The 82,833-nt window shown below is 68.8% G+C and carries 55 protein-coding genes (1 of these 55 running past the window's edge); 30 read left to right on the top strand and 25 right to left on the bottom strand.

All coding sequences use genetic code 11. The features are described from left to right. The first annotated feature begins 265 nt into the window (after nt 1–265). Entirely contained in the window at nt 266–1,465 is a 1,200-nt protein-coding gene (locus tag AB0M24_RS05925; RefSeq protein ID WP_363761514.1) for a DUF222 domain-containing protein, read from the top strand. Nucleotides 1,466–2,459: 994 nt separating this feature from the next. Further along, on the top strand, nt 2,460–3,317 hold the full coding sequence (locus tag AB0M24_RS05920) for a hypothetical protein (RefSeq protein WP_363761512.1): 858 nt from the start codon (nt 2,460–2,462) through the stop codon (nt 3,315–3,317). Nucleotides 3,318–3,383: 66 nt separating this feature from the next. Here AB0M24_RS05920 and AB0M24_RS05915 read toward each other — a convergent pair whose 3' ends face one another. The 10 genes from AB0M24_RS05915 to AB0M24_RS05870 all read right to left on the bottom strand — a co-directional run bounded on the left by AB0M24_RS05915 (nt 3,384) and on the right by AB0M24_RS05870 (nt 35,185). Next, entirely contained in the window at nt 3,384–5,108 is a 1,725-nt protein-coding gene (locus AB0M24_RS05915) for a proprotein convertase P-domain-containing protein (protein ID WP_363761510.1), read from the bottom strand. A 61-nt stretch (nt 5,109–5,169) separates the two neighbouring features. Then, a complete protein-coding gene (locus AB0M24_RS05910) occupies nt 5,170–6,051 on the bottom strand; it encodes an XRE family transcriptional regulator (RefSeq protein WP_363761508.1) in 882 nt (293 codons plus the stop codon). A 10-nt stretch (nt 6,052–6,061) separates the two neighbouring features. Then, the gene (locus AB0M24_RS05905; RefSeq protein WP_363761506.1) at nt 6,062–26,905 is read right to left on the bottom strand and encodes a glycosyltransferase; all 20,844 of its coding nucleotides are present in this window, start codon (nt 26,903–26,905) and stop codon (nt 6,062–6,064) included. A 203-nt stretch (nt 26,906–27,108) separates the two neighbouring features. Next, nucleotides 27,109–28,872 carry a hypothetical protein gene (locus tag AB0M24_RS05900; protein WP_363761504.1) on the bottom strand — a complete coding sequence of 588 codons (1,764 nt, stop codon included), beginning with the start codon at nt 28,870–28,872 and terminating at the stop codon, nt 27,109–27,111. A gap of 9 nt (nt 28,873–28,881) precedes the next feature. After that, nucleotides 28,882–29,388 carry a YbaB/EbfC family nucleoid-associated protein gene (locus AB0M24_RS05895; protein ID WP_363761502.1) on the bottom strand — a complete coding sequence of 169 codons (507 nt, stop codon included), beginning with the start codon at nt 29,386–29,388 and terminating at the stop codon, nt 28,882–28,884. 43 nt (nt 29,389–29,431) lie between these two features. Beyond that, nucleotides 29,432–30,187 (bottom strand): ESX secretion-associated protein EspG, encoded by a 756-nt coding sequence (locus AB0M24_RS05890; RefSeq protein WP_363761500.1) that lies wholly within the window; start codon nt 30,185–30,187, stop codon nt 29,432–29,434. Further along, complete coding sequence (locus tag AB0M24_RS05885) at nt 30,184–31,737, bottom strand: PPE domain-containing protein (protein WP_363761498.1); 1,554 nt, start codon at nt 31,735–31,737, stop codon at nt 30,184–30,186. Before AB0M24_RS05885 ends, AB0M24_RS05890 begins: the two co-directional genes overlap by 4 nt. Before the next feature lie 49 nt (nt 31,738–31,786). Beyond that, nucleotides 31,787–32,164, bottom strand: coding sequence for a hypothetical protein (locus tag AB0M24_RS05880; RefSeq protein ID WP_363761496.1), 378 nt, complete (start codon nt 32,162–32,164; stop codon nt 31,787–31,789). A 386-nt stretch (nt 32,165–32,550) separates the two neighbouring features. Beyond that, nucleotides 32,551–33,312: an ESX secretion-associated protein EspG gene (locus AB0M24_RS05875; protein WP_363761494.1), complete on the bottom strand. Its 762-nt coding sequence runs from the start codon at nt 33,310–33,312 to the stop codon at nt 32,551–32,553. A 40-nt stretch (nt 33,313–33,352) separates the two neighbouring features. Continuing rightward, nucleotides 33,353–35,185: a hypothetical protein gene (locus tag AB0M24_RS05870; protein ID WP_363761492.1), complete on the bottom strand. Its 1,833-nt coding sequence runs from the start codon at nt 35,183–35,185 to the stop codon at nt 33,353–33,355. A 122-nt stretch (nt 35,186–35,307) separates the two neighbouring features. Here AB0M24_RS05870 and AB0M24_RS05865 point away from each other — a divergent pair, with 122 nt between their 5' ends. After that, complete coding sequence (locus AB0M24_RS05865) at nt 35,308–36,522, top strand: VCBS repeat-containing protein (protein ID WP_363761490.1); 1,215 nt, start codon at nt 35,308–35,310, stop codon at nt 36,520–36,522. Between the two features lie 172 nt (nt 36,523–36,694). Beyond that, nucleotides 36,695–37,813, top strand: a complete 1,119-nt coding sequence (locus tag AB0M24_RS05860; RefSeq protein ID WP_363761488.1) for a sulfite oxidase — start codon at nt 36,695–36,697, stop codon at nt 37,811–37,813. Between the two features lie 4 nt (nt 37,814–37,817). Here the strand turns inward: AB0M24_RS05860 and AB0M24_RS05855 are convergent, their stop codons facing one another. After that, on the bottom strand, nt 37,818–38,801 hold the full coding sequence (locus AB0M24_RS05855; RefSeq protein WP_363761486.1) for a LacI family DNA-binding transcriptional regulator: 984 nt from the start codon (nt 38,799–38,801) through the stop codon (nt 37,818–37,820). Between the two features lie 73 nt (nt 38,802–38,874). On the opposite strand from AB0M24_RS05855, the gene AB0M24_RS05850 reads away from it, so the two are divergent. The 3 genes from AB0M24_RS05850 to AB0M24_RS05840 are packed head-to-tail and all read left to right on the top strand — an operon-like array spanning nt 38,875 to nt 42,556. Then, the gene (locus AB0M24_RS05850) at nt 38,875–40,038 is read left to right on the top strand and encodes an MFS transporter (RefSeq protein ID WP_363761484.1); all 1,164 of its coding nucleotides are present in this window, start codon (nt 38,875–38,877) and stop codon (nt 40,036–40,038) included. Beyond that, complete coding sequence (locus AB0M24_RS05845) at nt 40,035–41,612, top strand: MFS transporter (RefSeq protein WP_363761482.1); 1,578 nt, start codon at nt 40,035–40,037, stop codon at nt 41,610–41,612. Before AB0M24_RS05850 ends, AB0M24_RS05845 begins: the two co-directional genes overlap by 4 nt. 23 nt (nt 41,613–41,635) lie before the next feature. Then, entirely contained in the window at nt 41,636–42,556 is a 921-nt protein-coding gene (locus AB0M24_RS05840) for a hypothetical protein (protein WP_363761480.1), read from the top strand. Between the two features lie 3 nt (nt 42,557–42,559). On the opposite strand, the gene AB0M24_RS05835 is transcribed toward AB0M24_RS05840, so the two are convergent. Next, nucleotides 42,560–46,087 (bottom strand): discoidin domain-containing protein, encoded by a 3,528-nt coding sequence (locus AB0M24_RS05835; protein ID WP_363761478.1) that lies wholly within the window; start codon nt 46,085–46,087, stop codon nt 42,560–42,562. A gap of 196 nt (nt 46,088–46,283) precedes the next feature. Here AB0M24_RS05835 and AB0M24_RS05830 point away from each other — a divergent pair, with 196 nt between their 5' ends. Then, nucleotides 46,284–47,621, top strand: coding sequence for a collagenase (locus tag AB0M24_RS05830; RefSeq protein WP_363761476.1), 1,338 nt, complete (start codon nt 46,284–46,286; stop codon nt 47,619–47,621). Between the two features lie 13 nt (nt 47,622–47,634). Here AB0M24_RS05830 and AB0M24_RS05825 read toward each other — a convergent pair whose 3' ends face one another. Then, on the bottom strand, nt 47,635–48,579 hold the full coding sequence (locus AB0M24_RS05825) for a LysR family transcriptional regulator (protein ID WP_363761474.1): 945 nt from the start codon (nt 48,577–48,579) through the stop codon (nt 47,635–47,637). Between the two features lie 109 nt (nt 48,580–48,688). Here AB0M24_RS05825 and AB0M24_RS05820 point away from each other — a divergent pair, with 109 nt between their 5' ends. Then, nucleotides 48,689–50,065, top strand: a complete 1,377-nt coding sequence (locus AB0M24_RS05820; RefSeq protein ID WP_363761472.1) for an aminopeptidase P family protein — start codon at nt 48,689–48,691, stop codon at nt 50,063–50,065. Here AB0M24_RS05820 and glpK (AB0M24_RS05815) read toward each other — a convergent pair. Beyond that, entirely contained in the window at nt 50,062–51,555 is a 1,494-nt protein-coding gene (glpK, locus tag AB0M24_RS05815) for a glycerol kinase GlpK (RefSeq protein ID WP_363761593.1), read from the bottom strand. The two genes, AB0M24_RS05820 and glpK (AB0M24_RS05815), sit on opposite strands and share 4 nt — an antisense overlap. 26 nt (nt 51,556–51,581) lie before the next feature. Beyond that, the gene (locus AB0M24_RS05810; RefSeq protein WP_363761470.1) at nt 51,582–52,346 is read right to left on the bottom strand and encodes an IclR family transcriptional regulator; all 765 of its coding nucleotides are present in this window, start codon (nt 52,344–52,346) and stop codon (nt 51,582–51,584) included. Between the two features lie 256 nt (nt 52,347–52,602). Between AB0M24_RS05810 and AB0M24_RS05805 the strand changes: the two genes are divergently transcribed. From AB0M24_RS05805 to AB0M24_RS05790, 4 genes are all read left to right on the top strand, one after another. Continuing rightward, the gene (locus AB0M24_RS05805) at nt 52,603–53,373 is read left to right on the top strand and encodes an MIP/aquaporin family protein (RefSeq protein WP_363761468.1); all 771 of its coding nucleotides are present in this window, start codon (nt 52,603–52,605) and stop codon (nt 53,371–53,373) included. A gap of 23 nt (nt 53,374–53,396) precedes the next feature. After that, nucleotides 53,397–54,914, top strand: a complete 1,518-nt coding sequence (gene glpK / locus AB0M24_RS05800) for a glycerol kinase GlpK (RefSeq protein ID WP_363761466.1) — start codon at nt 53,397–53,399, stop codon at nt 54,912–54,914. 64 nt (nt 54,915–54,978) lie between these two features. Next, nucleotides 54,979–56,544 (top strand): glycerol-3-phosphate dehydrogenase/oxidase, encoded by a 1,566-nt coding sequence (locus AB0M24_RS05795; RefSeq protein ID WP_363761464.1) that lies wholly within the window; start codon nt 54,979–54,981, stop codon nt 56,542–56,544. A gap of 1 nt (nt 56,545) precedes the next feature. Further along, complete coding sequence (locus tag AB0M24_RS05790) at nt 56,546–56,839, top strand: hypothetical protein (protein ID WP_363761462.1); 294 nt, start codon at nt 56,546–56,548, stop codon at nt 56,837–56,839. A gap of 4 nt (nt 56,840–56,843) precedes the next feature. On the opposite strand, the gene AB0M24_RS05785 is transcribed toward AB0M24_RS05790, so the two are convergent. Further along, nucleotides 56,844–57,428 carry a hypothetical protein gene (locus AB0M24_RS05785; RefSeq protein WP_363761460.1) on the bottom strand — a complete coding sequence of 195 codons (585 nt, stop codon included), beginning with the start codon at nt 57,426–57,428 and terminating at the stop codon, nt 56,844–56,846. Nucleotides 57,429–57,550: 122 nt separating this feature from the next. Here AB0M24_RS05785 and AB0M24_RS05780 point away from each other — a divergent pair, with 122 nt between their 5' ends. Genes AB0M24_RS05780 through AB0M24_RS05770 form a run of 3 tightly spaced genes read left to right on the top strand, consistent with a single transcriptional unit; the run spans nt 57,551 to nt 61,363 of the window. Next, nucleotides 57,551–59,446 carry a BTAD domain-containing putative transcriptional regulator gene (locus tag AB0M24_RS05780; RefSeq protein ID WP_363761458.1) on the top strand — a complete coding sequence of 632 codons (1,896 nt, stop codon included), beginning with the start codon at nt 57,551–57,553 and terminating at the stop codon, nt 59,444–59,446. 35 nt (nt 59,447–59,481) lie between these two features. Then, nucleotides 59,482–60,414: a glycoside hydrolase family 6 protein gene (locus AB0M24_RS05775; protein ID WP_363761456.1), complete on the top strand. Its 933-nt coding sequence runs from the start codon at nt 59,482–59,484 to the stop codon at nt 60,412–60,414. Nucleotides 60,415–60,466: 52 nt separating this feature from the next. Further along, nucleotides 60,467–61,363, top strand: a complete 897-nt coding sequence (locus AB0M24_RS05770; RefSeq protein ID WP_363761454.1) for a lysyl endopeptidase — start codon at nt 60,467–60,469, stop codon at nt 61,361–61,363. Between the two features lie 3 nt (nt 61,364–61,366). Here AB0M24_RS05770 and AB0M24_RS05765 read toward each other — a convergent pair whose 3' ends face one another. Together AB0M24_RS05765 and AB0M24_RS05760 are read right to left on the bottom strand one after the other, a co-directional pair. Continuing rightward, entirely contained in the window at nt 61,367–61,768 is a 402-nt protein-coding gene (locus AB0M24_RS05765) for an SsgA family sporulation/cell division regulator (protein WP_363761452.1), read from the bottom strand. 306 nt (nt 61,769–62,074) lie between these two features. Continuing rightward, nucleotides 62,075–63,016 carry a pirin family protein gene (locus AB0M24_RS05760; protein ID WP_363761450.1) on the bottom strand — a complete coding sequence of 314 codons (942 nt, stop codon included), beginning with the start codon at nt 63,014–63,016 and terminating at the stop codon, nt 62,075–62,077. 81 nt (nt 63,017–63,097) lie between these two features. Here AB0M24_RS05760 and AB0M24_RS05755 point away from each other — a divergent pair, with 81 nt between their 5' ends. From AB0M24_RS05755 to AB0M24_RS05740, 4 genes are all read left to right on the top strand, one after another. Next, nucleotides 63,098–64,456, top strand: a complete 1,359-nt coding sequence (locus tag AB0M24_RS05755) for a ferredoxin reductase family protein (protein WP_363761449.1) — start codon at nt 63,098–63,100, stop codon at nt 64,454–64,456. Continuing rightward, complete coding sequence (locus tag AB0M24_RS05750) at nt 64,453–64,845, top strand: FMN-binding protein (RefSeq protein WP_363761447.1); 393 nt, start codon at nt 64,453–64,455, stop codon at nt 64,843–64,845. Before AB0M24_RS05755 ends, AB0M24_RS05750 begins: the two co-directional genes overlap by 4 nt. Nucleotides 64,846–64,873: 28 nt before the next feature. Continuing rightward, nucleotides 64,874–65,761, top strand: a complete 888-nt coding sequence (gene zapE / locus AB0M24_RS05745; protein WP_363761446.1) for a cell division protein ZapE — start codon at nt 64,874–64,876, stop codon at nt 65,759–65,761. 63 nt (nt 65,762–65,824) lie between these two features. Next, nucleotides 65,825–66,598, top strand: coding sequence for an ion transporter (locus AB0M24_RS05740; protein ID WP_363761591.1), 774 nt, complete (start codon nt 65,825–65,827; stop codon nt 66,596–66,598). Between the two features lie 63 nt (nt 66,599–66,661). Here AB0M24_RS05740 and AB0M24_RS05735 read toward each other — a convergent pair whose 3' ends face one another. Further along, complete coding sequence (locus tag AB0M24_RS05735) at nt 66,662–69,394, bottom strand: right-handed parallel beta-helix repeat-containing protein (RefSeq protein WP_363761444.1); 2,733 nt, start codon at nt 69,392–69,394, stop codon at nt 66,662–66,664. Between the two features lie 645 nt (nt 69,395–70,039). On the opposite strand from AB0M24_RS05735, the gene AB0M24_RS05730 reads away from it, so the two are divergent. The 4 genes from AB0M24_RS05730 to AB0M24_RS05715 all read left to right on the top strand — a co-directional run bounded on the left by AB0M24_RS05730 (nt 70,040) and on the right by AB0M24_RS05715 (nt 73,319). Further along, nucleotides 70,040–70,882 carry a geranyl diphosphate 2-C-methyltransferase gene (locus tag AB0M24_RS05730; RefSeq protein ID WP_363761442.1) on the top strand — a complete coding sequence of 281 codons (843 nt, stop codon included), beginning with the start codon at nt 70,040–70,042 and terminating at the stop codon, nt 70,880–70,882. Beyond that, nucleotides 70,882–71,946 carry a family 2 encapsulin nanocompartment cargo protein terpene cyclase gene (locus AB0M24_RS05725; protein WP_363761440.1) on the top strand — a complete coding sequence of 355 codons (1,065 nt, stop codon included), beginning with the start codon at nt 70,882–70,884 and terminating at the stop codon, nt 71,944–71,946. Before AB0M24_RS05730 ends, AB0M24_RS05725 begins: the two co-directional genes overlap by 1 nt. After that, nucleotides 71,943–72,179, top strand: a complete 237-nt coding sequence (locus AB0M24_RS05720; protein WP_363761438.1) for a hypothetical protein — start codon at nt 71,943–71,945, stop codon at nt 72,177–72,179. The genes AB0M24_RS05725 and AB0M24_RS05720 overlap by 4 nt, the downstream gene beginning before the upstream one ends. A gap of 375 nt (nt 72,180–72,554) precedes the next feature. After that, nucleotides 72,555–73,319, top strand: a complete 765-nt coding sequence (locus tag AB0M24_RS05715) for a hypothetical protein (RefSeq protein ID WP_363761437.1) — start codon at nt 72,555–72,557, stop codon at nt 73,317–73,319. A 3-nt stretch (nt 73,320–73,322) separates the two neighbouring features. Here AB0M24_RS05715 and AB0M24_RS05710 read toward each other — a convergent pair whose 3' ends face one another. Beyond that, nucleotides 73,323–73,646 (bottom strand): DUF6401 family natural product biosynthesis protein, encoded by a 324-nt coding sequence (locus AB0M24_RS05710; RefSeq protein WP_363761435.1) that lies wholly within the window; start codon nt 73,644–73,646, stop codon nt 73,323–73,325. Nucleotides 73,647–73,749: 103 nt separating this feature from the next. On the opposite strand from AB0M24_RS05710, the gene AB0M24_RS05705 reads away from it, so the two are divergent. Genes AB0M24_RS05705 through AB0M24_RS05695 form a run of 3 tightly spaced genes read left to right on the top strand, consistent with a single transcriptional unit; the run spans nt 73,750 to nt 74,897 of the window. Continuing rightward, nucleotides 73,750–74,016, top strand: coding sequence for a hypothetical protein (locus AB0M24_RS05705; RefSeq protein ID WP_363761433.1), 267 nt, complete (start codon nt 73,750–73,752; stop codon nt 74,014–74,016). Nucleotides 74,017–74,025: 9 nt separating this feature from the next. Then, a complete protein-coding gene (locus AB0M24_RS05700; protein ID WP_363761431.1) occupies nt 74,026–74,397 on the top strand; it encodes a general stress protein in 372 nt (123 codons plus the stop codon). Further along, nucleotides 74,397–74,897 (top strand): MSMEG_6728 family protein, encoded by a 501-nt coding sequence (locus AB0M24_RS05695; protein ID WP_363761429.1) that lies wholly within the window; start codon nt 74,397–74,399, stop codon nt 74,895–74,897. Before AB0M24_RS05700 ends, AB0M24_RS05695 begins: the two co-directional genes overlap by 1 nt. Here AB0M24_RS05695 and AB0M24_RS05690 read toward each other — a convergent pair. Both AB0M24_RS05690 and AB0M24_RS05685 read right to left on the bottom strand, forming a co-directional pair. Further along, the gene (locus AB0M24_RS05690; RefSeq protein WP_363761427.1) at nt 74,831–75,751 is read right to left on the bottom strand and encodes a sensor histidine kinase; all 921 of its coding nucleotides are present in this window, start codon (nt 75,749–75,751) and stop codon (nt 74,831–74,833) included. The genes AB0M24_RS05695 and AB0M24_RS05690 overlap by 67 nt on opposite strands. Beyond that, on the bottom strand, nt 75,748–76,569 hold the full coding sequence (locus tag AB0M24_RS05685) for an MEDS domain-containing protein (RefSeq protein ID WP_363761425.1): 822 nt from the start codon (nt 76,567–76,569) through the stop codon (nt 75,748–75,750). The genes AB0M24_RS05690 and AB0M24_RS05685 overlap by 4 nt, the downstream gene beginning before the upstream one ends. 147 nt (nt 76,570–76,716) lie before the next feature. Between AB0M24_RS05685 and AB0M24_RS05680 the strand changes: the two genes are divergently transcribed. Both AB0M24_RS05680 and AB0M24_RS05675 read left to right on the top strand, forming a co-directional pair. Then, nucleotides 76,717–77,085, top strand: a complete 369-nt coding sequence (locus AB0M24_RS05680; RefSeq protein WP_363761423.1) for an STAS domain-containing protein — start codon at nt 76,717–76,719, stop codon at nt 77,083–77,085. A gap of 34 nt (nt 77,086–77,119) precedes the next feature. Beyond that, nucleotides 77,120–78,319, top strand: a complete 1,200-nt coding sequence (locus AB0M24_RS05675; protein WP_363761421.1) for a PP2C family protein-serine/threonine phosphatase — start codon at nt 77,120–77,122, stop codon at nt 78,317–78,319. Here AB0M24_RS05675 and AB0M24_RS05670 read toward each other — a convergent pair. The 3 genes from AB0M24_RS05670 to AB0M24_RS05660 are packed head-to-tail and all read right to left on the bottom strand — an operon-like array spanning nt 78,316 to nt 80,139. After that, nucleotides 78,316–78,720 (bottom strand): PRC-barrel domain containing protein, encoded by a 405-nt coding sequence (locus AB0M24_RS05670; protein WP_363761419.1) that lies wholly within the window; start codon nt 78,718–78,720, stop codon nt 78,316–78,318. The genes AB0M24_RS05675 and AB0M24_RS05670 overlap by 4 nt on opposite strands. A 37-nt stretch (nt 78,721–78,757) precedes the next feature. After that, the gene (locus tag AB0M24_RS05665) at nt 78,758–79,291 is read right to left on the bottom strand and encodes a DUF305 domain-containing protein (RefSeq protein ID WP_363761417.1); all 534 of its coding nucleotides are present in this window, start codon (nt 79,289–79,291) and stop codon (nt 78,758–78,760) included. Continuing rightward, the gene (locus AB0M24_RS05660) at nt 79,291–80,139 is read right to left on the bottom strand and encodes a lytic polysaccharide monooxygenase (protein ID WP_363761415.1); all 849 of its coding nucleotides are present in this window, start codon (nt 80,137–80,139) and stop codon (nt 79,291–79,293) included. Before AB0M24_RS05660 ends, AB0M24_RS05665 begins: the two co-directional genes overlap by 1 nt. Nucleotides 80,140–80,310: 171 nt before the next feature. Between AB0M24_RS05660 and AB0M24_RS05655 the strand changes: the two genes are divergently transcribed. After that, nucleotides 80,311–82,833 carry the 5' portion of a tetratricopeptide repeat protein gene (locus tag AB0M24_RS05655; protein WP_363761413.1) on the top strand. The gene runs 27 nt beyond the window's last position, so the window shows 2,523 of its 2,550 coding nt (coding positions 1–2,523); the start codon lies at nt 80,311–80,313; the stop codon falls past the right edge of the window.

Raw genomic sequence — 82,833 nt, 5'->3', positions numbered from 1 at the left:
GTCGGATGCTCCGCACCCGCCCGATCCGAAAAGGGTAGCACCTCGCACCCAAAGTCAAGCCCCAATCGCTTCGCGTGCGTGGTTGCGTTTGTGCTGTCGGGTTCCGTCATTACCGGTGTTTCGCGTTGTTGTGCTCTCGTTCGGCTCGGCTTCGTCATCGCCGCTTGCCTTCGGCTTCGCGGGGGTGTGTTTGTTTGGGCGGTTCACACGATGGTGTTTTATTTTTCGCGTTATCTGGTCGTGATCTTGCGGTAGGATCGAACATGTGAGCGATCCCCGGCTTCTTTCCTCCGACGAGCTCTTGCAGAGCATCGCCGATGATGTGAGGGAAATGCGGGTGCGCGAGAACTCGGCGATGCGGAAGATCGCTGAGTTGGAGCGGCGTGGGGCTGCGGCCGAGTTCGGATACAAGGATTTGCCGCAGGTGTTGCGGCATGTGGTTCGTTGGGACATTCACGTCGCCAGGCAGTGGGTGGCGAACGCCGGGTTGTTGAGTGGCGAGATCACTCCGACCGGCAGTGAGCTGGCCCCGGAGCTTCCGTTGACCGCCGAGGCCGCGGCCGAGGGTGCCTTGTCCGTCGCACATGTCGCGGTGGTCGCCGAGGTGATGAAGAAGCTGCCTGCTGAGCGTGAGGCCGAAGTGGTGGGTTATGCCCGGCAGTTCGATCCCGCCGCGGTGCGCAAGCTGGGCGCACGGATCGCCTACACGCTGCACCAGGACGACCCGGAGCCCTCTGACCCGAAGCTGGAGAGGCTGGTCAACCAGCACTTCAGCCGCTGGCGCAAGGACGGCTACTTCGAGGTCAAGATGCTGCTGGACAAGGTAACTGGCACGACCTATGAAGCCGTCCTGAACCCGCTGGCCAAGCCCCGCCCGGACAATGGCGAAGGCCCGGACCGGCGCGACCGCTCGGAACGCGAGGGCGAGGCCTTCGCGGAGCTGGTCGACCTGATGGTGCGCGCCGACCAGCTCCCCGAGCACGGCGGCGAACCGGTCACCCTCACGCTGACGATGAGCTACGACGACCTGGCCAACCAGACCGGCCAGGCCCTGCTGGACAACGGTGAGCGGATCCCGGCCGCCCAGGTCCGCCAGCTTGCCTGCAACGCCGGAGTGATCCCGCTGGTCCTGGGCGGCCACTCCCAGCCGATGGACATCGGCCGCAAAACCCGCACCTTCCCAGCGGGAATCCGCCGAATCCTGGTCGCGAGGGACCGAGGCTGTGCCTTCCCGGGCTGTTCGAGACCGCCACGGCATTGCGATGCCCACCACATCCACTACTGGGCCAACGGTGGCGACACCTCTGTCGACAACGCCGTCCTGCTCTGCCGCCACCACCACACGCTGATCCACCAAAGCGAGTGGGAAGTGAAGCTCGTCCACGGCATACCGACGTTCTATCCGCCGCCATGGCTGGACCCAGAACGAAAACCCAGACGCAACCAGCTCCACACCGCCGCCTGAACCGCCAGGCGAGCGGCCATGCGAGTCGGGCTATTGCGAGCTTGGTCATTGGGGGCCGGGCTATTGGGAGCCGGGTGATTGAGAGTCGGTGGATTGAGGGTCGGGTGATTGGGGTCGGGCCGTTGCGGGGCGGGTCGTGGGGGCGGGCTATTGAGAGTCGGGCCATTGCGAGCCGGGTCATTGGGAGGGCGTTGCGAGGCGGGCCATTGGGAGCCTGGCGATTGTCGGCTGCCTCGTAGTGCGCCGAGTGGTTGTGCGCCGAGCCGGGAGCCAGCCACGAGCGGACAACGTCCCGCGCGGCACGCGCGGCCATCCCGCAAAGCCGAAGGCAAGCGGCGATGGCGAAGCCGAGCCGAACGAGAGCACAACAACGCGAAACACCGGTAATAACCGCCACCCAACCACAAAACGCAACCACGCACGCAAAGCGATTGGGGCTTGACTTTGGGTGCGAGGTGCTACCCTTTTCGGATCGGGCGGGTGCGGAGCATCCGACCTTTTCCGCCCGAACAAGCGCCTCGCAAGGGACCCGAAGTCAAGCCCCAATCGCAATCGTCGCGAAGCGGCGATGACGCAACCAAAGCTCGTCAGGTCTTTTGACCCACGCGCCCACCAACGCAAGGTGACAGAGCGCCCGGCACGGGACCGCCCCGCTGGAACCGCAGCCTCACGGCACACGTAACCACCGGCGTGAACCCGCGAGCCGAGTCGAACAGACCGGCCATCGCGCATCGAATCCGTGTCGAACAACCGGCCCCTTGACAAGCCGCGACCGGACCACCGCGCCCACCGGTATCACCGCCTTGGTCCATTCGCGAGACCACGAACCAAACCGCGCCGACCGAGCCGAAAACCCACTCTGACCAGCAAGATCACCAGCCGGGCAAAACCTTAAACGCATTTAAAAACAAGCTGGTCCAGACCGGTTTGAACCCCGTCCGTGACCTCCCCGTAGTCACCGGTACAACACCGATACACCCCCGAGGAGAATCGAATGGGCGCTCGACACCGCAAGCCCGCCATGATCGGCGCGGGCGCCATGCTCGCGGTCGCTGCTGTCGCCGGTGGCATCTTCGCCTTCAGCGGCACCGACTCGAACGCGGCTGAGGACTGCGGCGGACTGGACACCGCCCTGCAGAACAACCTGAACTTCATCGCCGGGCAGCAGGCGAACCCCGATGCTCAGTCGGAGGCTCGGATTGCCAACCGGCAGGCGGTTGTCAACCTCATCAACCAGCGGCGCAAGGCGGCCGGCTGTGGCAACAACGTCCAGGCGCAGGCACCTGCCAAGGGTGAGGCCGCGACGTCCGGTGAGGACTGCGGCGGGCTCGACAAGGCGTTGCAGAACAACCTGAACTTCATCGCGGGGCAGAAGGCCAGCCCGGACTCGCAGTCCGAGGCCCGCATCGCGAACCGGCAGGCCGTGGTCGACCTCATCCAGCAGCGGCGCAAGGCGGCGGGCTGCAAGGGTGACGGCGGCGCCGGCAACGCCAACCAGGGCAACGCGAACCAAGGCAACAACGCTGGCAACCAGGGCCAGAACACGGCCCAGCCCGCCCCGAAGCCCGATGCGAACCAGGGCAACAACAACGGCGGCGCGTCCGGTCAGCAGGTCTGCAACGGTTCCACCGTCACGCTTTCCGGTGAGGGAGGCGCTCCGGCCGCGTCCAGCGGCACGTTCCCGATCGGCACCACGCTGAAGGTCACCAACCTGGACAACAACAAGTCCACCACCGTCAAGGTGGCGTCGGTGTCCGGCAGCTGCGCACTGCTCAACAACGCGGCCTTCGAACAGGTTCGCGAGCCCGGCAAGTTCCTGATCCGCCGGGCGCTGATCGAGAAGATCGGCTGACCGTAGCGGTCCACAGTGGACGGGTGGTCGCCTGCACGAGGGATGAGCACCCGTCCACAGCCGTGCCTAGACCGTCACGGACCAGCCGGACAGCAGACCCACGTCAGAAGGTCCGTTGTCACCGATCCGCAACGTCCACGTACCAGCCGCGCGTTCCGACACCCGAGCAGTGAACGCCTTGGGCTGGAAGGCAGTGCACGGATACCCGCCGTACCGCTGCAACGGGTACGACCGCCCGCTCGGACCGACCAGTGTGATGTTCAGGTCCTGCGAACACGTGTGAGTCGCATCCACCTGCACGGTCACCGAAGCGGCAGCAGCACCGGACGCGGTCGACACAACTCGGCTGACGGCAACCTGGAAGTCCCTGATCGGGTAGTCCTCGCCATTGCTGAACGTCCGCTCACCACCAGAACCAGGTTGAGTGCGAACGGAAACAGCATCCGACTGCTTCGACACGTTCCCGGCAGCATCCCGAGCAACGACCGTGAACGAGTACGAAGTGTCCGGCGTCAACCCGCTGACCGAAGCCGAAGTCCCAGCAACGGAAGCAACCACCGTGGACCCGGACAGAACGTCATACCCGGTAACGCCGACGTTGTCCGAAGCCGCGGTCCACTCCAAGGAAACGCCCGTGGAAGTGGCACCGACCGAGCGCAGACCGGTAGGTGCGGTAGGCGGTTCCACGTCACCGGATCCCGACCCGACCACGAGAGTGAGGTTCCACTTCGTCAGAGCTTCGTTGACAGGCTGGAAGATGGAGTTGTCCCCTGTGGACCCAGGAGAACACGAGGACTGCCCACCGGAATGCAGCCCGACGGCTGACGACCCGGCCAGCCAAGCCCCACCGGAGTCACCACCCTGCGAACACGCCGTGGTCAACGTCAACCCGTCGATCACCACGCTCCCGTAGTCGACGGTCTGGTTCACCGAGTTCACCACACCACATTCGAACTGCGGCGCGGTGTTCCCGCTGTGGCACACCGCTTCCCCGACCAGCGCGTCCTTGCTGCCGGTCACGGTCACCGCGGGCGAACCCCAGGTGTTGACCACGGGCGAGACGGTCCAGCCGGACTCGGTCACCGCGACCACACCCATGTCGCCTTCGCGGGCGTTCACCGAACGGCCACCGCCGGCGTTGGACGTCCCGATCCGGTTCCGCTGCCCGCTCTCGCCGTAGGCAGCCTGCGAGACGTCGTTCGTGCAGTGGCCGGCGGTCACGAAGTGCTTGCCACCGCTGGAATCCACAGCGGGGAACCCGACCGAGCAGTTCGACTCCGACCCCGGCCACCACGGATCGCCGGGGTTCACCTCCCCGGACTGCTGCACGAACGGCTGGGACACCTGGACGACCCGAACCCCGTCCAGGGCAGGGAAAGACCCAACCACGGAAACCACGACATCATTGCGCCGGACATCCACACCAACACTCCGGAACGAGTGCCCGAGAGCCTTCACGCGCGAGACGAGCGCGGAAAGCTGAGCCGCGGACCGGGACACCAGCACCGCCTCCGCACCGGCAGCGCGCACGACCGAAGCATCCTCGGCACGGGTGACCGCCACCGTCAACCGGCCCGAAGTGGCGTCGAACCACCGGCCCGCGTCGGAAACACGCAGACCGTCGGAAACAACATGCGCACGATCTTGCTGAACGAGCCGAGCACGAGCGTCAACGGCGCTGATCCCGAGATCACGAGCCACCGCGTCGGCGACAGGATCGGCGGAAGCAAGCGCGGGCACCACCGGCAACACCAGCAGAGCGCCGCAGAAAACGGCAAGAACCTTCCTCATGGCGAAAGGGCCTCCTTGTTTCGCAGGGTGGCCCGAATCTAAAACGCCGACAACAACCGCGTTAATGAGTAACTTTTAAGTCCTGTTCCACTTTCAAGTCCCAATCCCACCGAAATCCGCGCACACCGGGCTGCACGTCCAGAGCCACGTCGAGCAAAGTCGAGCCCGGATCCACCGCGGCCCCGTCCGCGAGTTGCACGACCGAAGCGGGCGGCGCGCCCTCGAAGGTCACCTCGAGCACGTACTCCCGCGTGGGCAACCGGAACTTGCGCTCGTAGTTCGTCGCAAGTGGACACGGTGAGGCGTTCACCAGCTCGTGCTCGATCACGATGCTCTCGCCCTTGCGCAGCACCTTGTCGAACAACAGCTCCGCGGCCAGGAACCCCTGCGCCTCGTCCTGCACGAGCCGCCCGATCTCGCAGTTCCGCAACGCCCGCAGCTCCGGCAACGGCCGGTCGTGCTCGTCGACGTGCATGATCACGACCCACCGGTCGGGCCCGTTCATCGACGCCGACAGCACCTGCCGGGACCGGAACGACCGCTCGGTGCGGTCGGCTCCGATCGTCACGAAGTCCTGCTGGCTGACCCGGATCAGCTGGTCGTCCCAGCGCGTCTCCATGTCGTCGATCGCGTGCTCGACCTGCGACGGCTCCGGCCAGAACGCCGACATCGGCGCGGGAGCCTTGCGCAGCCAACGGCCACGTGGCCGCGGCGGTCCCAGCAGCTCCGAGAGGTGCCCGGGAGGCACCTGCAGGATGTGTTCCAAGTGGACGACGGCCTGCAGCGACTTCTTGCGCTCAGGCCTGCTGCGACCGGTCTGCCAGTAGCTCAGCGTCGCCAGGGACACGGACACACCGTGCTGGGAGAGGTGCTCACGGAGTCGCTCCAGACCGAGACCACGGTTGGTGATCGCCGTCCGGAGCGCCTCCGCGAACTCGTCCACGGGCGCCACGCTAAAGCATCGGTTCGTCCTGGTGTAGCCCCTGTGGTCCCTGGTGTGGCCGATAGGTCACCTGCCGGCCGTCCATCACCATGTCGATGTCGACGACGTCCTCGTACGGCGGCCCGATCGGCCGGATCAGGACCGGGTTCTGCCCGCCCTGGTGGATCCGCACGTTGGCCCTCAACTGCGTCCCGATGAGGTGCGCCACCAGGTCACGGGCGTTGCCGGCGCCGGCGTTCTCCATGGCGTTCGGCTGCATGTTCCAGTTGGCGTGCTCGGCCAGCGCCCCGCCCAGGTGGTTCTGGTGCATGGGCCTGTTCACGGTCCAGTCGGCGACGGCCCTGCTCACCGCCTGGTGCGTCGCGGCCAGCTGAGCGACCTGCCCGCGCAGCGCCGCCGGGTCGATGCCCCGTGCGTGCGCGATGGCGGCGTACAGGCCGTTGGGCGTCGACGGCCGCTGGCCGACCACGTTCTGCTCAAGGTGCTGCAGCTGCTGACGGATGGCGTTGAGGTGCTCGGGCGAGGCAGTCCCCGGTGCCGTGGGCGGCGTGGGGGCGGGGACGTTCGATCCCGGAGGATTCGCCGGGTCGTGCTTGGTGTACCTGGGCTTGCCGTCGTCGCTGGAGTGCCGGTCGACGTGCAGCGGCCCACCGCTGAGCGGGGTCTCCTTCCACTTCGCCGCTGCGGCCTTGTCCTTCTCCGTGGAGTTCTCCAGGACCTGCGGCTGCACGTCGTGCAACGGCATGACCGTCATCTCGGCCCCACCAGGACCGTGGACGGTGATCGGCCGGTTGAGCTGGGTCGCGAGCAGCTGGACCCCGAGCAGCTCGGCCCGCTCCGCCTTGGCCTTCTCCTCCGCCCTCTCCTCGGCGTCGATGAAGTCCTGCTCGGCGCGCTGACCCTCGGTCAGCTCGGCACCCGGCGTGCCGGTGTTGTCCACCGGGTGACCCGAGTCCGGCCTGGCCGTCGGGCCGGGATCGATGATCGCGTTGACCAGGTGGCCGTTCTTCAGGTCGTGTTTCTGGCGGTAGTCCGCGATCTGCGTGATGACGCTCTCGGACGCCATGGAGCTCTTCTTGAGCGTGTTCGCGCGGAGCTCCGCGGCTGTGGGGACGTTCGTGCCACCCGACTCCTGGACCAGCGCGGCGTGCACCGCGCTGTACATGCCGTCCGGCCGCGGCTGACCCACGTGCGGCAGGACGGACTGGAAGTGGTCGAACGTGCGGATGACGTCGCTGTTGTTGTCCGACAGCGCGGTGTTCGCCACCGTGGCCATCTTCTGCTGCTTGGCCGACGGGTCGATGTGGGTGAGTTCGTGTTCCTCGCGCGGCTTGAGCTTGCCCTTCGCCGGCTTCGGGCGTTCCGGCGGGTAGACGGTCGAGGTGTCGATCTGCGGATCGACGCCCATGTGCCCGTGGCCGGGAACCTCCTCCGAGATGGCCTTGTTGAGGGTGTTCTTATCCTCCCAGCCCATCTTCAGCGCGTCCACCTTCGACGGCGTCCAGCCGCCCTTCGGGTTGTCGCTGATGGCCTTGCCGGTCTCCGGGTCGTAGGTGTAGTCGTGCTGGATCAGCTGCTGCGGCTCGCGCGCGTCGTGGGGCTTGTTCGGGTTCTTCTTGGTGGGCCTCGCGATGTCCTGGAACTGGTTGCGGATGTCCGCGGGCGAGGTCTCGAACTTGGCCTTCTTCGACGCCTGTCCGGGGTCGCCGCCGAACGTCCTGCCCGCGACCGTCGTCAGCTCGACGTGCGACTGCGGCCACGACTTGCCGTCGTTCTTCGCGAAGTCGAACGCCAGGCGGGACAGGTCGGTGCCCACCGCGCCCTCGGCGAAGTCGGTGGAGAACGAGACGCCGCGCACCGGGTTGCTGTTGGTCTGCAGGTCGACCGCGATGGCCGAGTCGACCGCGTCGGAGTCGGAGTTCACCGGCGCCAGCTGCGTGTGGATCTCGACGATCTCGTCGCCCGCGAACCGGTTCATCGACTGGCCGAGACCGTTGAACTCGCCCAGACCCTCGCTGAACTTCACCTCTGGGTCGACGAGAGGAACGTTCGCGTCGATGAACAGGTTGGGCTCCGGCCAGTACGGCGTCAGCGGTGCCGAGTTCACCTGGCGGACCCGTGCGTTCATGTCGTTGGTCATCGCCTGCTCGAACTTGGCGATGAACGCGGCTTTGTTGTCGTCGTTGATGTGTTCCGCGGCCAGGTCCAGCTCGCGCTGCTTCTCGGTGCGGTCGTCCTCGTCCAGCTCCGTGTCGGCGTCGAGGTCCTCCTGCGCCTTGGTGATCTTGGCCTGGACGTCGTTGATCAACGTGGCGTGGTCGCCGACGCGGTAGCCGCCGCCGTGCATCAACGGGCGGATCGTGCCGATCTCAGGCGAGTTCAGCGTGTCGTTGAAGTGGGTGAAGACGTCCTTGCCCGACGGCACCTGGCGCGAGCCGGTGTCGAAGTCCTGGATCGAGATGTACGGATGCGTGCCCTGGGCGTTCAGCGCGCCCACGGCGAACCTCGTCGCGGTGCTCTGCATCGTCTGGTTGCGCATCTTGCCGTACGGGAAGTCCTTCTCCTTGAACTCCATCGGCACCAGCGCGATCGGCTCGCGGCGGTTGGCGACCACGACGTTCGCGTCGTCGATGTGGGTGTCCATGCCGTCGTTGTCGCCCTTGCGGCCGTTCACGCCGACCACGAACACCATGTTGTCGGCCAACGGCCCGGCGTCCGCGGTGATGGCGTTGACGACCTGCTCGAGCTGGCCCAGGTTCTCGTGGCTCACGATCATGTTGACCACGAACGAAGGCGGCCTGTCCTCGTTGACGCTCTTCTGCACGTTCTGGAGGTAGGTCTCCCTGGTGGGCAGGTCGAGCTTGCCCGCCGTCAGCGACCGGAACGCGCCGTTGATCCGGACGTTGTCGGTGCTCAGAGCGTTGAGCCTGGCCGTCAGCTCGTTGATGTCCGAGTCGGGCTCGCTCCGCGCGTCCATGTCGACGTCGCCGTCGGACTGGTCGGCCCACGTGTCCGCCGCGGGCTTGCGCTTCGACTGCGGCTCGGTGCTCGGGCCGGCCTCGTTGTCGGAGTCCGGTTCGGGCTCGTTGCGCTTCTGCGGCATCGGGCGCGTGTCGGCGGTCGGGATGGTTGGCCCGGTCCAGGCCGGCCCCGCCGTGTTCGCCCTGCCCGCTGGGTCGATCGTGGTGTCCGGCACCATCACCTGGCTGTTCGCCGTGCGTTCGATCATCCACAGGTGGCGTGGCCGGATGCCGGGGTCGTTCAGGTGGACGTCGTTGCCCATCAGACTGCCGTCGTCCTTGTGCACGCCCGAACTCGTGGCGTGCTGCTGGAAGACGCGGCCGGAGTCCTTGTACTCGTCCGCGATGCCCAGGTAGTGCAGGGTTTCGTGGGCGAGACCCTCGGGACTGGTGGCCGGGTTCCAGTTCGTCTGGTCGACCTTCGCGTTGTCCGGGTCGACCTTGACGATCGTGTGCGCGTCCGCCGGGTTGTCGGTGAACTCCAGGTTGAGGTGGAACTGGTCACCGCTCGGCAGCCGGAAACCCTGGTTCAGCAACGAGTTCACGCCGTTGGTGGCGTTGTCCTTGACCTGCTGCACCACCTCGGGGCCGACGTTCTCCGCCGGGTCGACGTGCACCTTGACCGTGTACTCCTGCACGAAGTTGCCAGGGGTGGTCTCGATGCGGCGCAGGTCGTAGCTGATCACGCCCTCGAACGACCTGACGTCGCCCGGGGTGCTGTCCGTGCGGACGTCGTGCACGATCTGGCTGACGCTGCGGACGTTCGTGTCGTCCCGGCGGTCCGCCCACGTGCTGCGGTCGGCCGGGTTGTTCGGCTGCGACCACTCGGCGGTCTTGGCCGGGTCGTGCCGCCACGACTCGTCGGTGCGGACGTCCTTGCCCGCGTGCGATTCCGGGGTGATGGCGGGCATGGCAGGCGGTGCGCCACCGCTGCGCACCGTGGGCGCGTTGGTGTCCGGCAGCGGCGGGGCAGGCGGAGCGGGCGGGGGAGCCTGGCGGTTGTACGTGTCGATCTCGTGGTCCACCTTGGCCTTGGCGTCCCACCAGTCCTTCTGCTTGGCGTCCGCCGCACGCCGGGCGTCGTCGAGCTTGACCTCCGCGTCCTTGATCGCCTGCTGCGCCGCGGCCTGCTCGGCCGTGAGCTTCTTGCGGGTCTCCTCAGCGGCGACTCGGTCGGCGTCGGCCTGGGCGACCTCCTGCTGCTTCGCCTCGAGCTCGGCCTTGGCCTCGGCGGCTACCTGGCGCTGGGTGTCGAGTTCCGTGTTGGCGTCGGTGAGTCGTTGCCGGGCGTCGGTCAACGCGTCCTGAGCGGTGCTCGCGTTCTGCGCGAGCTGGTCCAGCTCTGCCTGCGGGACACCACCGGCGATGTGGGCGACGTCGAGCTCGTCCTTCGCGACCAGCGCGTCGTGGTTCAGCGACTCGACCTCCGAGGTCAAGTCGTCGATCCTCGCCTGCGTCCGGTCCACGTCGGCCTGCGTCGTGCCCGCCTTGGTCTCCAGGTCCGGGAGCTCGGCGCGAGCGTCGATGCCGGTCTGGGTAGCGGTGTTCTGGTTGTTCGTCGCGGTGTTCAGCGGCTGGTCGGTCCTGGCCAGGACGGCGGCGGCCTCGTTGATCTTGTCCTGGGCGTCGTGGCGGGCCTTCTCGACGTCCTTCTCCGCGGTCCGCCAGTCGTCGGCCGCCTTCTTGACCTCGGTCTGGGCGTCCTTCAGCTCGTCGCCGAACTTGTGGTCCAGCACCTTCTCGACCGCGCTGTCCGGCATGCGCACGCCGGCCGAACCGGGCACGGTCAGATCGACCACGCCGGTCTTGCCGCCGATCGTCGCCACCACGCGGTACTCGACGTCGAACTGCACGAGCCCGGTGCGCGGCGCGTCCTTGGGCTTGATGTTGCCGCCCTCGGCCTGCGACGGGCCACCGGACACCGCGGCGGAGTCCTCTCCCGCGTGCCGCAGCTCGACACCACCGGTGCCGAAGTTGACCGTGTCCTTGGGAGCACCCTGCTTGACCGCGGCGCTGCCCTGCGCGAGCCCGACCGAGACGTCGGCCGTGTCGGACTTCTTGGCCTCGCTGGAGGTGTCCACGGTCTTCGTGGTCAGCGGGGTCTCGATCTTGACGCTGTCGCTCAGCGATCCCAGCTGCGGGTTGACGAGCTTCGCGTAGACCTTGACGTCGGCGTCCTGCCCGAACGTCAGAGCGGCTTCCTTGAGGCCCGGCACGTCCAACGGCCCGGACAGCATCGACGGCAGGTGCGGCTGCAGGTTCTCCGGGCTCAGCGTCGACAGCAGGCTGTTCAGCGACCCCGTGCCCTTGCCGGTCAGGCCCTTGCCCGCACCGGCCTCGGTCATCGCCTTCAGCGCCGCGTCCCGCAGGTCCTGGGCGCCGCGCAGGTTCTCCACCGAGGCGGTGGGAGGCAGCTGCGTGGCACGGGAGTCCTGCTGGAACTCGGACGTCGCCGCGGGCGTGCCGAACTCGCTGCCGCGCCTGCTGGCGGCCGACATGTACGGCTGCGGCGTGCCGTGGCCGGTGGCCGGTTGGGAGACCTTCTGGTTGTCCGCGTGCGTGCGGATCACCATCTCCTGCTTGCCGCTCGGCGCCCAGGCGACCTCCTTGGTGCCCTTCTCGACGACGAGCTCGAACTCGATCGGCACGGTGTAGCGCGCCGCCGGACCGCTCGCCGTGCGGCTGTTGCTGAACGCATCGTTGGTCGACGTGGTGACCGAACTGCTCTTGCTGGCACCGATGTTCGCGCCGACCGCGCCGCCCGCGGTGCCGGAGACGTTCGGGTTCGCGCTGCCAGGAGCGGCCAGACCCGGCGCCCGCACACCGACACCCCAGCCGGAGCCGCGGCCCTGGCCCTCGGACTCCTTGCGGGAGCCGCCGTTGTTGTGGGTCATGTCGATGCCGTCGTTGACGACCTGGTCGAACTGCGGCTCGCCCGCCTTGGCGCGCAAGGTGACCTGGTAGGAGTCCTTGCCGAACGTGCCGGGCTGGTGCACCAGCAGCGGCACACCGCCGTCCAGCGCGCTGTCGATCATCGCCTTGACGCTGGTCGGCGAGTTGAGGTCGACGATGCGCTGCAGGTTGCTCATGGAGTCCTTCAGCACCGAGTCCGGGATCAGCGAGTCGCTGCCGAACTTCTTGGTGTTGTTGGAGAGCTGGTGCGTGAGGTCGTTGACGACAGCGGACAGGTCCGGCACCGACTCCACGTTGGACAGACCGAGCGCACCCGGCTCACCGGCCGCCACCGTCGACGGCGGCGCCATCTTCGGGAAGTCCGGCTTGGGCACGTTCGGGCTCACCGTGGGCAGCGCGCCGAGCTCACGCGCGACGTCCTCGGACACCCGCACGAACACCGACTTCGGCATGTTCACCGTGACGCCCTCGGCGTTCGGCGTGCCACCGTGGATGAAGTTCCCGGCGCGGCTCTCGCCGACGATCGTGAACTCGGCGTCGATCTGGACCAGGACGGTCCGCGCCTCACCGGGCGTGGTCCTGCCGCGGTCGACCTTGCCGCCGATCTCGCTCGACTCGGTCTTGCTGTCCGACCACGGCGTGACCTTGCCGGTCACCGCGGCGCCACCGGACCCGCTCGGCTGCGACGGCGTACCCGCGGGCGGCGGGGTCACGTTGGGGCGCACCGGGATGTTGATGCCGCCGGTGACGTCGACCGACTTGCTGATCGTCGTCGACGCGCCGGCCTTGTAGCCACCGCTCACCGAGTTGTCCGCGCCGGTGGTGTCCGAAATGGACACCACGCTCGCCTTGCCCAGCTTGACGGACATGCCGATCGCGCCGGAACGGTCGGTGACGCGGCGGTCGTACTTGAGACCCTGCTCCTGCACGCCGGTCTCGACCAGCTTCTGCAGGTTCGCCTTGATGTTCTCCGGAGCGAACATCTTGTCGATCTGCGCCCGCGACGCGGTGCCCGGCACGGTCAGCGCCGAGTCGCCGTTCGCGGCCCGGTTCAGCGCGTCGATCGCCTGGTCCCGCAGCTCCGTCGTGTTCGCGACGGCCTCCACGTGCAGGAACTCCGGCGACTTCGGCCGTGCCTCCTTGGGGTTCAGCAGATCCTTGACGGTGGGGGAGTTCTCGATCTGCGTCGACTGCGGGTCACCGGGCTTGAAACCGTCGCCAGGGTCGTTCTTGAGCGTCGAACCCTCCGACACCCACAGGTTGACCTTGCCGTCGATCTTGTCGAGCCCGTCGCCGGTCTTGGCCACGGTCTGCGGTTGCGGCGACTGGGTTCCGGGCGCACCCGGAACGACGTTGCGCACCCACGTCCGCGGCCGCGTGAACGAGGTGATCTCGACCTCGAACTCGACGTCCTGCTGGAACACCTCGGCGTCCGCGCTGCCGGGGTTGGACGACGTGCTGCTGACCGACGGGCCCGCCGACGTCTTGTCCGCCTTGGACTGGGTGTAGGACACGCCGAGCTGGGGCATCGGGGTGAGCGAGGCGACGCCGGTCTTCACCGGGATGTTGACCCTGCCCTGGACACCGCCGGTCCAGCCCTTGGTCGTGGTGGTGTTGGCGTCGAGCTTCGGGCCGGTCGTCGTCGAGTCGCTGACCGCGTGCTTGTCGGCCTGGCCGAGGTGCTTCGGGTTGGTCAGCTTGGCCTTGACCGTGACGTTGACGTAGGTGTTCGTGGTCGCGCCGGTGTTCTTCAGCTGCACCTGGACACCCGGACCGAGCAGGCTGTCCATGTTCGCCTTCAACGCGGCGGGGGACAGGTTCGCGGTCAGCTTGCGCTGGTTCGCGAGCTGCTCGGCCACGTCGGCGAAGCCCTGGCCCTTGCTGCTGCGCGGGTTCGCGTCCGGGTTGTTCCACTTCGGCAGGAACTTCTCGAGACCGGGCTGCTCGCGCAGCTTCGACTCGACCTGGGCCTGCACCTTGGTGGCCGGCGTGAACTCGCCGACCTTGGCGTTGCCCGCGGCGAGCGTGTCCGCGAGGTACGGCGGCAGGAACTTGGTGTCCTTCGTCGCCGGGTCGGTGATCGTGTTCCTGGTGCCGTCCGGGGTGGGCAGACCCACGGCACCGGCCTCGTTGAGGCCCATGCGCATGTGGGTCTTGACCTCCATCGTGACGCTGTCGCCGGACGGCGTGCGCACCTCGACCTCGGTGGTGACCTCGTACAGGCCGGTCTCGGACTTCACGCCGATGCCGGTCTTGTGGTCGACGCTCGACCCCGCGCTCACGCCCTCGGCGGTGCGCGCGGAGTAGGTGAGGGTGCCGCCGACCGTGCCGGTGACAGTGCCGGGGACGCCGATGTTGCCGCCGAAGCCGCCCGTGACGTCGAACCCGGTCTTGGTTGACGCGGACACACTGCTGCCCCAGGCGGAGGTGTCCTTCAGGTCCAGCGCCGCGCTGTCGTGCGTGCCGATGAGCTTCGCGTCCTTCAGCGTCGCGGACATCTGCACCGCGCCGCCCTTGCTCGCGTGCGGGCTGACCAGGTCCGGGGACGTGACGAAGCCGCCGAGCATCGCGGGCAGGTTGTTGCGGATGGACGTGGGGCTCAGGAAGTTCTGCAGCACCTCGCGTCCGGGCGAGCCGACCTTGGTGATCGACGGGTGCAGCTTCGCCGCGACGTCGGAGAACGCCTTGCCGGAGTCCTTGACCACCACGGCTTCCGGCACCGCGTTCTCGAGCTTGGTGCCCCAGGCGGTGTCCGCCGGCGCGACCTTGCCGGACGTCTTGCCGGAGTCGACGATCGTGCTGAGGTCCGTCGGGACCTGCAGGGTGACGTCGGTGCCGGTGGTCACCGCCGCGAACTGAGTGGGCACACCGGCCGCGTTGTTGACCACGATCGAGTACGTGACGGGAAGCTTGACTTCCTTCGAGCCCTCGCCGGACTTGATCGCGCGCTGCTCGGTGACCGTGTTCGTGGTCGCCTGCGACACCGCGGGCGTCGCGAGCGCCGCCTTGCCGCCCAGCGAGCCGTACGGGCCCATCGCGACACCGGCCGTGGCCGAGCCGCCGACGTCGTTGGACGTGGCGATGGTGTTGGTCGTGGTGGAGGCCGCGGCGGCCTGGTAGTTCTTGTCCACCTTGGTGTCGGCCATGTCCTTCGCGGCCGTGTTCGTCTCGGTGTGCATCTCGGCGCGGACGTTCGCCTCGAACCAGGAGTTGCCGATCTTCACCTGGAAGTTGCGGCCGGTGCCGAGGAACGTCTCGAAGTCGTTCTCCAGCGCGCTCTTGATGCGCGCAGCGTCGTCCGGCTTGATGCCCTCGATCTTGCCCACGACCGCGTCGGCGCCGTGCACGTCCTTCGGCACGATCGAGCCGAGAGCCTTGTTCTCCTGGAAGAAGCTCGGCAGGTTCGTGTCCGGCACCTGACCCACGGGCTGCGGGTTCATGGTGGCCATCGGGATGGGCGGGTTCGGCGTCGGGCGGCGCCACGGTGCCGGACGCGTCTGCGCCTCGGGCTCGGGCGGTGCCGAGCGCGTCTGGACGTCCGAGTCGGCCCTGGCGTTCTGGACCTCGTGGGTGAAGTCCAGCAGGTTCGTCAGGTGGCCGGTCGGGTGCCCGCCCGCCTGCGCGTCCTGGATCTGCTGCTCGACATGTGTTTGCACGGCCGCGATGTCGGCGTCGCTGAACTGACGCCAGCCGTACGAGGTCGGGTTGTTGTTCTGCTGCAACGCGTACGACGTGAGTGCCGCGTCGCGGTTGTTCGTGAGCTGGTCGACCCGGTTCTGGGCGCGCTGGACCTCGCGGTCGGCGATCTCCCGGCGGGCGGCCTGATCGTCGAGCATGTCCTGGGTCTTGAGCGCGTCCGGCATCAGGTCCGCGGCGTTCCACCGGTTCCTGGCGGCCTCGGCCTTGGCGAGGTTCGCCTGGGCGGACTGCGTCGCGCGGTCGTAGAGCTGAGGACCGGCGGCGGCGTTGCGGTTGGTGTCGATGGCGTTCTGGATCGCGGCGGCCCGGTCCGGGTTGTTGCTGTACGCCGGGTTCTGCTGCATCTCGCGCAGAGCTGTGTTGTCCAGGCCGTAGAGCGAGGCCTCGAACGAACGTTGCGGCGTGCCCTCGTGGATCGGGTCGAAGCCGCCGGGGATGACCACGTCCACGTCCGGCACCGTCGGCCGGGCAGACGGGTCCTGCATGAACGGCCCGCGTTCGGGACGACGGGGCTCCGGCGCCGGAGCGTTCTCGTTCTGCTGCGGGGTTTCGACTGCCGCGTCGGTGTCCGAGTGGACCGATGCCGAGTCGTCCACCTGGACCGCCGGCGCGGCGTTCTCGTTCAGGCCGAACGCGGTGTCGATGTCGATCCGCATGCCCGACAGTTGGTCGCGCAGGTGGTCCAGCTGCGGGTTCGGCTGGCCGGCCGCGTTGGCGTCGTTGGTCAGCTTCGTGACGTGGGCCTCCAGGTCCACGATGTCCTTGGGCGACAACGACTGCCAGCCGGGTGCGTTCAGGTCCGCCGGCAGGTTCAGCGCGTACGCCGTGAGCGCGTCGTTGCGGTCGTACTTCAGGTTCAGCAGCTCGTTGTTGAGGTCCATCTCGTGCAGCAGGAGCTTGTTCTGCTCCGACTGGCGGTGGGCCTGGTCGGTGCGCATCAGCTCGGTCTTGAACGCGTCCGGCAGCGCGTCGGAGATGTGCTTCAGGTCGTTGATCTTGGTCTGGGTGTCCTTGACCTGGCCTTCGAGGTCCCGCACGTGCTGCTCGAGGCCGCCGGGGTTCTGCGCGGCCTGCTGGTTGCGGGACATCTGGTCGATCTCGTACGAGCGGGTCTGGTGGTCGCGGTACTCGGTCGCCAGCGCGTCGAGCTCGGCGGGCGTCTTGCCGAACAGCGAGGCCTTGAACGCGGCCTCCTCCCGCCGTGCCTGCGCCTCACGGGCCGCCTGGGCCGCCGCGGCCTCCTGCGCGCGGGCCTGCTCCGCCGCCTCGCGCTCGGCGGTCCTGGCCTTGGCCGCGTCGTTCCTCGCCTGGATCCCGTCCAGCAACTGCTGCGCCCTCTGCACGCGCAGCGCCTTGTCGACGCGGTTGCTGTAGGCGGGGTCGTTCGCGATCTCCAGATGGAGCTCGGACTGCTTGACGAGCGCCTCGGCTTCGACGATCTTCGCGTCGACCTCGGCCGCGCTGAAGTTCCTGCCATCGCCGAACCAGCTGTTCATGAAGCCGTTGAAACCGGTGAAGTCTTCCTTGGTTTCGCGGAACTCCTGCAACAACCCGTTGGCCGTCTCGACCTGGGCGGTCAGGCCGTCCACACCGTGCAGGCTGATCTGGGCCATCGCGATCTTCGCGTCGGCCTCGTTCTGCACCCGCTGCTGCAACGCCTTCAGGTCGGTCGCGTCGTACCCGGCGCGCTCCGCGGCGGCGATCTCCTGGGTCAGATGGGTGTCGAGCTGCGCGAGGGCGTTCGGACCGAGCTTCGCGAGCCCGTCCGCCTTCGGGCCCGCGACGTGGGTGTCGACGGCGTGGACCAGGCTCGGCCTCGTGCCCGCGTCCTTCAGGGCGTCGATCTGGCTGTTGGCGCTGTCGCGGAGATCGGTGAGCGTCGCGACCTGCTCCTTGATCGCGGCCTCGTTCGCACGATCCTGCTTGGTCTGCAGCGCTTCCGGCTTCCAGGTGCCCTTGGACTTCGCTTCGTCGATCCGGCTCTGGAGGTCCGCCGACCGTTGCGCCAGGTCGTTCACGAATCCCTGGGGACCGCCCGGATGCCCGGCCGCACGCTTGATCAGCGCCGCCTTCTGCGCCGCGTCGTACAGGCCGCCATCGTTCTGGCGGTTGTCGTACAGCTGGCTGACGGTCTGGTTGATCTCCGCGGCGGACTTGGCGCTGAGCGAGGCCTCCAGACCGGCGCGCACCTCCTGGGGCGTCGGAGGTCCGGCCGTAGCGGTGTTGGTGTCGACGTCGGCGGGGAAGCTGCCGGGGAGGTTCGGGGTGTCCGTCTGCACCGGCCGCGTCTGCACGTCGGGGCCCAGGTCGACGTTGCTGCTGACGTTGCCGTTGGTGCCGGTGTTGGTGTCCGTGGTGGGGGCGGGCGGCGTCCAGCCCGCGGGCGGCGGCACGGTGGCCGGGCCCGCCGGGTTGATCGTGGTGTCCGGGACCATGACCTGGCTGTTGGCCGTGCGCTCGATCAGCCAGAGGTGGCGCGGCCGAATACCGGGGTCGTCCAGATGAACGTCGTCGCCCATCAGGCCGCCGTCGTTCTCGTGGACGCCCGAGTTCGTGTCGTGCTGCTGGAAGACCCTGCTCGAGTCCTGGTACTCGTCCGGGATGCCCAGGTAGTGCAGGGTTTCGTGGGCGAGGACCTCGGGACTGGTGTCCCCGTTCCAGTGGGTCTGGTCGACGTTGGGGTTGTTCGGGTCGACCTTGACGCTCGTGTGGGCGTCGGCCTTGTTGTCGGTGAACTCCAGGTTGAGGTGGAACTGGTCACCGCTCGGCAGCCGGAAACCCTGGTTCAGCAACGAGTTCACGCCGTTGGAGGCGTTCTGCTTGACCTGCTCGATCACCTTCGGGTCGGTGTTCGCGGCAGGGTCGATGTGCACCTTGACGGTGTACTCCTGGACGAAGTTGCCGGGAGTGGTCTCGATGCGGCGCAGGTCGTAGTTGATGAGTCCCTGGTAGGACTTGATGTTGGTCGGCGTGCTGTCGGTGCGGACGTCGTGGACGACCTGGTCGACGGTGCGGACGTTCTTGTTGTCGCGGCGGTCGGCCCAGGTGCTGCGGTCGGCCGGGTTGTTCGGCTGCGACCAGTCGGCGGTCTTGGCCGGGTCGTGCCGCCACGACTCGTCGGAGCGAACGTCCTTGCCCGCGTGGGACTCCGGGGTCGGCGGGGTCATGGCGGGCGGTGCGCCGCCACCGCGGACCTGCGTCGGCGCGTCCGGCGGTGCGGGGCGCGTCTGAACATCCGGGTCGCGCGGTGCCGGGCGGGTCGAGGAACCCTCACCGGGGTCGTTGTGCACGGTGTAGCTGGTCTTGCCGTTCGCGTTCGGGCGCGCGTCGAGCTCCAGCGGCGGCGGGAACGTCGGCGGCCTCCAGTTCTGCGCCTTCTTGATGTCCGCCGGCTTGGACTTCGAGTTGGTCTCCGGCCTGGGCTCGAAGAACGGGTCGATCGTCTTGACGCTGCCGTCCGGGCTGTGGATCGTCAGCGGCCGGCCGATGTCCGTCGCGAGCAGCTTCGCGGCCAGCTCCTCGGCCTTGGCGGCCTTGGCGTTGTCGGCCTGCTTGTCGGGCGTGACGTCCGCGGGGTCGATGGGGTTGGCGCTGGTGTTCGGCTCGACGAGCGCGTTGACCAGGTGGCCGTTCTCGAGGCCGTGCTCCTGGCGGAAGTTCGCGATCTGCTTGGTGATCGCGGGGGACGCGGTCGATCCCTTTTGGACAGCACCGGTGCGCAGGTCCGTCGCCGGCTTGGGTGCCGACGGGGTCGGAACCGCTTTGCCCTTGCCCTTCTTGGAACCGGACGGGGCGGGGTTGGCCGCCGCGTCCTTCACCATGGCGTCCTCGACGGCCTTGAAGATGCCGTCCGGGCGCGGGTCTCCTGCGATGGGCAGCACGCCGTGCTCCAGCGTGCCGAACGTGCGAATGGTGTTGGCCGGGTTCGACGACAACGCGAGGTTGAGCATCGCGGCCATCTTCTCGTTCTTGGCCGTCGGGTCGATGCCGATCGTGCCGTGCCCCTGGACCGGAGCGGACACCGCCTGGTTGAGGGTGTTCTTGTCCTCGGCGCCGAGCTTCGTCGAGTCGTGCTTCTTCGGGTCCGGGTTGAGATCCGGGTTCCAGCCACCCTGCGAACCGGTGTGCGTGTGCTTGCCGGTGCTCTCGTCGTAGCTGTACTGGTGAGTCGTGACCTGCTGGGACTCGCGCTGCTCGTGGGGCTTGTTGTTCGGGTTCGGCGCGCCGTCCTTGCCCGGCTTCTTGTCCTGGAACTCGTCGCGGATCTTCGCGCCGGACACGCCGCCCTTGGCCGCCCTGTCGGCCTTGTTGTCCACCTTGCCGGTCACCGGGTCCGGCGGCGCGCCGTACATGCGGTTCGTCACCGAGGTGAGAGCGACGTGCGACTGCGGCCACGACTTGCCCTCGCTCTTGGCGAAACCGAGCGCGAGACGGGACAGGTCGGTGCCGACGGCGCCGTCGGAGAAGTCGCTCGTGAAGTTCTCACCGCGGTAGGGGTTGCGGTTGTTCTTCAGGTCGACGTCGATGCCGGAGTCGATGGTGTCCTTGTTGATCGCGGCGTCGGTGAGTGCGTCGATCGCCGCCTGGGGCGCGTTGGGGTTGATGTCCTTGACCGCGGCCTCGATCTCGGCCCTGACCCGCGCGGTGTCCTCGTTCGCCTTGGCGATGCTGTTGTCGAGCGACTCCAGGGTCTTCGCCTGGGAGGGGCTCGGCGTACCGCCCTGCTTCGCGATGTCGGCTTCGAGCTGTGCCTTGGCGTCGGCGAAGGAGTCCTGCGGCTTCGGCGGCGGGGGCAGCTGGTTCTCGTGGATCTCGACGACCTCGTTGCCCGCGAACTTGTTGATCGACTGGCTGAGACCGGCGAACTCGTTGCCGTCCTTGCTGAACTTCACGTCGGTGTCGACGACCACGACGTTGGCGTCCATGAAGAGGTTGGGCTCCGGCGAGTACGGCAGCAGCGGCGCCGAGTCCTTCTGGCGGCTGCGCGCGTCCATGTCGTCGCTCATCGCCTGCTGGAACCTGTCGGCGAAGTCGGGCTGGTTGATCTGCTGTTCCGCGACCCGCAGCTCTTCCAGCGCCGCGTCCTTGTCCGCGGGCTTCATCTTGGCGTCGCCGTTGATCTTGGCGCGTTCCTTGTCGATCCGCGTCTGCGTGTCGGTGACCAGCGCGGCGGGGTCGCCGACGCGGTAGCCGCCGGAGTAGAGCAGCGGACGGATCGGGCCGACGTCCGGCGGGTTCAGCGAGTCCTTGACGTGGTTGAAGATGTCCTTCGTGTCACCGGTGACCTTGCGCGAGCCGGTGTCGAAGTCCTGGAACGAGATGTACGGGTGCGTGCCCTTGCCGTTCATCGCGCCGATGGCGAACGTGTTGGCAGAGCTGTGCATCGTCTCGTTGCGCATCTGGCCGTAGGGGAAGCCCTTGGCCGGGTCGAACGTCTGCGGCACGAGCGCGATCGGTTCCGGCCTGCCCGCGATGTCGGTGTTCGCGTTGGCGATGCTGGTGTTGATGTCGGCGTCCGACCCGATGGGGCCGTTCACGCCGATCACGAACACCATGTCGTTGGCGAGAGGCCCGGCGTCCGCGGTGATGGAGTTGATGACGTCGTTGATCTGGCCCAGCTGACCGTGGCTGACGATCATGTTGACCACGAAGGACGGCGGCTTGTTCGCCTCGACGCTCTCCTTGAGCTTGGCGAGGTAGTTGTCCTTGGTGGGCAGGTCGAAGCCGTCTTTCCCGAGGTTCTGGAACGCCGGGTTGTAGGTGATGTTGTCCAGGTTGAGGTCGTTGAGCGCGTTGGTGAGCTCCTCGACCTGGCTGTCGTTCTCCACCTCGTTCTGGACGTCGGTGTCCATGTTGTCGTCGACCTGGGTGTCGACGTCCATGTCCACGTCAGTGTCCACAGTGGACGGACCAGCGTTGCTCGGGCCCGCTCCCGGGTCGTACGGGGTCGGGTCGAACGGCGCGCCGTGGTGCTTCGGCTTCTTGTGCTGTTCCGCGTCCGACTCGACGTCGCTGTCGCTGTCCCAGCCTGCCTTGTGCTTCTCGGCCGGCATGGGGCGCGTCTGGACTTCGGGCTCGGGCTTCGTGTCGGACTTGGTGTCCGGCTTGGTGTCAGGGGCGGGTGCGGTGTTCGTGCCGGTGTTGGTGTCGACGGTGGTGTCGGCGTTCGTGTCCGGTGCCGGCTTCGGGGTCCAGCCCGGAGGCGGTGGCACCGTGGCCGGGCCCGCCGGGTTGATCGTGGTGTCCGGGACCATGACCTGGCTGTTGGCGGTGCGCTCGATCAGCCACAGGTGGCGCGGCCGGATGCCGGGGTCCGTCTTCGGGTTGTTGAGATCGGCGCCCATCATGCCGCCGTCGCCCTGGTGCACGCCGGAGTTGCGGTCGTGCTCCTGGAAGACCCTGCTGGAGTCCTTGTACTCGTCCGGAATTCCCAGGTAGTGCAGGGTTTCGTGGGCGAGGACCTCGGGACTCGTGTTGGGGTTCCAATGGGTCTGGTCGACGTTCTTGTTCTCAGGGTCGACCTTGACGGTGGTGTGCGCGTCCGCCGGGTTGTTCGTGAACTCGAGGTTGAGGTGGAACTGGTCACCGCTCGGGAGCCGGAAACCCTGGTTCAGCATGGAGTTCACGCCGTTGGAGGCGTTGTCCTTGACCTGCTGCACGACGTTCGGGTCGACGTTCGCGGCGGGGTCGACGTACACCTTGACGGTGTACTCCTGCACGAAGTTGCCGGGCGTCGTCTCGATGCGGCGCAGGTCGTAGTTGATGAGTCCCTGGTAGGACTTGGGGGTGCTCGGCGTGCTGTCCGTGCGGAGGTCGTGGACGACCGTGTCGACGGTGCGGACGTTCTGGTTGTCCCTGCGGTCGGCCCACGTGCTGCGGTCGGCGGGGTTGTTCGGCTGCGACCAGTCCGAGGTCTTCGAGGTGTCGTGCCGCCACGACTCGTCGCCGAGGACGTCCTTGCCCCGCGGGGACTCCTGGTTCGGGGTGTTGGCGTCGCTGTTCGGGGTGTTGTTGTCGTCCGGCGCGGGACGGGTGGGGTCGGCGTCGAGCTGGGACTCGCTCTCCGGCGTGATCCACTCGAGCCCCGACCACTTGTTCTTGAGGTCCGGGTCGAACAGCGAGCTGAAGTCGCCCTTCTCGACCAGCGGCACCTCCTTCGGCAGGTACGAGACGCCGGGCTCCGCCTTGAGACCGTGGTGGTCCATCGTGAACTGGCCGACGAGACCGGTCTTCGGCTTCATGTTGGGGTCGACGCTCTCGACGAGAACGTTCGGCCCGGAGATGTCCGGAGCCTGTGCCTTCAACTGCGCGTTGAACTCCGCCGGCGGCAGGTTGTAGCTCTGCAGGCTCTCGAACTTCTGCGGGATGATGTCCGCGAACTTGTTGATGAAGGCGTTGTCCGCCGGCGCGACGATGAAGTTGTTGTTCAGCTCGCCCTTGCCGTACTGGATGTCCTCGGCGGTCTTCAACTCCGTGCCGGGCGCGGGATTCTGCCCCTTGAGCGTGTCGTTGAGGCTCTTCTGGTCCCTGATGCGCGGCGCGAACACGGGCACGTCCGTCGGCTGCATCTTCATGTCGCCGATGCTCTGCAGATCAACAGCGCCCGGCCGGATGTCGACGTCGAGGTACACGCCGCCGTTCTTGGCCAGCACGGCATAGCGCGAGATGTCCGCCGCCAGGTTGTAGGCCTTGGCGTCGGGGTGCTGCGCGGCCGCGTACACGTCGTTGATCGTCGTCCGGGTGTCCGTGCGCCCTTGGACGTCGTTGGACAGGTCGTTGACGAGACTCGGCGTGTCGGTCCGGATGTCGATGCCGGCGTTGTTGAGGTCCTGGATGACCTGCGGATCCCAGCCGTTCGCCGAGCTGTCCGTCCAGAGCGTGGCCTTCCACTGCTGGTCCGGGTTGGCGTTGTTGTTCTCCTGGACCTTGGCGCCCCACTCCTTCATGCCCTGCACGGCGCCGGCGCTGGGAGTGTTGCCGAACCAGGCGAAGTGCAGCTCCTTCGGCACCTCGACCTTGCCGGCGTCGCCCTTGTTCTGGACGGCCTGGTCGTACTGCTGCTGCAGCTCGGCCTTGGTGTCCGGGTTCTGGATGCGGTTGATGAGAACCCGCGCCTTGCCCGGCGTGCCGTCGTTGACGGCGGTGTCCACATGGGCCTTGAGGGTGTCGATGTCGACCGAGTCGGGGGTGGCGCCCTTGCCCACCAGGCCGACCCAGGGGTCCTGCGGGGTGGTGTTCTGGTTCGTGTTCTGGTTTGGCGCGGGTGCCGGGGCTGGGGTGGTGACCGCCGGGGGCTTGTTGAACAGCCCCTTGATGAAGTCGATCCCGAGCCACTTCTTGATGAAGGCCCGCTTCTTGCCCTTGCCGCCGTCCGGACGTGGCTGCGCCTGGTAGTTCTGCGCGGCCGGGTTCGACCGCGGCAGCACGCCGGGAGGTGCCGGTCGGGTGTTGACGTTCGTGTTCGCGTCGACGTTCGGGGCGGGCGAGACGATCGGCGGGGCGACGACGAGGTCGGGTGCGGCGTTGGGGTTCGTGTTGCTGTTCGGGGCCGGGTTCGGGGTCGGGCTGGGGGTGGGGGCGGGCCGGGTTTGCACGGCGGGGTCGCCGGGCTTGGGGCCGTTGGTGCCGTGGACGTCGGCGCCGGGCACGTTGGCCGGCGGAACGTTCGTGGGCGGCACGTTCGCGGGTGGAACGTTGGCTGGCGGCACGTTGGCCGGTGGGACGTTCGTGGGTGGGACGTTGGCCGGCGGAGCGTTGGTCGGGGGAACGTTCGCGGGCGGGACGTTGGCCGGCGGGACGTTCGTCGGCGGGACGTTCGCGGGTGGTGCGTTGACCGCCGGGGCAGGGGACGGTTTCGGCTGCGCGGCCGGCGGAACGTTCGTGTCGGGCTTGGGGGAGCTGACCGGCGGCGTGTTGACGTTCGGGTTCGGCGACGGCGTGTTGGCCGGTGGCACGTTGGTCGCCGGGTTCGGCGAGGGCGTGTTGACCGGTGGCGTGTTGACGTTGGGATTGGGCGACGGCGAGCTGACCGGTGGCACGTTGGTCGCCGGGTTCGGCGTGGGCGTGTTGACCGGTGGGACGTTGGTCGCCGGGTTGGGCGAGGGCGTGTTGGCCGGCGGCACGTTGGTCGCCGGGTTGGGCGAGGGCGCGTTGACGTTCGGCGCGGGCGACGGCGCGTTGACCGGGGGCGCGGCGGGTGCTGGGCGCGACTGCACGGGCGGTGCGGTATTCGGAGCCGGTGTGGTGGTGCTCGGGGTGTTGACCGGCGGCGGACCTGCTGCTGGGCGGGTCTGCGCGGGTGGCGGCGTGTTGGTGTTCGGGGCGTTGGTGCCGGGCGTGTTCGTGCCTGGTGCGTTGGCGCCAGGCGTGTTCGTGCCAGGCGTGTTCGTGCCAGGCGAGTTCGTGCCGGGTGCGTTGGTGCCGGGCGTGTTGGTGCTCGGCGCATTCGGGCTTGGCGTGTTCGGGCTCGGGCTGTTGGTGCTTGGCGCCGGGGTCAGCGGGGTTGGCTTCGGGGCCGGTGGAGGCGTCGACGGCGAGGTGCCTGGCGCCCTCGTGATGGTGTTGTCCGGGGTGGGCGGCTTGGGCGCGTCGAACACGCCCTTGTTCACGTTGGGGCCCTGGCCGAACTTGTTGCCGCCGCGTTCGCCGCCGGTCGCGCCTGGGGTGGCGCCGGGGGCCATGGGCGGGGCTGCTGCTCCTGGGGCGGCGGAGACGGGTGGCGTGACGCCGGGTGACGTGGCGGGGCGGGGGCCGCCGGTCGACGGAGACGTCACCGCGCTCTGCGAACCCGGCGTCGTCGGCGACTGCGTGCCGGGGGTGCTGGCGGGGGCTGGGCCCATGCTGGGGGTGAAGGGGGCCGGGGTCTTGCCGGACGAGCCGCCCGCAGGAGGCGGGGTCGCGCCCGCAGAACCGGTCGGCTTCGGGGCTGGTGGGGGTGTGGAGGGGGAGGTGCCGGGTGCCTTCGAGATGGTGCTGTCGGGCGTGGGGGGCTTGGGCGCGTCGAACACGCCCTTGCCGCCGCCGGTGCCGAACTTGCTGCCGCCGCGCTCGCCGCCGGACTGGCTGCCGGGGGTGCCGCCCATCGGCGGTGCCATGCCCGGCGTCGCGCCGGGCGTGCCGGGGACACCGGGAGTGCCAGGGCGCGGGCCGCCGCTCGTCGACGGTGACGTCACGGCGTTCTGCGGGCCGGGTGAGGTCACACCGGGCTTGGGACCTGAGGAGCCGGGAGCGTTGCCCAGGCTCGGAGTGAAGGGCGCGGGCGTCTTGCCACCGGACGAACCCGGCGTCGCACCACCCTTGCCGCCACCACCAGGAGAGGCGGGAGAACCAGGCTTCGTGCCACCGGGAGGCGGCGCGAGGCTGGGCGTGAACGGCGCGGGACCCTTGCCGCCGGGACCGGCACCCTTCGGCGTCGCACCACCGGGAGGCGGAGCCAGGCTCGGCGTGAACGAGGCAGGCCCGCCCTTGACGTTGGGAGTGGCACCGACGGACGGACCGCCGGGACCCCCCTTGCCACCACCGGCCGGGTTGACCCCGCCGCCCTTGACGTTCGGCGCGGAACCGACAGGCGTGCCACCGGGAGGCGGCGCCAGGCTGGGCGTGAAACCGGCACCACCCTTGACGTTCGGAGTGGCACCGACGGACGGACCGCCAGGACCCCCCTTGCCACCACCGGCGGTGTTGACGCCGCCACCCTTGATGGCGTCCGGCCCGGTCACCTTCGGTCCACCTTGGACGTTGCCGCCCGACGTGTTGACCCCGCCGCCCTTGATCGAGCCGGGTCCCTGAACTTGAGGGCCGCCCTGGACGTTGTTGCCCGCGGTGTTGACGCCACCGCCCTTGATCGAACCGGGTCCCTGAACCTGAGGGCCGCCGGGCGTGTTGTTGCCCAGGGTGGTGTTCGAGGCGCCGGGTGGTGGCTTGGCGTTCGTGGAGGTGTCGAACGAGTTGAAGCTCTTCTGCTGGCCTTGGTCCGTGTTGGTGAACGTCTGGTGCGTGGCCTTCAGGTTCGACTGGACGTCGGTGAACGCCTTGGCGCCCTTGTCCGCCTGCGAGACGGCGTTGTCGTTGGACGCGTTGAGCGCCGGCACCGCGAACAGGCCGATCGGGCCCAGCGCGTTGCCGGAGAAGTTCAGGCCGCGCAGGCCGCTCGAGATGCTCGACAGCCGGGACCCCAGGTCACCCGCCTTGTTCTGCAACCCCTGCATCGAGGAGTCGCTCATGGAGAAGCCGCTGTTGCCGGTGGGAACGTTGCCCCCGCCCGTCCCCGTCGAGGGAGCTGGTGACGGTGGGTTGGGCGCCGGCGCCGGGTTCGGGTTCGAAGACGGCGGCGGTGTGGGATTGACGTTCCCCTTGGCCATGAGCGGCTTTCTCCAAGTACTGCGTCAGAACAAGCAGGGTTGGCGGGATCCCGGCTGGGATGGAGCTACTGGTCCGACTGCCTGGTGGGGCGCTCGGCAGCGTTCGGTCGCACCGGGGCGCCACCGGACTGCGCGGTCGTGTCCCAGGCGGTCGCGGACTGCATCGGCTCGGCGGCTTCGAAGCCCGAGTACGCCGTGCGGGCCTGCAGCGGGTTGTAGCTCTCCCGCGTCGGCTCCAGCGCCTCGAACGTCTGCGACATCTGCGTCCTCGCCAGCGGCTCGTAACCGAGAGCGGACTGCACCGGCTCGGCCGGGGTGGCCTCGACGCTGCTGTGAATCTCCCGCGCCTGCATCGGCTGGATCGCCTCGTGCACCGGGGTTCCGGCCGTCATCGAGACGCCCGACGCCATCGTCGAGTCCGACGCCACGTTGAAGTGGGTCGGAGCCATCGGCGCCTCCACCCGGTGCATCGGCTGCAACGGCTCGACGCGGTCGAACGAGCGCAGCTGGGCGGGCTCGGCCTGGACGGCGTCCATCCGCTGCAAAGGCTGCATCGGCTCAACGCGGTCGAACGAGCGCAACTGGGCAGGCTCGGCTTGGACGGCGTCCATCCGGTGCAAGGGCTGCATCGGCTCGACCTGCGTCATGTGCGTCGGCCGCAGCGCCTGCATCGGCTCGGCGGCGTCCACGCGCCTCAACGCCTGCATGGGCTCGGCCGCGTCCATGTGCGTGGGCCGCAACGCGTGCATCGGCTGGGCCGCGTCCATCTGCGTGCGCGCGACGGGGTGTGCGAGCGAGTCCATCTCGGTGCGAGCCGACATCATGTGCGTCGGAGACGCGGCGACTCCGTCCTGCATCACCGTGCCCACGCGGGCCTGCGCGAGCGTGTCCTGAGCCGTCTTGCCACCGGAGGCACCGGGCGGGGTGTTGCCGCCACCGCCGGCGTTGTTCTTCACCGCCTCGTCGATCTTCTTGTCGACGTCCTTCGAGGCCTTGTAGCCCTCGTAGGAGATCTCGGCGACGTCGGCGGAGTTCTCGAACCGCTCCCAGCCCTTGCTGATCTTCTTCATGATGCCGTCGAGGTCGCCGATGCGCTTCATCTGACGGCCCAGAGCCGCCACCACGCGGGCGACGCGCGACGCGATGTTCGTGCCCAGCGCGACGGCCTTGCCGACCGCGAAGCCGATGAAGGCCGGGATCGAGGCGCCGAACGTCGGGATCATCGCGGCGGCGGCGAGGATCGCGCCGCCGATCAGGCCACCGATCAGCTGGGCGATCAGGTCGCGGACGATGTCGCGCAGCACCGTGACCAGCATGCCCATGATCGCGACGATCTTGGCCTTGGTCTCGACGGCGTTGGCGAGCTCGTCGAGCTCCTGGTACATGCCGTCCATCGACGCCTTGTAGCGCTCGGAGGACTCGCCGGTCCAGCCGTCGAACGTCGCCAGCCCGTTCTTGTGGTCCTCGGCCAGCACGCGCAGGTCGGCCGCCTGCTTCTTGGTGGCCTCGACGTTGGCCTGGATCTCCTCCGGGTTGCCCATCAGCTGGTTCAGGGCGTCGCGCAGGAACGACACGTGCTCGATCAGCCAGCCGACACCGGCGCCGATGATGCTGCCCAACGGGTCGATCGCGAGCATCACCGTGGCGGAGGCGGCGCCGATCGCGTTGAACGTGATGTCCAACGCCTTCTCGGTCTCGGACTCCGCGTCCTTGCCGATGCCGTCGATGAGGCTGCCGTACGCCTCGATGAACAACGAGCCCTTGAGCTTGTTCTCCTCGGTGATCTTCATCCCGGGAGGAGACGGGAGTGGAGTTTCCGGAGCGGTCATCGCTGTTCCTTACCAGGGCTGGTTGTCGTCGTCGTCATCGTCGGCGGGGCGCGGGCGGCCGCGCACCGGCGCCGGCTGCGGTGCCGCGGCGGGCCGGGCCACCGGCGGGGGAGCCGGAGCGGGTTCCGGCTCTTCGTCGACCTCGTACTCGTCGGTCTCGTCGAGCTCCTCGTCGGCGGGGATCGAGTCCGAGACCATCTGGTAGGCCTCGGTTCCCTCGCCCAGCGGCTTGAAGACCTCGAGGACCTTCTCCGCCGCCTGCTTCTGGGCGTGCCGCGCGGTCTCGAGGATCAGCGCGGTGAGCCGGGGCGCGCCCAGCTCGACCGCGCGGTGCCCGAGCACCAGGTTCTGCAGGCCGCCGTTGGGGCCTACGGTCACCGTCACCGCGCCGTCCTTCGACGTCACGGTCGCGGTGGACGCCGCGAAGTTCTCCTGCAGGTCCTCCGACTTCTTCTTCAGGTCGGCCAGCTTGGCCTCGTACTCTTCGACCCACTGGGTGGGGTTCGCGGGATTCACACGTTCCTCCGGCGGCGGCGGTTCAACGGCGACGAGAGCGCTCTCAGGCGAGCACGGCGTCGATTCGGGTGGCGATGCGGTCGTTGTCGGTCGGCGAGAGGCTGAGCCAGCCGTCCGAGTTGACCATCAGGTAGCGGCCCTGGTGGGTGTCGAACCAGTTGATCACGACACCCGAGCGTTCCCGGCCGCGGGTGACGCCGAACTGGCCTCCCGCGACGCGGTTCGACGCGAGCTCACCGAACTGCTTGGCGTCCTGAGAGGACAGACCGGCCTGCTGCAGCGCGGCCCGGTCGTCCACCTCGTCGGGCGCGCCCCAGAGGTCGTCGGAGTCGTCCTCCTCCGCCTCCTGGATCGCGACGGCGTCCTGCAGAGCCGACACCCGCACGTTCACCGCGGTGCCGGGGCCGGGCTCACCGTCGGGCAGCACCCGCACGATCTCGCGGGCGATGCCGGTGTCCCGGATCGCGAGCAGCCCGACCCGGTCGTCGTCGATGATCGCGAGCACAGCCCGGCCGCGGCCCGAGACGGCGAGCGCCCGGACCGCCCTGTCGAGCCCCGCGACGGCGTCCACGGACACCTCGTGGTCGTCGAGCAGCCGGAGGTACTCCTCCAGCCGCTCGTCGTCCGCGAGACCCCGCTGACGCAGGTCCTCGAGCGTCTTCGCGCGCAGCACCCGGCGGTCCTGCTCGGTGTCGCCCTCGCTCGGCACGTCGAGCGGGTAGGGCATCCTGCCGAGCCGCAGCTCGTGCCACAGCACGTCGAACTCGCGCGGCGACAGCAGGAACTCGGGGGTGATCACGAGGCGTCAGATCCCTTCGGCTTCTTGACCTTCGCGCCGCCGATGACCGACGGGGGAAGGTTCTCGCCGGGAACCTCGAACAGGTCGCCGCCCATGATGTAGCTGGCGGAACGGTGTTCCTTGTCGTCCTCGCCCTTGCCACCGGCACCGGGAGCGCCGCCCATCGGAGCGCCCGCGCCCATGCCGGCACCGGCTGCCGCGGCACCACCGGGACCGGTCATGCCCATCGGCATGCCACCGGGCCTGCCCTGCACACCGGCCGTGCCACCGGGCTGCATCGCGCCGCCCGCGCCACCGGCACCACCCGGTCCGCCACCGAAACCACCGGCGCCACCACCGGCCGCGCCGAAGTTCGGCATCGCGCCGGGCTTCATGCCCGCGCCGCCACCGCCACCGCCGCCACCACCGGGCATGCCCTTGGGCGCGTTCGGGTTCTGCGGGTTGTAGTTCGGGTTCGGGACGTCCTTGCCGACCACGGGGATCTTGGGGATGTTCGTGCCGCCGGAACCGGGCCGCGGCGTGCCACCGGGACCCATGCCGGGGTACGGCGCTCCACCGGGCCCCATCTGCGGCGTGTAGTTGCTGCCGCCACCGCCACCGCCGCTGGTGTACGTCGTGCCGGGGTTCTGCGGGTTGTACCCCGGAGCCGACGGCGTGTACGACGCGGCGGCCACGTTGGTGTTGCTCGGGTTGTAGCCCGGCATCTGCGGCGTGTAGCCACCACCGCCTCCGCCGCCACCACTGGACGGGTTGTAGCCGGGCGCCGAGGGCGTGTAGGCCGCAGGAGCGGCGGGCGCGTTGCCACCGGCTCCACCGCCGCCACCCGCGGTCGAACCCGACGGGCTGGGCGGAGCGGCCACACCGGCACCACTCTGCGCGTGCGTCGACATCAGGCCGTCCGCGCCGTTGAGCGTGGGAGCGCCGGACATGCGCTGCAACGCCACCGGGGGCTCCTCGACCTGGCCGGTGTTCGGGTTGAACGGCGGCTTGAAGGTCGGCGTCGACGAGTCGATCTGCCGGGAGCTGGACTCCATGTTGGTCATGACGGTGACCGCTTGGTCGTGCGCGGCACGCGACGCGTTGTTGGCCAGGGCGATGTCGACGGAGGCCAGCACGAACGCGGGCGTCCCCGGCTGGGAGAGCGCGGCCGCGGCCTTGTTCCAGTCGAACTGCACGGGTCCCGGCATCTGGGCGCGCGCGTTCTCCATCACGCGGCCCTGCTCGGCGACCTTGTTGCCGACCTCGACCGCGGTCTTCGCGGTCTCGTCGACCCACTCCCCGAGCTTCTTCATGGCGTCGCGGGCGGCTTCGGCCGCGGCGCCCGTCCACTTGGACTCCGACGCGGTGATGACGTTGTTGATGACGCGCGACGCCTCGGTCAGCTCGGTGCCGTACTTGCCCCAGTCGGAGCTGATCTGGCCGGCCTGACCGGGGTCGTTGTTGTTGTGCACAGCGGCGTAGAGCTCGGCGTGCGAGCGTGACGCCCAGTTCTGGGGGTCCGTGAGGACCGGCTTGTTCTCGAACTCGCTCGGGTCGGTCTCGGGGGGCATGACCGGCTCGCCTCTCGCGTCGATGGAGTCAGCTGGATCCGAGCCGGGATCAGCTGTTCATGATCTTCTTCAGTTCTGCTTGCGATTCCTCATCGAGGCGGGTGAAGTTCTCGATCGCCTCGACGATCGAGTTCTTCGTCTGCTCCAGCACCGTGCGGTACGCGGTCATGACGCTGACGAACGAGTACGGCTCACCCTCGGCCCGCTGGGTGAACTTGTCGCGCATGGCGTCGCCGACCGGGTTGGCGCCGAGCGGCGCGGGACGGGCGATGCTGTTGTTGGCGTGTTCGAGCCACGAGTCGACCTGGTCGATCTGGGCCTGGAACTGCTTGCGGAGCTCTTCGCCCGCGGTCGGGTCGAGTTGCACCTGACCCGAGCTGACGGTGTCCTTGAGCGGGACAGCGTCGTTGTCACCGACGATGTACATGCGTGCAGTATCAAGTGTCTTTAGGGACATTGCCTGATTTCCAACACGCGTGTAACCAATTGAGACCGGCGTTCACATTGCGTTGTGACACAGTGAAACGGGCCACCATCAGGTGAACGCGCGGTGATCAGGAAGATCGTTTCCCCTGGTTGTGGGAGCGCTCTCGGCTAAGTGCCCATTCGGGCTCCCGATCTCTGTTCACATCACTGGAACGGGTCTTGACCAGGCGTGAGTGTGGCCTAAATCACACGGTCCGCTGAGGGTTCCTGATCTTGTCTTGATCTCGATTACGCAACGGACCGGCGTCACCCGATCGCATGGTCTTCGACGTATACGAAAAAACGGGCGAACACCGTTGTGCACGCCCGTTTTGATCGCTGATCAATTCATGTCAGGACGGCGTGGATCCGGGTCGCGATGCGGTCGTTGTCGGTGGGGGAAAGGCTCAGCCAGCCGTCCGAGTTGACGACCAGGTAGCGGCCCTGGTGCGTGTCGAACCAGTTGATCACCACGTCCGCGCGTTCCCGGCGGCGCGTCACGCCGAACTGGCCGCCCGCGACGCGGTTCGACGCGAGCTCACCGAGCTGCTTGGCGTCCTGGGACGACACCCCGGCCTTCTGCAACGCCTCTTTGTCGTCCATCTCGTCGTCGGCGGCGCCCCACGGGTCCTCCGACTCGTCGTCGTCCTCGGCCTCCTGCAGCGCGACCGCCTGCTGCAACGTGTCCGCGCGCACGGACAGCGCGTTGCCGGGACCGGGCCGGCCTTCCGGCAGCACCCGGACGATCTCCCTGGCGAGTCCCGTCGGCCTGATCTCCAGCAGGCCGATCGCGTCGCCGTCGACGATCGCCAGGACGGCCTGGTCGCCACTGGACGCCGCCAGCGCCCGCACCGTGCGGTCCAGCCCGAGCACCGCGTCCACGGACACCTCGTGGTCGTCGAGCAGCCGCAACAGGTCCTCGAGGCGCGCGTCGTCGGCCAGTCCGCGGTCGCGCAGGCCCGCGAGAGTCTTCTGCTGCAGTGCCTTGAGCTCCTGCTCGGTGTCGCCCTCGCTGGGCACGTCGAGCGGGTAGGGCAGCCGGCCGAGTCGAAGCGTCCGCCACAGGACCTCGAACTCACGCGGCGACAGGAGATATTCGGGCGTGATCACCAGTGCAGTATCGGGCAGGGCGCGGGGGAATGTCCGGCATTCACCGGATCGGCGTGTAGCTGCACCTGCGGCCCGTTCGGACGTGGTCGCGCACGTGGTCGCCGATCACCGGATCGGCTGCCGACAGCGCGCTCACCGCCCGCCTGATCGCCTTGCCGACCGCGATGCGGGCGCGTTCTCCGGAGTCGGAGAACGCGCGGGTCCTGCCGCCCAGCCCGGTGGCCGCCGCGATCTCGCCGGCGAGCCAGTCGTGCTCGGCTTGCTCGGCGTCGGTGAGGTCGCGGCCGCGCAGGTCGGCGAGCCGGCCGCGGTACTGCCGCAACGCTTCCGAGTCGAGTTGGTCCTGCGGGCTGACCTCTCCGTCGATCTCGGCGGTCAACGCGGTCGTGCCCGCCACGAGGTCGGCCGCGTCGATCTCCCTGCCGGGGTTCGCGGCGAGCACGGCGAGGTGCGCCATCCCGATGCCGCCGTCCACGAGGACGCTGCGGGCGCCGAGCCGCACGAGCCACTTCCTGCCTTCGCGCCGGACCGTGAGATCGGCTTCCGGGGGTGCGCCGACGCCGAGCGCGGCGGCTTCCTGCGTGCAGGTCGTGAGCTGGCGGCGCGCGCCTTCGAGGTCGCCTGCCCGTTCCAGCGCCTCGGCGTACTTCCGCCGTGACGACAGCGCGGCGGGCCAGTGCCCGAGCGCCTGGTTGTCGCGCACGGCGGCTTTGAGGTGGTGCAGCGCGAGGTCGAGGTCTCCGAACGTCAATGCCGCCAGCCCGAGCGGGTGCTGCGCCGAGCCGAAGCACGTGACCGCGAGGCTCGCCATGAGCGGCAGCCGCGCGAACGGCAGCAGGATCTCGTAGACCTCGCGCGCCACGTCGGCGTCGTCGAGCAAGTGCGCGGCGTCCGCGACCCCACTCATCGTGACGAGCCACGTGCTGGAGCGGGGGAGCGCGTCGAGCCCGTCGCGGCACAGCATCGCGAGCGCGCCCTGGGCCTTGCGCCGGTCGCCGGACAGCGCCGCCGCGACGGCGAGCGCGGCGAAGAAGGAGTTGTCGACGGTGCTCAGCGTCGGCGAGTGCACCAGATGGTCGAGCAACGGGAACAGCTCCGCCGTGCGGCCCTGGTACCAGCGGATCGCGCTGAGCTGCGCGCCGTACCAGGCGGTCGCGTCGACGTCGCCGACCTCGGCGCCGAGCTGCGCGCTCGCCCCGGCCAGCTGCTCGGCCTCGTCGAAGCGGCCGTCGCGGATCGCGAGCATCACCTCGACCGCGCTCACCACGAACCGCACCGCGAGGTGGTCCTCGTGCTTGAGCCGTTCCTGCAGATCGGTCAGCCGTCTGACGGCGTGCGGGTCGGCGTCGAGGAAGTGGTCGACCACCTGCCACAGCAACGCCATCATCAGGTCGCCCTGCCGTTCGCTGCGCAGGCTCTCGCCGATCATCTCGGCGGCGAGCTCCTTGCGCAGCTCGACGTGATCCGGTCCGAGGACGCAGTGGTGCGCGAGGCTCAGCGCCTCCACCCGCACGACCGGGTCGACGACCTTCCTGGCCTCGTCGAGCAGCGCGAGGACGTTCGCGTTCTCGTTCGCCTGGTAGTCGCTTTCGGCGGTGAGCCTGAGTCTCAGTCGCAACGCCAGGTCGGATCTGGGTTCGACGAGCGTGAGCGCGTGCTTGATCCGCGACCGCACCAGCTCGGCCTCCGCGGCGGTGCGGTGCTCGTGCACCCAGACGCCGCCCGCGCCGAGAGCCGCGGCGACGAGCGTGTGCACGTCACCTTCGCGTTGGGCGGCTTCGTAGGCCTGGGCGAAGTGTTCCCGGCTGGTGCGCAGGTCTCCGTGCCGCGCCAGTGCTCGGGTGCCTGCTTCCAACAACGACTCCGGCGTCACGCCGCACACCCAAGCAGACGCGTGGAACGGGCGTGGAACGGGGTGGAACGCCTCAGGTCGTGAACCGTCGAATGTGGATTGCTTTAGGGGGCAATGCTTTGAGAGCCAATGCGTGGAGACGTGTGCTGGGCGCTGCCGCGCTCGCGCTCGTGGGTCTCGTGCCCGCGGCGCCCGCGGTCGCCGCACCCGTCCCTGCTGCGGTGCAGGTGCTGGGGGAGTTCGGGTACGACCAGGGGTGGCGTACCGAAAGGCACGTCCGCGTTCTCGCGGACATCACGCGTGACGGCAAGGCCGACGTCGTCGGGTTCGGCGAGGACGGCGTCTACACGTCGGTCGCGCTGGGAGGCGGCAAGTTCGCCCCGGCGAAGTACGTGCTTTCGGGCTACGGCTACAACTCCGGATGGCGCATCGGCAAACATCCGCGCTGGGTCGCGGACATCACCGCGGACGGCATCGGCGACCTGGTGGGGGCCGGGCCAGACGGTGTGTGGACCGCGGTGGGCAAGGGCGACGGGTCGTTCGGCCCGATGCGCTTCGCGTCGGGTGTCTTCGGCTCGAACGGCCGGCCGGGTCCGCTGGGACTGCAGCTGGGCGACGCGAACCTCGACGGGCGGATGGACCTCTTCGCGTTCTCGGACGGACGCCTCGAGATCGCGCTGGCGTCGGGCAGCGGCGGTTTCGCGACGCCGTACCTCGCCTCGACCGAGTTCACCCTGGACCGCTTCGACTTCAACCAGTTCAAGGTGACGAACGTCGGCGGCGACGCGCGGCCGGACATCCTGTCCGTGCGCCACAACCCCGGGTTCCAGCCGATGTCGACGCTGGGGCGTGCGGACGGCACCTACGGGACTTCGCAGCCGTCGACCCCGTCGGTGGACGGCGTGTTCCAGGCCAGTGACATCACCGGTGACGGCTACGCCGACGCGGTCCGCTTCGGCTACGACGCCAACACCTACACCGGCCGTGCTCTCGGCGGCGGCACCTTCGGCCCGTTCGGCGTCGGTGTCACCGAGTTCGGCTACAACAACGGCCAGGGCTACGGCACCGCGTCGCAGCCTTCGCCGACGCTGGCCGATGTCACGCACGACAAGCGGGCGGACATCGTCGGGTTCAGCTCGTCCGGTGTCGTCTCGGCGGTGTCACGCGGTGACGGCACGTTCAGCCCGGCGCGCAAGGTCCTCGCGGACTTCGGCTCCGACCGCGGCTGGACCGTCGCGCAGAACCCGCGGCTGCTGGCGGACATCACGGGTGAGGGCAGCGCGGACGTCGTCGGGTTCGGCAACAAGGGTGTGTTCGTGGCACTCGGCGACGGGTTCGGCGGGTTCGCCGGGCCTTAGAAGGACTTGCTCCGCTCGGGGGGAACCGGTGGAGCAGGACGAGCGGAACCCCCAGTCCGCTCGGTGAGGGGGGAAACGGACGTGCGCGGCTCCGAGTAGGCGGAGCCGCGCACGACCTGTTGTTTCCCGTTCTGCGGGATGGCCCCTTGTGGTGGGCCCTAGCGTGAAACGCATGATCTCTCGGCGCGGCGTGCTGATGGCGGCAGGACTCACGGTGCTACCTTCCCGTGCTGTGGCTGTGGCGGCTCCTGCGGCATCGCCGATCGTGAAGCCGTTGCCGGACAGCGACTTCATCGTGCGCGGCACCAACGCGGAGACGCGCTGGGAGGCTCTGCGCGGCACCGGCTCGCTGACTCCGGTGTCGAAGTTCTTCGTGCGCAACCACACCTCGACGCCCGTGCTGGACGGGTCCTCGTGGCGGCTCCGGATTTTCGGCTCCGGGGTCTCGCGGCCGTTGTCGTTGTCGCTGCGGGACTTGCGCGCGCTGCCGTCCTGTTCGGTCGAGGCGGTGATCGAGTGCGCCGGCAACGGGCGGAGCTTCTTCTCGTCGCAGCAAGGGCAGAGCGTGTCCGGTACCGCGTGGACGCTCGGCGCGGTCGGCAACGCGCGGTGGCGGGGTGTGCCGCTGTCGGTGCTGTTGCGGCTGGCCGGGGTCAGTCGGTCCGCTGTGGACGTGCTGCCCGCCGGGCTGGACGACGAGTACGTCACCGGCGGGGTGAACCTGGGGCGGGTGCGGCGGCCGTTGCCGGTGGCGAAGGCGTTGGACGACGTGCTGGTGGCGTACGAGATGAACGGCGCCGACCTGCCGGTGGATCACGGGTATCCGGCGCGGCTGGTGGTGCCGGGGTGGGTCGGCATCGCGAGCATCAAGTGGCTGGGGTCGCTGGAGGTCTCCGAGACCGCGCTGCACTCTCCGTGGGACACGCAGTACTACCGCCTGCTCGGTCCTGACTACCCGGCTGACGGCTCGGTGGTGACCACGCAGGTCGCGAAGAGCGCGTTCGAGCTCGGGTTCGGTGCGACGGTGTCCGCCGGGCGCCAGGTGCTCACCGGGCGGTCGTGGGCTCCTGGTGGCGTGCGGCGGGTGTCGGTCTCCGTCGACGGCCGGACGTGGCGGCGGGCGACTCCCGTGTCGCGTGGCGGGTGGACCCGGTGGCAGATTCCGTGGCACGCGACGCCAGGTTCGCACGTGCTGCGGGCGAGAGCGGACGACCAGCCTTCCGAGGCGCCGTACAACACGCAGGGCTACCTGTTCGGGGCCGTCGTGAAGCATCCTGTGACGGTGGTCTGACGGCTCAGGCGCTCTCGCGGACGACGAGCGTCGAGGGAAAGAACGTCGCCGGGGTGTCGCCTGTCCTGTCGAGCACGGCTTTCGCGGCGGCCGCGGCGATCTCCTCGACCGGGTGCGTGGACGTGGTGAGCGCCGGGCGGCTCAGGCAGGCGAACGCGATGTCGTCGAACCCGGCGACCGCCACGTCCGCCGGGACTCTGACGCCTCGCGCGTGCAGTCCGTCGAGGACACCGAGCGCGGTCAGGTCGCTGAGGGCGAACACCGCGTCGGTGTCGGGCCAGCGGGTCATGATCTCGGCGGCGGCTGCCGCGCCGCGGGCCGCGGTGAAGTCGCCTCGCACCACTCTGGTCTCGCAGCCGGTCTCGTTCATGATCTGTTGGTAGGCGTCTCGCGCGCGGTCGACGCACGGCAGCCATGCCGGGCCGGTGACCATCGCGATCCTGCGCCGGCCGGTGGTCACCAGGTGCCGGACGACCCCGTCGGTGCCGCTGCGGTTGTCCACGTCGAACGACGGCACGCCGCTCGTGCCCACCCCGATCGCGACGACTCGGCCGCGCAGGGACCGCGGCACGGTCTCCAGCGCCGGTTGCGTCGGGTTGACCACCACCAGCCCGCTGAGCCCGCGGCTGCCCGCCAGCCCGGCGAGCGCGGCCGGTGCGCTCAGGGGAACCCAGTGCAGGGACACACCGACCTCGCGCTCGGCGGCGATGTGCGCGGCGGTGGTGAGCACGCGGCCGACGTAAGGATCGTCGAGAATGGCGGCGGTGTGGCCGATGACGGCGATCGCGAGCCGGGTACCGCTGCGCGACGCCAGCGCGCGGGCCGCGGCGTCCGGCACGTACCCGAGCTTCGTCACGGCCGCGGTGACCCGGTCGCGCGCCCGTGCCGACGCCGGGCCCTGCCCCGTGATCACCCGGGACGCGGTGGCCCGGGACACCCCTGCGGTCCGTGCCACGTCGTCGAGCGTGGCGATGCGTTGTCCCCTCATCTGGTCAGTATTGCCATGGAAGCGCTCTCATGTGTGAGGTGTGGACTTCATGTATCGAGAAAGGGGGACCGGAATGACGGAAGCGACGGTCGGGTTGTCGCGCAGGGAGGTCCGCGCCGCCGCGGCGGGCGTCGCGGTCACGTTCGGGCTCAACGGCGTCGCGGTGGCGACTTGGTTCGCCCGCGTCCCCGCCGCCCGTGACGCACTCGGCCTCTCCGCCGGCTCGCTGGGTCTGGTGCTGCTGTCGATGTCCCTGGGCGCGTTCCTGGCGATGTTGTCGGCGGGGGAGGTCACGCATCGGCTCGGCGCCCGCCGCACGGTGAGCGTCTCGGCTGTCGTGGTCGCGTCCGGTCTGGCGCTGGCGGGCGTCGGGATCGGTGCGTTTCCCTCGGTGGCACTGACGGCGGCCGGCATCTTCGTGCTGGGCTACGGGTCGGGGCTGTGCGACGTGGCGATGAACGTCGAGGCGGCCTCGGTGGAGCGCGCGCTCGGCAAGACCGTGATGCCGCGCTTCCACGCCATGTGGAGCCTCGGCACGGTCGCCGCCGCCGGGCTCGCCTCGCTGGTGGCGTGGGCTTTGTTGCCGGTCACCGCGCATCTTGCGGGCGTTGCTGTCGTGGTCGCGGTCGGCACGTTGGTGGCGGCGCGGACGTACCGGTTCGAGGGTGAGGCTTCGCACGGTCGGAGCAGCGGTGTGCTGGCGGCCTGGCGGGAGCCTCGGACGTTGCTGATCGGGCTGCTCGTGCTGGTGCTGGCGTTCATCGACGGGCACTCGTTCGACGCGGCGGCCGGCGCGGTGGTGTTCGGGGTGTTCGTCGCGACGATGACGTTCGGGCGAATCGTCGGCACTCTCGCGTTGGACCGCTGGGGCCGGGTGCCGGTGCTGCTGGTCACGATGCTGGTGGCGGCTGGTGGCGTGACGCTGGCGGTGTTCGCCTCACATCCGGTGGTGGCGGTCGCCGGCGTCGCGGTGTGGGGTCTGGGGACGGCACTGGGGTTCCCGGTCGGGATGAGTGCCGCGGCCGACGATCCCGCGCACGCGGCGGCGCGGGTGAGTGTGGTCGCGGTGATCGGGTACACGGCGTTTCTGGCCGGTCCGCCGCTGGTCGGGCTGTTGGGTGACCGCGTCGGGGTGTTGCGGGCGCTGCTGGTGGTGCCGCTGCTGCTGTTGCCGGCGCTCGCGCTCGTGCCCGCTCTGAGGCGTCCGGCGGCGGGAGATGTGAAGATCGTGCGGTGACAGTCTCCGCGTGGGCGCCCCTGCGCCGCAGCGCCTTCCGTGCGCTGTGGCTCGCCCAGTTCGCCTCCAACATCGGCACCTGGGCCCAGACGGTCGGTGCCCAGTGGCTGATGGGTGACCTCGGCGGGTCCGCGCTGCAGGTCGCGTTGGTCCAAACGGCCACGACGCTGCCGGTGTTCCTGCTGGTGGTGCCGTCGGGGGCGTTGGGCGACATCCTCGACCGCCGGCACGTGCTGATCACCGGTCAGGCGTTGATGCTGGCGGGCGCGGCCGGGCTGATGCTGCTCGCGGGCACGGACAAGGCGACGCCTTCCAGCCTGCTCGGGTTGCTCGCGTTGATGGCGATCGGGCAGGCGTTGTCGATGCCGTCGTTCCAGGCCATTCAGCCGGAGCTGGTGTCGCGGGAGGAGATTCCGCAGGCCGCGCTGCTCAACGGCGTCAACATGAACGTCGGCCGCGCGATCGGGCCCGCACTCGGTGGTTTGTTGATCGCGCTGGCCGGGTCGGAGGCGACGTTCGCGTTCAACACAGTGTCGTTCCTCGGCGTGCTGATCGTGCTGGCGCGGTGGAAGCGGCCGTCGGACCACCGTCCACTCGGGACCGAGCACATCTTCACGGCGATGCGGACCGGTGCGCGGTACGTGGGCAGTTCGCCGTTGTTCCTGCGCGTGCTGACGCGACTGATGCTGTTCATCGTGTTCGGCAGTGGGTTGTGGGCGCTGCTGCCGGCCATCGCGCGCGGTCCGTTGAAGCTCGACGCCAGCGGGTACGGCGTGTTGCTCGGCAGCGTGGGCGCGGGCGCGATCGGCGGCGCGTTCATCGTGCCGAAGTTGTTGCAGCGCATGAGCAAGAACCGGCTGGTGCTGTTCGCGACGTGGGTCTACGCGGCCGCCACTTCGACGGCCGTGCTGACCGACAGCTTCGCGCTGGTGATCGTCGCGATGCTGCTCACGGGCGCGTGCTGGATCGCCACGCTGTCGACGTTCAACGCCACCGCGCAGGTGATGCTGCCGTCGTGGACCCGAGCGCGCGCTTTGGCCTACTACCAGCTGATCCTGATGGGCGGGCAGGCGCTGGGCGCGGTCGTGTGGGGTGCGATCGCGGACGCGTACGACCTCAGGGTGGCCATGATCGTGCCGGCGGTCGCGATGGCGGTCGGCGTGCTCCTCGCGACGAAGTGGTTGCCGTTGCTGGATCGCGTGCTCGACATCAGCCCGGCGACGTACTGGGACGCGCCGCCGGAGATCGACGACACCGACGCCGGTCCGGTGCTGGTGACCGTCGAGTGGCCCGTGGCGAAGGAGAACGAGGACGCGTTCATCGACGCCATGCAGAAGGTCGGCAGGGCCCGGCGACGAACCGGGGCGACGATGTGGGGACTGTTCCGCGACACCGAGAAGCCCGAGACGTTCCTGGAGACGTTCACCGTGGCGACGTGGCAGGAGCATCTGCGGCAGCACATCGAGCGCGGCACGGTCGTCGACCAGAAGAACCAGGAAGCCGCCCGTGCGCTCGCCAAGGGAGATGCGCAAGTGCGGCACCTGTTGTTCGCGGAGCCGACGAAGCCGAACTAGGGTCACCCGCCTGGGGGTGGCGAATGAAGAGACTCGTCTTCGTCGTGGCGGCGTTGTTGAGCATGAGCACGACGGCTGTGGCTGACACGCCGCTCAAGGGGTGGGAGCTCACGACCGCGAACACCGGTCTCGCCGGCGTGGGCCTGACCTGTGCCGCGCTTCCCGAGTACACGGGTGACCTGAAGCCCGCGTCGGGCTCGGTGCTCAGCGAGGTTCGGGTGACCGGGCCGCTCGACCTCTCGAACGGCAACATCACGGTCTCGAAGTCCTGCATCAAGCCGACGTCGACGGGCTACCACAACAACTTCCTGGTCACGACCACCATCTGCGGTGACGAGTCCTGCTGGGCCACGCCCGCGGGCAACGTCGTGATCAAGGACTCCGACATCGACGCCACTGCGCTGGACGCGTCGGCCATCGCCCAGTCCTGTGCGTTCCTCGGCGTCGGAAAGCTGTACCGCAACGAGATGTTCGGCATGGGGTCCGGCATCTGCTTCTTCGAGACCGGCGAGGTGCACGACGCGCTGGCCGAGGGCAACTACGTCCACGGGCTGCGCAGTTTCGAGGACAGCCACAACGAGGCCGCGACGATCCGCGACTTCGTGCAGAACGCCGGTGACACGCGCACAGTGAAGTTCCTGAACAATCGGCTCGACTGCACTTCGGGCAACGCGACCGGCGGACTGTTCATCCAGCCGACGTGGCTGCCGATCCACAACGTCACCATCCAGGACAACTACCTGGAGGGTGAGGGCTACAACCTGTACTTGGAAGAGACGGGCAACGCCACGTACGGCAACGTGCGTGCGATCAACAACCGCTTCCGGCCCACGGGCTGGGGTCCTGCGGCGACGCCGAGCGGTCCTGGATATGTGCAGTGGGACGACAACCACCTGTACTCGACTACCGCGCCCGACCACAAGGGCGCGGTAGTCGACCCGTGACGATCAGGCGTTGTAGGCCTCCACGGTGACGCGAGGTTGTTCGGACGTGAGGTCGCGCTTGTGCCACTCCAGCGTGATCTCGCGGGCCTCTCCAGGCAGTAGCCACAGGTAGTTGTCGCTGTAGATCGTCGGCAACACGCGTTCGCCGGAACGGTTGTCGCGCAATCCGATCCGGGTCATCGCCGCGACGACCTTGCCCGTGTTGCGCACCTTCACGGTCAGTGTCCGGCGATCACCATCGCGCTTCGTGCTACTCGTGTCGACGGAGAGCCTGGTGCGCCCCAACGAGTTCAGGCCCTGCAGATCCGACGGCGCCTTGTATCGCCAATAGGTGTTCTCGGACAGCACCCGGTCGCCGTCCAGCAACCGAAGCCTGACCAGGTGCAGCGGTGACGAGTGTGGGGCCACCTCGAACAAGGCGGTCTTCCCGGACGCATCGACCTCGACGTCGGCCTTCTGCGTGCTGAGCACCTGGCCGGACAATGAATGAACCGTCGCCTCGACCCGTCCACGCAAGGTGCCGGTGGTGTGGTTGAGAACCGTCACCCGCCAAGTGTCCAAGGAGGCCTGGACGTGGTGCGGCTCGCACGCCTTCTTCGCGCCGAAGTACGTGCCGTTGACGTCGAGGTCGTAGTCGTAGGTCTGCCACACCGTCGAATGCCAGGCCGGGTGCGACATCCACAGCAGCAAGGCGGAGGCGTCGTCCCACAGGTTGGCGTTCCAGGCCTCGAACATCGCCCGCATGTTCTCGTAGTTCACGAACTGCGCCTTGCGGCAGAACTCTTCCAGCCCGGAGGACGTGCCGAGGCGGGCGTCGATCGCGGCCTGGTAGAGCTGGGGGCGCTGGTTGCCGTTGGTGCACCAGTCGTGCGCGTACCAGACGTCGCCGATCGGCCACGCGACCTCGCTGCCGACCAGGTTGCGCATGGTCTCGGCCACCGGCACGGTCGGCATGCCGATCTCGGTGTGGAAGCCGAAGTTGAAGGTGTCGTAGGTGTTCGGGTCGAAGTACTTCGCGGGCTCAACCCAGTAGTACGGGCCGTGGCCGGAGACGCTGCCGTCGGCCGAGTGGCTCTGGTAGTAGACGTCGGTGTGCTGCTCGGTGACGATCTTGCGCAGGCCGCGGTCGGTGTTGGGCGGCGGCGAGGCCTCGTTGGCGCCGCACCACACCACGATGCTCGGGTGGTGGCGGTAGCGCGTCACGGTGTCGAGCGCGGTCTCCAGGTAGTTCGGGATGTCGTCCGGGAAGTAGCCGACGACCCAGAAGTCGTTCCACACCAGGATTCCGTGGCGGTCGCAGGCGGCGAAGAACTCGTCGCGGTTGCTGCTGCCGATCCAGTTGCGGATCATCGTGAAGTTCATGTCGCGGTGCAGCGCGATCACGTCGTCCATGCGCTCGGCCGGCATGCGGCGCAGCAGCTCGTCGAAGCCCCAGTTGCCGCCGCGGCAGAAGATCGGCACGCCGTTCACGCGGATCTTCAACGGCCTGGGCGCGTTGCTGACGGTCGTCACGTCACGCCACGTCGAGCCGTCGTCCGAGACCTGGACCTTGTACTGCAGGGCGTAGGCGGTCTCCCAGGAGATCTGGAGCTCGCTGAACTCCGCTTTGGTGCCGAGGTCGACCTGGATCCACTCGTTGTCGCGCCACTCCGACGACCAGCGCGTGCCGGGATCGCCGTCGACCGCGTTCTGCGGCTTGTTCCACTCGTTGTCCTGCGACGACGCGGTGACGCTCTTGCCGCGCGCCAGATCCGTCTCACCGTCCATGATGGACAGCGACCACATCGAGACGCCCCAGCCGGTCGCGCGGCGCAGCGTGGTGATGCGGACGTGCTGAGCGGACTGGGTGCCGAGGTCGACGGTCTGCGGGGCCGCGTTCTGGCCCGGCGGGAACTCGATCGGCAGCTCGTGCTCGTAGGCGAACTCGCGGATGCCGAAATGGGTGGTGCGCTTGTCGCTCTCGGCACCTCGAGCGGTCACCGTCAGGACCGTCTCGTGCAGGTACGGGTCGCCGTACCCGTTGGGCCACCACAGCTTCGGGTTCGTCATGGTGTGCGTGCCGAGGGCGACCTCAGTGGTGCCGGGCTCCAGCGTGACGGCCTTGGCGAGTTTCACGCCGTCGAACGCCGCCTGCACCGTGACGGGCAGCGGCTTGGTGCCCGTGTTGCGGACGGGCACGCTGATCGCGATCTCTGCGGACTTGTGGTCGGCAGACAACGTTGTCACGACACGCGGATCACCGAAGACCGCGTCACCGGTGGCGCGCAGCCGGATGTGGTCCCAGATGCCGGTGCCGCGGTCGCGCACGGCGGGCATCCAGTCCCAGCCGGAGATCGACAGGTAGGTCGGCGAGTCGCGGTAGAGCTGGCCCGAGTTCGGGAACGCGCCGCCGTCGCTGCCCTTGTCAGTCGGGCTGCCTGGGTGCGCCATCGGGTTGAGCCGCAGCGCCAGCACCTGCTCGCCCTGATCGAGCGCTGGCGTGATGTCGAACGAGCCGCGGAGGAACGGGTTGGTGACGTCGCCGATCTTGGTGCCGTTGAGCCAGATCTCGGCGTGCTGCATCACGCCGTCGAGCTCCAGCCAGACCTTGCGGCCGGCGAAGTTCTTCGGCAACGGGAACGCGCGGCGGTACCACCACGAGTGTCGCGACAACGCCTCCGGGATCTTCATGTTGTTCATCGCGGCGGCCGGGTCCGGGAAGTGGCCCTGGTCGACGAGCGACGTCAGCACGGTGCCCGGAACCGTCGCGTCCAGCCATTTCCTGGTGTCGATGCCAGGTTTGGCCAGCGCGGCGCCGTCGCTGGTGGGCGCGAAGTCGTCCATCGTGAGGTGCCAGCCGGAGTTCAGCTCGACCGTGTTGTCCGGGCCGGGCTTCAGCGGCGGGATGGCGGCCTTGCGGCGCCAGTCGGTCCAGCCCTGCGCGCGAGGTCGCTCCGGTGCCGTGCCGTAGACCTGGAAACCGTTGAGCCCCAACGGGTTGTCGTTCGACCGGCGCGTTCCCGTCAGCCGGACGTACCGCGCGCTGACCGGCTTCTCCAACTGGATCCTGGTTTGCGCGCCCTGGCCGTCGTCGGTGCGGTAGACCTCGCGCCACGTCCGGTTGTCGGTGCTGACCTCGATGTGGAACGACAGCGCGGCGGCGGACAGGATCTCCGTGCCGACCGTGTCGTTGCGCGGCTGGTAGCTCGGCACCGGCACGAACGTCGGATCGCCCGGCTTCGCCTCGAAGACCAGCACGAACGACTCGACCTCGCACACTCCCTGCAGGTCGACGGCAACCCACTGCGGGTCGCTGTTCGAAGCCGCGCGCCAGCCGGAGCCGCGCACGCCGACCTGCTGAAGCCCGTCGGTGACGAACTGCGGGGGAGTGGCGGCGTAGGCGGAGGAGGAGGCGGAAACGGGCCGGTTCAGCGCAAGATCGGTCACGGGTGCTTTTTCCTCGGCGGCGAGTGCTTTCGGGGACAGTGCGACACCGGCCAGCAAGCCGGCGTTGGCGGCGAGGAAGACACGACGAGAAAGCTCGTGCGACATCAACTCTCCATGCAACTCAGGCGCCCGCACTCAGCTTTGGGGGTTGATCATCTGCCGGTCAAGTGGACAAGCGAGACAAGATGACAAGGTTGTCTACCGGCTGTCCCATAGCAGCGAGCTATGAGCGGAAGGGATGTTCGCGGCTTCTCGGGTGGTGTGACTCTTCGGGGCACCTCAAATCCCTGCGGAGGACCCGATGCGATCAGTCGCCCTCGTCCTGGCTCTCCTGGCCGGACTTCTCGTCGCACCTGCGGCACAAGCGGCCGAAGGCGCGCCCAACAGCCCCTTGCTGCCACCCGAGGTCGCCAGGACCATCCTGCATCCGGCACCTGACAACACGATCTACGCTGCGGCCACCGACTACCCGGCCGAACTGCGCGCGTTGACCCGCGTGCTCGACAACTACACCAGCGCCGACGACGCCACCGTGCACGCCGGCATGCTCCTGCTCTACTACGGCCACAACTACCCGGAGTTCCTCGCCGCCGTGAAGGCCGAGCCGGAGATCCTGAGGGCACTGCGCCGGTTCGTGGTGGCGCACACGGACTTCTTCGGCACCGCCCGCCAGTACCTGGTCCAGAACGCGACCCGCGAACTCGGCAGATTCCTGCAGCACAACGACATCGCGCCCCGCGTCCGCCCGCTGCTGGTGAACCTCGCCGGACGCAGTGACGTCGTCGGCCCGCTCGCACCTATGTGGGTCGGCGTCGCCGAGATGGTCGACTGGTACGACAAGCCCAACTGCCGCCGCTACGGCACCTGCGACTTCCGCACGAAGATCGACCGTCGCGTGCTCACCGTCCGCCACACGTGCAGCGCGACGCTGAAGATCCGCGCCCAGCAGCTGACCCGCGCGCAGCTCCGCCAGACGTGCACCTCGCTCGCCGCCCAGGACGCGGTCTTCCACGGCCTGGTGCGTGACGCCGGACCCGTTGCCGGCGACCAGAACACGTCCCTGGAGGTCGTGGTCTTCAACACCGCCAACGACTACCGGACCTACGCCGGAGTGCTGTTCGACATCTCGACCAACAACGGCGGCATGTACCTCGAAGGCGACCCGGCGGCGAACCAGGCCCGGTTCATCGCGCACGAGGCCGACTGGCTGCCGACGTTCGCCATCTGGAACCTCAACCACGAGTACACCCACTACCTCGACGGCCGGTTCGACATGCACGGCGACTTCGAGGAGAACATGACCACGCCGACGGTCTGGTGGATCGAGGGGTTCGCGGAGTACCTCTCGTACACCTATCGCGGCGAGGTCTACACCGACGCGCTGGCGGAGGCGAAGAAGCAGACCTACGCGTTGAGCGCGCTCTTCGACACGACGTACGACCACGACACGAAGCGCGTCTACAACTGGGGTTACCTCGCGGTCCGCTATCTGGTGGAGAAGCATCCCGAGGACGTCGCGGCGGTGCTGGCGGACTACCGCGTGGGGGACTGGGCGGGCGCTCGTGACCAGGTGACGCGGGTGATCGGCAACCGGTACGACGCGGACTGGTACGGGTGGCTCAACACGCTGTCGAGCTGACGGGCAGGTCCGTTCAGCTCGTGCTGGTGAGCGCCGCCCCTCGCTCCTCCCACCACGGCCGGAACACCGGGCTCGCCAGCGCCTGCTCCGAGTAGGCGCCCAGCACCTCGGCGAACACGCGGCTGGCCTGTTCCCAGGTCAGCCGCTCCCGCCGCCAGCAGAACACCAGCCGCATCCGCATCGGCGCCCCCGCCAGCGGCCGCACCGCCACCCCCGGACCGCCCTGCGACGTCGGCTCGACCAGCTGCACCGCCTTGCCTGCCGCGATCAGCTGCCGTCCGGCGCCGCTCGGCATCTCGAACCGGATCCGCGGCACGAACCCGACCGCCCGGCACGCGGCCCGCAGCGTCGTCAGCGACCCGTCCTCGGCTCCGGGAGGCCCGACCCATGCCTCGCCGGCGAGGTCGGCAAGATCCACCTCGGTCTGAGCAGCAAGCCGATGACCTGCGGGAAGAGCGATGTACACCGGCACCCACGGCACCACGATCCGCTGCCCGACCCCGCGCGGCAGGCCCAGGTCGCCCTCCTCGTCGACCGCGATCACCGCCGCGTCCAGGTGGCCGTTCGCGAGCGCCAGCGCGAGGCCGGTGGACGACGGGTCGACGACCAGTGTCACGTCGTCCAATGCTTCTTCCAGACGAGAGAACAGCGCGGCCACGCACTCCATGTGCACCGACCCGAACCGGATCGGGCCGCCTCGCCCGGCCATGTCCGAGCCGAACGACTCCAGCTCCACCAGCAACAACCGGGCCCGCTGGAGCATCTGCGCGCCCAACGCGGTAGGAACGGCACCGGCACGGCCGCGTTCGAAGAGTTTGCCGCCGACCAGGCGCTCGACGCGTTGCAGCAACGTCGTCAACGATGGTTGGGAGATGCCCAGCTGGGTCGCCGCGCGCGAGAGGCTGCCCGCGTCGCCGATGGCGCAGACGGCACGCAGGTGGCGGATCTCCAGTTCCATAGGCTGAGGCTATCCCCGATCTGGATTGGTGCACTCCGGCCGTTCGCAGGGAGGCTGGAGGGAAACGAAGATCCTGAGAGGACCGGAATTGGCTCGGACACGCCGTGACATGGCGAAACTGGTCGACGCGGACGGCTTCCGCACCCACATCCGCGACGGCTGGGGCAAGTGGGACGACCACGTCGACCTCCCGAACGGCACCGCCGAGGCCGCCGCCGCACACCGCGCCAGGCTCACCCAGGCGCTCCCGGGCAAGCGGATCGCGCTGGCCGCGGGGCGTGCGCACGTCCGGTCCAACGACACGTTCCACGAGTTCCGCGCCGACAGCGACTTCGTGTGGCTGACCGGGTGCCAGGTCGAGGGCGCGGTGCTGGTGCTGTCCGACGAGGACGCCACGCTGTTCGTGCCGGTGCCGTCGGAGCCGCACAGCGTCGACTTCTTCGGTGACGCGGACCGCAGCCCGTTCTGGATCGGCGCCGCAGCGGGCCCGAAGGAGTGGGGCGAGGCGCTGAACATCACCGCACGCCCGCTCGAAGACCTCGCGCACGCCCTGCGCGGCCGCCACCCGGAGACGTTGACCGCCAAGGGCCTCGACCCGCTGCTGGACGCGCTCACCGGCTCCCACAGCGACGAGCTGCGCACGACGCTCTCGGAGCTGCGCCGCATCAAGGACGACTGGGAGATCGACCAGCTCCGCCAGGCCGTCGACGCGTCGGTCAAGGGCTTCTGCGACGTCGCCATGGAGCTCGGCCAAGCCGTGCGCGGCGGGGGAGAGCGCTGGCTGCAGGGCACGTTCGACCGTCGCGCGCGCACGGAAGGCAACGGCCCCGGCTACACCTCCATCATCGCTGCCGGGCACCACGCGCCGATCCTGCACTGGACGCGCAACGACGGCCGTGTGAACGACGCCGACCTGCTGCTGCTCGACGCCGGTGTCGAGATGAACTCTCTCTACACCGCGGACGTCACCCGTACGTTCCCCGTCGGCGGCGAGTTCTCCGCGGCGCAGCGTCAGGTGTACGACCTCGTGCACGCCTCACACGTGGCGGCTTTGGCGGAAGTCAAGCCCGGCAACGACTACAGCGCCTTCCACCACACCGCGATGCGCGTGCTCGCGGAGGGCCTGCACGACTGGGGTCTGCTGCCGGTGAGCGTCGACAAGGCCCTCGACCCGGCCGGTCAGCACCACCGCCGGTACATCGTCTGCGGCACGGGGCACTTCCTCGGCCTGGACGTGCACGACTGCGCCGACGCCCGCCAGGAGACCTACCAGATGGGCATCCTGGAGCGCGGCATGGCGCTGACGGTCGAGCCCGGCCTCTACTTCCACCCCAACGACGAGACGCTGCCGCCCGAGCTGCGCGGCATCGGCGTGCGCATCGAGGACGACCTCGTGGTGACGAGCGACGGCGCCGAGATCCTGTCGGACGCGCTGCCGATCGAAGCCGACGACGTGGCCGCCTGGGTGCGGAAGCAGCGCTCCTAAGTGGACGGACTGGAGCGGGCCCACGCGAACGTGAGTTCCACGGCCCGCTTCCAGTTCGCGTACTCGTCCTCGCGGTGCCGGGCATCCATCACCGGGTTCCACCGCGCGGCCAGATGCCAGTTGCGGCGCAGTCCCTCCAGGTCCGGCCAATATCCGGCGGCGAGACCTGCGGCGTAGGCGGCACCCAGTGACACGGTCTCCGCGACCAGCGGCCGCATCACCGGGATGTCCAGCACATCCGCGATGAACTGCATCAAGAGGTGGTCGGCGGTCATCCCGCCGTCCACCTTCAACACCGGCGTCGGCGCACCGAGGTCGGCGTTCATCGCGTCGACGACCTCCCGCGTCTGCCACCCGGTCGCCTCCAGCACCGCCCGCGCCAGGTGCCCCTTGTTGATGTACGAGGTGAGCCCCACCACCAGTCCGCGGGCCTGCGCGAGCCAGTGCGGCGCGAACAGTCCGCTGAACGCCGGCACGATGTAGCAGCCGCCGTTGTTGTCCACCGTGCGCGCCAACGTCTCGATCTCCGGCGCGGAGTGGATCAGCCCGAGGTTGTCGCGGAACCACTGCACCAACGACCCCGCGACGGCGATCGAGCCCTCCAGCGCGTACGTCGGCTCGCCACCGATCTGGTATCCGATCGTCGTCAGCAACCCGTGCTTCGACCGCACCAGCTCGTTGCCGGTGTTCATCAGCAGGAAGCCGCCGGTGCCGTAGGTGCCCTTGATCGACCCCTTCTCGAAGCACGTCTGCCCGAACAACGCCGCGTGCTGGTCACCCAGGGCGGCGGTGATCGAGATGCCCGGCACCACCCGCGTGGTCGTGCCGCTGATCTCCGTCGAGGGGCGGATCTCCGGCAGCACCGCCGACGGCACGCCGAAGAACTCCAGCAGCATCGGATCCCATTGCCGCGTCCCGAGGTTCATCAGCATCGTGCGCGACGCGTTGGTCACGTCCGTGACGTGCAGGCCGCCGTTCACCCCGCCGGTGAGGTTCCAGATCAGCCAGGTGTCCATCGTGCCGAACAGGACGTCGCCGCGCTCCGCCTTCGCCCGCAGCCCGGCGACGTTGTCGAGCATCCACCGCAGCGAGGGGGCCGAGAAGTAGTTCGCCAGCGGCAGGCCGCACCTGTCGCGCACCTCCTCGGCGCCCGGCTGCTTCTCCAGCGAAGCAACGAGTTCCTCGGTCCGGATGTCCTCCCACACGATCGCGCGCCCGACCGGCACACCCGTGTGGCGATCCCACAGCACGAACGTCTCGCGCTGGTTCGTGATCCCCAGCGCCACGACCTGCTCGGCGGTGATCCCGGCCTGCCGCAACGCCTGCGGCATGATCCGGTCGACGTTGCGCCAGATCTCCACGGCGTCCTGCTCGACCCAGCCGGGCCGCGGGTGGTACTGGCGGTGCTCGCGCTGCGCGACCGCGACCAGCCGGGCGTTCTGGTCGAACACGATGCAGCGCGTCGACGTCGTCCCCTGGTCGATCGCCATCACGAACCGTTGCACGCAGGAGCCTCTCAGTTCTCGTCGACCAGGGACGTGGTTACGGACTCGGCGGTCTGCGCGACCTGCTTCACGAGCGTCGCGCGCGGCCGTCCGGTGGAGTCGCAGAGGCGGTCCACCGGGCCGGAGATGCCGATCGCGCCGACGACCAGGCCTCCGGGGATCCTGATCGGCGCGGCGATGCTCGCCTCACCCGGCATGTACTCCTCGGCCTCACCCGCCCAGCCCTGCGCGCGCACCTCGGTCAGCACTCGCTCCAACGCCTGCGCGCGGACGATCGTCCTGCGGGTCAACGACGTCAGCTCCCTCCGGCGTGCGGCCGCCGACAGGTCCGGGTCGTACGCGAGCAGCACCTTGCCGAGCGCCGTCGCGTGCAACGGAAGCATCGCACCGATACCGAGCGTCTGCACTGAGTCGTCCGGCCGAAACACGTGGTGCACGACGAGCACAGCGCCGTCGTGGTGCATGCCGATCCGGACCTCCTGGCCACTCCGCGCGGCAAGCGTGTCGGCCCAGTTGATCGATCGAGAACGCAGCTCGTTCGCGTCGAGGTAGGAGGTGCCCAGGTGCAGCAGGGCAGCGCCGAGCCGGTAGCGGCCGGTCGCCTGGTCCTGTTCGACGAACTCGACCCGTTGCAGCGTACGGAGAATCCCGTGCGCGGTGCCCCGCGCGAGCCCGAGCGAGTCGGCTATCTCCGTGAGACCGTGATGGCCGGAGCCACGGGCGAGCAGCCGCAGCACGGCTGCGGCGCGTTCGATCGACTGGATGGGTCCCGGCACGGCGGCAAACGTAATTGAGACGACCCGTGTCGGCAATGTCGAACAGCTCCCCGGCCCCTGTGACCTGGGAAACGTCCGGAAAAGGCCTGGAAAACAGGGGTTTTCGCGCAGAGTGACCGATTGGTCACGCCCTGGACGTTCCCAGGTGTCGACATTGTCGAAACGTGCCCGTTGAGCAGGCGTGACGTGGGTCATTACGTTCCCGGCAATCATCACCGCCGGGTGATCAGCCGTTCAAAGATGAATGGAGGCCAGCGTGGGTCTCGGGTCAGTGTTCCTCAGCGAGGTGCTCGGTACGGGCGTCCTGCTGTTGCTGGGTGCGGGCGTGGTGGCCAACGTGCTGCTCGCCAAGTCGAAGGGTCTCGACGGCGGTTGGCTGTTGATCAACTTCGGCTGGGGCCTCGGTGTCTTCGCCGGTGTGTACGTCGCCTACAAGTCGGGCGCGCACCTCAACCCGGCGGTCACCGTCGGCATTCTGACCAGTGGAGCGGCCGAGTACGCCCCTGGTGTTCCCGTCGGCTTCGGCTCGACGGTCGTGTACTTCGCCGGTGAGTTCCTCGGCGCGTTCCTCGGTGCCGTCCTCGCGTGGCTCGCCTACAAGCCGCACTTCGACGAGACGCCGGACGAGGGCCTCAAGCTCGCCGTCTTCTCGACCGGCCCGGCGATCCGCAGCTACGCCTGGAACCTCGTGTGCGAGATCATCGGCACCTTCGTCCTGGTGTTCGTGATCCTCGCGTTCGGCAAGACCCCGACGCAGATCGGCCCGCTGGCCGCGGCGCTGCTGGTCGTCGGTATCGGCGCCTCGCTCGGTGGCCCCACCGGCTACGCGATCAACCCGGCTCGCGACCTCGGCCCGCGCATCGCGCACGCCCTGCTGCCGCTGTCGTACAAGGGCACTGACGGCGAAGCTGCGAAGTCTGATTTGGCGGCCAAGAAGGACTCTGACTGGGGTTACTCCTGGATCCCGGTGGTGGGCCCGATCATCGGCGGCGCGATCGCCGGTGTCGTCGCCACGCTCGTGTTCTGACCATCCCGAAAGGACAAACTTCGATGACGCAGTACGTTCTCGCCGTCGACCAGGGCACGACCAGCACCAGGGCGATCATCTTCGACCACAGCGGCTCCATCGTCGCCGTGGGCCAGAAGGAGCACGAGCAGATCTTCCCGCGGGCCGGCTGGGTCGAGCACAACCCGGTGGAGATCTCCGAGAACACCCGGTTCGTGATCGGCCAGGCGCTCGCCGCCGCCGACCTCAACACCGGTGACCTCGCCGCCGTCGGCATCACCAACCAGCGCGAGACCGCGGTGGTCTGGGACAAGAACACCGGCGAGCCCGTCTACAACGCGATCGTCTGGCAGGACACCCGCACGCAGGCGATCGTCGAGTCGTTGGGTGAGCTGGGTGGTGGTGCCGAGCGGTACCGCGCCAAGGTCGGTCTGCCGCTGGCGACCTACTTCTCCGGTCCGAAGATCCGCTGGATCCTGGACAACGTCGAGGGCGCCCGCGAGCGCGCCGAGGCGGGCGACCTGCTGTTCGGCAACACCGACACGTGGACGCTGTGGAACCTCACCGGCGGCCCCAACGGCGGTGTGCACGCCACGGACGTCACCAACGCGTCGCGGACCATGCTGATGGACCTCGACACGCTGCAGTGGGACGAGGGCATCGCTTCGGAAATGGGCATTCCGCTGTCCATGCTCCCGGAGATCCGTTCCTCGTCGGAGGTCTACGGCAACGGTGGCCCCGGCGGTGTGCTGAAGGGCGTGCCGATCGCGGGCATCCTCGGCGACCAGCAGGCCGCGACGTTCGGCCAGGCCTGCTACGAGCCGGGTACCGCGAAGAACACCTACGGCACCGGCAACTTCATGCTCCTGAACACGGGCACGGAGAAGGTCCAGTCGAAGAACGGCCTCCTGACGACGGTCTGCTACAAGATCGGCGACGAGGCTCCGGTGTACGCGCTGGAAGGCTCGATCGCGGTCACCGGTTCGCTGGTGCAGTGGCTGCGGGACAACCTCGGCATCATCGGCTCGGCCCCGGAGATCGAGACGCTGGCGCGGTCGGTCGAGGACAACGGTGGCGCGTACTTCGTGCCGGCGTTCTCGGGTCTCTTCGCGCCGTACTGGCGGGCGGACGCTCGTGGCGCGGTCGTCGGCCTGACGCGGTTCGTGAACAAGGGCCACCTGGCGCGTGCCGTGCTGGAGGCGACGGCGTTCCAGACCCGCGAGGTCCTGGACGCGATGAACGCCGACTCCGGTGTGCCGCTGACCGAGCTCAAGGTCGACGGCGGCATGGTCGCCAACGAGCTGCTGATGCAGTTCCAGGCCGACGTGCTCGACGTGCCGGTCGTTCGTCCCGTCGTCGCCGAGACGACTGCTCTCGGTGCCGCGTACGCCGCCGGTCTGGCCGTTGGCTACTGGTCGTCGCTGGACGAGCTGCGCGCGAACTGGGCAGAGGACAAGCGCTGGACGCCGGAGCTGGACGCCGACGAGCGCGAGCGCGAGTACCGCAACTGGAAGAAGGCCGTCACCAAGTCGTTCGACTGGGTCGACGCCGACGTTCGCTAGAGGGTTTCTTTCTTAGGAGCTGAAGTTGTTCGCAAGGCTGGATCCGGTTCGGCGTGCCTCCTCGGTGAGTTCGTTGGGCTCCACGGAGTTCGACGTGCTCGTGGTCGGAGGTGGTGTGGTCGGCGCGGGCGCTGCTCTCGACGCGGCGTCGCGCGGCCTCTCCGTCGCGCTGGTCGAAGCACACGACTGGGCGGCGGGCACGTCGAGCCGGTCCAGCAAGCTCGTCCACGGCGGGCTGCGGTACCTGGAGCAGCTGGAGTTCAAGCTGGTCCGGGAAGCTCTGAAGGAACGCGGCCTGTTGCTGCGCCGGCTCGCACCTCACCTGGTGCGGCCGGTGCCGTTCCTCTTCCCTCTGGAGAAGCAGTGGGAACGCGCTTACGTCGGTGCGGGCGTGCTGCTGTACGACACGATGGGCGGCGCCGGTGCGGTGCCGATGCACCGGCACCTGTCTCGTTCGCGGATGGCTGCCGTCGGGCCGTCGATCGACACTTCGAAGTTCGCCGGCGCGATTCGCTACTACGACGCGCAGATGGATGACGCGCGCCTGGTGCTGACGCTCGTTCGCACCGCTGCCCAGCACGGCGCCACGGTGTTGTCGCGGGCTCGGGTGACTTCCTTGACGCGCTCTGGTGGCCGGGTTTCGGGTGCTGTCGTCGAGGTGGACGGTGCCGCTGTCGAGGTGCGGGCTCGGCGGGTGATCAGCGCTACCGGTGTGTGGACCGACTCGCTGAACGCGCTTTCGCCTGGCACGCCGCCGTTCCACGTGCGGATGTCGAAGGGCGTGCACGTCCTGGTAGACCGCTCGAAGATCTCGTTGGACGGCGGGTTGATCACGAAGACCGAGAAGTCGGTGCTGTTCGTGATCCCTTGGGGCGCTTACTGGATCATCGGCACCACGGACACTCCTTATGATGGCGATCCTGCTGCCGTGTCCGCTACTTCCGAGGACGTCTCCTACATCCTCGACCACGTCAACGCTGTTTTGAAGACGCCGCTGTCCGTTGACGACGTCGTTGGTACCTATGCGGGTTTGCGGCCGCTGCTGGACGGCGCTTCCGGCGACACGGCCAAGCTGTCCCGTGAACACGCTGTGGCACAACCGGAACCGGGCTTCTTCGTGATCGCCGGCGGCAAGTACACGACCTATCGCGTGATGGCCGCGGACGTCGTCAACTCCGCGGTGGCCGGCCTCGGTCGCGCTGTCGCCCCTTCGCTGACCGCTCGGCTGCCGTTGTGCGGCGCGGTCGGCTACCAAGAGCTGTGGGCGGACCGGGCTCGCGTCGCCGCCGAGTCCGGCCTGCCCACGTCCACTGTGGAGCGTCTGCTCCAGCGCTACGGCTCGGCTGTGTCGGATGTGCTGGCGTTGATCGCGCAGGATCCGTCGCTTGCTTCGCCGGTTGCCGGGTACTTGGCTGCGGAGATCGTCTACGCGGTGACGCACGAAGGCGCTCTGGATCTGGAAGACGTGCTGGCGCGGCGAACCCGGATCTCCATGGAGCACCTGGACTTCGGCGCTTCGGTGGCTTCGGAGGTCGCCGATCTGATCGCCGGTCCGCTCGGGTGGACGGACGCTGAACGAGACCAGGCCGTGAAGGCCTACCGCGCTAGCACGGAGTTGGCGGCGAGATGAGATGGACAGCGCGGAGCTGATCGAGAGACTGCGGCGGGAAGGCGGCTTCCGGCTGCTCCCGCTGCTGGGGAACACCGGGCAGGTCGCAGGGGTGCACCTGACCCGGTTCCTGCCCGGCGGACACCTCGACGTGATCCAGGCGTGGGACGAGCGTTGGGCGGCCTACGCGAGGCTGCCCAACGCTCTCGACACCGCGACGCCGTTCCTCGGCCCGGTGGGCGGGACGATCCGCAGCGGACCGTTCTCCCGAGTGGTGGCGCCGCTGCTGCCGCTCCAGTCCGGAATGGTCAGCTAGAACGTCACACCCGGCACGGCTCCAGATCGGAGTCCGACGTATCGACGTAGAACCCTTCGTGATGGTTGTTGCGGTTGTACACCCAGATCCAGTACCAGTCGCCTGCGTGGACGTAGCACTCCCCGCGGAGAATGTCGCCGCGCTTCGCCTTGCCCACGTTGCAGTGGAACGCAGGACATTGGTACAGGTTCATGTCGATCGGGCTAGGCGAGATCAGGCCATCGCGGCCGCAGTCGACATTCGGGTCTTCGTGAATCAAGAAGCGCGTCTCGATGAAGCCGGTGTGCTCGTTGGCCCGGTTGTAGACGAGCGCCCATTTGATTCCGTCGGAGGAGACGAGGGTGCAGACCTCGCCGAGTGCCTGGCCTGGACGCACCTCGCCCCTGTTGCAGAAGTACGCGGGGCACTGGTAGAGCGCGTGCGTGATCTCTACCTCGTTGAAGTAGCGCGCCTGCGCCGACATCTCGTCCTGGTTCTCGAAGACGACCCCCGGTGACTCCTGCGCCATCGCGGGCGCCGCCGCCCCGGCCGCGAGCAGGAACGCCGCGAACACTGCGAGCAGTGCTCGGATTGCCTTTCTCGCCGTCAAAACTGCCTCCCCTGTATCAGTTGGATTGCTCCGTCAGGGTGGGTGTTCGGGGCTGTGCGGATATTGGGCTGTTGTGCAATGCCCAGGTCAGTAGGCTCAGCCGCTCCTGGGGGAGGAATTGCATGACGGTGGTCAACCTGTTGGGCGAGGTGACCGCCCGGATCGACGGGCGGCAGGCGGAGTTGGGGCACGGCCGGCAGCGGTGCGTGCTCGCGGCGCTGGCGGTGGACGCGGGCCGGGTGGTGCCGGACGACCGGCTGATCGACCGCATCTGGGCGCCCGAGGTGCCGGTGCGGGCGCGGAGGACGTTGTCCAGCTACGTCTCGCGGCTTCGGCAGACGCTCGGCGAGCAGATCGCGCGCAGGCCTGGCGGGTACGTGCTGGCCGAGGGCGACACGGATCTGCGCCGGTTCCGTGAGCTGTGTGAGCGCGCGAGGAAGAGCCGGGAAGTCGAACGGATCGGGCTGCTGACCGAGGCGCTGGCGTTGTGGCGTGGCGACGCGCTGACCGGGCTGCCGGGGGAGTGGGCGCAGGCGGAACGCGACCGACTGCACCTGGAACGCCTTGCCGCGGAACACGATCTGGTCGACGCACGGCTGCGCACCGGGCGGACGGACGGGCTGGTCGCCGTGCTGTGCGAGCGGGCTGCCGCGAATCCGCTCGACGAACGCGTTGCGGCCCAATACATGCGCGCGCTTGCGGCGGCTGGGCGGGTGGCGGACGCGTTGGCGCACTACCTCGTGGTGCGGGATCGGCTCGTGGAGGAGTGCGGCACCGAACCGGGTGCGGAGCTGCAGGAAGCGCAGCAGGAGGTGCTCGCGGGTTCGAAGCCGGCGGCTGCTGAACCCGTTGTGGTGCCTCGGCAGCTGCCTGCGTCGCCGTCGTCGTTCGTCGGCAGGCACGACGAGCTGGAACGGCTGGGCCACCGGCCGGGGACCTTCGCGATCGCCGGGCCGGGCGGGGTCGGCAAGACGTGGCTGGCGTTGCACTGGGCACAACGCAACCTGGCGCGCTTCCCGGACGGGCAGTTGTTCGTCGACCTGCGCGGGTTCGCTCCCGAGGCGGCGCCGATGGCACCCGAGGTCGCGCTGAGGGGCTTGCTCGACGCGCTGGGGGTGGACAGGTGCCCGGCCGACCTGCACGCCAGGGCCGCGCTGTTCCGCAGTCTGACGGTGGACCGGCGGATGTTGCTGGTGCTGGACAACGCCGCGGACTCCGACCAGATCGTGCCGCTGCTGCCGGGTGGCGACAGTTGCACGGTCGTCGTGACCAGCCGACGGCGGCTGCCCTGCCTGATCGCCGCGCACGGCGCCCGGCACATCGGGCTGGACATGCTGCGGGCTCCGGAATCTCGCGCGTTGCTCACCGACCGGCTCGGGGAGGCGCGCGTCGAGGACGATCCGGCGGCGGTCGACGAGCTGATCGTCCGGTGCGACGGCTTTCCGCTGGCACTCAGCATCCTGGCCGGGGACGCGCTGGCTCATCCGGAGACACCGCTGGCCCGGTTCGCCGAGGACCTGCGGGAGCTCGGTCAGGTCGTGCTGGACGGCGACGAGGCCGGGGCGTGCCTGACCAGTGTGCTGTCGTGGTCGTTGCGCTGCCTGACGCCCGAGCAGCTGCGGGCTTTCGCGTTGCTCGGCCGTGCGCCGGGCCCGGACATCGGGCCGGCCGCGGCGGCGGAGCTGTTCGGGCTCACCGCGGGTGCGACCCGCGCTCTGCTGAACAGGATGGAAATGCTGTCGCTGCTGACTCAGCACGCGCGGGGCCGCTACCGGATGCACAACCTCATCCGTGCCCACGCGGCGGAGCTCGACGTCGACGAGGAAACACGCGTGGCGGCGTTGCACCGGGTCGTCGGGCACTACGCCCGGACCGCGATCCAGACGGAGGACGCGATCACGTGGTTCCGCGCCGAACGCACCAACCTGCTGGCCGCGCGCGAGGTCGCGATCGCCCGCGGCTGGCACGCGCTCGGCCGGGATCTGACGTGGTCACTGCAGAGCTTCCTCCGCGACTAACCGTTCCTTAAGCGGGCCGCGCGAGTGTTCTGGACATGATGAGAGCACTCGCGCTGGCCTTGCTGGCCGTCGTGGCCACGGCCCCGGCCGCCCACGCCGCCAGTCCCGTCAGCCTGACCGACGGCTTCTACGTCGACCCGGACTCCAACCCCGCCGTGTGGGTGCGCGACCACGCGAACGACGGCCGTCAGCCGGCGATCAAGGCGAACATCTCCTCGAAGCCGATCGCCCGCTGGTTCGGTGCCTGGAGCGGCGACATCAAGTCGGCCGTGTCGGGCTACGTCGGCAGGACCGGCTCCAAGCTGCCCGTCCTGGTCGCCTACAACATCCCCGGCCGCGACGCGTGCGGCGGCCACTCCGGCGGCGGCGCGGGCACCCCGGAGGCCTACCGGGCGTGGATCTCGAAGTTCGCCGAGGGCATCGGCAGCCGTCCCGCGGTGGTCGTCATCGAGCCCGACTCGCTCGCCGACTTCAACTGCATGGACGCCGCCAAGATCGCCGAACGCACCGCGATGATCAAGTACGCCACCGAACAGTTCAAGGCCAAGGCCCCCAACACGTGGGCCTACCTCGACGCCGGCAACGCGCAGTGGGTCCCGGCGCAGACCATGGCTTCGCGGCTCGACAGCGCGGGCGTGCGCAACGTCCGCGGCTTCTCGATCAACGTCTCGAACTACCACACGACGGCCGCCTCGACCTCCTACGGCAACACCGTCAGCTCGAACCTCCCCGGCTACACCAAGCCTTACGTGATCGACACCAGCCGCAACGGCAACGGTCACAACGGCGAGTGGTGCAACCCCGGCGGCCGCAAGCTCGGCACCCCCGCCCGCACCGGCGACGGCGCGGAGATGCTGCTCTGGGTCAAGGTGCCGGGCGACTCGGACGGCAAGTGCGGCAAGGCACCGGGCGTCGAGGCGGGCAAGTTCGACCCGCAGCTGGCCTACGACCTCGTTTACGGGTACTGACCGGCTCGCTATGTTGGGGAGCAGGCCGCCGCCTGACGAAGGGACATTCGTGATGAGGCGGCCCCTGCTCCCCGCTCTCCTCGCCGTCGTGCTGGCACTGTGCGGCCTGATGGCACCCGCTGCCACCGCACAGGCCGGGCCGCGCTCGGCGGTCTTCGGCGGCGGCCCGTTCTACTCCGGCGGTCAGGCCGAGATGAACACCCTGCGCAGCTCCGGGTTCACGACCGTGATCCTCTGGAGCATCCACGTTCATCCCAACGGCGACCTGTACTACAACGACGTCCTGATCGTGCAGAACGGCCGCTACGTCGGCGACGCAGGCTGGCCCGCGAGGCTGCGGACGTTGAAGCAGGCACCCACGTCGGTCAACCGGATCGAGGTGTCGATCGGCGCCTGGGCCGTCCCGGACTGGGAGAACATCGCCGCGCTGATCAAGTCGGGCGGCACCGGTTCGTCGTCGATCCTCTACCGCAACTTCCAGGCCCTGAAGACCGCCACTGGCGCCGACGCGATCAACAACGACGACGAGTCGTTCTACCAGGTCGGCCCCACCGCGACCTTCGCGCGCATGGCCGTCGGGCTCGGGTACTCGAAGTTCACGTTCGCGCCGTACACGAACTCGTCGTTCTGGGCGAGCCTCAAGAACAACCTCGGCGGCACGATCGTCGACCGCGTCTACCTGCAGGGCTACGCGGGCGGCGCCGGCAACAACCCGAGCACGTGGAACTCGGCGCTCGGCATGAAGGTCGACCCGGGCCTGTGGAGCAAGCACGGATCCGGGTGCTCGGCGGGCGACTCACCGGCCACCGTGCAGAGCAAGATGCGGTCGTGGAAGGGATCCGCAGGCATCGTCGGCGGCTTCATGTGGCTCTACGACGACATGAAGAAGTGCTCGGCCCAGGGAACCCCGGCGCAGTACGCCAACGCGATCCGCGCCGGCGTCAGCTAGCTCTCAGTCGAGCAGCTTGCGCAGCTCGGCCTCGAAGTCGACGTGGTCGCTCTCGTGACCGGGGGCGACCACGTCGTACGTGGAGTTGAGGAACTCCTGCAGCTCGGAGGAACGCACGTGGAAGACCGCGTGCGACACGTCGGACTGCAGCTCGAGCACGGCAGTCGTCGAGTTGTACGGCTTGAGCCGCACGTCACCGGCGCCGGCCGTGGTGATGAGGCCGTCGGCGAGCAGGTCGCGGCTGACCAGCCACACCGTCTCCTGGCGTCCCATGCGGAACGTCATGGTCACGGCGTGCGGGTCGTCGGCGCGGTAACCGAGCTCGACCTCGACGGGCATGGGGCGCCCGGACGGGGCGATGAAGGCGAAGACGGACTCGGCGCCCACTCGTGTCACGTTCGTCATGCCCCCTTAGACGCGTGGCAACCTTCGTGGATGCCTCGCTCAGGAAAAGCGATCAGAACGTGATTTTCAATGGTCCCGAAGTATGACTTTTGACAACGAGGTCCGCCCACCAGGTGAGACGCGCTGGGGTTGCGCCGCTGACCTGGGGATTTGGTTGCTTTGCGCTGGTCGTGGTCGGTCATCTGTGGACGGAATCACGTACTGGTACTGCCCGGATGCTGGACGGTGGAAGGGCTCTCACACCTATTTCACTGAACAGTGGGCGCCTTTCCGTAGCTAATTCGGCACGGAAAGTGATGATGGGAGTCAGGCCGGGTTGCCGCGCGGACGCAGACGACCACCAGGAAGCGGCGGCGCGGGCAGCCGAACACCGTCGTAGCCCTCCACCCGCCCGAACCTGTCGGTCTCCGCCTGCCACTCGTCCCGAAAAGCGACGATCTCGTCGTGGGTGCGTCCGACGAAGTTCCACCACATCACGATCTCCTCGCCGAACGGTTCGCCGCCGAGCAGCACAACCCTCGCGCCGTCGCGGGAAGCCAAGGTCAGCGTGGTGCGGCCGGTGCCCGCGTAGCCCAGCGCGCCGGGCGTGAGAGCGGTCTCCTCGATGGTGACGTCGCCGGTGTCGAGCAGGACTCCGTGCTCGAACGAAGGCCGCACGTCCAGCGAGATCGCGGAATCGGCGGGCAGGACGAGCTCGGCGCCGAGCAGCGGAGTGAACGTCGTCACCGGGGACGTCGAGCCGGCCAGCGAACCGAGGAACACCCGCACCGAGACGCCGTCCAGCGAAACGGCCGGCGGGGCGTAGTGCTGGAAGTCGCGCGGGGCGTCGCGGTGGGCGTCGGGCAGGGCCAGCCAGAGTTGGACGCCGTGCAGCACGGTGGAGGCCGGAGTCGACACCTCGGAGTGCGCGATGCCGCGGCCGCCGGTCATCAGGTTCAGCTCGCCGGGGCGGACGTACGCGTGGACGCCGTGGCTGTCGCGGTGCTCGATCTCGCCGGTGAACAGCCAGCTGACCGTCTGCAGGCCCGTGTGGGGGTGCGGGGCCACGTCCATGCGGACGGCATCAGGGCCGTAGTGGTCGCAGAAGCACCACGCGCCGATGAGTGAGCGCTGTTTTTGCGGCAACGTACGGCGCACCGACATCGCGCGTGGACCGCCCAGTGGCACGTCTCGTGGCTCCAGGATCTCGACGGATCCCGGCTTGGAGGTGCAGGTCACTTCGGCGGGCTCGGCCTCGACGTTGCTCACGCCGGTGATCGTAAGCCCGGTTCAGCTGACTCACAGCTGGCTCTGCCCCTGCCTTCAGGCTCGCTGCCGAGCATTGAGCCCGTGACAGCGACTCTCACCGAACCTGCCGTGCGAAGACGTCCGCTCGATGCGGGCACACGGACTGTTGCCGTTGGAGTGCTGTGGGCCGGGTTGTTGCTCGTCACGTACTGGTGGGCGGCAGACGGGATCCGGGACCTCGGCGAGTGGGAGACCGGCCTGACCTCGCTCGGGCGGCTCACCGGGCTGCTCGGCGCGGACCTGCTGCTGATCCAGGTGCTGCTGATGGCGCGGCTGCCGGCCGTCGAACGCGCCTTCGGCCAGGACCGGCTGGTCAAGATGCATCGCACGGTCGGCTTCACGTCGTTCAACCTCGTGCTCGCGCACCTGGTGCTGATCACGTGGGGCTACGCGGCCGGTGACCTGACGCGGACGCCGGGGGAGCTGTGGGACCTCGTCACGAACTACCCCGCGATGCTGCTGGCCACAGCGGGCACGGCGTGTCTCGTCCTGACCGTCGTCACGAGCATCAGAAAAGCGCGCGCGAAGCTGCGGTACGAGTCGTGGCACCTGTTGCACCTCTACGGCTACCTCGGCGTCGGGCTCGCGTTGCCGCACCAGCTGTGGACCGGTCAGGAGTTCCTCACCTCGACCGCGGCGACGGTCTACTGGTGGAGTCTCTGGGCGGCCGCGGCAGCCGCGATCCTGGTGTGGCGGCTCGGCATCCCGTTGTGGCGCAATGCCCGGCACCGCCTCGAAGTCACGGCGATCGTGCCCGAGGACGACGACGTGGTCTCGGTCTACCTGACCGGGCGGCACCTCGACCGGCTGCCGGCACGGCCGGGGCAGTTCCTCGGCTGGAGGTTCCTCAACCGGACCGGCTGGACGCGCGGCAACCCCTACTCGCTGTCCGCCGCCCCCGACGGCCGCAGCCTTCGGATCACGGTGCGCGCGCTCGGCGACGGCAGCGCGCTACGCGGAGTACGGCCGGGCACACGAGTGCTGTTCGAGGGGCCGTTCGGCAGGCTCACCGAGAGCGTGCGGACGAGGCACCGGGTCGCGTTGATCGGCGCCGGGGTGGGTGTGGCACCACTGCGAGCGCTCGCGGAAGACCTCGAGGACGCCGTGCTGCTGCACCGCTTCCGCCGTCGCCCGCTGTTCGCGGCCGAACTGCACGCGCTGACCCGGGACCGAGGCCTGCGGGTCGTCGACCTGCCCGGCCACCGCAGATCGCCGGGCTCGTGGCTGGGTGACGGTGTGCCGGTCGACGACCTCACCGCGCTGCCTTACCTCGTGCCGGACATCGCCGAACGCGACGTCTACATCTGCGGCCCGGCGCCGTGGGCGGAGTCGGTGCGCCGGGCCGCCACCGCCGCGGGCGTTCCCGCGGACCGCATCCACGTGGAGGAGTTCAGCTGGTGACGCGCATTCTGGTCTGGCTCGGCAGCACCGTGACCGCGCTAGTGCTGCTGTTCGGCTACCGCACCTCGTTGTCCGGGCCGACGACGACGGCGGTCCAAGCGTCGGAAAGCAGCGGCGGCACCGTCACCGGGCCGGCGGTGGACACGCGGTGGGGACCGGTGCAGGTGAGGATCACCCTGGACGGCGGGAAGATCACCGCCGTGGACGTGCCGGTGTACCCGGACGGCAACCGCAGGGACCAGCAGATCAACGACCGCGCGCTGCCGATTCTCGTGCAGGAGACATTGCAGGCGCAGAGCGCGGACATCGACGCGGTGAGCGGCGCGACCGTGACCAGTGAGGGATATCTCGAATCCCTGCAGGCCGCACTGGACCAAGCGGGGAGGTGATCTTTGTAGGCTGGCCGCGGGGGTAACGATGGATCTTCTCGCGCACGTGTCAGCCAGCGGTTACGAGCTCGACGAGGCACAGCTGCGGGCGATCGCGCGGTTGCAGGAGCTGGGGGAGCGGCGCCGGGGCGTGTACCTGCACGGACCGGTCGGCCGCGGCAAGAGCTTCCTCGCGGACGCGTTCTTCGAGGTGCTGCCCGTCAAGCACAAACGGCGCGTGCACTTCCACTCCTTCTTCCAGGAGCTGCACGGTCGCATCTCCGAACGACTGCACGAGCGCGGTGCCGTCGCGAAAGCTGTCAAGGAACTCATCGGGCGGGCGGAAGTGCTGGCGTTCGACGAGTTCCACCTGCACGACATCGGCGACGCGATGCTGATGACCAGACTGCTGGAGGCGTTGCGCGCGAAGCGGACCATGGTCGTCGCGACGTCCAACTACCCGCCGGACGGGTTGCTGCCGAACCCGCTCTACCACGACCTCTTCCTGCCGGGCATCGCACTGGTCAAGGAGCTCATGGACGCCGTCGAGCTCACCGGCGGCCCCGACTACCGGCACCTGCACGGCCGCCCGAGGTCGCGGTTCGAGACCGGCGAGATCCGCACCGACGCGCCGGCCAGAAGCGGCGACCAGCTCTGGTTCGACTTCGGCGACCTGTGCGAGAAGCCGACCTCGACGCACGACTACCTCGCTTGGGCTGAGCAGTACGACGACTGGGTGATCACGGCGGTCCCGCGGCTCGAGACGTGCGATCGCGAAGCGCGGCAACGGTTCGCGAACGTCGTGGACGTGCTGGTAGATCGCGACGTCCGGCTCACGCTGGTCAGTGACCACCCGCTGCACGAGATCGTCGGCGGCGACACGAGAGACCTCGCCCGCACCGCCAGCCGCCTGGAGCTGATCAACACGACCGGGTGAACAGTTGCACCGCCTCCATCGCCGATAGCTTCCAAAACCCCTTGCTAGGAGCGGTGAGTGAAGATGCTGCGCGCCCGCGTCGGCTCGGTTGTGGAGAGCAACCGGTTCCAGTTGTTCATCATCGGCGTGATCGTGGTCAACGCGATCACGCTCGGCGCCGAGACGTCGACCTTCCTGCACGCCAGGTTCGGGCCGGTGCTGACGGTGATCGACCACCTCGCGCTCGCGATCTTCACGCTGGAGCTGGCCGCGCGGCTCTACGCGTTCGGCTGGAGGTTCTTCAAGGACCCGTGGAACATCTTCGACTTCGCGATCGTGGCCATCGCCCTGATCCCGACCGCGGGCCCGCTGTCGGTGCTGCGGTCGTTGAGGATTCTGCGGGCGCTGCGGCTGGTCGCGATGGTGCCGAGCATGCGCCGCGTCGTCACCGCGCTGGTGCGGTCGATTCCGGGCCTGGTGTCGTTGTCGGGCCTGCTGATGCTGCTCGTCTACGTCGGCGGCGTGATCGCGAGCAACCTCTTCGGCGACACCGGCGATCCGCGGTTCTCCGGTCTCGGCCCGACGTTGCTGACGCTGTTCCAGATCACCACCGGCGACGGCTGGTCGGACGTGATGCGCGACCTGATGGTGCAGAAGCCGCTCGCCTGGATCTTCTTCCTGATCTACTTGATGGTCGGCACGTTCACGATGCTCAACCTGTTCATCGCGGTGGTGTGCAGCGCGATGCAGGAGGAGATCACCGTGCCCGCACCCCGTGCCGCGACCCACGACGACCTGCTGCTGCAGGAGGTTCGCGCGTTGCGGGACGAGGTGCGGGCACTCAAACAGCCTGTGTAGTAGCCAGGGATCCCGATCGGCGACGCCGCCGTACACCGATCGGGACCCCTGCAACCCCCGTGGTTACGGGGTGACCGGGACGTTCGTCAGGCCCTTCTTCGCACGGGACACCGTGTTCGAGGCGTGGACGACGTTCGGGCTGGCCTTGCACTTCGACGTCGACGACACGTACACCGCGTACTCGCCGACGTTGCCGAGATCGGACTTGTTGTTGCGCCACACGTTCCCGCAGCCGTTGGCGAACGACGGCGTCGTGCTCGGGTTGTGCGTCTCGTAGCCGTTCGCGAAGACTCCTGGCGAGGCGAAGGTGCCGGTGTTGTTCTCGATCCGGTAGTTGAAGCCCTTCACGTCGATCCACGAGTCGCCGGAGTTCGCGCCGCTGATGCCGGTGCCGTTGAACGTGTTCCCGCTGATCAGGCCGCTGTTCGTGCCTTCCTTGACGTCGATGTGCTCGGCGGAGACGTTCGGGCCGATCTTGTTGTTGAGCACCTGCACGCGGTCCGACCTGTCGACGCCGCCGGAGTTGCCGTGACACTTCCAGTTGGAGTTCGCGGACCCGATGTAGACGCCCTCGCCGTAGTCCTTCGTGACGACGCCGGCGTCGGTGATCGTCGAGTTCTTGATCACGCCGTCGGCGGAGGAGCGCCGGAAGTGCACGCCTTCCTCGTCGGTCTTGCGCACGGTCACGCCGTCGATCGTCACGTGGTGGGAGTTGTCGAGGATGATGCCCTTCTTGGACTCCGCGACGGTGATCCCCTTGATGTTCCAGTACGGCGCGTTGTACAGCCACAGGCCGTACCCCGAGTCCCAGCCCGCGGTCGGCACCGGGCAGGAGGGCGCCGTGCCGGACGGGCCGTCGTTGATCAGCACCGCGGACGACGGGCCGGTCAGGGTGATCGGGTTGCTCGACGTACCGGCCTTCTGCGTCACGAACGAGCCGCGGTAGGTGCCGGCCGCGAGCTGGATGGTGTCACCCGGCTTGGCGTTGGCGAGAGCGGACTTGAGCTGGTCCGAAGTGGACACGGGGATCGTGCCCTGCGCGGAGAGGTCCGCGGTCAGGCCGCCACCCGCTCCAGCCCCAGCCGGCTCAGCAGCGCCCGCGGCGAAGCCGGCGGGGATGTTCTTCAAGAAGAGCGACTTCGCGGCGTCGGTCTTGCTGTTGTCCACGCCGTGCCCGTTGAAGTAGTCGCGCTGCTCGTTCTTCGCCCAGTCCGCGATGGCCGTGCCGCCGACGTCGAGGTGCTTGTAGGCGGTGCCGTTCCAGCCGAACTGGTAGACCCGCTGCTTGTCCGGGTAGAACGGCTGGAACGCGCCCCCGGTGGACAGCTGCTTCGTCATGTCGTTGTGGAAGAACACGTTGCGCGGCCCGGAAGCACCCGACCACTTGACGGCCTTCTTGCCCGCGCCCCACCAGATCGGGAACCAGTTCGAGTCGTCGGGACCGCCGCCGCCCTCCTCACCGCAGTTGGCACGGCAGTTGCCGGAACGGTGCCCGTACGAGACCTTCACCGCGTTGTTCTCGAAGAGGTTGTTGCGTTCCCAGCCGCCGTGCAGGTTCAGGTCGGAGTCGAAGTCGTTGCCCACCACGACGTTGCCCGACGCGGACCACTGGAACGTGAAGTGCCGCAGGTTGCGCGAGGTGTTGCCGGCGTAGAGCGAGTCCCACACCCTCGAACCGCGGAAGTAACCGTTGCCGCCCTTGCCCTTGTTCCACGAGCCGTCGAGGTGGTTGTCGACGATCTGCAGGTTCTTGGCCTCCTCGGTGACGATCGGGTGCGACCCGGTCATCTCCGCGCGGATGCCCTTCACCCACGAGTTCGCGGCCCACTTGAAGACGATGCCGTGCATTTCGTCGGCGGGAGCCATGTTGCCGTAGTTGTTGACGGCCTCGGCGGGGTTGAGGTTCGGCATCGCCTGCGTGAAGCCGAAGTTCTCGAACCCGACGCCGAGGACCGGGTCCACCAGCGGCGACACCTTGGAGTCGTATGTCGCCCCGTCAATCGCCGGTGAACCGTCCGAGGTGGAGTTGACGGGGACGTCGAACTCCAGCGGTTTGTCGAGCGTGACCGTCGTGCCCGAGACCGAGGCGACGGTGAAGATCTGCTGGCGCATGTGCATGTTCAGCATCGGCCACTCAGTGCCCGTCGCGAACTGCTGCTCGTAGAACTTGACCGAGTTGGCGGCACGGACGTTCACGAACATGCCGGCCTTGATGGTGCTCGCGGACGCGACCTTGATGGTCCTGTCCCCGGCCTTGGCGGCCGCGGCCACCTTCGCGCCGGCCTTCCAGTGCACGTTGATCGTGCCCTCGAAGATGTCCTTGCGGTTCGCGGGAGCCGAGGCGTAGTCGCTGGCGTAGCTCGAGTGCACGCCGCGCGACTGGACCCGGAACAGGCCGCGACCCGGCCACAGCCAGCCGCCCTTGCCCTGCCCGTAGGTCATCCCGTCCTCGTCCCAGTCCGAGCCGTCGGGCGTGAGGGCGTCGTACCGGGTGTTGGCGTCGGGCCGGTAGACGACCTTCGTCGCGGTAGCCCCCGCACCCCTGATGATCAGGTAGTCCGCGTCCACGTGGACCTCGTGCGACACCTTCAGCTCACCGGCCGGCAGTGTGATGAGGCTGAGCTTCGAATAGCTCGCACTCGGGGAACACTGCGTCCGGATCGAGTCGATCGCCGCCTGCAGTCCGGCGGTGTCGTCGTCGGCGTCATTCGGGCGGACGTTGAACTGGGAGGCGAGTTCGGCAGATGTGATCTGACAACTCGCGCTGGGGTTGACGTCATTGTTTCCGGGCAGCACGCCATTGCCGCGATACCCCGCCTTCGACCAGTCGTACAGGCCGGAAATAGGGGAACGGCGATTGCCTGACGAGACGTCTAAGCCGGTGAGCGCGGGTGCGGCCGTCGAAGTCGTCACGGGTACGGCTAGTGAACCGATTAGGAGCAGAGATAGCAGGGGTATGGAGGTCGGCTTCATTGATAACCCTCGTTCAACAGGGCGGGGCTATTTCTTTGTAGTCGAAGGTTGCATATGTGTCAAACATTCACATTCTTGAATAACGTAATCCTGCAACGGTTTTCAATGACGGTTCTTCGCCTCTTCGGACGGTTCTCCGAGCAGCTCAGCGGGCTGAATCGTGTGAGCCGATTGGGTCGGTCGCGACTCGAGTGAGCGGCGGAACGCCGTGCGTCGAAGTACCGGGATTTTCTTCCGTGCGGCGTGGAATCCTGCCCGTTCTGTCATCCGGACGGACGCAGGGAACCCACGAAAGTGGGGGTACCGGTGAGGTAGCGCGGGTCGGCGAGCCCACCGCGACGCACCATTCGCCACACCCATTCGTGTCCGAACCAACCCTGAACGGCGGATCGCAGCCTGGGCCGACAGCTGCAAAGGTCGATTGCTGTTCGGCAGCGAGCGTTCCAACGAACAGGAGCACGACAGGTCATGGCGAGCCCCACTGTGAAGCCGGTTCTGCGCACCGACTACCAGCGTTCCGTCGCGGACTACTGGAACAAGGAGAAGGACCCGGTCAACATCAAGCTCGGTGAGGTCGACGGGCTGTACCACCACCACTACGGGCTCGGCGCGTACGACCCGGCCGTGCTGCAGCAGGGCGACGAGGCGATCATCGAGGAGATGCACCGGCTCGAGACCGCGCAGGCCGAGGTGCTGCTCGACGCGTTCGGCGACGTGCCGGTCGGCGGCCACCTGATGGACGGCGGCTCCGGCCGCGGCGGCACGAGCTTCATGGCCAACGCCCGGTTCGGCGCCCGCATCGACGGCGTCAGCATCTCCGAGCAGCAGGTCGCGTTCGCCAACAACCAGGCAGTCGAGCGCGATGTCGCCGACCAGGTCCGGTTCCACTTCAAGAACATGCTCGACACCGGCTTCGAGACCGGCTCGTTCAACGGCATCTGGACCAACGAGACCACGATGTACGTGGACCTCCAGCAGCTGTACGGCGAGTTCGCGCGGCTGATCGCGCCCGGCGGCCGGTACGTCTGCATCACCGGCTGCTACAACGACCTGACGGGTGGCCGTTCGCGCGCGGTCAGCCAGATCGACCAGCACTACATCTGCAACATCCACCCGCAGAGCGAGTACTTCAAGGCGTTGGTGGACAACGGTTTCGTGCCGACCAGTGTCATCGACCTGACGCCGGAGACCATCCCGTACTGGGAGCTGCGGGCACAGTCGTCGGTCGCGACCGGCGTCGAGGACCCGTTCCTGACCGCCTACAAGGAGGGGTCGTTCCGCTACCTGTTGATCGTGGCGGATCGCATCTGATGAAGGATCTCCTCACCGGGCCGTCCGGGCTGGGCACCTCCGCTGCCCGGCTCGGGCGGCCCGAGGCCGTCGCACTGCCACCGGAACCCGGCTATGCCGAACGCCCGTGGGGTGACGGCACAGCGCCACCTCTCTACGTGCCCGTGGTGGAGCGCGAGGACGACCTGCTGGCCGCCGCCGTCGACGAGCGGCTCGTCGCGTGGGCGGGTGACTGCGGTTTCGAGGAGCCGGAACGGTTCCTGGGCGGCAAGTTCGGCCGTCTCGCCGTGCTGACCCATGTGGACACCGACGACGTCGAGCAGCTGCTGATCGCGGCGAAACTCAACGCCGCGTGGTGGGCCGCCGACGACCTCTACGCCGACAGCACGGAGATGGGCGCTGTCCCGGCCGAGCTGCCGCCGCGCCTGGCACTGGCGATGGCCGCGATGGACCCGGTGGCACCCGCCGCCGAGTTCACCGTGCAGCTGGAAGAGGTGCTGGCGGCAGACCCTGTGCTCGTCGGGCTGCGGTCGGGCATCGCGCACCTGTCATCGCGTTCGACGGCCACTGTGGTGCAACGGGTCTGCTACTCGACGTTCGCGATGTTCGTGGCGTGGGGCGCCTACGCGGCGTGGCGGCACACCGGCAACTACCCGCCGGCGTGGCAGTATCTCGCGACGCGGCAGCACGACACGTTCTACACGTCGATGACGCTGATCGACGCGGTCGGCGGCTACGAGGTGCCCGCGCCGCTGTACTACGACCCGCGCGTGCGGCAGCTGCTCACGTCCGCGGGCACGGCGGCGGTGATGGTGAACGACCTGGTGTCGGTGGAGAAGGACGCCGCCGACGAGAACCCGGTGTGCAACATGGTGCTGCAGATCGCGGCGGACAGGGAGTGCTCGATCGCCGAGGCCACGGCGCGCACGGTCGAGCTGCACAACCAGCTGGTGCGCGACTTCGAGGCAGGGCACAAGGCGCTGCTGGCCGTGCCGTCGGTGGAGCTGCACCGGTTTCTGAAGGGCACCAAGGCCTGGATGGGTGGCGGCTTCGAATGGCACACCACCCACCCGCGCTACAAGTGACTCGGCGTGCGACGGGGCGGTCAGTCGGCCGCCCCGTCGTGCTCATCTCCGTCGTGGACGGTCCCGTGCCGCTGCGCAGGTTGCGCGCTCTGCACGTGCTGGGCAACCTCACCGCGGCCGGGCGAGCGGTGATCAGGGCGGACCCGGCGATTCCGGGGACGGTGAACGGCGCGTTCGTCGCCGAGTCCGATCTCGAGTGCACCCTCGCCGTCGTCGCCGATGTGGATCGTTAGTCCACAGTGGACAGATCGGTTCACTCTGATGTCGCAACGTTTCGACGCATGCCGTCGCAGCTCGCGGGGTATTCGTGGATCCCACTGGCCCTGCCGCTCACCCTGTGAGGAGTGGTTGCGATGACCCACGCGCGTCGTCTGGTCGACGTCCGCACCGGTGACGAGTTCGATCAACCGGTTCCCTACGGTCTGGTCTACCCGGTGTGCACAGCGGACGGTTCGGCACCTCCCAGTCAGCGCGGCAGGACGTGGGAGCACCTCACAGCGTGCGATCGCGAGCTGCGACCGGTTGTGTGATCCGTGTGAAGTCCTCCCACGCTGGGTATTCCCCGCGGTGGGTCGCCCGGCCGGGCGCCCGTGCGAAGGGAGCTCGACATGGACTTCGGACAAGGGCTGACCGACGCCTGGCGTGCGGTGGCGACGTTCGTGCCCAAGCTGGCCGCGTTCCTGCTGATCCTGGTGATCGGCTGGTTCGTCGCCAAGGCGGTGGCCAAGCTGGTCGACAAGGTGCTGGAGCGGGTCGGGTTCGACCGGCTCGTGGAGCGCGGCGGCATCAACCGGATGCTCTCGCGGAGCAAGTACGACGCCTCTGATCTGCTCGCGAAGCTCGTGTACTACGCGCTGCTGCTGATCACGCTGCAGATCGCGTTCGGCGTGTGGGGTCCGAACCCCGTCTCGGAGCTGTTGACCGGCATCGTGGCGTGGCTGCCCAAGGCCGCGGTGGCGATCATCATCGTCGTGGTGGCCGCGGCGATCGCCCGTGCTGTCAAGGACTTCATCGGCAGTGCGCTCGGAGGCTTGTCCTACGGCAACGTGCTGGCGAACATCGCGTCGGTGTTCATCTGGGCGTTGGGGATCATCGCCGCGTTGGACCAGATCGGTGTCGCCACGACGGTGACCACGCCGGTGCTGATCGCCGTGCTCGCGACGGTCGGCGGCATCCTCGTCGTGGGTGTGGGCGGTGGCCTCATCGGACCGATGCAGCAGCGGTGGGAAGGCTGGCTCGGCCGGGCGGAACGGGAGCTGCCGCAGGCGCAGGCTCAGGCCGAGGCGTACCAGCGCGGTCGTGAGGACGCCGTGCGCGCGCGTTCGGAGGCGGAGGCGGATCCCGTTCTCGACACGAGGCCGGACGTGCGCTGAGCCTCAGGCGAGCTCGTTCGACAGCGGCTTGAGGTCGTGCGTGTGAGCGAGCCGGCAGACCGCCATCAACCGGACGCCGAGCCACGACGTGGGTGACCACTCGGGCTCGGCGTCCAGCAGTCCACGCGCGTAGGAGGCGAGCAGGACGACGGCGGCCACCGTGCCGGCACCCTCCACACCGAACAGCAGGATGTCGCGCACCGCCGCGGCGTGTTGGTCGACCTCGGCCAGCAGCGCCGGCGTGACGGCCAGCGCCGTCCACCCGGCCGTCCCGATCCGGTCGGACAGCTCGGAGATCCATTGGCGCGCCTTGTGCTCACCTCGCATCCCGCCACGGTAGCGAAACCCGGTTTGAGATCGCCGGAGAGGGGTATTCGCGCGCGAGAGCGTCAAGCAGCCGGCGCACAGGACTCGGCTGTGGAGGCTCAAGATGACCGTCGACGACATCCCGGTGCGGTCGCGCGTGACCGCGTTGGAGAACCTGGACAACGTCGTGTGCACAACGCTCGCCAACGACGACGCCCGCGAGGGGCTGCCGGCGGCGCTGAAGGACTGCCCGGACGTGTCGCCCGAGGTCCGGGCCAGTGTGGAAGCGGCCTGCGAGCACTTCGGTTACGGCGAGCGGATGGAGGCGCGGACGTTGCTGACCGTCGCCCACCGCCTGCTTTCCCGTGTCAGGCGTCCGGTTCGCGGGTAGCCGTTCGGTGTGGAAATCGAGCAGAGAGCCTCCGAGTCGAGCTTGCTGGCGAGCTTCACCGACTACGCCGACGCGCAACGGCTCGTCGGCGAGGGTGTCCGGACCGTCGAGCAGGTGACCGGCCGCATGACGCGGGGCAGGGCCGCGGTGTCCGGTGCGGCAGGCGGTGCGTGGTTCGGTGTGCTGATCGGACTGTTGTTCGGTCTGTTCACGACCGGCGCCGCGTGGGTGTGGCTGCTGCTCGTCAGTTTGCTGATCCGCGCGTTCTGGGGAGGCGTGTTCGGGTTCGTGGCGCACTGGAGCACCCGCGGCCGGCGTGACTTCTCCAGTGTCATGACGTTGCAGGCGCGGGCTGCCCGGGCTGCGCGGTACGTGCTCTGATGCAGACGTTCTTGCCCTATGCGGACTTCACCGCCACCGCGCGGGTGCTGGACCGGAGCCGGCTCGGCAAGCAGCGGGTCGAGACGTTGCAGGTGCAGCGCGCGCTGGTGGTGCCGGGGCACGGGTGGCGGCACCACCCGGCGGTCAGGATGTGGTCCGGGTACGAGGAAGCCCTTGTGCGGTACGGGCTCGAGGTGTGTGCGGTGTGGCGGGCGGCGGGCTTCCTGGACACGTGCGAGGCGACTCTGCGGTCGGATCTGGCGCGGGCCAAGGACATCACGGTCGTGCGCACTCAGGACGAGCTGGCGGAGGCGGGCGCGTTGCCGTGCTGGCTGGGGGATCCGGAGGTGCACCGCAGTCACCAGTCGGCGTTGGTGCGCAAGGATCCCGAGCACTACCGCCGGTACTTTCCCGACGTTCCGGACGATCTGCCCTACGTGTGGCCGCCCACGCTCACGCGGACCGTGAACCCGTCCTCCTCGCGGCCCATGGACACGTAGTCGCACGTGCGGTGCAGGATCCACAGCCCGAGCCCTGCCGACCGGGTGGCCGTGGTGGGCATCAGGCCCGCGAGCGGGTCCGACGGGCCCGAGCCCTGGTCGGACACCGTCACGACCACGCGCGAGTCGTCGGCCCACAACCGGAACCGGACCGGCGCGACGCCGTGGCTGAGGCCGTTGGTGACGATCTCGCTGGCCGCGTACACGATGTCGTGCGCGCTGTCCTCGGTCAGAGTGGTGCCGGTGATCGCCGCGGACACCGCCTCTCGCACGGCCGCGGGAGTCGGATCCACGAGCGAGACGCGCGGCGCGCCCTGTTCGAGCGTGTCCGGGACAGGGCTGCTGAGCGGCAGGCCGGTGCCGAAGTCCGGGTTCGGCAGGTGCTCACCGGAGGCCGTCGCGAGGTACTCGTGGGTGCGCGCGACGTCCGCCAGCACCTCGGGCGGGGTGATCCTGGTGTCGTACGGGCACAGGCCCCACAGCGGGAACTCGGCGAACGCCTGGTTGACGGCGTTCTCGTAGCGGCCCCACCAGTCCCACCGCACGCCGACGCCGGGATGCGGGACGTCGCCGATCGTGCGGATCCGGGTGGCGCCCGCGTTGGCGAGCTTGCCGAAGATGTCGCGGTAGCCGGCGATCGCGTCGGCCGGCCTGGCGTACTGGTCGGCGCCCGGCAGGTAGGTGACCGCGTCGTCGTCGCCCACCGCGGCACGCAGCAGCGAGGTGTTCTTGTCCGCGCACGCGACCAGCGTCGGCTGGCCCTCGCGCAGGCCGCCCTCGACGAACGGCACGGCGATCGCCAGGAAGTCGTCGTCGGAACCGTAGAGCGCGGTCTCGTGGTAGAAGCCCGTCATCGGACGAACTCCACGCCGTCCAAGCCGAGGATCGACACCATGCGCGCGAGCGCGGACCTCTGCGACCTCAGCACGAGCGTGGCCCCGTTGGCGCGCGCGAAGTCGTGCAGCGCGATCAATCCGTGGTGGTCGATGAACGCGAGCCGGGTGGTGTCGACGTGCAGCACGCCGTCGCGCGGAGCGGTGTTCTCGAGCGCCAGCTCCAGCAGGTCGCGGCTCACCCAGTCGATCTCGCCGTCGAGCGCGATGCCGTCCGCCGTGGCGTGCAGCCGGAACGGCGCGCACCACGCGTTGTTGACGGGGTGCAGCGAGCTGAGCCGCACGATCGCCGGTTCGGGCAGCTCGCCGCGCTGGTAGGCGCACATCGCGGAGAACGGTTCCGCGGTCATGTACCTGTCGATCATGTGCTCGTAGCGGCAGAACGCGTCGAGCGCGTCCGGCGTGCGCACCAGGGTCGTCGCGTCCGCCGCGACCCGCAGTCCGGTGAAGCCCGCCTCGACCGCGGCCCTCGTCGCCGCCGCGTACACGCCGACCTGTGCCGCGGGCGTCACCGCGGTGCCGGAGGTGTACTGCGACTCCAGCGAGATGGCCTGCGCCCGGCCGTCCCGCAACGCCTCGACGAGCACCGGTTCGGCCTGCAGGTCTGCGGCGAGATCGGCGCCGCGCGCGACGTAGCAGGCGCGCTGCCCGAGCCGCAGTCCGTCGACGAGGAACTCCGCCGCCCGCGTGCGGAACTCGGCGAAGTCGTCGAAGGGCCAGCAGAGATGGTCGTTGGGGTGCATCCCGAGGACCACGTCGGTGACACCGGACGTGCGCATGGCGCCCGATTCTACGCTCGCCGCCGGTGGTCCGTTCGGGCGAACGTGGCCGCAGAACCGCGCAGGCACCCCGACTGCGCTACGGTCACACGGGGTTGAGCAGCCAGCCCGTGCGACGGTCGTGCCGTCCCGATGAGAGGTTGCCGCATGCCAACCGAGAACGTTGTTCTCCGCACCACGATCGAGAGCGTGGGCGGCGTGGTCGTCGTGCACGTGGCCGGCGAGGTGGATCGCGTGACGGCCGACGACCTGTCCGGCTGTCTGGCCGGTGCCCTCGGTTCGGCGCACCCGCCCGCACCCGTGGTGGTCGACCTGTCCGAGGTGAACTTCCTGGGCGCGTGCGGCATCGGGTTGCTGCTCGATCACCAGGACCGGTGTCTGAGCAGGGGAAGCGCGCTCGTGCTGGTGGCCAGGACGCCCGAGGTGCTGCGGCCGTTGCAGGTGCTGGAGCTGACGAGCGTCCTGGACGTGCGGCCGAGCTTGGTGGACGCGCTGGCGGTGCCAGGACTGGCGTGACCGCCGCACCGTCCACAACGGACTCGAAGGAGGGGTGCCCACGGACGGCCCCGCCTACGAGATGCTCGCCCACCTGCTGAGGGACAGCCACGTCGCCACCCTGGAGCGGCTGCCGGAGCTGGTCGAGCGGCGGGCCGCCGCCGCGGGGCTGTCGGAGATCCTGATCCTGCTCGCCGACCTGCGCGAGCAGAGGCTGACCGCGCTGCACCCGGTCGAGACCCGGACGTTCCGCGTCGACGCGAGCCTCGCCGGCCGGGCGTTCCGCGACGTCACGATGATCGCGACCGCGCGGGACGGCGCGCACCACTTCTGGATCCCGTTGCTGGACGGCACCGAACGCATCGGCGTGCTCGGGCTGGCCGCACCGGACCGCTCGGAGTCCACAGTGGACCGAATCGGCGCGCTGGCCTCGCTGGTCGCGTTGATGGTGGTGAGCAAACGCCCGCACAGCGACACCTACCAGCAGCTCGTGCGCACCGAGCCGATGGCCGTGGCCGCCGAGGTGGTCTGGCCGCTGATGCCACCGCTCACCTTCGCCACGGACGACCTGGTGCTCACCGCGGTGCTGGAGCCCGCGTACGACATCGGGGGCGACGCGGTCGACTACGCGATCGCGGGCGACGTAGTGCACCTGTCGATCTTCGACGCGATGGGCCACGACCAGTCGGCGGGCCTGACCGTCGCGCTGGCCACGGGAGCGTGCCGCAGCTACCGCCGCCGAGGCGCGAACCTGGTCGAGACCAGCATCGCGGTCGACGAGGTGATCGGGGAGCAGTTCGGCGGCCTGAGGTTCGCCACCGGGGTGCTCGCCGAGCTCGACCACCGCACCGGCCGGTTGAGCTGGGTCAACCGCGGCCACCCGCCCCCGCTGCTGATCCGCCAGGGTCGTTGGGTGCGTGAGCTGCGTTGCCACCCGGCGCCCCCGATGGGGTTCCAGCTGCCGGCGGCACCGGTGCTGTGTCACGAGCACCTCGAACCGGGCGACCGCCTGCTCTTCTACACCGACGGCATCGTCGAGGCCCGCGACCCGCGCGGCCGGCAGTTCGGCCTGCGCAGGTTCGCGGACTTCGTGATCCGCCGCGAGGCCGACGGCTGCCCTGCGCCCGAGACGTTGCGGCGCTTGATGAGGACCGTGCTCGACCACCAGAACGGGCGGCTGCAGGACGACGCCACCGCGTTGCTCGTGGAGTGGCAGCACGACCGCGAGAAGTCGTTGCTCGTGCAGGCTCCCTAGAGCATCGGCGGCATCAGGCGGTAGCTCTCGGCGTAGTAGTCACCGGTGCGCCGCCGGTAGTCCTCGTGGTTGTCCGGGTCGTACTCCGGCGCGTTCTTGATCTGGTCCTTGGTGCGGTCGACGTGGACCTTCCGCTCCTCGTGGTCGACCCGCCGCACGACACCCACGGGCAGCACCACGATGCGCCCGAAGATCCACGGTCCGGTGGAGATCATCAGGCAGTCGTTCGGCACCTTGGCGTTGTCGTCGTCGACCTTGCCGATGCTGCCGTCGGTCGCCTCGACCTCGTACCCGATCAGGCCGGTGTCAGGACGTCGCGCGAGCTCGGCTTCGTCCGGCTCGGGACGGTCGGCCCACGACGGGTCGCGCCACACCCACGGGACGAACGGGACTGGTTGCATCTCGGCCTCCCTGTTGTCTCGAGACCGGGGTACCCCGCTAGAGGAGGGTGAGGAACCTCTTCATCATGTCGATCTGCGCGGTGCGGGACTTCTCGATCCGTCCCGCGAGGTCTTTCACCTCCTTGTGCGCACCACTCCCGGACTCCCACCGCGCCAGCTGCACCGCGTCGTCCTGGTGCGCGATCATCACGTTGAGCAGCCGCTGGTCGAACTCCTTGCCGTGCAACGACCGCAGTCGCTCGATCTCCTCGGGTTTGGTGCGCCGCATGCCGCCGTGGCCCGCGTGCGAGTCCGGCGGGGCGGTCGGCGGCGAGCCCCACGTGCTGAGCCAGCCCTTCATCGTGCCCACCTCGGACGCCTGGGTGGACTCGATGGCCGCCGCGAGCATCCGCAGATCGCCGGACTGGGCACGATCCGCGGCCAGCGCCACCATCGCCACGCCCTGCTCGTGATGCGGGATCATCATCTGCAGGAACATCACGTCCAGCGGATCGCCGCGCAACGTGGCGCCCGGCTGCTCGGCAGCGCAACCGGACACCACGAACGCGAGCAACAGCAACAGGATCCGCATCAGAGGCGTTTCCAGAGGGCCGGCGTGTTCGGCGGTTCCCACCCGGCGATGGCGGTGTGCGCGAGCTGGCACTCGTAGCCGACGCCGTTGTAGGTCACGCGGTTGCCGACCTGGTACGTCGTGCCCGCCGCCCACGTGCCGCTGGGAGGCGGTGAGGTGGTCGTGGTGGTGGGCGGAGGAGTGGTCGTGGTCGTCGTCGGGGGCGGGTTGGTGCCGCCGCTGAAGTCGACGTCCGAGCACGTGTAGAACGCCTCGGCGCTGCCGACGACCCGTTGCCAGATCGAGTAGATGAGGTGGCGGCCGGAGCGCGGCGGGATGTTCAGCGTCCAGCTCGTGAACGTCGACGGGTTCTGGTTGTTGAACGTCTGCAGGTGCACCAGGTCCGACCAGCGCAGCGGCTGCGTCGGGTTCCAGCCGTCCCTGGTGATGTAGAACTCGAAGTTGCTGTTCGAGTGCGGTGCGGACGCGTGGTAGGTCACCGTCAGCGACCCGGCGGAGATCCGCTTGGCCGGCCAGTCGGCGCGTTGCAGGTCGAGGCCGCGGTACTTGTCGCGGCCCGCGCTGCACAGCTTGCCGTCCGGGATCTTCTGGCGGTGCTGGCCGCCGGCGTCGAGCAGCGACACCTCGTTCCAGTCGTAGAACGCCTGCGTGCCACCGGCCGCGACGGCCGCCTTGCACGCGTCGGACTTCGGGTTCTCCGGGCCTTCCTGCTTGCACGTGTAGACGCGGCTGGCCGGGTCGGACATCGTGCCGTGGGCGCTGGCGGTCATCACCGGTACGAGCAGTGCGACGGCCAGAGCGGTGGTGGCGGTGAGACTCGCCAGAGCGAGCCGATTCCGTGCCTTCATTGCTCCTCCTGGCAGGCGGAGGTAGCGAACACGAGAAGTGCTCGCTTGGCGGGATCGGCGGCCCGGTTCACGAGTGTAAACAATTGGTTGGACCATTTCGTCCGCCAACCGACGGAATCGGTCCGACCGTCGGACGCCCGCGGCGCGCTCCCGATCATTAGGCTTCGACCCATGTCCGCCCCCAGACCTGACGACGCGCACTCGATCGAGGAGCTGATCGCCCAGCTGCGCGTTTTGAAGGTGTGGGCGGGCAACCCTTCGTTGCGGACGATGGAGAAGCTGTCCGGGCTCGCCCGCAGCACGCTCGCGGACGCTTTGAGTCCACGCAGGAAGACCGTGCCGGCGCTGGAGGTGTTCCGCGGGCTGCTGCGGGCGTTCAGCGTGCCGGACGACGAGGCCGCGCCGTGGCTCACCGCGTGGCGCCGGGTGCAGGCGGAACCGGCTCGCGTCCAGGCCGTCGTGCCACGTCAGCTGCCCGCCGTGGTGCCGGGCTTCACCGGGCGCGCGAAGGCGTTCAAGGAGCTGACCGCGCTGCTCGACGGCGGCAGCAGGCTCGCGGTGGTGTGCGGGATTCCCGGAGTGGGCAAGACCGCGCTGACGGTGCAGTGGGCGCACCAGGTGGCGGCGAGGTTCCCGGACGGACAGGTCTACCTGGACCTGCGCGGCTACTCGTCGGGTCCGCCGGTCACCCCGGACCAGGCGCTGGCGCTCGCGATCCGGGCGTTCGGCGTGCCCGGTGAGGACATCCCGCTGCAGCAGGACGCGATGATCGGCATGTACCGGTCGATGACGTCCGAGAAGCGCGTGCTGGTGATGGTGGACAACGCGCCCAGCGCCGCACACGTCCGTCCACTCGTGCCGGGCGGGCCGGGCTGCATGACCGTCGTGACGAGCCGTGACCGCCTGGCCGGACTCGTCGCGCGTGATGGCGCGTACCGGCTGGAGCTCGGCGTGCTGACCCCCGAGGAAGCTCCGGCCGTGGTGATCGGCGTGCTGGGGGCCGAACGGGTGCTGCGCGAGGAGGACGCGGTCGACGAGCTGGTCCGGCTGTGCGGGTACCTGCCGCTGGCGTTGCGGATCACGGCCGCGAACCTCGCCGATCGTCCACATCAGACGATCGCGGAGCTGATGGCCGAGCTGACCGCGGGCGACCGGCTCACCGCGCTGGAGATCGAGGGTGACGCCGACGCGGCGGTGCGCACGACGTTCGACCACTCCTACGCGGCGCTGGACCCGGTGGCGCGGATGTTGTTCCGCCGCATGGGTGTGGCGCCAGGACCGGAGCTGCCCGCCCGTGCCGCGGCGGCGTTGCTCGATCAGCCGGACGCGTCGGTGGCCCTGCGCACGCTGGTCGCCGCGCACCTGGTCGAGGTCAGGTCGGCCGGCCGCCATGGACTGCACGACCTGCTGCGGCTCTACGCCCGTGAGCGTTACGCGGCAGAGGAAAGCGCTGATTCCTCGATCTCCCGGCTGCACGCGCAGTACCTGGAGATGGCGGTCGCTGCGGCACGCGCGGTGCGTCCGGACTTCTCGGTGCTCGCTTCGGTCAGTCCACAGCACACGTTCTCGAACGCCACCGAGGCGTTGCAGTGGTTCGACACCGAACGCGCGACGTTGGTGTCGATGATCGAGCAGGCGGGCGCGCCGATGGCGTGGCTGCTGACCGATGCGTTGCGCGGTTGCTACTGGCTGCGCCGCCACACCGCGGAATGGCTGGCCGTCGCACGAGTGGGCCTGGATGCGGCCGATGGCGACCCTTCGGCGTCCGCCGCGATGCACCTGTCGCTCGGCACCGCGCACTGGGGAGCGGGCGACCACCGTGCCGCCGCCACGCACTTCTCCCAGGCCGTCGAGTTCAGCCGGGTGGCGGGGGACCGGTTCCGCGAGTTCAGCACGCTCGGCAACCTCGGCGGCGTCTACGCGGAGCTGGGGCAGCTGGAGGAGGCGGCCGACTGCTTCCGCCGCGAGCTCGCCTACTACACCGAGGTCGGCGACACGGCCCGGCGCGCGCGTTCGCTCGGCAACCTCGGCCTCACCGAGATGCGCCTCGGACGGCTCGTCGACGCTGCCGCGAACCTGGAGCTGGCCGTCGAGCTGCGCGAGGAGATCGGCGAGACCCGGTCCGCGGCGAACTCGCTCGGCGCGCTCGGCGTCGTGCACCGCTACCTCGGCGACCTCGGCCAGGCCGCGCACTTCCTCGAACGAGCGCGGCAGCTCAACCACGACCACGAGGACCGGGTCAGCGAGGCGGCCGCGCTGGACGACCTCGCCCGCGTCCACCGCGACGCCGGACGTCTCGACGAGGCGCTGCGGTGCGCGGAGGAGGCGCTCTCCCTCGCCAAGGGTTCCGGCCGGGTGGAGATCGACGCTGCGATCACGGTGGCGGCGGTGCGCGGCCGGCGTGAGGACCTGCGCCGCGCGTGGCGGATGGCGGTCGCGATCGGGTACGGGCCGGGTGTGGCGGACGCGCTGGTCGAGCTGGCGTGGCTGGACCTCGCCGCCGGGGACGCTCTGGCGGCAGTGAGCGACGCGACACAAGCGCACGAACGTGCGTCCGCCACCGGCCAGAGCATCCTCGCGGGCCTCGCGCTCGTTGCTCTGACCAGGGCGCATGAGGCAGCTGGGGATGCCGGTGCGGCTTCGGAGGTGCGGTTGAAGGCGTCTGAGGTGCTGGAAGGTGCCGGGTACCGGGGT

Source organism: Lentzea sp. NPDC051838 (genome assembly GCF_040681245.1).
In the GTDB taxonomy this organism is placed as follows: Bacteria; Actinomycetota; Actinomycetes; order Mycobacteriales; family Pseudonocardiaceae; genus Lentzea.
This window is presented reverse-complemented; position numbering and strand designations above follow the sequence as displayed.

Excerpts from the sequence above, each read along its gene's own strand:
- AB0M24_RS05920 (WP_363761512.1), top strand. The coding sequence starts at position 2,460 with ATGGGCGCTCGACACCGCAAGCCCGCCATGATCGGCGCGGGCGCCATG.
- AB0M24_RS05915 (WP_363761510.1), bottom strand. The coding sequence starts at position 5,108 with ATGAGGAAGGTTCTTGCCGTTTTCTGCGGCGCTCTGCTGGTGTTGCCG.
- AB0M24_RS05905 (WP_363761506.1), bottom strand. The coding sequence starts at position 26,905 with ATGAGCGACTCCTCGATGCAGGGGTTGCAGAACAAGGCGGGTGACCTG.
- AB0M24_RS05900 (WP_363761504.1), bottom strand. The coding sequence starts at position 28,872 with ATGACCGCTCCGGAAACTCCACTCCCGTCTCCTCCCGGGATGAAGATC.
- AB0M24_RS05885 (WP_363761498.1), bottom strand. The coding sequence starts at position 31,737 with ATGCCCCCCGAGACCGACCCGAGCGAGTTCGAGAACAAGCCGGTCCTC.
- AB0M24_RS05880 (WP_363761496.1), bottom strand. The coding sequence starts at position 32,164 with ATGTACATCGTCGGTGACAACGACGCTGTCCCGCTCAAGGACACCGTC.
- AB0M24_RS05860 (WP_363761488.1), top strand. The coding sequence starts at position 36,695 with ATGATCTCTCGGCGCGGCGTGCTGATGGCGGCAGGACTCACGGTGCTA.
- AB0M24_RS05855 (WP_363761486.1), bottom strand. The coding sequence starts at position 38,801 with ATGAGGGGACAACGCATCGCCACGCTCGACGACGTGGCACGGACCGCA.
- AB0M24_RS05850 (WP_363761484.1), top strand. The coding sequence starts at position 38,875 with ATGACGGAAGCGACGGTCGGGTTGTCGCGCAGGGAGGTCCGCGCCGCC.
- AB0M24_RS05840 (WP_363761480.1), top strand. The coding sequence starts at position 41,636 with ATGAAGAGACTCGTCTTCGTCGTGGCGGCGTTGTTGAGCATGAGCACG.
- AB0M24_RS05835 (WP_363761478.1), bottom strand. The coding sequence starts at position 46,087 with ATGTCGCACGAGCTTTCTCGTCGTGTCTTCCTCGCCGCCAACGCCGGC.
- AB0M24_RS05830 (WP_363761476.1), top strand. The coding sequence starts at position 46,284 with ATGCGATCAGTCGCCCTCGTCCTGGCTCTCCTGGCCGGACTTCTCGTC.
- AB0M24_RS05825 (WP_363761474.1), bottom strand. The coding sequence starts at position 48,579 with ATGGAACTGGAGATCCGCCACCTGCGTGCCGTCTGCGCCATCGGCGAC.
- AB0M24_RS05820 (WP_363761472.1), top strand. The coding sequence starts at position 48,689 with ATGGCGAAACTGGTCGACGCGGACGGCTTCCGCACCCACATCCGCGAC.
- glpK (WP_363761593.1), bottom strand. The coding sequence starts at position 51,555 with ATGGCGATCGACCAGGGGACGACGTCGACGCGCTGCATCGTGTTCGAC.
- glpK (WP_363761466.1), top strand. The coding sequence starts at position 53,397 with ATGACGCAGTACGTTCTCGCCGTCGACCAGGGCACGACCAGCACCAGG.
- AB0M24_RS05790 (WP_363761462.1), top strand. The coding sequence starts at position 56,546 with ATGGACAGCGCGGAGCTGATCGAGAGACTGCGGCGGGAAGGCGGCTTC.
- AB0M24_RS05780 (WP_363761458.1), top strand. The coding sequence starts at position 57,551 with ATGACGGTGGTCAACCTGTTGGGCGAGGTGACCGCCCGGATCGACGGG.
- AB0M24_RS05775 (WP_363761456.1), top strand. The coding sequence starts at position 59,482 with ATGATGAGAGCACTCGCGCTGGCCTTGCTGGCCGTCGTGGCCACGGCC.
- AB0M24_RS05770 (WP_363761454.1), top strand. The coding sequence starts at position 60,467 with ATGAGGCGGCCCCTGCTCCCCGCTCTCCTCGCCGTCGTGCTGGCACTG.
- AB0M24_RS05765 (WP_363761452.1), bottom strand. The coding sequence starts at position 61,768 with ATGACGAACGTGACACGAGTGGGCGCCGAGTCCGTCTTCGCCTTCATC.
- zapE (WP_363761446.1), top strand. The coding sequence starts at position 64,874 with ATGGATCTTCTCGCGCACGTGTCAGCCAGCGGTTACGAGCTCGACGAG.
- AB0M24_RS05740 (WP_363761591.1), top strand. The coding sequence starts at position 65,825 with ATGCTGCGCGCCCGCGTCGGCTCGGTTGTGGAGAGCAACCGGTTCCAG.
- AB0M24_RS05730 (WP_363761442.1), top strand. The coding sequence starts at position 70,040 with ATGGCGAGCCCCACTGTGAAGCCGGTTCTGCGCACCGACTACCAGCGT.
- AB0M24_RS05725 (WP_363761440.1), top strand. The coding sequence starts at position 70,882 with ATGAAGGATCTCCTCACCGGGCCGTCCGGGCTGGGCACCTCCGCTGCC.
- AB0M24_RS05715 (WP_363761437.1), top strand. The coding sequence starts at position 72,555 with ATGGACTTCGGACAAGGGCTGACCGACGCCTGGCGTGCGGTGGCGACG.
- AB0M24_RS05710 (WP_363761435.1), bottom strand. The coding sequence starts at position 73,646 with ATGCGAGGTGAGCACAAGGCGCGCCAATGGATCTCCGAGCTGTCCGAC.
- AB0M24_RS05705 (WP_363761433.1), top strand. The coding sequence starts at position 73,750 with ATGACCGTCGACGACATCCCGGTGCGGTCGCGCGTGACCGCGTTGGAG.
- AB0M24_RS05695 (WP_363761429.1), top strand. The coding sequence starts at position 74,397 with ATGCAGACGTTCTTGCCCTATGCGGACTTCACCGCCACCGCGCGGGTG.
- AB0M24_RS05690 (WP_363761427.1), bottom strand. The coding sequence starts at position 75,751 with ATGACGGGCTTCTACCACGAGACCGCGCTCTACGGTTCCGACGACGAC.
- AB0M24_RS05685 (WP_363761425.1), bottom strand. The coding sequence starts at position 76,569 with ATGCGCACGTCCGGTGTCACCGACGTGGTCCTCGGGATGCACCCCAAC.
- AB0M24_RS05680 (WP_363761423.1), top strand. The coding sequence starts at position 76,717 with ATGCCAACCGAGAACGTTGTTCTCCGCACCACGATCGAGAGCGTGGGC.
- AB0M24_RS05670 (WP_363761419.1), bottom strand. The coding sequence starts at position 78,720 with ATGCAACCAGTCCCGTTCGTCCCGTGGGTGTGGCGCGACCCGTCGTGG.
- AB0M24_RS05665 (WP_363761417.1), bottom strand. The coding sequence starts at position 79,291 with ATGCGGATCCTGTTGCTGTTGCTCGCGTTCGTGGTGTCCGGTTGCGCT.
- AB0M24_RS05660 (WP_363761415.1), bottom strand. The coding sequence starts at position 80,139 with ATGAAGGCACGGAATCGGCTCGCTCTGGCGAGTCTCACCGCCACCACC.